The sequence below is a fragment of the Pseudomonas sp. NY15356 genome (assembly GCF_048068175.1).
Taxonomy (GTDB): Bacteria; Pseudomonadota; Gammaproteobacteria; order Pseudomonadales; family Pseudomonadaceae; genus Aquipseudomonas; species Aquipseudomonas putida_K.
The window spans coordinates 1-107,762 of sequence record NZ_JBLUPW010000017.1 but is presented as its reverse complement, the minus strand read 5'-3'; the positions used below and the strand labels follow the sequence as shown (position 1 = coordinate 107,762).

Genomic DNA, 107,762 nt, shown 5'->3' with positions numbered 1-107,762 from the left:
CAAATGCCCCATCGAGGTGATGGGAGAGGTCATGCAAAATGCCATGGCAATGCGGCATGATGCTCCGGCTTCAATTCAATAACCGTGTTGCACTCAGCTCCTGCAACCGCCCCTATTTTCGAAGATGGCCGCTTAACAGGCTACGAGTCCGTTAGAGTCAAGCCGACTCGGGAGCAAATTGATCGCGCACAAAAGCTGTATGACCGGTTGCGTGCAGGTAAAAATTCCATTCCCCAAAATCGTCATTATGCGGCATTCATGAGGAGGATGGTCTTACCTGCAACTGCGGCTGCGTTGGCAATAGGTGCGGCTAGCGTGCTGCCAAGCCTGGCAGCACAAGCGGTAACTGCCGTGCTCTTTCTCGTTACAGGATGGTGGTCCTATACGCGGCTGGAACATCAGTTGAGTCATATCATGAAATGCGCCCCTGACGCTTTTTCAGATCCGATTAGCGCCATCACTTACAGCGATACGTATGGCCCTTCAGCGCAGTTGGAAATGATATTGATTAGTGAGGATGCACGCCTTAAAACCGCACTGACTCGGCTAAGCGATCTGGCCAGCCAAGTGGCTGAAGCCGCTGCGCATTCCTCCTTACTCTCGAACCAAACTGAAAATGCCTTGCTGGAGCAGCGAGCGGAAACGGACATGACGGCAGCCGCCATGACGGAGATGGCGGCCTCAATCAACGAAGTGGCAGGGCATGTTCAAAAAACCGCCATGGAAGCGCAAGCAGCAAATGAACTGGCTGAACAAGGTGATAAAGTCGCCGGTACTTCCCGTGAGGCCATTCAGTTGCTGGCCAGTACCGTCACGAATATCAGCACTGCTGTGGATTACCTTGCCAATGAAACCCAGCAAATTATGGCTGCTGCGGGGGTGATTCAAGCCATTGCTGATCAAACCAACCTACTCGCTCTCAACGCTGCAATTGAAGCGGCTAGGGCTGGTGAGCAGGGTCGTGGTTTTGCGGTAGTAGCTGATGAAGTCCGGGCCTTGGCCGCTAAAACCCGCGTATCGACTCAACAAATTCAAAGCGTCATTGAAACCCTTAAAAAAGGCGCAGATGAGGCTGTGAGCATTGCCAAACTCGGTATTCGCGAGGCCGACCACGGTGTACAGCAAGTTATAGAGGCGCAGTGTGCTCTCCAAGGCATTCGCGATGCTGTTGAACGGATCAGTGGTATGAGCCAGCAAATGGCAGCCGCTTCAGAAGAGCAGGCTAGTGTCGCTGAAGATATTGCTCGGCAGATTAATAACGTAGCGGGAACGGTTGAGAGAACAGCGAAGAATGCTAACTCCGCCGTGATTCGTGGCCGCGAACTTGAAAGTACATCCCGTGGTTTAAACTCGTTGGTTGAACGGTTCAACAGGTAGTGACCTTATGACTATTTTGGTGAATTAGGTTTATATATGAGTGCAAGATACCGTGCAGCGGTGGATGCGGCAGCTATTTTCTCGGAAACCGATAAATCCGGAATAATCACCTATGTCAATGAACAGTTCTGTGATATTTCTGGCTATAGCGCACAGGAGTTGATTGGGCAAAACCACCGCATACTAAACTCAGGGCAGCATCCCCCTGAGTTCTTTATTGATATGTGGAAAAAAGTTTCACGTGGGCAGGTATGGAAAGGTGAAATTTGCAACCGTAAAAAGGATGGCAGCCTGTATTGGGTAGAGAGCACCATTGTACCCATGTACGATGATGCCAGCCAGCGGGTGCAGAAATACGTTTCCATTCGTTTCGATGTGACCGAAAAGCGGAAGTTTCTGGAAACCTTGCAATGGCAGGCTGAGCACGACGAGCTGACGGGTCTTCCAAATCGTTTTTTGCTGTCCAAAGCGCTTGATCAGGCTATTGTCAAAGCAAAGAGCCAGCCCAGCACGGTTGCCGTGGGCGTGCTTGATCTCGATGGGTTTAAGCAGATTAACGACCGCTATGGCCACGAGATAGGTGATCGTCTGTTAGTGGCGGTGGCTGATCGCCTGAAACATAGTATGCGTATCGAAGATACCGTAGCCCGTTTGGGAGGCGATGAGTTCGTGCTGATTTTGGGTGTGCGGGATCCCAAGGTGTTGGAAAGCGCCCTGCAGAGGCTTTTAGCTGCCCTTTCCGCCGTCTACATCATCGATGGCATAGGCATTAATATTTCCGCCAGTATCGGTGTGACGCTCTATCCAAACGATAATGAGAATGCCGATACACTGCTACGTCATGCCGATCAGGCTATGTATAAGGCCAAACAAAGTGGCCGTAACTGTTTCCATTTGTTTGATGTATCAAAAGATAAGATGGATAAATCAGCTTTTGATACCGTAATACGGGTTCGCCAAGCGTTACATGATGGTGAGTTATGCTTGCATTATCAACCAAAAATAAGTTTGAGCAGTGGGGCAGTGATTGGTTTTGAAGCACTATTGCGTTGGCAGCATCCGCAAGATGGACTTATATTACCGCAGTATTTTATACCGTTGATTGAGCAGAGCGATCTGATCGTGGAGATCGGCGAGTGGGTCATAGATCAGGCGCTCAGTCAAATAGAACAATGGGCGGACTTGGGTCATTCGTGGTCTGTGAGTGTAAACATTGCAGCAATACATTTCAAAAAAGAAAACTTTGTAAAGTCCCTAAAGTTTTTGCTGGACAGCCACCCTAATGTTTTGCCGCAGATGTTGGATATTGAGATTACCGAATCAGTGGTGATAGAACACTTATCACATGTCACTCAGTGCCTCATTGCTTGCCAGGATCTGGGTGTGACATTTTCGTTGGACGACTTTGGAACCGGGTATTCATCGCTGAGCTACCTTAAACAACTGCCCACGCAGTCAATCAAGATAGACAAATCATTTATACGCGACATACTCATCGATAAAGACAGCTTGGGGCTGACTAAGGCGATCATCGGCCTAGCGAAATCGTTTAACCGCGAGGTTATTGCTGAAGGGGTGGAAACGGTTGAGCACGAAGTGTTGCTGATGAACCTAGGTTGTGATGTAGCGCAAGGCTATGGTATTGCGAAACCCATGCCGGTAGAAAAAGTGCCATCTTGGGTGGCGAAGTTTGTCCCTGCTCATTTATCTAGAGGGGGTAATAGATAAACCGCACCGTCCACGAACTGATTGCGTCGTCGCAACCTAGTGGATTGAGCGGTTAATTCATTTATCCACCGGTAACGATATACTGTGCGTCCAATGCCATGGATTGGTTATGCGCATGGCTCGACCGACTTTCCCCATTTGCTCGAAATATATTTTTTATGATACGCTATCCCAGCTGTTTTTTTCTGGAACAATGAAATAATTAATATTATCATAAACAACAAATCGATAATAATAAAGGGGATCATATATGTCGGATCAAGAGTTAATACTAGAGCAACTCCGTAACGTGAATTATGATAAGTTAAGCAAACAAGATATTGTAACAATGCTAGATGCAGGGGAACAGACTCTAGAAAATATGGCAGCATCAAGAAAAACTGCCATTGATATAATAGCAGAGGCAATGAACCAAACAAAGAATACGCTTGAGGCACTTGATTATTCTGGAAAGGTAGAAGCTGAAATCAGGAAAAATCTCAGCATACTGAGAGAGCTACTGATGACTGGCGATCTATAGCCCCCTAGACTGGGCGAATTAGATTATGGGCTTTGTTGCATGAGGGGCCTGCAGTTGACAGCGCACCTCCTCCTGGATCAGAAGTGTCAGGCTCTGTGGCATCCCCGGCAGCAAACAGTTCCCAGAAAGCAATTCCGAGCCAGGCAGAGCCAGCTATTACGCCAGCAGTGATAGGTGTTGAGATGCCCGTCATTTCCGGCTGGTACACGTTCTGCCCTACCGCGGCTGACCAAGGTAGCCCAAAACTTCTGGATCTCCTTTATGACGTGCGAGCGAATGCCGGCAAAGTGGCCTTCTTCGACATACAGGTGGACATCGACTGCGTGTTGGGTAGGCAGCCGGACTATGATGCTGCGTTCAGTAGGCTCGAGGACGCGGACGAGGTAATTTACCTCTTGCGCGTGTCCCTAGTAATGGACGGCGATCCTGTCACGCCCCGGCAATGGATTAGCGGCAAGCGCGATCCCTCCGTTCTGCGTACCATGTATAGCGACAATGGTTCCGCGATAGCGATACACAATGGGAACGACAGTCGTAATCCCCTGTCACGTTTCCAGCCCCATGTTGAGGGAAGCAACGACATCCTCTTCGGGCCCTATGCGATAAAGGAAAGCTCCGACGACGATGCCATCACGTTCGATCTGAACGCTTCGTTTCTTGACAGTGCCGCTCTGCAGCAGGCGACCATTATCGCGGAAGAACTCCGTGCTACCCGTGCGCTGCCTACGACTTTGCATTCGCCAGTCGGGAAAGGCGGGTCATAACCGTTTTTGTTTTGCGCAACTGCCATTCTGCTTGTGGTTGGGAATGTTTGCGAACCAACACCGCAATGTTCGAAGCGCGAGCGGTAAAGATCCGGCTTGGGGCGGAAGCCGTCGATCAGAAGGATCAGCTCTTGGCCATTGCCTGCTTATCGTCACTTTGGCATTCGTTGATTCTGTTCAATCTCGAGCCAGGGCATCCGTCGTCGTCTGTTGTGCATCCTTTGCACGTAATGTTGCTGTACGTCTGCAATGTCGTCATCTGCCGCCCATCTAACGCGCGGCAGAGCGGCAGCGGTGCATTGCCAACTCCGCTTCCGTAAATTTCTGACGGTAAAATCGCCTGAAAGCGAATTTTTGATACCGGATGAGATGCCACCATTTGGGCTCTAGAAGCAGTTGGAGCCTTGGCCATGAGCAAAGAACCGCAAGCGATAGTCGCCTTGCTGGATCAGCAATATGAGCAGTTGTTGGTGGACGCGAGACGCCTGGTAACAAGCTATGTGGATGCGTCCATGAAGCTGTACAAAAAGACTGGGGCCAGATCTGTTGTAGCTGCCGTGTCAATCAAGCAAACGAGCCCGAATGCGTACTCGATCTACTGGTGCAAACTGGTGCCACTGCGTGGGCAAAAAAACAAATTCGCGCCCCTTACTATTGCCAAGGGCAATGGCAAACACAAATACCCGGCTTCCTCGTTCGAGTTTGTTAAATACCCTTACCGCCGCCTGGTTTTGCAGGTTGAGGAGCGTCTTGCTGAGATTCGTAGCATTGCCAGCGAGAATCGTCAGCTGCGTCGGACGTTGGTCGCTTATGAAAAGAAACTGTCTAGATACCAAGCGCTTGATCATGGCGGTCTCTATTCGGGAGAGTAGAGGCTGAGTGCCTATAAGCAGTGCCGAACGGATCTGAACCGATTTTAGCGTCCGAAAGCCCCGTGCAGCATGGTCTGACGGGGCTTTCTTGTATCAGCAGTGAATTCCTGTGCGACATGTTGCAGCGCTTGAGTAGGTTACGGGCTATAAGCAGTGTAGTGCGCTAAATCTACTCGCTGCCAGCCAGCAGGCCAGTGCATGCGGGGTTCACAGGCTATATTTGCTATTAGCAGTGATGCGTACGTCTAAGGCTGCTGGCCAACTGCGATCTGTATTAGCAGTGAGAGGCTTCACTTTCATAAAATAAACATTGGTAGGTGCTGGTCTAGCTGGTACCTGTGTCGCGCAGCGGATGGCGGCGGTGATGCGCTACCCTTCACTGCATCGCTGCTGTTCGAATGCAATGCGGTTCATTACGCAGATGGGGATGGGGTAGCCCTGGATGTGGGTCGTGAGAGCCTCGCTGCCGGCGATCACCATGATGCAGGAGAGGCCTCTGCGGAAGCGCATTCCTCGTCCCGAGTAATTGCGCGGGATGATCTCCCATGATTCGTCGTCGTAGTAAAAACCAACGATTTCTGACCAGTGCGATTGGACGCCCGCGCCCATGATGCCTACTGGTGTCAGGCAGAAAATTTCTACCTGGGTTTCCTGCCCAAGAGGTACGGCGTAAACCCGACCGTTTGGTGCAATGGGTGGGAAGTACTGCCCGTTACCGAGGTGGCGAAATTCCATGGTGGTGCTCCGGATAGATGAGGTCGCTAGACACTCTCCGGTAGTTTTAGGAAAACCCAAGATCAGATGGTGCCTGCGAGTCGGCGCACGGGTTATGGCGTACCGGGCAAGCTAATTCGCCACATCGAGAAGCGAGCATGCCGTTGATCTAAGCGCTTCGGCGCTCCGGTCATTTTCGCATTGACGCGGCAACTGACTACCCAGCCAAGGTCATCGCTGATCTCATGGACTTGGGTGGCAAATATTGCGTATCGCAGTAGTGATGCCTTGCAGGTGGATTCGGGTAGGCGCCCGCTGCCGATGAAAAGGCAGCGGACAGTTTGTTACAGGTATCTGGTCATACCGCTGAAGACTCAATCGTCGCCACGCTTCTTGTCCAGATACGCTGCGACCATGTAGCCAACAGCACCTGTGATGGTGAGCGCACTGATGACCGCAAGTACCGCATATACCAACAATTCAAAACGATCCACGCCCTGACTCCTTTGACTCGAGGTAAGCCAAGTTTAAGGGCGTCTGATCTAATCCCAAATCTGCTGCGTAGTGCCTTAGCGGCTGGTACCGGCTGCTTCCTTCAGTAGGGTGGCTCGGGCACCGACGTATGCATCAGTTTCCCAGATACGCAAATTTCCGAGCTCGTAGGCGACGTGATCCCGCGCCTCTAGATCCTCGTCGTGGGGAGCGTTTCCCCCAAGAATCGGAGCTTTATGATCGGCCCATTGTTCGTAGAGCTCGCAGGCATACGCTGAGCGGCAATCATCAAAATTTAACCCATGAGCAAGCAAAAGCTCCTTAGCTGCAGGTAGGCTGTTTTGCCGCCATATCCGCCATGCTTCTTGTCTTGGATGCTGACAGTGCCGCACACCTTGAACTGCCGAGGCCGTTTCCAAAACGGCGATCTGCTTGCCCCCTGAGATATTAATTTTGCGGTGATCGTATGGATCTTCGCTGCCGTTACTTACCGAATGATATCCGTCTGCTTTGGCGTCATTCAGCTATTCGGGCATCGAAGAAAAACGCTTCACGCAGCGAAATGCCCAGATACCGCACTAACATAATCACCACCGCCAGGTGCTCAGAGAGGCGAGCTTGAACGTCTTCTACAGCTGCCTCGAACCTCGCTTGATCAAGGCTGCGCGGGACGGTAATCCGTGCATGGTTAGGAAAGCCAATACGGTCGCCAACGTCAGCTGTCGCGACTTTCCAGCCACCATCGGTTGCAAGGGCCATTACTGAATACACGGTCTCAAGCAAGTTCGCCGCGCCTTGCTGCGAGAGATTCCCGTGGTACACCTGGATACAGAGTTCTTCGCCGTATTGCCGCACCAGTTTTTTATTGACGAGCTCCAGGATGTCCACCTCATGAGACTCCTTGGCGTAAATACTAAACTGGGCCCACTGCTGGTCGTGGATCATTGCCTCGTGTTGGCTGAGGAGGCCGCGCCGGACTGCCTCCCTGAGGATCGCCGAACCGGCCTTGCTCAAGTCCCGATCAAAATGTAGGTGGAAACTCTGCTTCATGGTCATTCCTCCAATCAGCTCAGGTGCTGAGCTGCTGTAGGGAATGTTGAGGAAGAAAAAATATCCTGTGGTTCGTTTTCGGTCGCTTTCAGCGCCTGAAATTGACGAGCGCATCCGTCCCGTAAACGGTCGTTTATGGCACACCTATTCCAAATGATCTTTTTGTCATTTTCAGAAGACGACTGCACCAGTTGATTGGGCGTAATGGCTGTTGTGCAGCCAGCTCCTGACAGTTCAATATCAGAAGTGATCTGCACCAATCTCGACTATGCTCAATACTCGTGTGCACCAAAGCGAGGTGAGCATGGCGACGGAGGCTCTGTTGCAAAGATTGGCGGCAGTCAGAGGTAGGCTGTCGCTCTGCGCCGATCAGGCGGCTGCTGCGAAATGGTGGTTGAGCATGCCCATGGCCTCCGTCAGCGCCGAGGGCCCAATGCCAAAAGCTCTCTCCACAAGGCGCACCTCGCCCCTGATGCCGGGCTGCAGGCACCAGGGGCGAGCCTGTCCTTTGCGCAGGGCTCGCATGACTTCGAATCCCTTGATCGTGGCATAGGCCGTGGGGATCGATTTGAAACCGCGCACCGGCTTGATCAGTATCTTGAGCTTTCCGTGATCGGCCTCGATCACGTTATTGAGATACTTCACCTGCCGGTGGGCCGTCTCCCGGTCCAGCTTTCCTTCGCGCTTCAATTCGGTGATCGCTGCACCATAGCTCGGCGCTTTGTCGGTATTGAGCGTGGCAGGCTTTTCCCAGTGCTTCAGGCCTCGCAGGGCCTTGCCCAGGAACCGCTTCGCTGCCTTGGCGCTGCGGGTCGGCGACAGGTAGAAATCGATCGTGTCGCCCCGCTTGTCGACTGCCCGGTACAGGTAGGTCCACTTGCCCCGCACCTTGACGTAGGTTTCATCCAGGCGCCAGCTCGGATCAAAGCCACGCCGCCAGAACCAGCGCAGCCGCTTCTCCATCTCCGGGGCGTAGCACTGGACCCAGCGATAGATCGTCGTATGGTCGACCGAAATGCCGCGTTCCGCCAGCATTTCCTCAAGGTCGCGATAGCTGATCGGATAGCGACAATACCAGCGCACCGCCCACAGGATCACATCACCCTGGAAATGGCGCCACTTGAAATCCGTCATCGTTCCGTCCGTCCAATCTCCGCCAAGCATGCTCAAGCTTCACGATTTTTGCAACAGAGCCCACACGAGTATTGAGCATAGTCGAGATTGGTGCAGATCACTTCTGATATTGAACTGTCAGGAGCTGGCTGCACAACAGCCATTACGCCCAATCAACTGGTGCAGTCGTCTTCTGAAAATGACATTTGGTATCTCTCATAAACGGATGTTTTTGAGAGAACTATCTTCGGCCTTCACACGCACGAAAGGCGGCGAAGCTCCGCCGTTAATCCGTCCGCCGGAGATCTCGCCCAGGCAGGCTGAAGGCCGAGCAAGCCTGACAGGCCCGAAAAGCCCGGCACGGGCGTCGGCGGCGATGACGGCGGCGGCATTATCCAGGGTTGATGATGGAAGTGGAGGATATCGACAACCTCTCGCGCAACCAAGACATCGCGGTCGGACTGCAAGTGATCTTGAAGCCACGGGCCCGTCCCACCCCGACATGGACCTCGATGCCCGAACGGACGTTAGATTTCGAGTTCTAGGCGTTCTGCGATGAAGGTTGGATCCCAGCCGGGATTGAAAGTGTCGACGTGGGTGAATCCGAGCCGCTCGTATAGGCCACGCAGGTTCGGGTGGCAGTCGAGCCGCAGCTTGGCGCACCCCTGCGTTCGCGCGGCATGGCGGCAAGCCTCGATCAGCGCGGAGCTGACACCCCGGCCCGCATGTGTCCGTCGCACCGCGAGCTTGTGCAGATATGCGGCCTCCCCCTTGAGGGCGTCGGGCCAGAACTCGGGATCCTCGGCCGACAAGGTGCAACAGCCGACGATGCCGTCGCTGCAACTCGCGACTAGGAGCTCGGATCTCAGGACGAAGGTCTCCGCGAATGTCCGGTCGATCCGCGCGACGTCCCAGGCGGGCGTTCCCTTGGCGGACATCCACGCCGCAGCGTCGTGCATCAGCCGCACAACCTCGTCGATATCACCCGAGCAGGCGACCCGAACGTTCGGAGGCTCCTCGCTGTCCATTCGCTCCCCTGGCGCGGTATGAACCGCCGCCTCATAGTGCAGTTTGATCCTGACGAGCCCAGCATGTCTGCGCCCACCTTCGCGGAACCTGACCAGGGTCCGCTAGCGGGCGGCCGGAAGGTGAATGCTAGGCATGATCTAACCCTCGGTCTCTGGCGTCGCGACTGCGAAATTTCGCGAGGGTTTCCGAGAAGGTGATTGCGCTTCGCAGATCTCCAGGCGCGTGGGTGCGGACGTAGTCAGCGCCATTGCCGATCGCGTGAAGTTCCGCCGCAAGGCTCGCTGGACCCAGATCCTTTACAGGAAGGCCAACGGTGGCGCCCAAGAAGGATTTCCGCGACACCGAGACCAATAGCGGAAGCCCCAACGCCGACTTCAGCTTTTGAAGGTTCGACAGCACGTGCAGCGATGTTTCCGGTGCGGGGCTCAAGAAAAATCCCATCCCCGGATCGAGGATGAGCCGGTCGGCAGCGACCCCGCTCCGTCGCAAGGCGGAAACCCGCGCCTCGAAGAACCGCACAATCTCGTCGAGCGCGTCTTCGGGTCGAAGGTGACCGGTGCGGGTGGCGATGCCATCCCGCTGCGCTGAGTGCATAACCACCAGCCTGCAGTCCGCCTCAGCAATATCGGGATAGAGCGCAGGGTCAGGAAATCCTTGGATATCGTTCAGGTAGCCCACGCCGCGCTTGAGCGCATAGCGCTGGGTTTCCGGTTGGAAGCTGTCGATTGAAACACGGTGCATCTGATCGGACAGGGCGTCTAAGAGCGGCGCAATACGTCTGATCTCATCGGCCGGCGATACAGGCCTCGCGTCCGGATGGCTGGCGGCCGGTCCGACATCCACGACGTCTGATCCGACTCGCAGCATTTCGATCGCCGCGGTGACAGCGCCGGCGGGGTCTAGCCGCCGGCTCTCATCGAAGAAGGAGTCCTCGGTGAGATTCAGAATGCCGAACACCGTCACCATGGCGTCGGCCTCCGCAGCGACTTCCACGATGGGGATCGGGCGAGCAAAAAGGCAGCAATTATGAGCCCCATACCTACAAAGCCCCACGCATCAAGCTTTTGCCCATGAAGCAACCAGGCAATGGCTGTAATTATGACGACGCCGAGTCCCGACCAGACTGCATAAGCAACACCGACAGGGATGGATTTCAGAACCAGAGAAAGAAAATAAAATGCGATGCCATAACCGATTATGACAACGGCGGAAGGGGCAAGCTTAGTAAAGCCCTCGCTAGATTTTAATGCGGATGTTGCGATTACTTCGCCAACTATTGCGATAACAAGAAAAAGCCAGCCTTTCATGATATATCTCCCAATTTGTGTAGGGCTTATTATGCACGCTTAAAAATAATAAAAGCAGACTTGACCTGATAGTTTGGCTGTGAGCAATTATGTGCTTAGTGCATCTAACGCCGGAGTTAAGCCGCCGCGCGTAGCGCGGTCGGCTTGAACGAATTGTTAGACATCATTTACCAACTGACTTGATGATCTCGCCTTTCACAAAGCGAATAAATTCTTCCAAGTGATCTGCGCGTGAGGCCAAGTGATCTTCTTTTTGTCCCAGATAAGCTTGCTTAGCTTCAAGTAAGACGGGCTGATACTGGGCAGGTAGGCGTTTTATTGCCCAGTCGGCAGCGACATCCTTCGGCGCGATTTTGCCGGTTATTGCGCTGTACCAAATGCGGGACAACGTAAGCACTACATTTCGCTCATCGCCGGCCCAGTCGGGCTGCGAGTTCCATAGCTTCAAGGTTTCCCTCAGCGCCTCGAATAGATCCTGTTCAGGAACCGGGTCAAAGAATTCCTCCGCTGCCGGACCTACCAAGGCAACGCTATGTTCTCTTGCTTTTGTAAGCAGGATAGCTAGATCAATGTCGATCATGGCTGGCTCGAAGATACCCGCAAGAATGTCATTGCGCTGCCATTCTCCAAATTGCAGCTCGCGCTTAGCCGGATAACGCCACGGGATGATGTCGTCATGCACGACAAGGGTGACTTCTATAGCGCGGAGCGTCTCGCTCTCGCCAGGGAAAGCCGAAGCCTCCATAAGGTCATTGAGCAATGCTCGCCGCGTCGTTTCATCAAGCTTTACGGCCACAGTAACCAACAAATCAATATCGCTGTATGGCTTCAGGCCGCCATCCACTGCGGAGCCGTACAAATGCACGGCCAGCAACGTTGATTCCAGATGGCGCTCAATGACGCTTAGCACCTCTGATAGTTGGTTCGAAATTTCGATGGTCACCGCTACCCTCATGATGTCTAACTTTGTTTTAGGGCGACTGCCCTGCTGCGTAACATCGTTGCTGCTCCATAACATCAAACATCGACCCACGGCGTAACGCGCTTGCTGCTTGGATGCCCGAGGCATAGACTGTACAAAAAAACAGTCATAACAAGCCATGAAAACCGCCACTGCGCCGTTACCACCGCTGCGTTCGGTCAAGGTTCTGGACCAGTTGCGTGAGCGCATACGCTACTTGCATTACAGTTTACGAACCGAACAGGCTTATGTCCACTGGGTTCGTGCCTTCATCCGTTTCCACGGTGTGCGTCACCCGGCAACCTTGGGCAGCAGCGAAGTCGAGGCATTTCTGTCCTGGCTGGCGAACGAGCGCAAGGTTTCGGTCTCCACGCATCGTCAGGCATTGGCGGCCTTGCTGTTCTTCTACGGCAAGGTGCTGTGCACGGATCTGCCCTGGCTTCAGGAGATCGGAAGACCTCGGCCGTCGCGGCGCTTGCCGGTGGTGCTGACCCCGGATGAAGTGGTTCGCATCCTCGGTTTTCTGGAAGGCGAGCATCGTTTGTTCGCCCAGCTTCTGTATGGAACGGGCATGCGGATCAGTGAGGGTTTGCAACTGCGGGTCAAGGATCTGGATTTCGATCACGGCACGATCATCGTGCGGGAGGGCAAGGGCTCCAAGGATCGGGCCTTGATGTTACCCGAGAGCTTGGCACCCAGCCTGCGCGAGCAGCTGTCGCGTGCACGGGCATGGTGGCTGAAGGACCAGGCCGAGGGCCGCAGCGGCGTTGCGCTTCCCGACGCCCTTGAGCGGAAGTATCCGCGCGCCGGGCATTCCTGGCCGTGGTTCTGGGTTTTTGCGCAGCACACGCATTCGACCGATCCACGGAGCGGTGTCGTGCGTCGCCATCACATGTATGACCAGACCTTTCAGCGCGCCTTCAAACGTGCCGTAGAAGGCACTGTTGCAAAGTTAGCGATGAGGCAGCCTTTTGTCTTATTCAAAGGCCTTACATTTCAAAAACTCTGCTTACCAGGCGCATTTCGCCCAGGGGATCACCATAATAAAATGCTGAGGCCTGGCCTTTGCGTAGTGCACGCATCACCTCAATACCTTTGATGGTGGCGTAAGCCGTCTTCATGGATTTAAATCCCAGCGTGGCGCCGATTATCCGTTTCAGTTTGCCATGATCGCATTCAATCACGTTGTTCCGGTACTTAATCTGTCGGTGTTCAACGTCAGACGGGCACCGGCCTTCGCGTTTGAGCAGAGCAAGCGCGCGACCATAGGCGGGCGCTTTATCCGTGTTGATGAATCGCGGGATCTGCCACTTCTTCACGTTGTTGAGGATTTTACCCAGAAACCGGTATGCAGCTTTGCTGTTACGACGGGAGGAGAGATAAAAATCGACAGTGCGGCCCCGGCTGTCGACGGCCCGGTACAGATACGCCCAGCGGCCATTGACCTTCACGTAGGTTTCATCCATGTGCCACGGGCAAAGATCGGAAGGGTTACGCCAGTACCAGCGCAGCCGTTTTTCCATTTCAGGCGCATAACGCTGAACCCAGCGGTAAATCGTGGAGTGATCGACATTCACTCCGCGTTCAGCCAGCATCTCCTGCAGCTCACGGTAACTGATGCCGTATTTGCAGTACCAGCGTACGGCCCACAGAATGATGTCACGCTGAAAATGCCGGCCTTTGAATGGGTTCATGTGCAGCTCCATCAGCAAAAGGGGATGATAAGTTTATCACCACCGACTATTTGCAACAGTGCCCATAGGCTTCATCAGCGCCTGACTGGCGAGCACGATTCCGGCCCTAGCCGCAGGATCGCGCAGGACGACCTAGTTACGAACCAGGCCGAGTGTTCCTGACATCCATCGGCACCATAGTTCTGCTTATCCGGCACGCGCGCGTCAGGGGTGTGGTGAACTACAAAGCAGACCCGTTGAGGTTATCAGTTCGATGCACAATCAGCAGCGCATAAAATATGCACAAGAACAGGAGCACCCTTCGCATTAAGCTGTGGTGGTAACAAGTAGTGCCGGGCTACCATCAGCGAGCATGATGCGCTCCCACAGCATTCGCCTTGGCAGTATGGAAGTTCCTCGCTCCAGTTCGGGCCGGTATCCACCTCGAGTGACCCCAGCCGCCCCTCATGCCAACCGAGCCCATTAAGCGCAGAGTCGGCCGCAACTATCTCGGGGACGCATAAACACGCAGCGATTTACCAAGGAGTTCGGCTAGGTCAATCCGCAATTCCCTTTGCCTGGCCGGAGATGCCGCGAGCAAACAATGTGTCCGGTCGCTACCAGATGGACTTTGTGGGCGGAGGATTGCACCAGACGCTTCAGCGCAGCGTCGTACGATGAATCGGAAGGCCCGGTAAGCAATTGAAGAACCGCTGACCACCTCCCATCCGACAATGCAAGGGTGCCCCGCTCCCAGCGCGACACGGTTGCCTGATCCACACCCATTAATTCAGCTAGGTGACTTTGCTTCATATGACGAAGCAACCGCGCCCTCCGCACCTGCCGCCCCCTGTCATTCGTCAACATTCTTCAGCACCTCAATGTCGTTCGTAGTGAGCCTCATTTTTTCAAGACCGCCGATGATGAGAGCCAGGCCTCGCTCGAATGCCGCGTCCGGACCGCCTTCGTAGACGATTTTCATCGCGCTCTGTAGGCGCGCCGGCATCGTAGACGCTGAGGTGGTCAACTGATCTTCGCCCCGCTCCTCGGCGTCTGCCTCGCTAGCTTGCTGCTCAAGAACAGCGCCGACGGTGAAGTAGCTGATTGCCATCAACGCATAGGTCGCGTCACCTGCCGAAAAGCCAGCATCGCAAAGGAAGCGAAGCTGCGCGTCGGCTTTTTCCATCTGCGGCGCGGCTGGCCGCGTCCCGGCATGAATACGCGCGCCATCGCGATAAGCGAGCAACGCCCGTCGAAAACTGCATGCATTGCCCTTCAGGAACGAACGCCAGTCGTCGTCATCCCTTGGCGTCGAATGCGTGTGATTTATCGTCAGCATGGCTTCGGCAAGTGCGTCGAGCAACGCACGCTTGTTCTTGAAATGCCAGTAGAGCGCTGGCTGTTGCACCCCGAGGCGCTCAGCCAGTCGGCGCGTCGTTAGACCTTCCATGCCCACGTCGTTAAGCAGTTCGAGCGCGGTTCGGATCACGGCCTCGCGTTGGAGCTTGTTCATTCGCGAATTCTCATGTTTGACAGCTTATCATCGATAAGCTTTAATGCGGTAGTTTATCACAGTTAAATTGCTAACGCAGTCAGGCACCGTGTATGAAATCTAACAATGCGCTCATCGTCATCCTCGGCACCGTCACCCTGGATGCTGTAGGCATAGGCTTGGTTATGCCGGTACTGCCGGGCCTCTTGCGGGATATCGTCCATTCCGACAGCATCGCCAGTCACTATGGCGTGCTGCTAGCGCTATATGCGTTGATGCAATTTCTATGCGCACCCGTTCTCGGAGCACTGTCCGACCGCTTTGGCCGCCGCCCAGTCCTGCTCGCTTCGCTACTTGGAGCCACTATCGACTACGCGATCATGGCGACCACACCCGTCCTGTGGATCCTCTACGCCGGACGCATCGTGGCCGGCATCACCGGCGCCACAGGTGCGGTTGCTGGCGCCTATATCGCCGACATCACCGATGGGGAAGATCGGGCTCGCCACTTCGGGCTCATGAGCGCTTGTTTCGGCGTGGGTATGGTGGCAGGCCCCGTGGCCGGGGGACTGTTGGGCGCCATCTCCTTGCATGCACCATTCCTTGCGGCGGCGGTGCTCAACGGCCTCAACCTACTACTGGGCTGCTTCCTAATGCAGGAGTCGCATAAGGGAGAGCGTCGACCGATGCCCTTGAGAGCCTTCAACCCAGTCAGCTCCTTCCGGTGGGCGCGGGGCATGACTATCGTCGCCGCACTTATGACTGTCTTCTTTATCATGCAACTCGTAGGACAGGTGCCGGCAGCGCTCTGGGTCATTTTCGGCGAGGACCGCTTTCGCTGGAGCGCGACGATGATCGGCCTGTCGCTTGCGGTATTCGGAATCTTGCACGCCCTCGCTCAAGCCTTCGTCACTGGTCCCGCCACCAAACGTTTCGGCGAGAAGCAGGCCATTATCGCCGGCATGGCGGCCGACGCGCTGGGCTACGTCTTGCTGGCGTTCGCGACGCGAGGCTGGATGGCCTTCCCCATTATGATTCTTCTCGCTTCCGGCGGCATCGGGATGCCCGCGTTGCAGGCCATGCTGTCCAGGCAGGTAGATGACGACCATCAGGGACAGCTTCAAGGATCGCTCGCGGCTCTTACCAGCCTAACTTCGATCATTGGACCGCTGATCGTCACGGCGATTTATGCCGCCTCGGCGAGCACATGGAACGGGTTGGCATGGATTGTAGGCGCCGCCCTATACCTTGTCTGCCTCCCCGCGTTGCGTCGCGGTGCATGGAGCCGGGCCACCTCGACCTGAATGGAAGCCGGCGGCACCTCGCTAACGGATTCACCACTCCAAGAATTGGAGCCAATCAATTCTTGCGGAGAACTGTGAATGCGCAAACCAACCCTTGGCAGAACATATCCATCGCGTCCGCCATCTCCAGCAGCCGCACGCGGCGCATCTCGGGCAGCGTTGGGTCCTGGCCACGGGTGCGCATGATCGTGCTCCTGTCGTTGAGGACCCGGCTAGGCTGGCGGGGTTGCCTTACTGGTTAGCAGAATGAATCACCGATACGCGAGCGAACGTGAAGCGACTGCTGCTGCAAAACGTCTGCGACCTGAGCAACAACATGAATGGTCTTCGGTTTCCGTGTTTCGTAAAGTCTGGAAACGCGGAAGTCCCCTACGTGCTGCTGAAGTTGCCCGCAACAGAGAGTGGAACCAACCGGTGATACCACGATACTATGACTGAGAGTCAACGCCATGAGCGGCCTCATTTCTTATTCTGAGTTACAACAGTCCGCACCGCTGCCGGTAGCTATTGACTATCCGGCTGCACTAGCCCTGCGTCAGATGGCTCTGATCCAAGGCAAACTGCCAAAATATCTGCTGGCACCGGAAGTCAGCGCCCTGCACCATTATGTTCCGGATCTGCATCGCAGGATGCTGCTGGCTACCCTGTGGAACACCTACATCTGTATTAACGAAGCGCTGGCATTGACCCTGAGTGATTTTTCTCTGGTGCCGCCTTATCACTGTTGAAGGCCACCGCTCATCACGCGTTTGCTGACATTGAGCCCTGCCGGCCGATCGGCCTGAGACTCTCAGCACAGGAGACGGCGGGTGACGAGCGTATACTTTTTCGACGCTTGGTTGCGGTCGCGCTAGGCGTGGCCGCCGACGAACCCGCTGGTGTCGCCCTTGCGGAGCAGCGCAAGGCGGACCTTGCCACGACATCCCCTCGCCCGCCGATCGTCTAAATTCGTCGAGGTTAAGAAATTCCCGCTCCGGCGAGGCCATCACCATCACCGGCGTCAGGTAGTGGACATGGCAGCAGCGCACGCAGGGGCACTGTTGCAAAGTTAGCGATGAGGCAGCCTTTTGTCTTATTCAAAGGCCTTACATTTCAAAAACTCTGCTTACCAGGCGCATTTCGCCCAGGGGATCACCATAATAAAATGCTGAGGCCTGGCCTTTGCGTAGTGCACGCATCACCTCAATACCTTTGATGGTGGCGTAAGCCGTCTTCATGGATTTAAATCCCAGCGTGGCGCCGATTATCCGTTTCAGTTTGCCATGATCGCATTCAATCACGTTGTTCCGGTACTTAATCTGTCGGTGTTCAACGTCAGACGGGCACCGGCCTTCGCGTTTGAGCAGAGCAAGCGCGCGACCATAGGCGGGCGCTTTATCCGTGTTGATGAATCGCGGGATCTGCCACTTCTTCACGTTGTTGAGGATTTTACCCAGAAACCGGTATGCAGCTTTGCTGTTACGACGGGAGGAGAGATAAAAATCGACAGTGCGGCCCCGGCTGTCGACGGCCCGGTACAGATACGCCCAGCGGCCATTGACCTTCACGTAGGTTTCATCCATGTGCCACGGGCAAAGATCGGAAGGGTTACGCCAGTACCAGCGCAGCCGTTTTTCCATTTCAGGCGCATAACGCTGAACCCAGCGGTAAATCGTGGAGTGATCGACATTCACTCCGCGTTCAGCCAGCATCTCCTGCAGCTCACGGTAACTGATGCCGTATTTGCAGTACCAGCGTACGGCCCACAGAATGATGTCACGCTGAAAATGCCGGCCTTTGAATGGGTTCATGTGCAGCTCCATCAGCAAAAGGGGATGATAAGTTTATCACCACCGACTATTTGCAACAGTGCCCCGTAGAACAAGCAGGCATCACGAAGCCCGCCACACCGCACACCCTCCGCCACTCGTTCGCGACGGCCTTGCTCCGCAGCGGTTACGACATTCGAACCGTGCAGGATCTGCTCGGCCATTCCGACGTCTCTACGACGATGATTTACACGCATGTGCTGAAAGTTGGCGGTGCCGGAGTGCGCTCACCGCTTGATGCGCTGCCGCCCCTCACTAGTGAGAGGTAGGGCAGCGCAAGTCAATCCTGGCGGATTCACTACCCCTGCGCGAAGGCCATCGGTGCCGCATCGAACGGCCGGTTGCGGAAAGTCCTCCCTGCGTCCGCTGATGGCCGGCAGCAGCCCGTCGTTGCCTGATGGATCCAACCCCTCCGCTGCTATAGTGCAGTCGGCTTCTGACGTTCAGTGCAGCCGTCTTCTGAAAACGACACTTTTGAACTTGGGATTTACCGCTTTCCTGTCACTTTTCCTGTACCGAAATCAGTGTGAGAAAAACGTATGGGAAAGCGGATTGGGTATGCCCGAGTGTCGACTGATGATCAGAACCTCGACCTGCAGCGAGATGCACTTGCTCTGGCTGGGTGCTCAACAGTCTACGAGGAGACCATGAGCGGCAAGTCGGCGGACAGGCCGGAGCTTGGGCATTGCCTAACAGCTCTGCGTAGTGGTGACACTCTGGTTGTCTGGCGACTGGACCGTCTCGGTCGTTCTCTGCCTGACTTGGTTGGGATTGTCAGTAGCTTGGAGCGGGAAGGGGTGGCCTTCGAATCCATGACCGAACGAATCGAAACCACCAGCGCTGCCGGTAAGCTGATCTTTCACGTGTTCGCTGCCCTGGCGGAGTTCGAGCGCAACCTCATTCGAGAGCGAACTCGCGCAGGGCTGGCTGCGGCTCGTGCCCGTGGGAGAAACGGTGGACGCAAGCCTGCGCTGGATGATCGTCAGGTACGTGAGATACGAGCTCTTCTCAGAGATCCTGAGATACAGGTGACCGATGTTGCCCGACGGTATGGCGTTTCTCGAACAACGCTTTACCGCTACGTCGGTTCGCAGAAATCATCTGCGGTCGTTTAAGTGGTGGTGGTATTTTCCGCTGAAGTTGCCCAGATAATTTTGGGCGCTATGACCTGGCAGGCAAGTGACGGATGTCTCCGGCGCACTACGTGTGCCGGACTACCACTGAATAAAAATAGGGAGTTTTCATGTCGGTGTATTTTTCTGTGAAGGGATGCGTTGGTACCTTGCTGTTGGTTGCGCTAGTTGGGTGCTCCAGTACCCCGAGGGTCACGTTGCCAGAACCTAAAAATGTTCCTCGCGAGAAATGGTCCGATGCCATGCTGGTTCTGGAAGCCATGCGCATCGATGGTCAGCGCGATATTCCAAGGGAAATGGTCGGGAACGAGGTAAATAACTTGAGCGCGCTGGGGACTTCGGGAGGCTCTGGAGGTCTGGCGACGGCAGGTTTGGGATACGTGTCACCTCCAACTGGTTTTAGCAGCGCAGGAGCAGCCTCTCTTGGCGTCGGGTTGTTCTTGCTGGGTGGTGGCAGCGCTGGCCCTGTCTATCATTACCAGGTTGCTGCGTGGGTGCCTGAGGAACTCGCGTCTAACCCAAAGGAGGCATCTGCGTTGGTCAGGTTGGCCTGGCTGGATGCGAGAGAAAAATACTTCGGTGGGAAAATCTCAAAGTTGCGTCATGAGCCGGCTAAGTACGCTGACGGATCAGGCAAGAAATACGACAGGCTTGCAGATTTGGCTGCTGGGAACCCTGCACCGTTCGACGCTCCGGCGAGCGCTGCGCCAGCATTCATTTCGGCCGAGAAAGCCTACGGCCCGATTTTCCTGACCGATCCCTCAGGCGAACTATTTGCTGACGCTAGCAGAGCTGATAAGGACGGCATGGATGCGCTGGCGGGTATTGCTCGTCACCTGCCCGAATGGATCTATGCATACTACCCTGGACGGAATTGGCCTAAGGACTTCCGACCTGCCGCTATTTACAACAAGAACGGCAATCTCTATTTCATTGGGAAGTAGTTCGTGGTCGACCTGTGCGCCTGGCATGCTGGGGTTTTATCTGCGGAATCAGTCATACAAACTCTCTCGCGAGTCGAAGGCGTTCAATAAAAACGAAGATGCTCAACACGAGTATTGAGCACCTTCGACGTGCGTTGAGCGCCTTCAGGGAGCGGTGGGAAGCTCCCATGCCCATCCGCCCTGCATACCTGTTTTGTGTGAACGTATACCTAGCTGTTTCTGGGCTCTGCGAAGTGACGCCGAAGAAATGCAACGTTCTTCAGCTAAAGCCATCAACGCATTGATTGCAACAGGCCCAGCTTGCAACGTCTCCTCAAGAAAGCTACGCGCTTCTTGAGTAGCTGATGCGGGTCTGGCGTCACCCGCTTGCTCGATCGCAGCGAGAATGGCTTCAGCGCTACCATCGATGGCCTCTCCCCATCGGATGCAGGTTGTCTCCAACTGCTCGTCTATAACGATGGGCTCAACGAAATACTCGATTCCTCCGTTATCAATCGAAACGTTGGACTTGGCTCGGACAAGCACCCTGGCTTCTGAATTTTGATCCTTCTCTGCCACCAGTACAGTGCGAGCGAGCGCGGAGAATGCCTGGCTGCCGATTACACGATTAGCGGCGGAGGACTGGGCCGTACCTTTGCTCAGGTGAGATATGCCGAGGACAGCGCAACAATGCCGCTCTGCAAAATCCACTACCATTTGTAGCCCTTGCCGAACCTCGTTTGCTCGGTGCATATCTCCACGAATAAGATTGATCAGTGGATCGAAAATCAGCAATGAAACGCCGTCAATACGTGCGGCTGCCTCATTCAAAAGGGCAAAGTTGGCTGCAGGATCAAACTGTCGCCTGTTCCCGCGCTGATCACTTAGCCCTTCGATTATGTGCACGCGGGTTAGGTCTGCATCTGCAGCCGTAAGGCGGGGAATGATCGTGTCAGCGATACCATCCTCGCCGCTCCAGATTACGATGTTGCCTGCTGCCTCACATTTGCTGCCGTCTGGCCAGTCACCACCTCTGCTGAGCGTGGCGGCCAGCGAGATTGCCAGCGTGGTTTTGCCGCATCCACCTGCACCGGCAAGAATGGATAACTTTGCCTTTGGCAGCCAGCCTGGCCAAATCCACTGGGTTTTTTCCGCTGGGATATCGACCGCTGCTGTGAGTTCTATCATCCAGCCCGGTTGTTGAGGTGTTCGGCGCTGCATTACAGCGCCTCCCTTTGCCGAATCCAAGCCTGGACTTCGCTATTACGCCAACCGACGCTGGAGCCGCACAAAAGGCGCTGTCGCGGGAAAAGGCCTTCCGAAATTTTCCGATAGATCGTTGAACGTTTTAGGCCGACGATTGCCTCGACATCGCGCAAACGAAGAATTTTGTCATCGTCGCTGACATCGTCAGGGTTGCTAACGTGCATTGACATAGGTTTGAGTCCTAGGTTCTGAAGCGTGGGGCAGCGTCCTCCGGCACTACTGCTAAAAAGGGTAAAAGACGGATATCGGCTGGCTACATAGCGAGCAGGGGCATTTGCCACACGCATAGGTATATGCGCGTTTCCGAGATTGATGTTCGGTAGCGTCGGAGGTCGTTGTGGGCTACAGAAGTTCTAGGGCCCTAAGGCTTCTAGTGGCAGAACGGACTGAGAATGTCCTCGCCAGATACGCAAATCAACCAATGGCAGTTGATGCGGCCCGTTCAGCGGATGCGAACGAGGCGAAAGTTTTTAACATCGTTACCAGGGCGACGTGGCGGACCGTTGCGGATCGATATGGATCGCTTGGGACGAACACTATTTAACATGAGAGTGCCGGGCTGGCAATCAGCAGGTGCTCTGCCTTGGTTGGGAAAGGGTGGCCCAACCAAGGCAATAGTTGACTGAGTGCTCAGCGTTTTATCGGACTCAACTAGTCATCTGTACCGATATCGAGTTTGGGCAATCCCTTGACGATTTTCTGGGTTTCCAAGCTCACGGTGACCACGCGCTGGAACAGCTCCAGAGGGTATTTGGGGTTGCCCATGGTTTCGGTTGCCCAGTCGTTGGCGTCGTTGACGATGCCGCTGGCTTTGTCGGTGCGCACGGCTTGGCGTTCCATTACCCAATCCAGCGCAGCTTTGCCGTTGACCACGTAATCCCAAGCCACCTCGGGGATGTCCTTGAGGGTGATACGGGGGTTATAGATGACTGTGGTTTTGTCGCCCTTCTTGGCGAACTTCATCTTCTCCACTCGGTAGTCGGCATCGGCCAGCGTGCCCTTGGCCTCGATGGTCAACGGGTACGGCTCGACAGTTTCGTAGTTCAGGTGGAGGTCAGCCAGGGCGCGGCCTGCTTTGCTGAAAGCCCAGAAGTCGGCGGGCTTCTTCACAGCCGGGATGCGCGGCAGCTCTTTGCTCAGGTTGTCGGCAAAGCGCTCGCGGTAGTCTGGGGAGTGCAGGATGCCGTAGACGTAGTAGAACAGGTCTTCTTTGCTGATCTGCTCGCCGGGGTAGGTGGTATTGAAGTGTGCAAGGCCGGCATCGGTGATGGCATCGCGCCGGCGCAGCCCGGCTTCAGTGGGCTCGGAAAAGAGATCTTTTTTCGAGGCCTGTGCGGTTTCGTCGTAGAGGTACAGGGGGAAGCACTGCGAACCCTCAATATCCACGAAGTGAAGGCTTGGTACATGGCGAGAAATCAAGGCGCTAAATGCAACCTTTTCACCTGTGGCAGAAACGCCGATCACCAAATTCTCAGCCACGGCATCGGGAAAAATGCGCGGCATCTGGTAAACCATCTCGTTGAGTCGACGGTTGAAGTACAACCATTGCTTGGTGAAAGGGCGATAAAGTGCAGTCACCAAGCAGTCGACCTCGAAGGCATAGCTGCGATCTTTGCCAAGATCCTGCTTCAGTGCGCGAGTCCAACTGATGCGTGTCGGATCGGTGTCAATAAATCCATCCACCTGAGCCTGACGGCCCTTGGTATCCAGCCCCGGATGCGCCGCATTGAAGCGCTTTACTTCAGCGTTGTAGAAACCAATCATGCCTTCCATATTGGTCGCTAATTTGGCTTTGCAGGAATTGAAGGCCCAAGCATCACGCTGAGTTTTCACGCCATTGGAGTAGTTGTCGAACAGTGTAAGTGCGCTTTTTTCGTCCTTTTCGCCCAATACAATGAACTGGTTAAAGCTGTCGTCACGCTGCTTAACCCAGTCCCCGTGCTCATCCGGGGTGATCGGCTGCCACTGCTCGATGCCGGCCACGCTGCTAAAGCCGGCGATCTTCTTCAGCTTTTCCTCACGGCTGAGGTAGTCGCCTATGTCGTTGAAATTAATCTGGCCATAAGCCTCTGCGTTAGGATTCTTGACCAATAGGGAGATGGCAATAGGCGCTCGACTACCCATGCCAAACACGTTGTCCTTTTCCTTCCGGCGTGTTTCACCTGATGTGCGGGCGTTCCCGCGCAGATGGAACACATACAGGCTGGAAAACTCATCAGTTAGGCACTTCCGCAGTCCGTCAGTAGTGCTGGCATCGACAAAGCCGGCGTTGGTAACAAAGCCGATGATCCCGGCATCACCGATACGATCGCTGGCCCATCGGATGGCGCGAATGTAGCTGTCATACAGCGAGTTCTTGTTGGTTGCTTCAGAACGCGCTCCGTATGTATCACGAATGCGTGCGTCCAATGATGGATAGGGCACATTGGCATTGTTGGCATTGGCATCTCCTTGACCAACCGAATACGGCGGATTACCCACAATCACCCGTATATCCAAATCCTTCTGGCGCTGACGCCGGGCGCTGTTGTCCTCCAGCAGCGCGCTTACCAAATCGTCCTTTTCGTACATCTGGAAGGTGTCGGTCAGGCAGATACCTTCAAACGGGGTGTATTCGTCAATCACTTCGCCGTGGTATGCCGCTTCGATATTGATGGCCGCGATGTAGTAGGCCAGCAGTACCAGCTCGTTGGCGTGAATCTCGTGTCTGTATTTGTGCGGCAGCTCGTCCGGCTTGATCAGGCCTGACTGGATCAGGCGGGTGATAAAGGTACCGGTGCCGGTGAACGGGTCAATGATGTGGACGCCCTTGCTGCCCAAGGTCTGGCTGAACTCCTGCTGCAGCAGGTGATTGACGCTGTGCAGAATAAAGTCCACGACCTCAACCGGGGTGTAAACGATCCCTAGGCGCTCAGTCATCTTGGGGAAGGCATTGCGGAAAAACTTGTCGTACAGCTCGACGATGATCTTCTGCTTGCCTTGGGCATTGTTGATGCCGGCAGCGCGTTGCCGCACGCTGGCGTAGAACTTATCTAGGGTATCGGCTTCCTTGGTCAGGTGATGTTCATGAAGCGCGTCCAGTACGCCTTGCATGGCCTTGGACATGGGGTTGTGGCTGGCGAAGCTGTACTCATCGAACAGCGCGTCGAACACTGGCTTGGTTACCAGGTGCTGGGCGAGCATTTCGACAATCTCGCCATCGCTGATGCTGTCGTTGAGGTCGTCGCGCAGCTCGGTGGCGAAGGCATTGAATGCGGTCTTTTCCTGGATGTTGGCAGGGTTCTCCAGGATGCCCTGAATGCGGTCGATATGGGTGCGGGCGATCTTGGCGATGTCGTTGGCCCAGTCTTCCCAGTGGTGGCGGTTGCCGCACTTGTCAACGATCTTGGCGTAGATGGCCTTCTCGATTTCCCCCACCTCATAGGCCAGCTCGGCCTGCTGGGTCATCTGACCCTCGACATCGTACTTAGCGCGTTTCTCACCAATGCCGTATTGGCCTTTGCCAGCCTGGCCGTTGCTCGTTCCGCTGTTTTTCTTGGTCTTTTTGTCGGCCTTGTCGGTGATGGCGATGACTTCCATCTTGCGCGGGTCAGAGCCGATCAGGTCGAGCTTGTTGACCATGGCGTCGAAGCTGTCGTCGTGCGAGCGCAGGGCCTGAAGCACCTGCCAGACAACTTTGTAGGTCTGGTTGTCATTGAGCGCTTCGTGGGGCTCCATGCCGGCCGGAATGACCACGGGCAGCACCACATAGCCACGCTTCTTACCCGGTGCGTTGCGCATTACCCGGCCAACGGATTGCACCACGTCCACCTGGGAATTACGCGGGGTGAGGAAGAGAACGGCGTCCAGCGCTGGTACGTCCACACCTTCAGACAGGCAACGTACGTTGCTGAGGATGCGGCAGGTATTGGCTGGCGGTTCTTCTTTGAGCCAGTTGAGCTTGGCTTCTTTGGCACTAGCATTCATGCCGCCATCGACGTGTGCGGCTTCGCAGATGATGCGTGAGTCCTCATCGATATTTTCGGAGTCTTGATAAGCTTCCACCACCGACTGGAACATGCTGGCGATGTTGATCGAGCTGACCTTGTGCTTGGTGCCCTTGTAATTGGGCGAGATGACCTGGCAGAAAGCTACAGCGCGCCTCATGGGCTGATCATCACCCACCAAGTTTTCGGCCAATCCCTGCTTGGCCAGCGCCTTCCAGCAACCGACTATCTTGGCGGCGTCGTCTACCTTGAGCTGGTTGTTCTCGTCCTTCAGCATCTCCTGAAGGCGGCGGCTGATTGTGCTTTCCTCGACGGTGAGTACTAGCACCTTGTAATCGGTGAGCAGGCCGCGCTGGACGGCCTCGGAGAAGTTGATGACGAACAGCTCTTTGCCGTAGAGCGCTTCGTCATCCATTGAGCACAGGGTGACTTCGCCGGACTCGGCCTTGAGCTTGGCGTTGTCACCGTAGATGCGCGGCGTGGCGGTCATGTACAGACGTTTGGTGGCGCGGATGTAGTCGGCATCATGAACGCGCACAAAGTTGCTTTCGTCATCGTCGCCAAAGGTGGCACCCGTGGTGCGGTGCGCTTCGTCGCAGATCACCAGATCGAAAGCGGCCAGGCCATGATCAGTCTGGGCACGGCTGATCACATCGATGGAGTGATAGGTGGAGAACACCACGCTCATGTGTTCGGCATCGTGACGCTTGAGCATTTCTGCCGCGAGGCGATCTGCCTTGGTAGTGGCCGGGTATCGCAGTTCATGGGTGAACACCTGAACCGCGTCATCCTCTGCTTTTCGCTTCTTGCCTACGTCACTGTCGGAGCAGACGGCAAAGCTGTGGAGCGGGGTGGCGCTTTCCTGCGTCCATTCGGTTAGGGTCTGCGATAGCAGCGACAGGCTAGGCACCAGGAACAGGACACGCTTACCCTTGCCGGCCTGCTGTTCGGCAATTTTCAAGCTGGTGAAGGTCTTGCCGGTGCCGCAGGCCATGATTAGCTTGCCGCGTTCGGCGTCCTTGAGGCCAGCGGCCACGGCATTCAACGCGGTTTGCTGGTGCTCGCGCAGCTGCTTTTTGGCCTTGAGAGCGACTGCCTGATTGGGCTGGTACTTGGCCCAGTCTATCTGGCTGTCTTCCAGGGCTTGCAGGTCGATTTTACTGACCGGAGGCTGCTGACCCTGCAACGCGTCCTCGGCGTGCTCGCTCCAGTTGTTGGTGGTGGCGACGATGACGCGGTGCGAGAACGGCGCCTTGCCCGAGGCGGTGAAGAAACTGTCTATGTCCTTCTTCTGGACTTTGTAGTCCTCGGCGTACAGCTTGCACTGGATAGCGTGGTACTCGCCGGTGCCCTGGGTGCGAGCCACTAAATCAACGCCCGCATCCTTGCCACTGAGGCTTTGTTCCTTCGCCCACTCCGCATACGTCCATACTTTGTCGTAAAGGTCGCGGTAGGTGGCTTCGTTGCGGAGGTAAGTGCAAATCAGCTCTTCGAAGTAAGTACCTTTTTCGCGTTCGGTGACAGAAGCGCTGCGGTAGGTATTCAGCAAAGCTGATAAGGCTGACATCGGTAGGAATTCCTTTTGGATTGCGTCTGGCGCATTACAGGCGCCAAATCGGCGCAGTTTAGCAATTCAGCCAGTACTGGAGCGATAAGATAGTGCTCGTATTAGCTTGAGGGCTCGCTGACTGATGGGGGCGCTTGCATTCAGCGTTTTATCGAGTCCAAAAAGTCGGCCCAGATCTGCATCATTTCACGCCGTTCTGGCAAGAAGCTGGTTCGATCGTACGCGCGTCCCAGCGGATTTTTTACTGTGTGAGCAAGCTGATGCTCCAAGAGATCTGGGCGAAATCCCAGCACCTCCGCACCTATGGTTCTCGCTGTCGCACGAAAGCCGTGCCCAGTCATTTCGTCGCCGCTGATGTCCATGCGGCGTAATGCGCTGAGTACGGCATTGTTGGACATCGGCCGGTCGCCTCCTCGTGCCGAGGGGAAGGCGTATCGATGTCTGCCGGTGAGTGGTTTCAGCTCGCGCAGAACAGCGATTGCTTGCTGGCTCAGGGGAACCAAATGATCCGGACGATCCTGTTTGGTGGCAGTGAGCCCTTTCATCTTGTGGCCGGGAATCAACCACTCGCCCGCATCCAGATTGACCTCCGACCACTCCATGTGGCGCAGGTCACCGGGCCGGCAGAACAGCAATGGGGCCAGCTTGAGTGCACAACAAACAGGCATTGTCCCCGTGTAGCTATCCAGTGCTTTGAGCAGTGCCCCGAGTTTTTCAGGATCGGTCACGGCAGCAAAGTGTTTCACCCGCTTGGCTGGGAGTGTACGTGAGAGATTGCCAATCTGGTTGGGCGGGGTGATACCGGCAGCTTCGGCGAACTCGAAAATCTGTTTGTAGATCTGGGCAACACGACGCGCCGTCTCGCGAGCGCCGCGCTTGATGATGCGCTGCAGGTTTTCGACCAGCATGGGCGTGCTGATGCTGCTGATCGGGAGTTTTCCCAGCCAGGGGTAGACATTGAGCTCAAGGCGCTGCCGCACCGTGCGGGTATATTCCGGATCCCAGGTTGACTCGCGAATAGTGAGCCATTGCTTTGCGACCGACTCAAAGGTGTGTTGGTGATCGAGCTGGCTGACCACCTTGGCCATGCGTCTTTGCAGCGAAGGGTCTTGGCCGCCGGCAAGCTGAACGCGAGCATCATCACGCTTGCGCCGGGCCTCCTGCAGGCCGACCTCAGGATAAACACCAAGCGCTAAGCGCTTTTCCTTTCCCAGAAAGCGGTACTTCAAGCGCCAGTAACGACCTCCGTTGGGCTGCACTTCCAGGTACAAGCCCTGTTCGTCATACAGGCGGTACGGCTTGTCCTGGGGCTTGGCGTTGCGGCAGTTGGTGTCTTTCAAGGGCATTGGGGGCACATCCTCTCCGAACGAGCAGATGAGCGTTTTATGCCCCCATATGTGCCCCCGTCAATCGTGGGATGCCCTGGGATAAGGTGGGAAAACGCGGGCAATAAAAAAGCCGTAAAGCTTTGATTTCTCTAGGCTTTACGGCTTTTCTGGGTCTTCCTGGGAAGAAAAATTGGTGGAGCCGGGGGGATTTGAACCCCCGTCCGCCAGTACTCCGCTGTCGGTACTACATGCTTAGCCGTGTCTACTGAGTTAATCCGCAGCCGCCCGACGGGCAGGGTGCTTTGGACGAGTTGTGTAAGTTTTAGTCGCTTTGCCCACAACGTGCTACACGACGATCCTGTTCTGTATGACAATCACTTCGGGTTTACAGGCATCCCCTGGTGATTGCTGGAGCCGAAGCTACCAGGAGAGCGGGCTCAGCTGCTTACGCAGCGAGAGCGTAGCCCTCGTAGTTTTCGTCATTGGCAACTATAGAAAGTTGCAACAGTGGATTTACGAGTTCTGTTACCAACTCGGCATGCACCTAGAGTTTCGCTACCGGCGTCGAATCCTGATCGGCCCCACACTCAGCTCTAGCTGACGTGCCCTTCGACACGTGAGCGCAGTATACGCCTTTGCATGGGCTGCGTCGACTGCTGCGGCCGGCGTGCCTCAAGAGCCGCTGCCGGCGCCTCCGGTCGAGCCGCTGCCTTTCTCGGTTTTCTCCATGCGTTCGAGCACTTTGGAGGTGACGGCGATGCATTCCTTGGTATCGCCGGCGGCCTGGGCTGCCTTGGCTTTGTCGACCTGCTCGGTGATGGCTTTGTCCAGGCCTTCGGAGGTGGCGCCGACGGTGGCCATGTTGTCATCGATCTTCTGCAGGTTGATGGCGCAGAGGTCCTCGGCGGCGAACACCGGCGAGGCCAGCAGGGTTGCGGCCGCGAACAGGGCGGAAAGCGCAGTACCTTTCATGGGTGTCTCCTCGTGATGGCCTCTGGTAGGTGGGCCTGTAAGGGTGGACTCCCAGGATTTGGCGAGGGTTCAATCGAGGTGCAGGCGAGGGCTGCGCCCTCGAATCGCCGGCGAGCCGGCTCCCACCTGTCCTGCGTTGTTTTCAGAGGTTGTGGGAGCCGGTTTGCCGGCGATTGGGCCGGGCCCGGTATGGAAAAAGTCCGGGCAGGGCCGCCGGGAGGGATTACAGCGGACGCGGTCGGGTAACGCGATCCACCAGGTACACCAGCCCGTGATAGTCGATGCCGCTGTGGCTGGACAGGCCGATTTCGCAGGTGCGGCTGGTGGAAATGCCTTCGCTGCAATGTTGCACCGCATCCTTGAGAGTGCGCAGGGAGTGGGCGTTGAGCTCGGGTGTGGTGAAGCCTTTGTCGCCGGCGAAGCCGCAGCAATGGATGCCTTCCGGGATCACCACCTGCTGGCTGCACAGTCTGGCCAGGTCGATCAGTGCCTGGCTTTCGCCCAAATGCTGGGTGCTGCAGGTGACGTGTACGGCCACTGGCTCGCGCTGCGGCGTGAACTCCAGCTTGTCGACCAGGTGGGTGCGGATGAAGCGCACCGGGTCGTAGAGGTCCAGGCGGGTGTCGCCCAGGTCCTGGACCAGGCGCAGGGTGCAGGGGCTGGTGTCGCAGTAGATGGGGTCGAGGCCGCCGCGGCTGGCGTGCAGCAGGGCGTTGATCAGTTCCTGGCGCTTGTGTTCGGCCTGCTCGGGGTAACCCTTGGAAGCGAACGGCTGGCCGCAGCACAGGTTGTCGGCGTTTTCCGGGAATATCACTTGATAGCCGGCTTTTTCCAGCAGGGCGCGGGTCTTGTCCAGCAGTGAGCTTTGTTCCTTGTCGCCAGCGGCCGGGCCCATGACCCGGGACACGCAGGCAGCCAGGTAGACCACACGTGGGCGGGCGTCATTGATCGGCAGGGCTGGGGCGAAGGTGCGCAGCGGCTGCGGCATGGCTGGCGTCCACTGCGGCAGGCGGCCGTTGCTGGCCTTGCTCAGTGAGGCGCTCAGGCGGCTCAGGCGCGGGGCGCCGAGCAGTTTGCGCGCGCCGTTGGCGGCGGCCAGCGTCAGGCGTGCGCCGCGCAAGGCGGTATGGAAGTTGTCGGCGAGCCAGTCGGCGGCCTTGTTGTGCTCGGCCGCTTGGCTGCGCAGCTTCTTCACCAGCTCGCCGGTATTGATGCCCACCGGGCAGCGTTGGGCGCACAGGCCGGTGGCGGCACAGGTGTCGATGCCCTGGTACTGGTAGGTCCGCATCAGTTCGCGGGTATCGATGCCGGCGCGATTCTTGGCCTGGATGTCGCGCCATATGACGATCCGTTGGCGTGGGCTGAGGGTCAGCCCCTTGGATGGGCACACGGGTTCGCAGAAGCCGCATTCGATGCATTTGTCGACGATGTCATCGGCGGCCGGCAGGGGCTTGAGGTGCTTGAGGTGGATGTCCCGGTCGTCGCTGAGCACCACGTCAGGGTTGAGGATGCCGTTGGGGTCGAGCAGGCGCTTGAGCGTCCACATCAATTGGTAGGCCTCATGGCCCCACTCGAGCTCGACGAAGGGGGCCATGTTGCGACCGGTGCCGTGCTCGGCCTTGAGCGAGCCGCCGAACTCCACGGCCACCAACTGCGCCACATCGTCCATGAAGGCCTGGTAGCGCGCCACTTCCTCGGCGCTGTTGAAACCTTGGGTGAACACGAAGTGCAGGTTGCCCTCCAGGGCATGGCCGAAGATGATCGCTTCGTCATAGTGGTGCTTGTCGAACAGCTGGATCAGGCGGTTGACGCCTTCGGCCAACTGTTCGATGGGGAAGGTCACGTCTTCGATGATCACCGTGGTGCCGGTCTGGCGCACGGCACCGACGGCGGGGAAGGTGTCCTTGCGGATCTTCCACAGCTGGTTGTACACCGCCGGGTCTTCGCTGAAGTCGACCCGCTGCTCCAGCGGGAATTCGGCAATGGCGGCCATCACCTGATCAAGCTGTTCGTGCAGCAGACCCTGGCTGGCGGCGCGGGACTCGATCAGCAGGGCGCAGGCATTGGCCGACAGGCCTTTGACCCAGCTCGGCATACCGGGCATGTCCTGCACCGAGCGCAGGCTGCGGCGGTCGAGCAGCTCGACGGCGGAAACCGGCTGCGGCTTGAGTACGGTCACGGCGCGGCAGCAGCTTTCCACGCTGGGGAAGACCAGCAGCGCGCTGGCTTTGTGCGGATGGTCGGGCACGGTGTCGTAGGTGACCGCACTGATGAAGCCGAGCGTGCCTTCGGAGCCGACCAGCAGGTGCTGGAGGATATCCAGCGGCTGGTCGTAGTCGATCAGCGAATTGAGGGACAGCCCGGTGGTGTTCTTCAGGCGGTACTTGTGCCGGATCTTGTCGGCCAGGGCCGTGTTGGCGCGGGTTTCCCGGCCCAGGCGGGCCAGTTCGTCCAGCAGCGTGGCATGGCTCTGCTCGAAGGCGGCGACGCTGGCCGGGTCTTCGGTGTCCAGGCGGGTGCCGTCGGCCAGCACCAGGCGCATGCCGGCCAGGGTGTGGTAGGTGTTCTGCGCCGTGCCGCAGCACATGCCGCTGGCATTGTTGGCGACGATGCCGCCGATCTTGCAGGCGTTGATCGAGGCCGGGTCCGGGCCGATCTTGCGTCCGAAGGGCGCCAGCCAGGCGTTGGCCTGGGCGCCGATGACGCCGGGCTGCAGGCGGATCTGCTCGCCCTGGCCGCGGATCTGGCGGCCGTTCCAGTTGTCACCCAGCACGATCAGCACCGAGTCGCTGATGGCCTGGCCCGAGAGGCTGGTGCCGGCGGCGCGGAAGGTCACCGGCACGCGGTCGCGCTGGGCCAGGTGCAGCAGGCCCACAACCTCGTCCTCGGATTCGACCCGCACCACCAACTTGGGAACCAGCCGGTAGAAGCTGGCATCGGTACCGAAGGCCAGGGTCGAGGTCGGGTCGTCGAATCGGCGCTCGGCGGGAATCAAATGCTCGGTATCTCGCAGGAACGCGGCGGGCAAGCTCATGCAGTCTCCTCGCGGGGCCGCGGCGTCTGGCGCGCGGCGTGCCCCGGGCAATCAGGCAGTGTTCGGACGGGCGCTCAGGCGCCCAGTTCCCGGACCAGCGAGTCGCGGCTGATCTCGCTGATGGACTTGGCGCCGGTCAGCACCATGGCCACGCGCATTTCCTTCTCGAACAGCTCGAGCAGGTTCTTCACCCCGGCTTCGCCGTGGGTGGCCAGGGCGTAGAGGAAGGCGCGGCCGATCAGCACGGTATCGGCGCCCAGGGCGACCATGCGCACCACGTCCAGGCCATTGCGGATGCCGGAGTCGGCGAGGATCTTCAGGTCGCCCTTGACCGCATCGGCGATCGCCGGCAGGGCGCGGGCGCTGGACAGCACACCGTCGAGCTGGCGCCCGCCGTGGTTGGACACCACGATGCCGTCGGCGCCGAATTTCACCGCGTCCCGGGCGTCGTCGGGGTCGAGGATGCCCTTGATGATCATCGGGCCGTCCCAGAATTCGCGGATCCACTCCAGGTCCTTCCAGGAAATGGACGGGTCGAAGTTGGCGCCCAGCCAGCCGATGTAGTCGGCCAGGCCGGTGGGGTTGCCACGGTACTTGGAGATGTTGCCCAGGTCATGGGGGCGGCCCAGCAAGCCGACATCCAGGGCCCATTGTGGGTGGGTCATGGCCTGCCAGATACGCCGCAGCGGTGCGTTCGGGCCGCTCATGCCGGAATGGGCGTCGCGGTAGCGGGCGCCGGGGACCGGCATGTCGACGGTGAACACCAGGGTCTTCACGCCAGCGGCCTTGGCACGTTCCAGGGCGTTGCGCATGAAGCCGCGGTCCTTGAGCACATAGAGCTGGAACCACATCGGCCGGTCGATGGCCGGGGCGACCTCTTCGATGGGGCAGACCGAGACGGTCGACATTGTGAAGGGAATGCCCTTGGCCGCCGCCGCGCGTGCCGCCTGCACTTCGCCTCGGCGTGCGTACATGCCGGTCAGGCCCACCGGGGCCAGGGCCACGGGCATGCTCAGGGTTTCGCCGAACAGCGTCGTCTGCAGGCTTAGCTCGGACATGTTCTTCAGCACCCGCTGACGCAAGGCGATGCTCGCCAGGTCCTCGACGTTGTGGCGCAGGGTGTACTCGGCGTAGGCGCCGCCGTCGGCGTAATGGAAGAGGAAAGGAGGCAGCTTGCGTTGGGCCGCGGCGCGATAGTCGGTGGAGGCGGAAATGATCATGGATTCTCGCAGCGTGGGTGGGTGTGGTTGCCGGGCGCGCCAGGGCGCCCGGCCCCTTTCACTTTAGTGATGAACCAGCATGCCGGTGAGCCAGTAGGCCTGGACCAGGGTGATCAGGCCGACGATGGTGGCGAAGAACAGGCTGTGCTTGACGGTGAAGCGGAACAGGTCGGATTCCTTGCCGACCAGGCCGGTAGCGGCGCAGGCCACGGCGATCGATTGCGGCGAGATCATCTTGCCGGTCACGCCGCCGCTGGTGTTGGCCGCTACCAGCAGGGTGTCGTTGACCCCGATCTGATGCGCGGTAGTGGCCTGCAGCGAGCTGAACAGGGCGTTGGACGATGTATCGGAGCCTGTCAGGAACACGCCCAGCCAGCCCAGGAACGGCGAGAAGAACGGGAAGGCGGCACCCGTACCGGCCAGCACCAGGGCCATGGTCGAGGACATGCCCGAATAGTTGGTGACGAAGGCGAAGGCCAGGACCATGCCGATCGACAGGATCGGCCAGCGCAGCTCCCAGAAGGTTTCCTTCAAAGTGGTCAGACCGGTTTTGACGTTGATCTTCAGCACCATCATCGACAGCAGCGCCGAGAGGAAGATCGCAGTGCCGGTGGCGGAGATCGGGTCGAGCTTGAAGATCGCCGGCATGGCGGTTGGCGTGGCGGCGATCGGTGCGCCCTTGATCACCAGTTGGTCCAGATGCGGGATGGCGAAGTTGAACACGAAGTCGTACATCGAGCCACCCGCGGCGAACGCGGCCTTGAACGGCTTCAGCGTCCAGATGGTCACCAGTACGGTGAGGATCAGGAACGGCGACCAGGCCTTGAAGATCTCGCCCAGGCTGTACGGGGAAGGCTGGCTGCCACCGCGGCTGACCACGGCCGCGCCGACGCTGCCCTTGGCTTCGGCGAAGGCGCGCTTGGGCTGCCAGACTTTCAGGAACAGGGTCAGGGCAATCAGGCTGGCCAGGGCCGAGGTGATGTCCGGCAGTTCTGGGCCGATGAAGTTCGAGGTGAAGTATTGGGTGACGGCGAAGCTCAGGCCAGCGACCAAGGCGGCAGGCCAGGTTTCCTTCACGCCGCGCAGGCCATCCATCATGAACACCAGCCAGAACGGCACGAACAGCGACAGCAAGGGCAGCTGGCGGCCGGTCATGGCACCGATGTGGAAAGCGTCGATGCCAGTCACCTGGCCGGCGACGATGATCGGGATGCCCAGGGCGCCGAAGGCCACGGGGGCGGTGTTGGCGATCAGGCAAAGGCCCGCGGCGTACAGCGGGTTGAAGCCAAGGCCCACCAGCAGCGCGGCAGTGATGGCCACCGGCGCGCCGAAGCCGGCCGCACCTTCCAGGAAGGCGCCAAAGCAGAAGCCGATCAGCAGCACTTGCAGGCGCTGATCGTCGGTGATCGACAGGACCGAGCTACGGATCACTTCGAACTGGCCGCTCTTGACCGTGAGTTTGTACAGGAACACCGCGGCGACGATGATCCAGGCGATGGGCCATAGGCCGTAGAGGAAACCATAGCCTGCGGCGGCCAGGGCCATGTCGACGGGCATCTGGAAGGCGAAGATCGCCACCAGGATCGACAGGGCAAGGGTGATGCTGCCGGCGACGTGGCCTTTGAGGCGGAACACGGCCAGGGCAAGGAAGAAGAACACGATGGGAATGACTGCCGCCAGCGCGGACAGGCCAAGACTACCAAGCGGACTATAGAGCTGTTGCCAGGTTTGCATATGGGGTGGCCCCTAATTGTTGTTGGTCAGGCACTGGCATTGGATAATTGGTAAGACCAATTTACAATGGCTGGTCGCTAGGTTAAAAGCCTCGTTGAGGCCGTGTCAATTTGTCTCGGGGAAAACTTTGGTCGGATGTCGATGAATGGGCATCTGCCGGGTAGGGAAAATCGTCATCTGATGGGTGTCGTCGTGGCCGGTATCGGCGAGAATAGGCGGCCCCGGTGTTCGTGGGGTTTGTGGAGAACATGTGATGGTTTTTGATCAGGTCCGCCAACGGCGCCTGTCCGACGATATTGTCGACCGGTTGGAAGGAATGATTCTCGAGGGCACGCTGACCTCGGGGCAGCGCCTGCCGGCCGAGCGTGTCCTGGCCGAGCAGTTCGGCGTATCCCGACCGTCCCTGCGCGAGGCGATCCAGAAGTTGGTGGCCAAGGGCCTGTTGGTCAGCCGCCAGGGCGGTGGCAACTACGTCGCCGAGACGCTGGGTTCGACCTTCAGCGACCCGCTGATGCAGTTGTTCGAGCGCAACCCCGACGCGCAGCGCGACCTGCTGGAGTTTCGTCACACCCTTGAGGCTTCATGCGCCTTCTACGCAGCCCAGCGCGCCACCGAGCCTGACCGCGAGCGGCTCAAGGCGGCATTCGATGCGTTGCAGGACTGCTATTCCCGGGCCAGTGAGGTCAGCCGGGCAGAGGAGGGCGCGGCCGATGCGCGTTTCCACCTGGCGATTGCCGAGGCCAGCCATAACGCAGTGCTGCTGCACACCATCCGCGGCCTGTTCGACCTGCTCAAGCGCAACGTGGTGACCAACATCGGCGGCATGTACCAGCAGCGCTCCGAGACCCGGGACATGCTGATCAGCCAGCACAGGGAGCTGTACCAGGCGATTGTCGAGGGCAGGGCGGAGGATGCGCGGGAGGTGTCGAGCCGGCATATCCTGTATGTGCAGGAAGTGCTCGAGGAAGCGCAGGAAGAAGCCCAGCGGGTGGCGCGGGCGGAGCGGCGCAGCGGGCGTTGATTGCCTGTGGCCGACGATCCGTACGGTCGTTGTAGGAGCGGCCTTGTGCCGCGAAAGGGCCGCTTGGCCGCCCCGGGGGCTTGTCGTTGGCGCTCGGAGTGCTGGGGCTGCTGGGCAGCCCTTTCGCGGCACAAGGCCGCTCCTACAATAACTGCGCCAGCTGGCTAGGGGGGATTACTCGTCCTTGCCCTTGTTACGCACAGCCCGCTGCAGCTCGCGGTTGGAATCGCGTTCGCGCATGGTGTCGCGCTTGTCGTATTCCTTCTTGCCCTTGCCGAGTGCGATCTCGCACTTGATCAGGTGCTTGCTCCAGTACAGCGACAGGGCCACGCAGGTGTAGCCCTTCTGTGCCACGGACGCTTCCAGGCGCTCGAGCTCGCGCTTGTTCAGCAGCAGCTTGCGGGTGCGCGTGGGGTCGGCGATGACGTGGGTGCTGGCGGTGGTCAGCGGGGTGATGTGGCTGCCGAACAGCCAGGCTTCGCCGTCCTTGAGCAGCACGTAGCTGTCGGTCAGGTGCGCCTTGCCGGCCCGCAGGCTCTTTACTTCCCAGCCGGACAGGACCAGCCCGGCCTCGAACTTATGCTCGATGAAGTAATCGTGTCGCGCTTTCTTGTTCTGCGCGATGGTCCCGGTCGGATGTTTCTTTTGCTTAGCCATAGGGGCCGCATTATAGGGAGTCGTCGCGTTGTCGGCTACGGGGTTTAGGTGTGCTTGAGCCTGTAGGATGAATCCCGGACAATGCAGGGCCTGTTTCTGTGAACAGCACTGTTTTCGAAGCGCTGAGAAGCGCTGCCGCCCTGTCTTGGAAGTGACGCCTGGATGACTACCCATATTCAACGCTCTGCCCTGCTGCCATACCCTGCCCAGGCGCTCTACGATCTGGTCAACGATGTGGCCAGTTATCCGAAGTTCCTGCCGTGGTGCTCGGCCGCGACTGTGATCGAGGCCAGCGAGACGCACATGCGGGCGAAGCTGGAAGTGGCCAAGGGCGGCATGAGCCAGCAGTTCGTCACGCGCAATGTGCTGGTGCCGGGGCAGTCGATCGAGATGAACCTCGAAGAGGGGCCGTTCACCCAGCTGCATGGGCTGTGGGTGTTCAAACCGTTGGGCGAGAAGGCCTGCAAGATCAGCCTGGACTTGTCCTTCGACTACGCCGGGCCACTGGTGCGCGCCACCCTGGGGCCGCTGTTCAACCAGGCAGCCAACACCTTGGTCGATGCCTTCTGCCAGCGGGCCAAGCAGCTCAATGGCTGACGCGGGCCTGAATATAGAGGTCGTGTATGCCACGGCCGAGCGCCAGTGGTTGTTGGCGTGCGTAGTGCCTGAAGGGACGTGCGTGCGTGAGGCGCTGCGCCTGTCCCGGCTCGCCGAGCAGGTGCCTGGCCTGGATCTGGAAGCGTGCCCGGTAGGGATCTTTGGCAAGGTGGTAGCGGACCCTGCGCAGCGCAGGGTGGAAGAGGGCGATCGCCTGGAGGTCTACCGGCCACTGCTGGCCGACCCCAAGGAAGTGCGCAAGCAGCGGGCAGCCAAGGCGCGGGCGGCGCGGCAAGGCTGAGGGGCATGCGGGCTTCTGTAGGCGTGGGCTCGGCAGCCTTGCAACAAAAAGCCCGGGCACTGCCCGGGCTTTTTCGTGTCCGCCGCGTTTACTGCGGGGAGGTTTCCAGTGGTGCTGGCGTCGGGACCGGCGTGGTCTCGATGGTGTCGATCTCTTTCTGGATCGACTCCTCCAGCGAACCTGGCTTGGCTGGTTTTTCTTCCGGCTGGCCCTGTTCGGCAGCTGGGCTGACGGTGGTGTCGCCGCTGCCACCGAGGATTTCCTGGTCGCGGCTCACGCCTGGCATGAAGTCGCCGGACAGGCTGACCAGTTGGTCGCTGTCGTTGAAGAAGATGCTCATGCGCTCTTGCTGGCGCTGGCCACCGCCGGGCTGGAGGCTGTAGAGGTAGTCCCAGCGGTTGGTGTTGAAGGTGTCCTGAATCAGTGGGTTGCCCATGATAAACCTTACTTGCCGGCGGGTCATTCCGGGGCGCAATTGGTCTATCATGTCCTGCGTAACGACATTGCCCTGCTGGATGTCGATTTTGTAAACCCCGGGAAACGAGCAACCGGCGAGTGCGAGCAGTCCCACGAGGGTGAGGCTGGTTAGCAAGAGCTTGGTGTTTTGCATCGGTGGGCGACTTCCACTATCTTGGCTGGACAACGTAAACCCCGATCATACCCGTATTAAGAGAAGCTGCGAAGCAGCATCGGCGAGAAAGCTGACCATGGTTGAAAATAGCGAATTGCGCAAAGCCGGTCTCAAGGTGACCCTGCCTCGAGTCAAGATCCTACAGATGCTCGACTCCACCGAGCAGCGTCACATGAGCGCCGAGGATGTCTACAAGGCGCTGATGGAGGCTGGCGAGGATGTTGGCCTGGCGACCGTGTATCGCGTACTGACCCAGTTCGAAGCGGCGGGTCTGGTGGTTCGCCACAACTTCGACGGCGGTCATGCAGTATTCGAGCTGGCTGACGGCGGCCACCACGACCATATGGTCAACGTGGATTCCGGCGAGGTCATCGAATTCATGGATGCCGAGATCGAGAGGCGCCAGAAAGAGATCGTTGCCCAGCACGGCTACGAGCTGGTGGATCACAATCTGGTTCTGTACGTACGCAAGAAAAAGTAACGATTTTCTCGTTACCAAAAGCAAAGGCGACCTTCGGGTCGCCTTTGTGCTTTCAGCAGGTGATGCCCGCCCCTGTAGGAGCGGCCTTGTGCCGCGAAAGGAGTGCGTAGCGCTCCCTAATTTCAGCTTCGCAGCAGAGATTGCAGGGCCGCTTTGCGGCCCTTTCGCGGCACAAGGCCGCTCCTAGAGCATTGATGTCAGGACTTCACTACCATCTTGCGTGCATGGGCCAACGATTCCTTGGTCAGGTCGATGCCCCCCAGCATTCGCGCCACTTCCTCCACCCGCTCGCGCTTGCCCAGGCTGGCGACTGCAGTATGGGTGGTGTCGCTGTTGCGCATCTTGTGCACGAACAGGTGATGGTGCCCTTGCGCGGCGACTTGGGGCAGGTGGGTGACTGTCAGTACCTGGCCACGCTCGCCCAGGCGGCGCAGCAGTTGGCCAACGATCTCGGCGGTAGGGCCGCCGATGCCGACGTCCACTTCGTCGAACACCAGGGTGGGAATGCGCGAGGTCTGTGCGGTGATGACCTGGATCGCCAGGCTGATGCGTGACAGTTCGCCGCCCGACGCTACCTTGGCCAGGCCCTTTAGCGGTTGCCCGGGGTTGGCACTGACCAGCAGTTCGACCCCTTCCAGGCCATGGGGCGACAGTTCATCGCCTGCATAGGGGGTCAGCTCGATGTAGAAACGCCCGCCAGGCATGCCCAGGCGCTGGATTTCCTGCTCGACGGCGGTCGCAAGCTGTTTGGCAGCCTGCTGACGCAAGCCGCTGAGCTCGGTGGCCTTCTCGCGGTAGTGCTGGGCATAGGCCGCGAGCTCCTCGCCCAGGCGCTCGATCGACTCATCGCTGGCGTTGAGCCCTTCGAGCTCCTCCATCAGGCGCTGCTGCAGGTGCGGAAGCTCGGTGGGGTGCACGCGGTGTTTGCGTGCCAGGGTATAGATGGTGTCGAGCCGCTCCTCCAGAGCCTGCAGGCGCATGGGATCGGCGTCGAAATGGTCGAGGAAGCGGTTGAGCTCGCCCACGGCCTCTTCGATCTGGATCTGCGCGCTGGCGATCAGGTTGGCCGCTTCACCGAGTGCCTTGGGTGCATTGGCCACGGCGCTCAGGCGGTTGAGGCTGGCTGTCAGGGCGCTGAGCACGTTACCCGAGTCGCTTTCGCTGCATTGGTCGATGACCTGGCGGCAGATGCCGAACAAAGCCTCGGCGTTGGTCAGGCTCTTGTGTTCCTGTTCCAGTTGCTCCAGTTCGTTCTCGCCCAGGCCGAGGTTGTCCAGCTCCTCCAGCTGGTAGCTGAGCAATTGATGGCGGGCGCGTTGCTCGTCGCCGGAATTGGACAGGCGCTCCAGCTCCAGGCGGGTCTGGCGCCAGCGCTGGGCCGCCAGGTGTACTTGGCGGGCCAGGTCGATGGCGCCGGCGTATTCGTCCACCAGGCGGCGATGGGTGTCGGTCTTGAGCAGGGACTGGTGCTCGTGCTGGCTGTGGATGTCGATCAGCAGTTCGCCGAGTGCCTTGAGGTCGCCCAGCGGGCAGGGCGTGCCATTTATATAGCCACGGCTGCGGCCTTCGCCGGTTATCACCCTGCGCAGGATGCACGGGCCGGCGTGGTCCAGGTCGCGTTCGGCGAGCCAGTTGCGGGCCTCCGGGATTTCGTCCAGGTCGAAGGTGGCGAGGATGTCCGCCTTGTCCGCACCCGGGCGCACCACGCCGCTGTCGGCGCGATCGCCCAGGGCCAGGCCGAGGGCGTCGAGCATGATCGACTTGCCCGCGCCGGTCTCGCCAGTGATCACGCTCATGCCGCGGGCAAGCTCGAGATCCAGGTGTTCGACGATGGCGTAGTTGTGAATGGACAGGTGCACCAGCATGGGGCGGCTCCCGAAGGCTTTTGTCTGGTTATTTATACAGTACTTTTTTCAGGCCTGCCAATCCCCGCAGGACGAACAGGGTGAGTCATGAAAAGCGGCTTGCCCCTTGAACCCGGTTTTTCCGACCCCATATAGCCGGCAAGACAAGACGAGCTCGGCTCGCCCACCAAGAAATTGCGGAGGAGAAACCTAATGGCTGACGAACAGCTGGATGAGAAGAACCTTAACGCCGAAGAGGCTGGTGCAGAGGATCTCGGTGCCCGCGTCCAAGTGCTCGAGGAGCAGCTGGCCGCCGCCAAGGACCAGTCCCTGCGTACTGCCGCCGAGCTGCAGAACATCCGCCGTCGCGCCGAACAGGATGTCGAGAAGGCCCACAAGTTCGCCCTTGAGAAGTTCGCCGGCGACCTGCTGCCGGTGGTCGACAGCCTGGAGCGTGGCCTGGAGCTGTCCAGCGCCGACGACGAGACCATCAAGCCGATGCGCGAAGGCATCGAGCTGACCCTGAAGATGTTCCACGACACCCTCAAGCGCTACAACCTCGAGGCGGTCGACCCGCACGGCGAACCCTTCAACGCCGAACACCACCAGGCCATGGCCATGCAGGAAAGCGCCGAGGTCGAGCCCAACAGCGTGCTCAAGGTGTTCCAGAAGGGCTACCTGCTCAATGGTCGCCTGCTGCGTCCCGCCATGGTGGTGGTCAGCAAGGCACCGGCGGCGCCCCAGCCATCGATCGACGAAAAGGCTTGAAATCCTTCCGGGCATCCCCATCTAGGTGTCAAGCATTCAAGTATTACCGCAGTTGGCCAAAGTAGTCGCTGCTACCTAATTCAAGTTTCGGGAGAGTAAACATGGGCAAAATCATCGGTATCGACCTGGGGACCACCAACTCGTGCGTCTCCATCCTGGAAAACGGTAACGTCAAGGTCATCGAAAACGCCGAAGGCGCGCGTACCACCCCTTCGATCGTGGCCTACGCCAACGATGGTGAGATCCTGGTCGGTCAGTCGGCCAAGCGCCAGGCCGTCACCAACCCGCACAACACCCTGTTCGCAGTGAAGCGCCTGATCGGCCGTCGCTTCGAAGAAGACGTCGTGCAGAAAGACATCAAGCTGGTGCCGTACAAGATCGTCAAGGCCAACAACGGTGACGCCTGGGTCGAAGCCGGCGGTAAGGAAATGGCGCCCCCGCAGATCAGCGCCGAAGTCCTGAAGAAAATGAAGAAAACCGCCGAAGACTACCTCGGCGAGCCAGTCACCGAAGCGGTCATCACCGTTCCGGCCTACTTCAACGACAGCCAGCGCCAGGCCACCAAGGACGCAGGTCGCATCGCCGGCCTGGACGTCAAGCGTATCATCAACGAGCCGACCGCTGCTGCGCTGGCCTACGGCATGGACAAGGCCAAGGGCGACCACACCGTCATCGTCTATGACCTCGGTGGTGGTACCTTCGACGTCTCGGTCATCGAAATCGCCGAAGTCGACGGTGAGCACCAGTTCGAAGTACTGGCCACCAACGGCGACACCTTCCTGGGTGGCGAAGACTTCGACATGCGCCTGATCGACTACCTCGTCGACGAGTTCAAGAAAGAGTCCGGCATGGACCTGAAGAACGACCCGCTGGCCCTGCAGCGCCTGAAGGAGGCTGCTGAAAAGGCCAAGATCGAGCTGTCGTCCTCGCAGTCGACCGACGTCAACCTGCCGTACATCACTGCAGACGCGACCGGTCCTAAGCACCTGAACGTGAAGATCTCCCGCGCCAAGCTGGAGTCGCTGGTCGAAGACCTGGTCAAGCGCACCATCGAGCCTTGCCGCATCGCCCTGAAGGACGCCGGTATCGACGTCAGCAAGATCGACGATGTGATCCTGGTCGGCGGCCAGACCCGTATGCCGCTGGTACAGAAAGCCGTTGCCGACTTCTTCGGCAAGGAAGCGCGCAAAGACGTCAACCCGGACGAAGCCGTGGCCATGGGTGCAGCCATCCAGGGTGCGGTACTGGCCGGTGACGTGAAGGACGTGCTGCTGCTGGACGTCAGCCCGCTGACCCTGGGTATCGAAACCATGGGTGGCGTGATGACCGCGCTGATCGAGAAGAACACCACCATCCCGACCAAGAAGTCGCAGGTGTTCTCGACCGCCGACGACAACCAGAGTGCTGTGACCATCCATGTACTGCAGGGTGAGCGCAAGCAGGCTGCACAGAACAAGTCGCTGGGTAAATTCGACCTGGCCGACATTCCGCCGGCTCCGCGTGGCGTGCCACAGATCGAAGTGACCTTCGACATCGACGCCAACGGCATCCTGCACGTCGGCGCGAAGGACAAGGCCACCGGCAAGACCCAGTCGATCGTGATCAAGGCCAACTCCGGCCTGTCGGACGAAGAAATCGAGCGCATGGTGCGTGACGCCGAGGCCAACGCCGAGGAAGACCGCAAGTTCGAAGAGCTGGCCGCTGCCCGTAACCAGGGTGACGCGCTGGTGCACTCGACCCGCAAGATGGTCGCCGACGCCGGTGACAAGGTAACCGCCGAAGAGAAGGCTGCCATCGAGGCTGCTGTCGTTGCCCTGGAAGCCGCTGTCAAAGGCGACGACAAGGCCGCGATCGATGCCAAGGTCGAGGAGCTGTCCAAGGTCTCCGCGCCGGTTGCCCAGAAGATGTACGCCGAGCAGCAGGCCGAGCAGCCTCAGGGCGGTGCCCAGCAGGCCGAGCCGGAAGCCAAGCACGACGACGTGGTCGATGCCGAGTTCGAAGAAGTGAAAGACAACAACAAGCAGTAATCCCTGCATGTTGTCGGCCGGCTCACCGTCGTTTGTCGGTGAGCTGGTAGGATGTCGCCGCGCGGGGGCTTGCTCCCGCGTTGGCGTATCTGGAATTCGAGAATTTTTACAGCATCTGTCAGCGCCGAGCGGCGGCAGGTGTTGATGGCGTGGCGCAGATGCCAGACGCCCAACAAGGTGCAAATGACCTATGTCCAAGCGTGATTATTATGAGGTACTGGGTGTCGAGCGCGGCGCCAGCGAAGCAGACCTCAAAAAAGCCTATCGCCGGTTGGCGATGAAGTACCACCCGGACCGCAACCCGGGCGATAAAGAGTCGGAAGACAAGTTCAAGGAGGCCAACGAGGCCTACGAAGTGCTGTCTGATGCGAGCAAGCGCGCAGCGTTCGACCAGTATGGCCATGCTGGCGTCGATCCGAGCATGGGTGGCGGTGGTGCAGGTTTCGGTGGTGCCAACTTCTCCGACATCTTCGGTGATGTGTTCAGTGACTTCTTCGGCGGTGGTCGGGGTGGTGGACGTGGCGGTGCCCAGCGCGGCAGCGACCTGCGTTACACCCTGGAGCTGAACCTCGAGGAGGCGGTGCGTGGCACCACGGTCAGCATTCGCGTGCCGACGCTGGTCAACTGCAAACCGTGCGATGGCTCCGGTGCGAAGAAGGGCTCCGCTCCGGCGACCTGCCCGACCTGCGGCGGTATCGGCCAGGTGCGCATGCAGCAGGGCTTCTTCTCCGTGCAGCAGACCTGTCCGCGCTGCCATGGCCAGGGCAAGATCATCACCGACCCATGCTCGTCCTGCCATGGCGAAGGCCGTGTCGAGGAATACAAGACCCTGTCGGTCAAGGTGCCGGCCGGTGTCGACACCGGCGATCGCATCCGCCTCTCTGGCGAGGGCGAGGCGGGTACCCATGGGGGTCCGACCGGTGACCTGTACGTGGTCATCAATGTGCGTGAGCACGCGATCTTCCAGCGCGACGGCAAGCACCTGTACTGCGAAGTGCCGATCAGCTACACCGATGCCGCCCTGGGCGGCGAGCTGGAGGTGCCGACCCTCGATGGCCGGGTCAAGCTCAAGATCCCGGAAGGTACCCAGACCGGCAAGCAGTTCCGCCTGCGCGGCAAGGGCGTGGCCCCGGTGCGTGGTGGTGCGGCGGGCGACCTGCTGTGCCGTGTGGCGGTGGAAACGCCGGTCAACCTGAGCCGCCGCCAGCGCGAGCTGCTCGAGGAACTGCGTGACTCACTCCAGGGCGACAGCTCCCATTCGCCCAAGGCCAGCGGCTGGTTCGAGGGTGTGAAGCGCTTCTTCGGCGATCTCTGACAAGGAACAGGTTATGCGACGTATTGCAGTGATGGGCGCGGCGGGGCGGATGGGCAAGACCCTCGTCGAGGCCGTGCAGCAACAGGCGCCCCAGGCGGGCCTGACGGCGGCGATCGATCGCCCCGACAGCACCCTGGTCGGGGCCGATGCGGGTGAGCTGGCAGCGCTGGGGCGCATCGGCGTGGAGATCTGTGGTGACCTGGCCAAGGTCGCCGACGAGTTCGACGTGCTGATCGACTTCACTCACCCCTCGGTGACCCTGAAGAACCTGGCGTTCTGCCGCAAGGCGGGCAAGGCCATGGTGATCGGTACCACCGGCTTCACGCCGGAAGAGAAGGAACTGCTGGCTGAGGCGGGCAAGGAGATCCCGATTGTCTTCGCTGCCAACTTCAGCGTAGGCGTCAACCTGTGCCTGAAGTTGCTGGATACTGCGGCGCGGGTGCTGGGTGATGAGGTGGACATCGAAATCATCGAAGCGCACCACCGGCACAAGGTCGATGCGCCGTCCGGTACCGCGCTGCGCATGGGCGAGGTGGTGGCCCAGGCGCTGGGGCGTGACCTGGGTGAAGTGGCGGTCTATGGGCGCGAAGGCCAGACCGGTGCCCGTGATCGCCGGACCATCGGTTTCGCCACGGTGCGGGCCGGCGACGTGGTGGGTGACCACACCGTGCTGTTCGCCGCGGAAGGCGAGCGCGTCGAGATCACCCACAAGGCCTCCAGCCGCATGACCTTCGCCAAGGGGGCGGTGCGTGCCGCGCTGTGGCTGGATGGGCGCGAGCCGGGTCTGTACGACATGCAGGATGTGCTCGAACTGCGTTGATCGCATCGCCGTCTTTGTAGGGCGGGCTCGGCCCGCTCCTGCAAGAGACTGGCATCGCCTGTCGCATTCCTGTGTTTCAGAGACACATACGCGGTAGACCTAAAACGTAATTTTCTGTAAGCTACAGCTTTAGTGTGTCCACTAAAAGCGCGCAGACAAATTCAGCATAAAAGCGGGGTGACGTGTCCATACGTCATTCCGCTTTTTTGCAACCTGCGATCGCCCTTTCAGGCTTGATTTACGGGAGGTCTTCTTGACTAAGCCAGCCATACTCGCCCTTGCCGATGGCAGCATTTTTCGCGGTGAAGCCATCGGAGCCGACGGTCAAACCGTTGGTGAGGTGGTGTTCAACACCGCTATGACCGGCTACCAGGAAATCCTTACAGACCCTTCCTATGCCCAGCAAATCGTCACCCTGACTTACCCGCACATCGGCAACACCGGCACTACCCCTGAAGACGCTGAGTCCAACCGCGTCTGGTCCGCCGGCCTGGTCATCCGCGACCTGCCGCTGCTGGCCAGCAACTGGCGCAACACCCAGTCGCTGCCTGAATACCTGAAAGCCAACAACGTCGTGGCCATCGCCGGCATCGACACCCGCCGCCTGACCCGTATCCTGCGCGAAAAAGGCGCTCAGAACGGCTGCATCCTGGCCGGTGACGACATCAGCGAAGAAGCCGCCATCGCCGCTGCCCGCGCCTTCCCGGGCCTCAAGGGCATGGACCTGGCCAAGGAAGTGTCCACCAAGGATCGCTACGAGTGGCGCTCCAGCGTGTGGAACCTGGAAACCGACAGCCATCCGACCCTGGAAGCGGCCGACCTGCCCTACCACGTGGTGGCCTATGACTACGGCGTCAAGCTGAACATCCTGCGCATGCTGGTCGCCCGTGGCTGCCGCCTGACCGTGGTGCCGGCCCAGACCCCAGCCAGCGAAGTCCTGGCCCTGAACCCTGATGGCGTGTTCCTCTCCAACGGCCCTGGCGACCCCGAGCCGTGCGACTACGCGATCCAGGCGATCAAGGACATCCTCGAGACCGACATTCCGGTCTTCGGTATCTGCCTGGGTCACCAGCTGCTGGCCCTGGCCTCCGGCGCCAAGACCATGAAAATGGGCCACGGCCACCACGGTGCCAACCACCCGGTCCAGGATCTGGACAGCGGCGTGGTCATGATCACCAGCCAGAACCACGGTTTCGCCGTCGACGAAGCCACCCTGCCGGGCAACGTTCGCGCCATCCACAAGTCGCTGTTCGACGGCACCCTGCAGGGTATCGAGCGTACCGACAAGAGCGCGTTCAGCTTCCAGGGCCACCCTGAAGCGAGCCCAGGCCCGACCGACGTCGCGCCACTGTTCGATCGTTTCATCGATGCCATGGCCAAGCGCCGCTGAGCATCCTGCATCAAGGCCCCGGGGCGGCTTGCGCCGCGCCCGGAAGCGCCTGACCCAGATTGTTCAAGACGGCTTGCCGACTGACCCGCGGATTTGAGTGACAACCCATGCCAAAACGTACAGACATCAAAAGCATCCTGATTCTCGGCGCCGGCCCGATCGTGATCGGCCAGGCCTGTGAATTCGATTATTCCGGCGCCCAGGCCTGCAAGGCCCTGCGCGAGGAAGGCTTCCGCGTCATCCTGGTGAACTCCAACCCGGCCACCATCATGACCGACCCGGCCATGGCCGACGCCACCTACATCGAGCCGATCAAATGGCAATCGGTGGCCAAGATCATCGAAAAGGAGCGCCCGGACGCGCTGCTGCCGACCATGGGTGGCCAGACCGCCCTGAACTGCGCCCTGGACCTCGAGCGCCACGGCGTGCTGGAGAAGTTCGGCGTGGAAATGATCGGCGCCAATGCCGACACCATCGACAAGGCCGAAGACCGTTCGCGTTTCGACCAGGCGATGAAGGCCATCGGCCTGGAGTGCCCGCGTTCCGGTATCGCCCACAGCATGGAAGAAGCCAATGCGGTGCTCGAGCGCCTGGGCTTCCCCTGCATCATCCGCCCGTCGTTCACCATGGGCGGCACCGGTGGTGGTATCGCCTACAACCGTGAAGAATTCGAAGAAATCTGTGCCCGCGGCCTGGACCTGTCGCCGACCAAGGAGCTGCTGATCGACGAATCGCTGATCGGCTGGAAGGAATACGAGATGGAGGTTGTCCGCGACAAGAAGGATAACTGCATCATCGTCTGCTCCATCGAGAACTTCGACCCGATGGGCGTGCACACCGGCGACTCGATCACTGTCGCTCCGGCGCAGACCCTGACCGACAAGGAATACCAGATCATGCGCAACGCCTCGCTGGCGGTGCTGCGTGAAATCGGCGTCGAAACCGGTGGTTCCAACGTGCAGTTCGGTATCTGCCCGAACACCGGCCGCATGGTCGTGATCGAGATGAACCCGCGGGTATCGCGTTCCTCGGCCCTGGCCTCGAAGGCCACCGGCTTCCCGATCGCCAAGATCGCCGCCAAGCTGGCCGTCGGCTACACCCTCGACGAGCTGCAGAACGACATCACCGGCGGTCGTACCCCGGCATCCTTCGAGCCTTCCATCGACTACGTGGTCACCAAACTGCCGCGCTTCGCCTTCGAGAAGTTCCCGAAAGCCGATGCCCGCCTGACCACCCAGATGAAGTCCGTGGGTGAGGTCATGGCCATCGGCCGTACCTTCCAGGAGTCCATGCAGAAAGCCCTGCGCGGCCTGGAAGTCGGCGCCTGCGGCCTGGACCCGAAGGTCGACCTGGCCAACCCGGAAGCCATGAGCATCCTCAAGCGTGAGCTGACCGTGCCGGGCGCCGAGCGTATCTGGTATGTCGCCGATGCCTTCCGTGCCGGCATGAGCCGTGACGAAATCTTCGCCCTGACCAAGATCGACCACTGGTTCCTGGTGCAGATCGAAGACCTGATCCAGGAAGAAGAGAAGGTCAAGACCCTGGGTCTGGCCGCCATCGACAAGGCACTGATGCTGCGCCTCAAGCGCAAGGGCTTCTCCGACCAGCGTCTGGCCAAGCTGCTGGGCGTGACCGACAAGAACCTGCGCCGTCACCGCCACAAGCTGGAGGTGCTGCCGGTCTACAAGCGCGTCGACACCTGCGCCGCCGAGTTCGCCACCGACACCGCCTACCTGTACTCCACCTATGAGGAAGAGTGCGAGGCCAACCCGTCGACCCGCGACAAGATCATGATCCTCGGCGGTGGCCCGAACCGTATCGGCCAAGGCATCGAGTTCGACTACTGCTGCGTGCACGCAGCCCTGGCGCTGCGCGAAGACGGTTACGAGACCATCATGGTCAACTGCAACCCGGAAACCGTCTCCACCGACTACGACACCTCCGACCGCCTGTACTTCGAGCCGCTGACCCTGGAAGACGTGCTGGAAATCTGCCGTGTCGAGAAGCCAAAAGGCGTTATCGTCCACTACGGCGGCCAGACCCCGCTGAAACTGGCGCGCGCGTTGGAAGAAGCCGGCGTGCCGATCATCGGTACCAGCCCGGACGCCATCGACCGTGCCGAAGACCGTGAGCGTTTCCAGCAGATGGTCCAGCGCTTGAACCTGCGCCAGCCGCCAAACGCCACCGTGCGCAGCGAAGACGAAGCCATTCGCGCCGCTGGCGACATCGGCTATCCGCTGGTGGTGCGTCCGTCCTACGTGTTGGGTGGCCGTGCCATGGAAATCGTTTACGAGCTGGACGAGCTCAAGCGCTACCTGCGTGAAGCGGTCCAAGTGTCCAACGACAGCCCGGTACTGCTCGACCACTTCCTTAACTGCGCCATCGAGATGGACGTGGATGCGGTCTGCGACGGTACCGACGTGGTGATCGGCGCGATCATGCAGCACATCGAGCAGGCCGGCGTGCACTCCGGTGACTCCGCGTGCTCGCTGCCGCCGTACTCGCTTCCGGCCAATGTCCAGGACGAAGTCCGCGAGCAGGTCCGCAAGATGGCCCTGGAGCTGGGCGTGGTCGGCCTGATGAACGTGCAGCTGGCCCTGCAGGGCGACAAGATCTACGTGATCGAGGTCAACCCACGCGCTTCGCGTACCGTGCCGTTCGTCTCCAAGTGCATCGGTACTTCGCTGGCGATGATCGCGGCCCGTGTCATGGCCGGCAAGTCGTTGAAGGAGCTGGGCTTCACCAAGGAAATCATCCCGAACTTCTACAGCGTCAAGGAAGCCGTCTTCCCGTTCGCCAAGTTCCCAGGTGTTGACCCGATCCTCGGCCCTGAGATGAAATCCACCGGTGAAGTCATGGGTGTCGGCGACAGCTTCGGTGAAGCCTTCGCCAAGGCCCAGATGGGCGCCAGCGAAATCCTGCCTTGCAGCGGTACCGCGTTCATCAGCGTGCGCGATGACGACAAGCCACAAGTGGCCGGTGTCGCCCGCGACCTGATCGCCCTGGGCTTCGAAGTGGTCGCTACCGCGGGCACCGCCAAGGTTATCGAGGCGGCAGGCCTGAAGGTGCGCCGCGTGAACAAGGTGACCGAAGGTCGCCCGCATGTGGTCGATATGATCAAGAACGACGAAGTGTCACTGATCATCAACACCACCGAAGGCCGTCAGTCGATCGCCGATTCCTACTCGATTCGTCGCAATGCGCTGCAGCACAAAATCTACTGCACCACGACCATTGCGGCAGGTGAAGCCATCTGTGAAGCGCTGAAATTCGGTCCCGAGAAGACCGTTCGTCGCTTGCAGGATCTGCACGCAGGATTGAACGCATGAGCATTACCAAGTACCCAATGACCGTCCAGGGCGCTCGCGCCCTGGAAGAGGAACTGCTCTTCTTGAGCAAGACCGAGCGCCCGCGCCTGAGCCAGGCGATTGGCGAGGCGCGTGAGCTGGGTGACCTGAAGGAAAACGCCGAATACCATGCCGCCCGCGAGGAGCAGGGTATGGTCGAGGCGCGTATCCGTGACATCGAGGGTCGCCTGCAGAACTCGGTGGTGATCGATGTCACCACCATTGCGCACACCGGCAAGGTGATCTTCGGGACCACCGTGGACCTTGAGAATACCGAGACCGGCGATCAGGTGACCTACCAGATCGTGGGCGAGGACGAGGCGGACGTAAAGAAAGGCAAACTCTCGAACAGTGCGCCGATCGCCCGTGCCATCATCGGCAAGGAAGAAGGTGACACCGTTGTCGTCAAGACACCAAACGGCACGGTCGAGTACGAGATTGTCGAAGTCAAGCACATCTGACCGGCATCCGCGGGCGCCATCCCTCGAAGGGATCCTCTGGCAGCTGGCCCAGGTCTTCTGGGTCGGCGGCCTATGGGTATTTCATGTAGGGCTGGTGCCGGCGCTCAAGGTGACCGGCCTTGCGCCATTGCTCGTGCAGGACGTGGCTGCGCAGATCGACCGCTGGTTGATCGGCGTCGCGTTGCTCGGCCTGATGACCCAGCTGGCGGTATTGGCGAGGGTGGATGGCCTTTCGGCCTGGTGGCGGCAGTTCCGTGGCCAGATGCTATTGCTCGGCTTCGGTGCCTGCGTCGGCTACTACACACTGCGCTACGGGATCTCCGTGGGCGAGCGGTGGCAGATGTTCTGTTTCCTGGTGCTGGGCTTTTCCGGCATCGTGCTGGTGGCCCAGCCCGTTCCGGTCAGGGCGCGAAAATCGCGCCATTGACCTGGCTATCCATGCCTTTGTGGGAGCCGGCTTGCCGGCGATGAAGGCATCGCAGTACTTGGCCCCGGCTGCGCCGGTGATCGCCGGCAAGCCGGCTCCCACAGGTTTGTACGGTTGCGTCCGTACCGTTACTTGTAACGGTGGATGTTGGACAGTTGCTTGTTCGGCTGCGGGTTCTTGCGGTAGATCAGCGCCTTCTTGCCGATAGTCTGTACCAGCTCGGCACGGCCGGCCTTGCACAGTTCCGTGATGGCGGCGGCACGCTCTTCACGGTCTTCCGAGCGGATCTCGACCTTGATCAGTTCGTGATCGGTCAGGGCGCGCTCCAGTTCGGCGACCACGCCTTCGTTCAAACCATTGCCCGCGACGATCAGGACCGGCTTCAGGTCGTGACCAATCGATTTGTATTGTTTCTTCTGCTCGTTATTGAGCGGCATAATCTGACCCTTTTCGTCTGATTCTGTAAAATTGGTGGCCATTTTACCCGAGGGCCACTGGCTCCGCCCAGTCAATCACGACGCATATCATCGAGGTGCCCTGTGGCGCAACGTTCCAAGAGCAGCCATAACTGGCTGAGAGAGCATTTCAACGATCCTTTCGTCAAGCAGGCGCAAAAGGACGGCTACCGCTCGCGCGCGAGCTACAAACTGCTGGAGATCCAGGAAAAGGACAAATTGATCCGCCCTGGCATGAGCGTGATCGACCTGGGCGCAGCCCCGGGAGGCTGGTCACAGGTGACCAGTCGTCTGATCGGCGGGCAAGGGCGCCTGATCGCTTCGGACATCCTGGAAATGGACTCGATCCCCGACGTTACCTTTATCCAGGGCGATTTTACCCAGGATGAAGTGCTCCAGCGCATCCTCGAGGCGGTGGGCGATTCGCACGTGGACCTTGTGATTTCCGACATGGCCCCCAATATGAGTGGTACGCCCGCCGTGGACATGCCGCGCGCCATGTTCCTCTGTGAGCTGGCCCTGGATCTCGCGACCCGCGTATTGCGCCCTGGTGGGGACTTCTTGATCAAGATCTTCCAGGGTGAGGGCTTCGACCAGTACCTCAAGGATGTACGCAGCAAGTTCGACAAGGTACAGATGCGCAAGCCTTCGTCCTCCCGGGATCGTTCCCGCGAACAGTACCTGTTGGGGCGCGGCTTCAAAGGGGCGTGAGTGACGTTTTGCGGGGCCTCCGATAGTTATTTCCAATCGGCGGTTCCGTCAGGATCGTCCGAACTTCGTGTAGTCTAGCTTTCACAAAGGGTTACAGACGGCGCCTGCGGATGCGTAGGTAATGTAGTAAGTTAGGGCGGTGAATATCATGCGAGGCACGGCAGCGTCGTGCGCCGGCCTCAGAGGGTAGCTAATTGAACGACATGGCAAAGAATTTGATCCTGTGGTTGATCATCGCGGCAGTCCTCGTGACGGTGATGAACAACTTCTCCAGCCCGAACGAGCCGCAGACCCTCAACTACTCCGACTTCATTCAGCAGGTCAAGGACGGTAAGGTCGAGCGTGTCACCGTCGACGGCTATGTCATTACCGGCAAGCGCACCGACGGTGACAACTTCAAGACCATCCGCCCGGCCATCACCGACAACGGCCTGATCGGCGACTTGGTCGACAACCATGTCACCGTCGAAGGCAAGCAACCTGAGCAGCAGAGCATCTGGACCCAGTTGCTGGTGGCCAGCTTCCCGATCCTGGTGATCATTGCCGTATTCATGTTCTTCATGCGCCAGATGCAGGGTGGCGCGGGCGGCAAGGGCGGCCCGATGAGCTTCGGCAAGAGCAAGGCGCGCCTGTTGTCCGAAGACCAGGTCAAGACCACCCTGGCTGACGTCGCCGGTTGCGACGAGGCCAAGGAGGAGGTCGGCGAACTGGTCGAGTTCCTGCGCGACCCGGGCAAGTTCCAGCGCCTGGGTGGCCGCATTCCGCGTGGCGTACTGATGGTCGGCCCGCCCGGTACCGGTAAGACCCTGCTGGCCAAGGCCATCGCAGGCGAGGCCAAGGTGCCGTTCTTCACCATTTCCGGTTCCGACTTCGTCGAGATGTTCGTCGGCGTGGGTGCCAGCCGCGTCCGTGACATGTTCGAGCAGGCGAAGAAGCACGCGCCTTGCATCATCTTCATCGACGAGATCGATGCCGTGGGTCGCCATCGTGGTGCCGGCATGGGCGGTGGTCACGACGAGCGCGAGCAGACCCTCAACCAGTTGCTGGTGGAGATGGACGGCTTCGAGATGAACGACGGCATCATCGTGATCGCCGCCACCAACCGTCCGGATGTCCTGGACCCTGCGCTGCTGCGTCCTGGCCGCTTTGACCGCCAGGTGGTGGTCGGCCTGCCGGATATCCGTGGCCGTGAGCAGATCCTCAAGGTGCATATGCGCAAGGTGCCGGTCGGCGAGAACGTCAACGCGGCCGTCATCGCCCGCGGTACCCCCGGTTTCTCCGGTGCCGACCTCGCCAACCTGGTCAACGAGGCCTCGCTGTTCGCCGCTCGCGCCAGCAAGCGCCTGGTCGAGATGAAGGAGTTCGAGCTGGCCAAGGACAAGATCATGATGGGTGCCGAGCGCAAGACCATGGTCATGTCCGAGAAGGAAAAGCAGAACACGGCCTACCACGAGGCGGGCCATGCCATCGTCGGTCGCCTCGTTCCCGAGCACGACCCGGTGTACAAGGTTTCGATCATCCCGCGCGGTCGTGCGCTGGGCGTGACCATGTTCCTTCCCGAGGAAGATCGCTACAGCCTGTCCAAACGCGCGCTCATCAGCCAGATCTGCTCGTTGTATGGCGGCCGTATCGCTGAGGAAATGACCCTGGGCTTCGACGGCGTCACCACCGGTGCTTCCAACGACATCATGCGCGCGAGTCAGATCGCCCGGAACATGGTTACCAAGTGGGGCCTGTCCGAGAAGCTCGGCCCGCTGATGTATGCCGAGGAGGAGGGCGAGGTGTTCCTCGGCCGCAGCGCGGCGAGCCAGCATGCCAGCGTGTCGGGTGAGACGGCCAAGCTGATCGACTCCGAGGTGCGCAGCATCATCGATCACTGCTACGCCACGGCCAAGCAGATCCTGACCGACAACCGCGACAAGCTCGACGCCATGGCCGAGGCCCTGATGAAGTACGAGACCATCGATGCCGACCAGATCGACGACATCATGGCCGGCCGTACGCCGCGTGAACCGCGTGACTGGGACAACGACGCCGGTACCTCCGGCAACCAGGCCTCCCAGGGTGATCGCCCGGAGTCGCCGATCGGCGGTCCTGCGGCTCAACACTAAGGGCATCTATGACTTCAAAGCAGTACCCGACCCGGTTGCCTTGCGGCAACCGGGTTCTTGATTTGTCCCGTACCCATGTCATGGGTATCCTCAATGTCACCCCCGATTCCTTCTCCGATGGCGGGCGCTTCAGTCAACGTGACGAAGCCTTGCGCCACGCCGAAGCGATGGTGGCGGCCGGCGCGACCCTGATCGACATCGGTGGAGAGTCCACCCGCCCTGGGGCGCGGGCGGTTTCGCCCACCGAGGAGCTGGAGCGCGTGGCGCCCATGGTCGAGGCGATCAACAGCCGCCTTGACGTGGTCATCTCGGTCGACACGTCTACGCCAGCCGTCATGCGCGAGTCGGCCCGCCTGGGCGCAGGCCTGATCAACGATGTGCGCGCCCTGGAGCGCGACGGCGCGCTGGATGCCGCCGCGGCTACCGGGTTGCCGGTGTGCCTGATGCACATGCGTGGCGAGCCGGGCAACATGCAGGACAATCCACACTACGACGATGTGTCCGTGGATGTGACGCGCTATCTTGAAGAGCGGATGGCGGCATGCGCGGCCGCCGGAATCGACGCCGAGCGGATCATCCTCGATCCGGGCTTCGGTTTCGCCAAGACGCTCGAGCATAACCTGAGCCTGTTCAAACACATGGAAGTGCTCTACCGCCTGGGGCGCCCGTTGCTGGTCGGGGTCTCGCGCAAGAGCATGATCGGCCTGACGCTGGATCGTCCTGTCGGTGAGCGGCTTTACGGCAGCCTGGCGCTGGCCGCGCTGGCCATGGCCAAGGGTGCGAGCATCCTGCGCGTGCACGACGTGGCTGAAACCGTCGACGTGGTACGCATGATTGCCGCGGTGCAGAACGCCGAATAAGAACATTGGAGTCCCTATGAGCAGAAAATACTTTGGTACCGACGGCATCCGTGGCCGCGTCGGCGAATACCCGATCACTCCCGACTTCATGCTGAAGCTGGGCTGGGCGGCGGGCATGGCCTTCCGCAAGCAGGGCAATTGCCGCGTACTGGTGGGCAAGGACACGCGCATCTCCGGCTACATGTTCGAGTCCGCCCTCGAGGCCGGCTTGTCCGCGGCGGGTGCTGATGTGTTGCTGCTGGGGCCGATGCCGACGCCGGCGATCGCCTACCTGACGCGTACCTTCCACGCCGAAGCCGGTATCGTCATCAGCGCTTCGCATAACCCGCACGATGACAACGGCATCAAGTTCTTCTCCGGCCAGGGCACCAAGCTGCCCGACGAAGTCGAGCTGATGATCGAGGAGTTGCTCGACCAGCCCATGACCGTGGTCGAGTCGAGCAAGCTGGGCAAGGTGTCGCGTATCAACGACGCGGCCGGTCGCTACATCGAGTTCTGCAAGAGCAGCGTGCCGAGCAGCACCAGCTTCGACGGGCTCAAGCTGGTGGTCGATTGCGCCCATGGTGCGACCTACAAGGTGGCGCCAAGCGTCTTCCGTGAGCTTGGCGCCGAAGTCACCGTGCTGCACGCCCAGCCTGACGGCCTGAATATCAACGAAGGCTGCGGTTCGACCCATATCGAGTCGCTGCAGGCTGCCGTACTGGTAGGCCATGCGGACCTGGGCATCGCCTTTGACGGTGACGGTGACCGTGTGCTGATGGTCGATCACACCGGTGCCATCGTCGACGGTGACGAGCTGCTGTATATCATTGCCCGTGACGCCAAGGAGCGTGGTCGCCTGCAGGGCGGGGTGGTGGGTACCTTGATGAGCAACCTGGGCCTGGAGCTTGCGCTCAAGGACCTCGATATCCCGTTCGCCCGTGCCAAGGTCGGCGACCGCTACGTGATGGCCGAGCTGCTCGAGCGCGACTGGCAGCTGGGAGGCGAGAACTCCGGGCATGTGGTGTGTGGCAATCACACCACCACGGGTGATGCGATCATCGCGGCGCTGCAGGTGCTGATGGCGCTCAAGCGTCGCGGCGAGACCCTGGCCCAGGCGCGCCAGGGGCTGCGCAAGTGCCCTCAGGTGTTGATCAATGTGCGTTTCGGCGCGGGCAAGGACGACCCGCTGGAAAATCCCGCCGTGCAGGAGGCCAGTGCCAAGGTCACCGAGGCCATGGCCGGTCGCGGCCGGGTGCTGCTGCGCAAGTCTGGCACCGAGCCATTGGTGCGCGTGATGGTCGAAGGTGACGACGAAAACCAGGTCCGTGGCCATGCCGAGGCATTGGCCAAGCTGGTTGGCGAAGTTTGTGCCTGAAAGACGCTTGCCAGCACAGTTCGGGTTGGGTAAGATCTGCGCCCACTTTGACCGACGAGGTAAAGCATGCGTCGCCCCATGGTAGCTGGTAACTGGAAGATGCACGGTACCCGCGCCAGCGTCGCTGAGCTGACCGAGGGCTTGAGCAATCTGGCCCTGCCGAGCGGTGTGGAAGTCGCGGTGTTTCCACCGGCCCTGTTCATCAATCAAGTGATTGATGGGCTGCAAGGGAAGGGGATCATCGTCGGAGCCCAGAATTCTGCTGTACAGCCCGAACAGGGCGCGCTGACCGGGGAGATCTCACCGGCTCAGCTAGCTGAGGTGGGTTGCAAGCTTGTGTTGATCGGGCATTCGGAGCGTCGCCAAGTCATTGGCGAGAATGACGAAGTGCTCAACCGCAAGTTCGCAGCCGCCCAGGCAAGTGGTTTGAAGCCCGTGCTCTGCGTAGGGGAAACCCTCGAGGAGCGCGAGGCAGGCAAGACGCTCGAAGTCGTTGGGCGTCAATTGAGCAGTATCATCGACGCGTTCGGTGTTGCCGCTTTTGCCAACGCAGTAATCGCCTATGAGCCTGTTTGGGCCATCGGCACAGGTCTGACGGCCTCGCCCCAGCAAGCCCAGGATGTGCATGCAGCCATTCGGGCGCAGTTGGCGGCGCTGGACGCTGAAGTTGCCCAGAACGTGCAGCTTCTCTACGGCGGCAGTGTGAAGGCGGCCAATGCGGCCGAACTGTTCGGCATGCCGGATATCGATGGGGGGCTCATTGGTGGAGCGTCCCTGAACGCAGACGAATTCGGTGCAATTTGTCGCGCCGCAGGAAACTGAACAAATGCTGGAAACAGTCGTAGTTGTTTTTCATCTGTTGGCGGCCGTGGCACTCGTAGTGTTCGTGTTGCTGCAACAGGGTAAAGGTGCGGAAGCAGGTGCATCTTTCGGCGCAGGTGCTTCAAATACTGTGTTCGGAAGCCAAGGTTCCGCTACCTTTTTGAGTAAAGTTACTGCTATACTTGCTGCCACTTTCTTTTTGACTGCTCTTGGGTTAGGATACTTCGCTAAAGAGAAAGCTCATCAGCTGACTCAAGCAGGTCTGCCAGATCCAGCAGTGCTGGAAGTCAAAGAGCAGAAGCCGGCAGTAAATGATGATGTACCGGTGCTCCAGGAGAAGAAGAGCGAAACCACCAACGCTGGTGATGTACCTCCTCCAACCGACGAGCAGAAGTAACGGGTTTCAAGAAGTAGTATTGCCGAGGTGGTGGAATTGGTAGACACGCAACCTTGAGGTGGTTGTGCCCATAGGGTGTAGGGGTTCGAGTCCCCTTCTCGGTACCAATTGAAGCATGAGAGCCCGCTTTAGCGGGCTTTCTTGCAGGTGGAGGTCGGATTGACCCTGTAACGGGTTCGGTCTTATACTTTCGCCCCAGCTTTGTCGCGGGGTGGAGCAGCTTGGTAGCTCGTCGGGCTCATAACCCGAAGGTCGTTGGTTCAAATCCAGCCCCCGCAACCAGCTTCAGCGGAGCCCCTTTTCAGGGGCTTTTTGCTAGCTGAACAGTTCTTCGCGTCGTTGTCCAACGGCGCTTTCAGGGATGGGCGCTTTGCCCATTTTTTATTTGCACAGCATGCACGAGGGGGTTCAGGTGTCGAGCAAGCTAGAACAGTTGCAGGCCTTGTTGGCCCCGGTGGTCGAGGGTCTGGGCTATCAATGCTGGGGGATCGAGTACGTTTCCCAGGGTAAGCATTCGGTACTGCGTATCTACATCGACAAGGAAGGCGGGATCCTGGTGGACGACTGCGAAGCGGTCAGTCGCCAGGCCAGCGCCATCCTCGATGTGGAAGACCCGATCACCAACGAATATACCCTTGAGGTGTCCTCTCCTGGCATGGACCGCCCGCTGTTCACTCTGGAACAGTTTGCCTCGCATGCCGGCGAACAAGTGAAGATCAAGCTGCGTACGCCCTTCGAAGGTCGTCGTAACTTCCAGGGCCTTCTCCGCGGCGTGGAGGACCAGGATGTGGTGGTCCAGGTGGACAACCATGAATTCCTGCTGCCGATCGACTCGATCGACAAGGCCAATATTATTCCCAGTTTTGACTGAGACGTGCCGGGCCCGGCGGACTATCCGGGCCCAATGGCTTGCGCAAGGCGAGGCGTACGATGAGCAAAGAAGTACTGCTGGTTGTTGAATCGGTATCCAACGAAAAAGGTGTACCGCCCGGCGTCATTTTCGAAGCGCTGGAAGTGGCTCTGGCCACTGCAACCAAAAAACGTTTTGAGGACGAAGTCGACCTGCGTGTGGAAATCAACCGCCACACCGGTAGCTACGAGACCTTCCGTCGCTGGACCGTGGTTGACGAAGCCGATCTGGACGATCCGGCAATCGAGACCTGGTTGAGCAAGATCCACGAGACCCACCCGGATGCCAAGGTCGGTGACGTGATCGAGGAGAAGATCGAGTCGATCGAATTCGGCCGCATCGCCGCCCAGACCGCCAAACAGGTGATCGTGCAGAAGGTTCGCGAAGCCGAGCGCGCCCAGGTGGTCGACGCCTACCGCGAACGTGTTGGCGAGATCATCTCCGGCACGGTCAAGAAGGTGACCCGCGACAACGTCATCGTCGACCTGGGCAACAACGCCGAAGCGTTGCTGGCCCGTGAAGACATCATTCCACGTGAGACCTTCCGTGTCGGCGTGCGCCTGCGCGCACTGCTCAAGGAGATCCGCACCGAGAACCGCGGCCCGCAGCTGATCCTGTCGCGCACCGCGCCTCAGATGCTGATCGAGCTGTTCCGCATCGAAGTGCCGGAAATCGCCGAAGGCCTCATCGAAGTCATGGCCGCCTCCCGTGATCCGGGGTCGCGTGCCAAGATCGCCGTCCGCTCCAAGGACAAGCGCATCGACCCGCAAGGTGCCTGCATCGGCATGCGCGGTTCGCGCGTCCAGGCCGTATCCGGCGAGCTGGGCGGTGAGCGTGTGGATATCGTCCTGTGGGACGAGAACCCGGCGCAATTCGTCATCAACGCCATGTCGCCTGCCGAGGTTGCAGCGATCATCGTTGACGAGGACGCCCATGCGATGGACATTGCCGTCGCCGAAGACAACCTGGCCCAGGCCATTGGCCGTGGCGGTCAGAACGTTCGCCTGGCCAGTCAGCTGACCGGCTGGACCCTGAACGTGATGACCGAAAAGGATATCCAGGCCAAGCAACAAGCAGAAACCGGCGACATCCTGCGCAACTTTATCGAGGAACTGGAAGTCGACGAGGAGCTGGCCCAAGTGCTGGTCGACGAAGGCTTTACCAGCCTCGAAGAAATTGCCTACGTACCGTTGGAAGAAATGCTCAACATCGATGGCTTTGACGAGGACATCGTCAATGAGCTTCGCGCTCGTGCCAAGGACCGTTTGTTGACCAAGGCCATCGCTACCGAAGAAAAACTGGCAGACGCCCACCCGGCCGACGACCTGCTCTCCCTCGAGGGCATGGACAAGGACCTGGCGGCGGAACTGGCGGTGCGCGGCGTGGTTAACCGCGAAGACCTGGCCGAGCAGTCGATTGACGATCTGCTCGACATCGACGGCATCGACGAAGAGCGTGCCGGCAAGTTGATCATGGCCGCCCGAGCCCACTGGTTCGAGTAATTAGGCGTGGCCTGAGGAGAGAAGTGCATGACGCAAGTCACGGTGAAAGAGCTGGCCCAAGAGGTCGAGGCACCGGTAGAGCGCCTGCTGCAGCAGATGCGTGAGGCAGGTCTGCCGCACACCGACGCCGGTCAGGTAGTGACCGACAATGAAAAGCAGGTTCTGTTGACTCATTTGAAGAGCAGCCACAAGAGCAAGGCGGAAGAGCCGCGCAAGATCACCTTGCAGCGCAAGACCACCAGCACCCTGCGTGTCGCCGGTAGCAAGAGCATCAGCGTAGAAGTACGCAAGAAGAAAGTATTCGTGCAGCGCAGCCCGGAAGAAATCCAGGCTGAGCAGAAGCGTGAGCTGGAAGAGCGTCGTGCAGCCGAAAACGCTGCTCGCGAGAAAGCCGACGCTGAAGCGCGCCAGCGCGCCGAAGAGCAGGCTCGTCGCCAGGCTGCCGAAACCGCGTCCGCGGCCCCTGCGGCCAAGGCTGAGCCGGCTCCGGCGCCTGTTGCCGCACCGGTAGTGGCCGAGGCCCCGGTCTCCGAAGACGCAGCGGCCCGTGCCGCCGAGCGCAAGAAGGACGAGACCCGCCGCAACGAAAGCCGTACCCGTGACGACGACCGTCGCGGGGGTGGCGAGCGCCGTGGCGAAGCCCCGCGCGTTTCGATCAAGGTCAAGGTCAAGGAAAAGGAAAAAGCGCCTACGCCTCGCGCAGCGCCTCGTACCACCGACGAAGAGAGCGATGGTTTCCGTCGCGGTCGCGGTGGCAAGGGCAAGCCGAAGAAGCGCAACCAGCACGGCTTCCAGAACCCGACCGGTCCAGTCATCCGTGACGTGACCATCGGTGAGACCATCACGGTTTCGGAACTGGCGCAGCAGATGTCGATCAAGGCTGCTGAAGTCGTCAAGTTCATGTTCAAGCTGGGTACCCCGGTCACCATCAACCAGGTGCTCGACCAGGAAACCGCCCAGCTGGTAGCCGAGGAACTGGGCCACAAGGTAACCCTGATCAGCGACACCGCCCTGGAAGACTCCCTGGCCGAATCGCTGAAGTTCGAAGGTGAAGTCGAGCCGCGTGCACCGGTCGTGACCGTCATGGGCCACGTCGACCACGGTAAGACCTCGCTGCTCGACTATATCCGTCGTGCCAAGGTTGCCGCTGGCGAGGCCGGTGGTATCACCCAGCACATCGGTGCCTACCACGTGGAAACCGACCGCGGCATGGTCACCTTCCTCGACACCCCGGGCCACGCCGCGTTTACCGCGATGCGTGCCCGTGGTGCCAAGGCCACCGACATCGTCATCCTGGTGGTGGCGGCGGACGACGGCGTGATGCCGCAGACCCGCGAAGCGGTACAGCACGCCAAGGCTGCCGGCGTTCCGCTGGTGGTCGCGGTGAACAAGATCGACAAGCCGGGTGCCGATATCGACCGCATCCGTAACGAGCTGGCCGTCGAAGGCGTGACCTCCGAGGACTGGGGTGGCGATACCCCGTTCGTCAAGGTCTCCGCGAAGATGGGTACCGGCGTCGACGAACTGCTCGAAGCCGTGCTGCTGCAGGCCGAGATTCTCGAGCTCACCGCTACCCCGACCGCTCCAGGTCGTGGTGTCGTGGTCGAGTCGCGCCTGGACAAGGGCCGTGGCCCGGTGGCGACCATCCTGGTTCAGGACGGTACCCTGCGTCAGGGCGACATGGTCCTGGTCGGCTCGAACTATGGCCGCGTGCGTGCCATGCTCGACGAAAACGGCAAACCTGTGAAGGAAGCTGGCCCGGCGATCCCGGTCGAGATCCTCGGCCTGGATGGCACGCCTGAAGCCGGTGACGAGATGTCCGTGGTCGCCGACGAGAAGAAGGCCCGCGAGGTTGCCCTGTTCCGTCAAGGCAAGTACCGCGAGGTCAAGCTGGCCCGTGCCCACGCCGGCAAGCTGGAAAACATCTTCGAGACCATGGGTCAGGAAGAGAAGAAGACCCTCAACATCGTCCTCAAGACCGATGTTCGCGGTTCCCTCGAAGCGCTGCAGGGCTCGCTCAGCGGCCTGGGCAACGACGAAGTGCAGGTCCGTGTGGTCGGCGGCGGTGTCGGTGGTATCACCGAGAGCGATGCCAACCTGGCCCTGGCGTCCAACGCGGTGCTGTTCGGCTTCAACGTGCGTGCCGATGCCGGTGCGCGCAAGATCGTCGAGCAGGAAGGTCTGGATATGCGTTACTACAACGTGATCTACGACATCATCGAAGACGTCAAGAAGGCACTGACCGGCATGCTCGGCAGCGATGTTCGCGAGAACATCCTGGGCGTCGCCGAAGTGCGTGACGTGTTCCGCTCGCCGAAGTTCGGCGCCATTGCCGGCTGCATGGTCATTGAAGGTACCGTGTACCGCAACCGTCCGATCCGCGTACTGCGCGAAGACGTGGTGATCTTCGAAGGCGAACTGGAATCGCTGCGTCGCTTCAAGGACGACGCCTCCGAAGTGCGTAACGGCATGGAGTGCGGTATCGGCGTCAAGAGCTACAACGACGTCAAGGTCGGCGACAAGATCGAAGTCTTCGAGAAAGTCCAGGTGGCTCGTACCCTGTAAGGGGCGAGCGTGGCGCAGCCCCCGCCCCAGGGCGGCTGGCAGCGCCTCTGAAGGTAGCGCCCGGTCAGGCTTGAGCCTGTCCGGGCGTTTGCCGCTTTAGTTACAGGTAGCAAGAATGGCAAAAGAATATAGCCGTACCCAACGCATCGGCGATCAGATGCAGCGTGAGCTGGCCGAGCTGATCCGTCGTGAAGTCAAGGATCCGCGAGTTGGCCTGGTGACCATCACCGCCGTGGATGTCAGTCGCGACCTGGGCCATGCCAAGGTCTTCATTACCGTCATGGGCCAGGACGGTGCCGATGCCGTGCAGCAGACGCTCAAGGCGCTCAACAGCGCCGCAAGCTTCCTGCGCCTGCACTTGGGCCGTGTCATGCAATTGCGTAGCGTGCCGCAGCTGCACTTCCACTTCGATGAAAGTGTCAGCCGGGGTGCCCACCTGTCGGCGCTGATCGAGCGGGCCGTGGCTGAGGATCGCCTGCACAAGGATGCCGACAAAGCGGACGCCGAGGAGTAACCGGTGGCCCAGGTCAAACGAATCCGCCGCAATGTCAGCGGCATCATCCTGCTGGACAAGCCGCTGGGGTTCACCTCCAACGCCGCCTTGCAGAAAGTCCGTTGGCTGCTCAATGCCGAAAAGGCCGGCCACACTGGCAGTCTCGACCCCTTGGCCACCGGCGTGCTGCCGCTGTGCTTCGGCGAAGCCACCAAGTTCTCCCAGTACCTGCTCGATTCCGACAAGGGCTACGAGACGGTCATGCAGTTGGGGCAGACGACCAGCACCGGCGATGCCGAGGGCGAAGTTCTGCAGACCCGCGAGGTGACCGTTGGTCGTGCCGACATCGAGGCCGTGCTGCCGCGTTTTCGCGGTCAAATCAGCCAGATTCCGCCGATGTACTCGGCCCTCAAGCGTGACGGCCAGCCGTTGTACAAACTGGCGCGTGCAGGAGAGGTAGTGGAGCGCGAGGCGCGTTCTGTTACTATTAGCCGCTTGGAGTTGCTCGAGTGCGAAGGCACCCGGGTTCGCCTGTCGGTTGGTTGCAGCAAAGGCACCTATATCCGCACCCTGGTGGAGGATATCGGTGAGGCGCTGGGCTGTGGTGCCTATGTCGCCGAATTGCGCCGTACCCAGGCCGGCCCGTTCGAACTGGCCCAGACCGTGACCCTCGAGGCCCTTGAGCAGGCCCATGCAGACGGCGGCAACGAAGCGCTCGATCGCTTCCTGATGCCGTCCGACAGTGGGTTGCAGGACTGGCCGCTGGTGCGTCTCTCCGAGCACAGTGCGTTCTACTGGCTGCATGGCCAGGCTGTTCGCGCCCCGGATGCCCCGCAGTTCGGCATGGTCCGGGTACAGGATCACAATGCACGCTTCATCGGTATCGGTGAAGTGAGCGAAGACGGGCGTATTGCGCCGCGTCGACTGATTCGGTCGGAATGATCGAAATCGCAGGCCGAGGCCCCGGCCGAAACCTGCGGAACCGAGGGTGGCTGTCAATAGGCACGGTCACTCCTCTTCTCATTAATACAGGGACTTGTCCCTGGCCTATTGGAGACCGTTCGCGGGATCCGTTTATCAGGAGAAGCCAAATGGCCCTCAGCGTCGAAGAAAAAGCTCAGATCGTTGCCGAATACCAGCAAGCCGCCGGCGATACCGGTAGCCCGGAAGTGCAGGTTGCTCTGCTGACCGCCAACATCAACAAGCTGCAAGGCCACTTCAAGGCCAACGAGAAAGACCACCACTCCCGTCGTGGCCTGATCCGTATGGTCAACCAGCGTCGTAAGCTGCTGGACTACCTGAAGGGCAAAGACACCACTCGTTACAGCGCCCTGATCGGTCGCCTGGGCCTGCGTCGCTAATAGCGTCCTGGCCAGTGGTGTGCATGGCGTGTCGCATGTTTCGGGAATGCTGCCTGGCAGCATTCGCGTCAGGCACGCCACGCGTATCTCCGAGGTTGGCAGCCTGGCTGTGCTGAGCGGATTTTCCGCCCGGCGGTCAGGCTCCCAGCCTCGTGTTGTATCTGGACGGTCAATGGGGCCGATTCCCCGTTCTGCCCAAGAATTCGCAAGAACAAGTTCCCCCCAGAGCCACTGAAAAAGGTAGGAAACCGTGAACCCGGTAATCAAGACGTTCCAGTTCGGTCAGTCGACCGTTACTCTCGAGACAGGCCGTATCGCCCGTCAGGCCACCGGTGCTGTACTGGTCACCGTCGATAACGATGTCACCGTGCTGGTGACCGTGGTCGGTGCCAAGCAGGCCGATCCAGGCAAGGGTTTCTTCCCGCTGTCTGTCCACTACCAGGAAAAGACCTACGCCGCCGGCAAGATCCCGGGTGGCTTCTTCAAGCGTGAAGGCCGTCCTTCCGAAAAGGAAACCCTGACCTCGCGCCTGATCGACCGTCCGATCCGCCCCCTGTTCCCTGAAGGGTTCATGAACGAAGTGCAGGTCGTCTGCACCGTGGTTTCCACCAGCAAGAAGACCGACCCGGACATCGCTGCGATGATCGGTACCTCGGCTGCCCTGGCCATCTCTGGTATTCCGTTCGAAGGCCCGATCGGCGCAGCACGCGTCGCCTTCCATGAAAGCACCGGCTACCTGCTGAACCCCACCTACGAGCAACTGCAAGCGTCCAGCCTGGACATGGTCGTCGCCGGTACCGAGTCCGCCGTACTGATGGTCGAGTCCGAAGCCAAGGAACTGACCGAAGACCAGATGCTGGGCGCCGTGCTGTTCGCCCACGACGAGTTCCAGGCCGTGATCCAGGCCGTCAAGGAACTGGCTGCCGAGGCCGGCAAGCCGACCTGGGACTGGCAAGCACCTGCTGCCAACACCGAGCTGCTGAATCTGGTGCGTGCCGAGTTCGGCGAGGCCATCTCTCAGGCCTATACCATCACCCTGAAGGCCGACCGCTACAACCGTCTGGGCGAGCTGCGCGACCAGGCTGTTGCCCGCCTGTCCAACGAAGAGACCGGCCCGACCGCCGGCCAGATCAAGGACATCTTCGGCGAGCTGGAATACCGCACCGTCCGCGAAAACATCGTCAACGGCAAGCCGCGTATCGATGGCCGTGACACCCGCACTGTCCGCCCGCTGAACATCGAAGTCGGTGTTCTGCCCAAGACCCATGGTTCGGCCCTGTTCACCCGTGGCGAAACCCAGGCCCTGGTCGTCGCGACCCTGGGTACTGCCCGTGATGCCCAGCTGCTGGACACCCTCGAAGGCGAGAAGAAAGACGCCTTCATGCTGCACTACAACTTCCCACCGTTCTCGGTCGGCGAGTGCGGCCGCATGGGCGGTGCCGGCCGTCGCGAAATCGGCCACGGCCGTCTGGCTCGTCGTGGCGTCCAGGCCATGCTGCCGAGCGACGACGAGTTCCCGTACACCATCCGCGTGGTGTCGGAAATCACCGAATCCAATGGCTCCAGCTCCATGGCCTCGGTGTGCGGTGCTTCCCTGGCCCTGATGGACGCAGGTGTACCGATGAAGGCGCCGGTTGCCGGTATCGCCATGGGCCTGGTCAAGGAAGGCGACAAGTTCGCGGTCCTGACCGACATCCTGGGTGACGAAGACCACCTGGGCGACATGGACTTCAAGGTTGCCGGTACCGCCAAGGGCGTCACCGCGCTGCAGATGGACATCAAGATCAACGGCATCACCGAAGAGATCATGGAAATCGCCCTGGGCCAGGCCCTGGAAGCGCGCCTGAACATCCTCGGCCAGATGAACCAGATCATCGCCCAATCGCGCAGCGAGCTGTCGGCCAACGCCCCGACCATGCTGGCCATGAAGATCGACACCGACAAGATCCGTGACGTCATCGGCAAGGGCGGCGCCACCATCCGCGCCATCTGCGAGGAAACCAAAGCTTCGATCGACATCGAAGACGACGGCTCGATCAAGATCTTCGGCGAAACCAAGGAAGCCGCTGAAGCTGCCAAGCAGCGCATCCTGGGTATCACTGCCGAGGCCGAGATCGGCAAGATCTACGTGGGCAAGGTCGAGCGTATCGTCGACTTCGGCGCCTTCGTCAACATCCTGCCGGGCAAGGACGGCCTGGTGCACATCTCCATGCTCAGCAACGAGCGCGTGGAGAAGGTCACCGACGTTCTGAAGGAAGGCCAGGAAGTCGAAGTACTGGTACTGGACGTGGACAACCGCGGCCGTATCAAGCTGTCGATCAAGGACGTGGCAGCTGCCAAGGCCTCCGGCGTCTAAACCTCGGCGACAAAAGAAAGAGCCCTTCGGCAGATTGTGTGAAAACCTAGCAATCTGCCCGGCCCTTTAAGAGAATGCTCCGTATCGAAAGATACGGAGCATTTTTCGTTATGGCCTACATACAAGGAGAGTCTCGCAGCCAGACCAGTCTGTTCCCGGTCTCGCTGGAGGAACTGATCCCGGAAGATCACCTCGTACGGGTCATCGACCTGTATGTCGCGAGGCTCGATCTGGGCCAGCTCGGCTTCGAAAAGGCCCAGCCGAAGGCCACTGGGCGCCCAGCCTACGACCCCGCCGATCAGCTCAAACTCTACCTTTATGGCTATTTTCAGCGCATCCGTTCCTCGCGGCGTCTGGAAGCCGAGTGCCAGCGCAACATCGAGGTGATGTGGCTGATCAACCGACTCAAACCTGACTTCAAAGACCATCGCTGACTTCCGAAAGAACAACAAAGTCGCTTTCGTTACGACGTGCCGGGCCTTTGTGCAGTTTTGCCGAGCTGCCGGTTTGATTGCCGGTGACCTGGTTGCCATCGACGGGAGCAAGTTTCAGGCAGTTGCTTCTTCGCGACGCCATTTGGACTTGAATCAACTCAAGCGTCAGGACGAGAAGCTGGATAAGCGGATCGCTCAATACCTGGCTGACCTGGATGCCGCTGACAAGTCTGAGGGCGAGCAAGTGGTAGATCGCGCAGCGATCAAAGCGGCCTTGGCGAAGCTTGAGGCCAAGCAGCAAGACAACCACACTTGCCAGGCCTTGATGAAATCGATGGGGCTGGAGCAGTTCAACACGCACGAAAGCGATGCCCGAATGATGCGCACGCCCAAAGGAGCGCGTGTTGCCTATACGTGCAGACCGCCGTCGACGCAGAGCACTGCCTGATTTTGCATCATGAGGTGACGCAAGAGGGTGACGACCGCAAGCAGCTTGAACCCATGGCTAAAGCGGCCAAGGCTGAGCTGGGGCAGGAAGCGCTAACCGTGACAGCTGATATGGGCTACTCGAATGGCCAGCAGTTCCAAGCGTGTGAGGAAGCCTCCATTACCGCGTACGTGCCGCCAAACCGAACCTCCAACCCAGGCGGCGAGACATTATTCGAGCGCAAGGACTTTACCTACGACGCCGAACAGGATCGGTACCAGTGCCCAGCAGGTCAGTGGCTAACGCTGAAGCAGCGTCACAAGGGTGACCGGATCTACCAGGCGGCAATCGGCGACTGTGCCGGGTGTGCGCTGAAAGCCCAATGCACGACGGCCAAGCGCCGCTATGTCTCGCGTCACGCTCAAGAGGAAGCCTTTGAGCGTATGGCGCAGCGGATGGAGCTGCATCCAGAGATGATGGAACGGCGTAGATCTATCGTGGAACACCCGTTTGGCAATCTCAAACAATGGCTATTTGGGAACGGGCGTTTCTTGCTGCGACAACTCGAAGGCACAAGAGCTGAAATGGCTCTGGCCGTGACCGCTTACAATCTCAAGCGAGCGATCGGCGTCCTGGGTGCCAAGCAAATGATGCAACTGATGGGCTGAAGAGCCTTTTTCACCACAAAAACAAACGCCCCGAACAAGTCGGGGCGTTTGGTCTAGGACCTGTCAGTGTGTTTTCACACAATCTGTCGGGGCTCTTTTTTTTGCCTCGATTTTTACTTTGCCCGCTTGCATCTTGCATGCAGGATTTTGCCCAGGGTTGCAAATTGCACGATGGCATTTGTTTGTCACCCATTGTAACTGGCTGATTTTAAAGGGGTTGCTAATCTGGGAAAGCTGGCACAGCGCGTGCAATGGTATTCACACCTGCTGCCAGGAACGACGGCGCAGGCCTTTCGAACAACAGGAGTGACTCACATGAAGAAATTCGCCATTGCTGCCGCTACTGCCACCGCCTTGACCCTGACCATGGCTAATGCGGCATTCGCCCAGCAACCCGCCCAGCCAATGACGCTGGCGGCCGGTGAAATGACCAAGGCCAAGGAAGAAACCAAAGACACTTGGATCACCACCAAAGTGAAGGCCGACCTGATGACAGAGAAAGGCATCCCTGGCAGCGACATCAAGGTCGAGACCAACAAAGGCGTGGTCTCCCTGTCTTCTGACGTAGCCATTACCCAATCGCAGAAAGAGCAGGCGATCGCCATCACCAAGAAGATCAAGGGTGTGCAGGCCGTATCCGCTGATGGCCTGAAAGCCGAATAAGGCATGTCCCGTCGGCCAAACGGAATTGGCCACCCCTTCGCACAAGGCCGCTTCTGTCTGCAGGAGCGGCCTTGTGTTGCGTCAAGAGCTGGGGGCAGCGGCTGCGCTCACTCCCCGCCCAGGCGCACCGGGTTGAAGGCGATCACATCGCTCTCGAAGCATTCCTGCTCAAGGATCAACGGCTCGACCAGCGGCCTGCTGTCGCGGAAATGGGCCGTCTGGGTATGGGCTTCGTACGCTGCGTCATCACGGTAGATCTCGTAGAGATAGATCACCTCGGGATCGACACGGTCCTGGGACACATCGAACACCAGGCAGCCCGGCTCGTTGGCCACCGAAGCGGCGGCATTGACCTTGATGGCCGAAAGAAAGGCTTCGGCGCTACCGGGTTTTACACGGGTCTTGATGAACAAACTGTACACAGGGCGATCCTTTTGTTTTAAATTCGGCTTCAAATTGTATACATAATAGGAGCCGAGTCCATGTCCGATTTACCCGTCCGTCCTGGCCGCCTGAATGGCTTGCGCCATCTGGCCCTGCTGGTCCCGAATCTGGAGGAGTGCGAGCGTTTCTACGTCGACCTGCTCGGCATGGAAGTGCTGCACCGCGCCCATGAAGACCTGGTGTACCTGACTTGCGGTAACGATAACCTGTCCCTGGGCCGTGCCGCAGGGGCGGCCAATGGGTTACAGACCATGGACCACTACGGGTTCATCGTCGATAGCGTGGAAGAACTCGATGCCTGGTACGCCTATTTCAAGGCCCATGGCGTGACCCTGCTGGACCGCCCGTTCGACCACGGCGATGGAGCGCGCAGCTTCCATGTGCTCGACCCGGCAGGTAACAAGGTGCAGCCGCTGTATCACCCGGCGGTATCCGGGCAGCGGTTGGTCTGAAGGAAAAGGACTGCCAAGAGATTCGCGGGTAAACCCGCTCCCACAGGGTTGCGCAAAATCCTGTGGGAGCGGGTTTACCCGCGAAAATGACACGCTTCTGGGCGAGAAATGCCGCTGGTCCCTACTCGGCATCCAGGTGCATTGGCGTAATGACCTGCCCATCGCTCTCGGCCTGCCCCAGGGTGGTATCGAGGAAATACACCCGATCATCCTCCAGCTGGCCCTTGTCCACCAAGTAGTCCTTGATGCTGCTGGCGCGCTCCTGGCCGAGGGTACGCAGCAGTGCTGCGCTTTCGGCCCAGGACTTGATCACCGCATCGCGCAGCTTGATGGTACGTTCCTCGCGGCCGAGCTCTTTCCATTCGGCCGGGGGCTGCTGTTTGAGGCGGTTGCGGTAGATGCCTTCGAGCATGGCTGGCTTGTCGCTGTCGTCGACCACCAGCATCGAAGCATTGGCCGGTACCTTGTCACCGCGGCGTTGGAGCATCTTGTACCAAGTGGCCTGATATTCACGCTCCAAGCGCTGTTGGGCAATCAATGGGCCGTCGCTGCTCTGGGCGCTGGTACCCTCGATTTCCAGGCGCAGTTCCGGGCGTTCCTTGAGGGCCGCTGCCAGCTTGTCCAGGGCCGACTGGGCATCGCCGCTGAGCTCGCTGGAGCCAGGCGCGAATTTTACGGTGCCAAGGTCTTCCGAGCCGCCGCCGGCGATCAGCCCACCGATGAACTTGAACGGCGCCTGTGCCGCGCGCAGCACCAGGTTGCGCAGGGTCTGCCAGACAATCGGCATGACACTGAACTGAGGGTTGTTCAGGTCGCCTGAAACCGGCAGCTCGATGGAGATCTTGCCCTCGGTATCCTTCAGAAGCGCGACCGCCAGGCGGATCGGCAGGTCTACGGCATCGGGGCTGTCCACCTTCTCGCCCAGCTGCAACTGTTCGACCACCACCTTGTTCTCGGCCTTGAGCTGGCCGTTGGTGATCAGGTAGTGCAGGTCGAGGTTGAGCCGGCCCTTGCGGATGCGGAAGCCCGCGAACTTGCCGGAGTAGGGCGTCAGGGTGGTCAGCTCGACCCGCTTGAAGCTGGTGGCGATGTCCAGGCTCGCCAGAGGATTGAACGGGTTGAGCGCCCCTTTGATGGTGACCGGGGCGTAGCGGTCGACCTTGCCCTTGACGTCCACTTTGGCCGGTGCCGGCTTGCGGTTGTCGATGGTGCCGATCTGGCCGTTGAGCTGCTGCACCGCCGTGGCGAAGTTGGGCGTGAGGGTCAGGTCGGCGAAGTTGGCCGAACCATCGTTGATGTCGATCTGCCCGATACGAATGCCCAGCGGCTTTTCATTGCTCGCACTGGCCGGTTTGGCCTGGTCGCTGCCCGGTGCGCCTGCCGGTTGGGGGATCAGCAGGTCGTCGACGTTGGTGGTGCGGTCTTCGTTGATGATGAAGCGTGCATAGGGCTGCAGCAGGCTCACCTTGTCGATCGACAGGGCGTCGCCATGAACGTAGGACAGGCCGCTCAGGTCCAGTTGCTGCCATTTGACGAAGTCCCGGTCCTTGATGGTGTCCAGGGTATGCAGCTGGCTGACCTGGGCCTTGCCGCCAACGGTGAAGGCCAACGGTTCGATGCTCTTGAGGTCGACCTTGAGGTCGCTGGCAAGCATGCCGCTGCGCAGTTCCAGGCGGATATACGGGCTGATGTAGGCCTGGGCCACGCGCAGGTCGATGTCGCGGGTGCTGACGTCGAGCTTGGCCGTGACCGGGGCCAGGTTGACCTGGCCTGCCGCCTGCAGCTTGCCTTGTTTGCCCACGCCGGTGTCCAGCTTGAGCGTAAATGGCGACTGGTTGAGGCTGTCGAAATTCTGCAGGTCCAGGTTGAGCGGGCCGACATCCAGCGCAACCGGCGCCTTCTGGCTGCGGTCGGCCAGGTGGACCTGGTAGTTGCGCAGTTGTACATCCTTGAGCAGCACCTGCCAGGGTTTGCTCGGCGCCTTGGCGGCCTTTTCCGTGTCGCTCGGTTCGGCGGCGGCGGGCTCGGCCTTTTCCTTCGGGGTGGCCTTGGCCGGCTGGCTGGCGAACAGCTTCTGCCAGTCGAGCTGGCCATCCTGTTCCAAGGCGGCCCAGGTCTCCAGCTTTTCGCTGCGGACCTTGCCTACGATTACCTGCTGCCTGGCCAGGTCGATGGACGTCTCGCTGACATCCAGGCTGGCCAGGCGCGCCAGTTGGCGGCCATCAGGGGCCTTGATGGCGAACGGTGCGATGCGCAGCGAGGTCTTGTCCAGCAGCAGCTCGGTTTCCTTGGCGAGGTTGAGCTTGTAGTGGGTATCGAGGCTCACCACGCCATCCTCCAGCACCAGCGGGACGGCATCGCGTACGTAGGGCCAGAAGGACTTCATTCGGCCTTCGGTGACCTTGAGGGTGCCTTCGGAGGCGATGGGGGCCAGGCTCAGGGTACCGTTCCAGTCGATGCGCCCGCCGTTGGGGCCGTTGGCCACCAAGGTCATGTCGGCGTTGTCGTCGGGCAAGGTGCTGAGGTTCTTCAGCTCCAGGTTCATGGAGTCGTAGAGGAACTCGATGGGCTCGCTGGGGCGCAGGTCTTGGAAATGCAGGTAGCCTTCGCTGAGCTTGATGCTGCCGATACGCAGCGGGAAGGGATCGCTGGGCGGCTCGTCAGGCTTGGGCTCGCTGGCCGGGAGCTTGAACAGCTGGGTCAGGTTGAGGCTGCCGTCCTTGGCGAACAGCACTTCGTTGCGTGGCTTGTCCAGCTCCACGGCATCCAGGTGCAGGGCCTTGGTCCACAGGCTGTCCAGCGAGAGGTTGGCGTACAGGCGTTCGAAGCCGACCTGTTCCTTGCCGGGCTCGCCGATCTGCAGGCCCCAGAGCGTCAGCTCCAGGCTGAAGGGGTTGAATTCGATGCGCTGCAAGTGCGCCGGCACCGTGGCGTATTGCGCCAGTTGCTGGTTGGCGATACGCAGGCCGACACCGGGGAGAATGAGAAAGCCAAGCAGGCTGTAAGAGGCAACGATGGCCAGCAAGGCGCCGAGGGCGCGAGTCAATCCTTTGGGCATGTAAGGCGTCATCTGTCTGAAGCGAGGTGCCTTGGAGTATGGCACGTTAAAGCGGTTCCGACGAAGCGACCAAAATACCTTACTCGATACCCATGCGGCGCCGCGCGCGATGCGCGGACCCGTCGCGCATGGCCCAGCGCAGCACGGGCGCGGTGCCTTTGATGCCCAGGCGGATCAGGCGCTGCTGCAACGGGCCTTGGTGCAGGCCAAGCAGGCTGCGGCCCCAGTCGGGCAGCAGGTCGATGCCGGCGTGGAGCATCAGCTTGCCCACCGGCTCGGCCATGCGGCTGGGGGCGGGGGCGTCGAGCAGGATCTTCACCACTTCATGGCTGCGTGCATCGCACTGGAGCTGCGGGCGCATGCGCTGCAGGTAGTGCTCGACCTGCTGGCAGGAGCGTGGCACCTCCCGGGCACCGAGGCGTTCGGCGATGAGAGCGATCTCGTCGTAGTAGGCATCCTGGTCGGCGCGTGGCAGGTTGGGGTTGCGGTAGCGCAGGTGGGCGGCGAGGAAGCTGCTGACTTCGGCGACATGCACCCAGGTCAGCAGGTCCGGGTCGCTGGCCGCATAAGGGCGGCCATCGGGCGCGGTGCCGACCACCTGCAGGTGAATGGTGCGGACCTTGTCGATCAGCCATTGGGCGTCGCGGGTCGAGCCGAAGGTGGTGCCGGAAATGAACTGGCTGGTGCGGCGCAGGCGGCCGAGCAGGTCGTGACGGAAGTTGGAGTGATCCCACACCCCGGCCAGCGCCAGGGGGTGCAGCAATTGCAGCATCAGGGCACTGATGCCGCCAACCAGCATGCTGGGGAAGTCGCCGTGCACCTGCCAACTGACGCTCTGCGGGCCGAACAGCCCTGGGTCACCCTTGGGCGACTCCAGGTCGAGCTGGCCGAGGGCCAGCCCGGTGAGGCTCATGACCTGGGTTTCGATACGGCGACGTAGGGCTTCCATGGCGGTCCTGCAGGCCGCCATGGCGGCCATTTACTGGTTGAGGCGTTTGTCGATCAGCCCCTGGACCACGCCTGGGTCGGCCAGGGTCGATGTGTCGCCCAGGTTGTCCAGCTCGTTGCAGGCGATCTTGCGCAGTATACGCCGCATGATCTTGCCCGAGCGGGTCTTGGGCAGGGCCGGGGCCCACTGGATCAGTTCCGGCTTGGCGAAACTGCCGATCTCCTTGCTGACCAGGGCGAGCAGCTCGGCCTTGAGCGCGTCGTCCGGGGTAACACCGTTCATGGGCGTGATGAAGGCGTAAATGCCTTGGCCCTTGAGGTCGTGAGGGTACCCCACCACGGCGGCCTCGGCGATGCTGTCGTGCAGCACCAATGCGCTTTCCACCTCGGCTGTGCCGATGCGGTGGCCGGAGACATTGATCACATCGTCCACGCGTCCGGTGATCCAGTAGTCACCGTCTGCATCGCGACGGGCGCCGTCACCTGTGAAGTAGTAGCCGGGCATGGGTTTGAAATAGGTATCGACCATGCGCTGGTGATCGCCATAGACGCTGCGGATCTGCCCAGGCCAGCTGGCCTTTATTGCCAGCAGGCCGGCACCTGGCCCATCGATCAGCTTGCCTTTCTCGTCCAGCAGCACCGGCTGCACGCCGAACATCGGCTGGGTGGCACAGCCTGGCTTGAGGTGCGTATTGCCGGGCAACGGGGTGAGCATGATGCCGCCGGTCTCGGTCTGCCACCAGGTATCGACAATGGGGCAGCGCTTCTGCCCGACTGCTTCGAAGTACCACTCCCAGGCTTCCGGGTTGATCGGCTCGCCCACGCTGCCCAGCAGGCGCAGGCTTTGTCGCGACGTGCCCTGCAGCGGCGCCTCGCCTTCGCGCATCAGGGCGCGCAAGGCCGTGGGGGCGGTATAGAAAATATTCACCTGATGCTTGTCCACCACCTGCCAGAAGCGCGAGCTGTCCGGGTGGTTGGGCACGCCTTCGAACATCAGCGAGATCGCGCCGTTGGCCAGAGGGCCGTAGACGATATAGCTGTGTCCGGTGACCCAGCCGACATCGGCAGTGCACCAGAACACCTCGCCGTCACGATAATCGAACACCACCTCGAAGGTGAGGGCGGCCTGCAGCAGGTAGCCGGCGGTGGTGTGCAGCACGCCCTTGGGCTTGCCGGTGCTGCCGGAGGTATAGAGGATGAACAGCGGGTCTTCCGCGTCCATGGGCTCGGGTGCGCAGTCGTCACCGGCCTGTTCCGTCGCGTCGTGGTACCACAGATCGCGACCTTCGCTCCAGGCGACGTCGGCCCGGGTGCGGCGTACCACCAGCACGCTGGTCACATTGGGGCAGCTTGCCAGGGCCTTGTCGACGTTCTGCTTCAGCGGGATGCGTTTGCCGCCGCGCACGCCCTCGTCGGCGGTGATCACCGTGCGGCAGTCGGCATCGAGGATGCGGTCACGCAGGGCATCGGGCGAAAAGCCGCCGAACACCACCGAATGAATGGCGCCGATGCGTGCGCAGGCGAGCATGGCATAGGCCGCCTCAGGGATCATGGGCATGTAGATGCACACCCGGTCGCCTTTCTTCACGCCCCGGGCCTTGAGGGTATTGGCCAGCCGGCAGACCTGGCGGTGCAGTTCGCGGTAACTGATCGCCTTGGCGTCCTTGGGATCGTCACCTTCCCAGAGCAGCGCGGTCTGGTCGCCTCGGGTGGCCAGGTGGCGGTCGATGCAGTTGTAGCTGACGTTGAGCTGGCCACCGTCGAACCAGCGCGCCGCGCCGGTACTCAGGTCGCATTGCTGCACCTGGCGCCAGGGCTTGATCCAGTCCAGGCGTTTGGCCTGCTCGGCCCAGAAACTGTCGGGGTCTTCGACCGACTGACGGTAGAGGCGGCGGTACTCGTCGGGGGAAAGGCGTGCGGACTGGCTGACGGCCAGGGCCTGGGGGTAGTCGCGGATATCGAACATGGCGGGTGGTCCTGCTCTTGTCGGGCGATGGACTGCACGACATCCCGATACGCAAGGCAATGACATGATCGCCGGCAGGATGAGGTGCAACGGCTATTCGATTGGACAGTGTAGCCCGCGAAGGTGTTCCGGGGAGCAGTAGCCCAATCGCCGGCAAGCCGGCTCCCACGGGTGCGAGTCTGCACGGGGCGGGTGGGAGCCGGCTTGCCGGCGATTGGGCCTGTTGGTTCAGCCGCGGTGGCGGCCGCGGAAGTAGTTGATCAGGCCCTGGGTGGAGCCATCCTCGGCGCTGTCTTCCAGGCTGCCGACCAGGCGCTGGTATACACCCTTGCCCAGCTCCTTGCCCAATTCCACGCCCCACTGGTCGAAGGCATTGATACCCCAGACGACGCTCTGCACGAACACCTTGTGTTCGTACATGGCCACCAGCGCCCCGAGACGACGTGGGCTGATGCGCTCGACCACCAGGGTGTTGCTCGGGCGGTTGCCCGGGATCACCTTGTGCGGTGCGAGCTTCTCGATGTCCGCTTCGTTCAGGCCCTTGGCCCGCAACTCGGCTTCGGCTTCCGCGCGGGTCTTGCCGAGCATCAGCGCCTGGCTCTGGGACAGGCAGTTGGCATACAGCCATTGATGATGGTCGGCCACCGGGTTGAAGCTCACCACCGGCACGATGAAGTCGGCGGGAATCAGCTGGGTGCCCTGGTGCAGCAACTGGTGGTAGGCGTGCTGGCCGTTGCAGCCGACACCGCCCCAGATCACCGGGCCGGTTTCGGTCTTCACCGGGGTGCCGTCCTGCAACACGCTCTTGCCGTTGGACTCCATGTCCAATTGCTGCAAATGCTTGGTGATGTTGCGCAGGTAGTGGTCGTACGGCAGGATCGCGTGGCTCTGGGCGCCCCAGAAGTTGCCGTACCATACGCCCAGCAAGGCCAGCAGCACCGGCATGTTCTTCTCGAACGGGGTGTTCTGGAAGTGCTGGTCCATGGTGTAGGCACCGGACAGCAGTTCCTTGAAGTTGGCGGTGCCGATGGCCAGGGCGATCGGCAGGCCGATGGCCGACCACAGCGAGTAGCGCCCACCCACCCAGTCCCACATAGGGAAGATGTTCTCTTCGCGGATACCGAAGGCCACGGCAGCGGTCTTGTTGCTCGATACGGCGATGAAGTGGCGGTAGAGCTCGGCCTCGGAGCCGCCCTGGGCCAGGTACCAGGTGCGTGCGGCAGTGGCGTTCTTCAGGGTTTCGAGGGTGTTGAACGACTTCGACGAGACGATGAACAAGGTGGTCTCGGCGCGCAGCTTGGCCGACAGCTCGTGGAATTCGCTGCCGTCGATGTTCGCCAGGTAATGGCAGCGCACGCCGCGCTGGGCGTAGGGCAGCAGCGCCTCGGAGACCAGCTCCGGGCCCAGGAACGAGCCGCCGATGCCGATGTTCACCACGTCGGTGATCGGCTTTTCGCTGTAGCCGCGCCACAGGCCGTCGTGGATGCGGCCCACCAGCTCGGTGATCTGGTTGAGCACCTTGTGCACTTCGGGCATCACGTTGACGCCATTGACGCTGAGCTTGTCGCCTACCGGGCGGCGCAGGGCGGTGTGCAATACCGGGCGACCTTCGGAGGCGTTGATGATTTCGCCGCTGAACATCGCTTTGATCGCGTCCGCCAGGCCCACTTCATTGGCCAGGTTCACCAGCAGGTCACGGGTCTGCTCGGTGATCAAGTTCTTCGAGTAGTCGAGGAACAGGCCGCAACTGCTGAGGGAAAACTGGTCGAAGCGCTTGGGGTCGGCTGCGAAGGCTTCGCGCATGCTGAAACCTTGCATGGCGTCGCGGTGTTGCTGGAGCGCCTGCCAGGCGGGCAGCGCCGTCACATCGTGGGGAGTACGGTAATACGCCATTGCGGATGCTTTCCTTGGTGCGTGGTCTGGCCTTGGACATCAGGCCGTGGCTGCCAGTTGCAGGCCGGCCATCATTATAGGCATTGGTGGCGCGGGGGGAATGGGGGGGGCGCCGTGCGCCCCTTTACGGGGCACGATCTCTTAATGTGGGCGCGGGCCCAATCGCGGGGCAAGCCCGCTCCCACATGTCGGGCGTTATGCGGTTTTTTCGTCCAGATGCACGTACAGGTTGTCGATCAATCGCGTCGTGCCCATGTACGCGGCGGCCAGCACCACCACATCACGGTCGTCGACCATTGCCGGGCGCAAAGTCAGGGCATGGCGCACTTCCAGGTAGTCCGGGCGGAACCCGGCAGCCACCAGTTGAGCCTGGCCATCGGCGATCAACGCGGGAAAATCACGCTGGCCCCTGCGGATGGCCTCGGCCATGGCGCTCAAGGTGCGGTACAGCGCAGGCGCGGCGGCACGTTGCTCTGGGCTCAGGTAACCGTTGCGCGACGACAGTGCCAGGCCGTCTTCGGCACGCACGGTAGGCTCGCCGATGATCTGGATCGGCATGTTCAGGTCACGCACCATTGCGCGGATCACCGCCAGTTGCTGATAGTCCTTCTCGCCGAACACGGCGAGGTCCGGCTGGACCATGTTGAACAACTTGCTGACCACCGTGGCCACGCCTTCGAAGTGGCCGGGCCGGCTGGCGCCGCACAGGCCTTCGGACAGTTGCGGCACGCTGACACGGGTCTGTACTGCCATGCCGTCGGGGTACATCTCCTCCACGCCCGGGGCGAATAGCAGGTGGCAGCCGGCCTGGAGCAGGCGCTCCTGGTCGGCTGCCAGGGTACGCGGGTACTTGTCCAGGTCTTCGCCGGCGCCAAACTGCAGCGGGTTGACGAAGATGCTGGCGACCACGAAGTCGGCGCGTTGGGCCGCCTTGGTTACCAAGGCTGCATGTCCGCTGTGCAGGTTGCCCATGGTCGGCACGAAGCCGATCCGCTTGCCTTCGCCGCGGGCGCGCGCCACGGCGGCGCGCAGTTCTCGGACGGTCTTGACTGTATTCATGCGCTGAACCCGTGTTCGCTGCCTGGGAAGCTGACGTCCTTGACCGCCGCGACATAGGCGGCAAGGGCGCTGTGGATGTCCGGCTGGCCGGTCATGAAGTTCTTCACGAACTTCGGCACGCGGCCGCTCAGGGAAAGGCCGAGCATGTCGTGCAGTACCAGCACCTGCCCGTCGGTGGCGCTGCCGGCGCCGATGCCGATGACCGGAATGCTCACGGCCTGGGTGATTTCCGCCGCCAGCTCGCTGGGTACGCATTCGAGCAGGAGCATGGCCGCGCCGGCTTGTTCCAGGGCGATGGCGTCGGCGCGCATCTGCCGCGCCTGGGCTTCCTGGCGGCCCTGAACCTTGTAACCGCCCAGGACATTGACCGACTGTGGCGTCAGGCCCATGTGCGCGCACACAGGCACGCCGCGTTCGGCCAGCAGGCGGATGGTTTCGGCCAGCCAGGCGGCACCCTCGAGCTTGATCATGTGGGCGCCGGCTTGCATCAGGGTGGCGCAGTTGGCGAAGGCCTGTTCGGGTGTAGCGTGGGCCATGAAGGGCAGGTCGGCGAGGATCAGCGCCCCGCTGTTGCCGCGCTTCACACAGGCGGTGTGGTAGGCCATCTCGGCGGTCGTCACCGGCAGGGTGCTGTCATGGCCCTGCAGGACCATGCCCAGGGAGTCACCCACCAACAGTATTTCCACGCCGGCCTCGCTGGCGGCCTTGGCGAAGGTCGCGTCGTAGCAGGTCAGCATGGCGATTTTCTCACCCTTGGCCTTGAGGCCGTGCAGAGTGGTCAGGGTTACTTCAGGCATGTAGGAAATCCTCGTTCAGGCGCTGTGAAAAACGACTGCGTACAACGCGTGTAATCATCTTTCGGAGCGGCACATCATCGCGCGTGATGTTTGGGCACAGGTCCGTCCGAGCCTAAATCGGTCAATGAGGCGGCACTTTGGTGCCACGGGACGCCTATAGTCGTGAGCGAGGGGGGGGAAGTCAATCACCCTGTTACCGCATTGTTACGATCAGGGTGTTACTGGCGTTACCGATGGCCGGAACGCCCGATTTACAGGCGTTCCAGGCCCACGAAGGGGCAGGCTTCGAGCAGTTGCGCCAAGCTGCGGCCGTCGGCAAGGCGAAAGTCGGCGGGCACCAGTTCGGCCAACGGGTAGAGCACGAACGGACGGGCTTGCATGTGATAGTGCGGCACTTTCAGGCGCGGCACGTCGATCACTTCTTCGCCGAACAACAGGATATCCAGGTCGAGGGTGCGCGGGCCCCAGCGCTCCTTGCGTACCCGGCCCTGGTCGTTCTCGATGCCTTGCAGGGCATCGAGCAGGTCCAGCGGCGCGAGGCCGGTGTCGAGGGCCGCTACCGCGTTGGTGTAGCGCGGCTGGCCGGGCAGCAGCGAGTCGCTGGTGTACAGCGCCGAGGCCGCGGCCAGGCGGGTGTCAGCGATCTGGTCCAGAGCCTGCAGGGCGCTGCGCAGTTGGTCGGCGGGGGCATCGAGGTTGCTGCCCAGGCCGATATAGGCGCGCACCGTCATGCTCAGTCCCAGGCCTCGTCATTACTGCGCTTGCGTTTGCTGCCACTGCGCTTGCGCTTGCGTGGGGCGGCACCGGAGGCGTCGTCGCGGCTGCCCAGCTCACGGATCATTTCGCGCCGCTCGCTGTCGTTGGCGTCCTGGTAGTCGGTCCACCATTGGCCCAGCTCATCGGTTTCCTCGCCGGCGCTTTCGCGCAACAGCAGGAAGTCGTAGCCGGCGCGGAAGCGCGGGTTGTCGAGCATCACGTCGGCACGCTTGCCGCTGCGGCGTGGCAGGCGTTCCTGCATGTCCCAGATTTCGCGGATCGGCAGGGTGAAGCGCTTGGGAATGGCGATGCGCTGGCATTGCTCGGCGATCAGGTCGTGGGCTGCGCCGTTCATGGCCGGAATCGGCGGTACTCCCTGGCTTTGCAGGTACAGGACGCGACCGGGCAGTGCCGGCCAGAGCAGGGCGGCGAACAGAAACGCCGGCGTGACCGGCTTGCCCTGCTTGACGCGCAGGTCCGTGTTGGCCAGGGCCTGGCTGATCAGGGTATGGGTGTAGGTCGGGCGTTCTTCCAGCGCGTGGGCGCTGGCTGGGAACAGTGGGTCGAACAGTTGCAGGTCGACCAGCATTTCGAAGGTGATAGCGCCCTGGCCAGAGAGGAACAGCTTGAGGCTTTCCTCGAACAGGCGCGCGGGCGGGATTTCGCGCAGCAGCGGTGCCAGTTCGCGAATCGGCTGCACGGTGTGCTTCTCGATGCCGAAGTCGAGCTTGGCGGCGAAACGCACGGCCCGCAGCATGCGCACAGGGTCTTCCTGATAGCGCTGGGTCGGGTCGCCGATCAGGCGCAGCAGACGGTTGCGAATGTCATGCACGCCATTGGCGTAGTCGAGGACGCGCTCGCTGACCGGGTCGTAGTACAGGGCATTGATGGTGAAGTCACGACGCTGTGCGTCGTCCTCCAGCGTGCCGTATACGTTGTCGCGCAGGATGCGCCCGCTGGCGTTGTGCGACGAACGGTGGCTGTCGCCTTGGTCTTCTTCGGAATGGTGGGCACGGAAGGTCGCGACTTCGATGATCTCGCGGCCGAAGTGCACATGGACCAGCTTGAAGCGCCGGCCGATGATCCGGGCATTGCGGAACTCGGCGCGCACTTGTTCGGGGGTGGCGCTGGTGGCGACATCGAAGTCCTTGGGGGTGATACCCAAAAGCAGGTCGCGCACGCAGCCACCGACCAGATAGGCCTGGTAGCCGGCGCCCTGCAGGCGCTCGACGATGCTCACCGCGTGGCGGCTGAACTGGCTGCGCTGCAGCGAGTGCTGGCTTTTGTTGATCACTTCAGGCGTGGTGCGCCTGTGGTGTTGGCCACGAAGGGGAGGGCGGAACGACTGGAACAGCTTCTTCAGCATGGGATGCACTGTTTGAAGGAATGTTCGGCCAAGAATAGGAGAATGGCCGCATGATGGGCGGGGATTCTAGCATTTACTCTGGGAATGGTGTAGGCGGTACGCCCGGGTGTCGCTGCGGGGGGTAGAAACGACATGGGGAGCCGAAGCTCCCCAGGAAAGTCGTTGCGTGCTCTTATTGTTTTTCTGCCGGGCTTCTTGTTTTTGTTGAATGCCCTGCCCACAAATCTCGAAGCTTGTGGACGACCCCCAACCCGGGGGTGAAGAGCAAACGGATTGCTTTGGTCGCTGATGTTATGCTGATCGATCGATCCAACCAGTTCAGGCGCTGCTTTTTAGTGCAGTTTTTATTGTTCTCTGCCTGGTTGTGGGGCAAGCCCCAAACACAACTCCTCTCCAAAAGAATCAGTTAGCTGCGCCTCCGCCGTCTTGTTTTTATTGTGCGTGAGCCGTTTCGTCTTGTTCTTATTCTGGATTGCAGTGCTTGTTATTGTTCTTGTACCAAAGATATAGCAGGTGCCGTGCCAACTTTTCAAAAGCCAGCAAAATCAGGGGTTTGAGAGGTGTGTGCAGCGTCTGGAAGGCTGGAAATGTGGAAATTTCGTTACCGTACGCCTCGGTGGATGTTACGGCTGGGCAGGTTGGGTAACAGATTTCGGCGCAGTGAGGGTGCCCTTGCCTATGCCATTGCGATAGCAGGGCCGTCCCGCGATTGCGGTATCGAGAACGAGCAGAGAAAGAGGCGGGAAGCTGTGTTCCCGCCCAGGAAGGATCAGTTATCGCTGGTGGCGTTGCTCTTGCGCCGTGGAATGCCCAGGCGCTGGCGGCGCTCCCACAGGCATTTGCGGCTTACGCCGAGCTTGCGGGCCAGTTCGGTCTCGGTCATATGGTCCTGGTGCTCGAGGACGAAGTGCTGGAAGTAGTCCTCCAGGGAGAGGTCCTCGGTCGGCTCATGGCTCGCGTTGTTGGCGCTGGCGCCCGAAGCGGCTGGCGCGATATCGAAGGCTTCTTCATCTTCCAGGCCGCTCAGCTCGATGTCGATGCCCAGCAGATCTGCGGAAATTTCCGAGCTCTCGCTGAGAATCACCGCGCGCTCCACGGCGTTTTCCAGCTCGCGCACGTTACCCGGCCAACTGTAATGGCGGATGGCTTGCTCTGCTTCGGTGGAGAAGTGCAGGTCGTCACGACCGATACGGGCGCTCTGCCGGGCCAGAAAGGCGTCGGCGATTTCATTGACGTCGCTGCCGCGTTCGCGCAGGGCCGGAAGCTTCAGCGCAATGACATGCAGGCGGTAATAAAGGTCTTCGCGGAACTGGCCGGCCTTGGCCAGGTTCTTCAGGTCCCGGTGGGTCGCGGCGATCAAGCGCACGTCGACCTTCTGCGATTGCACCGAGCCGACCCGGCGGATCTCGCCCTCCTGCAGCACGCGCAGCAGGCGGGCCTGGGCTTCTAGCGGCAATTCGCCGATTTCATCGAGGAACAGGGTGCCGCCGTCGGCCGCTTCGACAAGGCCCGCACGGCCAGCGCTGGCGCCGGTGAAGGCGCCCTTTTCGTGGCCGAACAGTTCCGACTCGATCAGGGTTTCCGGAATGGCCGCGCAGTTCACCGAGATCATCGGTGCCTTGGCCCGACGCGACAGGTTGTGCAGGGCTCGGGCGACCAGCTCCTTGCCGGTACCGGACTCACCCTGGATCAGCACATTGGAGTCGGTGGGCGCGACTTTGCGGATTTTGCTGAACATATCCTGCATGGGCGGGCACGAGCCGATGATGCCGATCTCGCCGGTTGCGGGTGCAGGACTGCCCTTGTCGGAGACGACGGGCTTGCCGTTGGCCCGCGGCTCGGTGCCGCCGACGGCCGCGGCAGGTGCCGGGGCGTTTTGCCGGTCGCGCAGGATGCGCGCCACGGCCTGGAGCATCTCGTCATGGTCGAAAGGCTTGGCGATGTAGTCCACCGCGCCCATCTTCATGGAGTCGACCGCCGAACGCAGGCTGGCGTAGCTGGTCATGATCAGCACCGGCGTGCCCTGGCCGAGCTTGATCAGCTCGGTGCCCGGGGCGCCGGGCAGGCGCAAGTCGCTGACGATCAGGTCGAAGGTGGCAATGCTGAAGCGTTCCTGGGCTTCCTGCACCGAGCCGGCTTCGCTGACCTGGTACTGGTTCCGCTCGAGCAGTCGACGCAAGGCCGAGCGGATGATGGTTTCGTCTTCGACGATCAGAATGTGCGGCATTGATTCAATTCTCTCGACGGTCTCGAATTTCAGGGGACGTCGCTACGACATGCCGGGGCAGGGTCACGCGGATCCGGGTGCCACGCTGCCGTTCGATATCGGCGGGGCTGTCGATGGTGATTTGCCCATAATGCTCTTCCACGATGGAATAGACCAGAGCAAGCCCAAGTCCGGTGCCTTCGCCCGGGTCCTTGGTGGTGAAGAAGGGTTCGAACAGACGGTCCATGATGCTTTTCGGGATCCCGCTGCCTTCATCCTCGACGACCAGGTCGACGGTGTGCTCGTTGACCTCGCTGCGCACACGCACGGCACTGCCGGGCGGGGATGCGTCGCGGGCGTTGGAAAGCAGGTTGATCAGCACCTGGGCCAGGCGTTGCGGGTCACCTTCTACCCAGTGGTCCGGGTCGCAAAGGTTGAAGAACTGTACTTCGAAATTGCGCCGGTTCAACGCCAGCAGACCAATGGCATCCTGCGCCACCTCGGCCAGGCATACCGGCTCCTCGCTGTTCTGGTGGCTGCCGCCGGCATGGGCGAAGCTCATCAGCGACTGCACGATGCGCGAGACGCGCTTGGTCTGCTCGATGATCTGGCTGGACAGCTCGATGATCTCGCCGTCGCCTTCGCGTTCTTCGCGCAGGTTCTGCGCCAGGCAGGCGATGCCGGTGATGGGGTTGCCGATCTCGTGGGCCACACCCGCGGCCAGGCGGCCGATGCTCGCCAGGCGCTCGGAATGCACCAGCTTGTCTTCCAGGGCCTGGGTCTCGGTGAGGTCCTCGACCAGCAGCACCAAGCCGCTGTTGCCCGGTGCTAGTGGCTCGGCGATGGCGGCCTTGTGCAGGTTCAGCCAGCGGGTCTGGCCGTCCAGGGCCAGGCGCTGCTTGTGCAAATGTTCGTCCGGGACATTGATGAAGTTCTGCAGCAGCCCGCGCCAGGGCTCGGAGACGGTGACCAGGCGCGAGCCGACCACATGCTTGGCGGCAACACCGGTCAATTCCTCCATGGCCTTGTTCCACATCAGGATCTCCTGATCCTTGGCCAGGGAGCAGACGCCCATCGGCAGCTCCTGCAGGGTCTGGCGGTGGTAGCGACGCAGGGCGTCGAGCTCGGCGGCAAGGCCGGTCAGGCGCGAGTGGTAGTCTTCCAGGCGGCTCTCGATGAAGTGGATGTCTTCGGTGACGTAGTTCTCGTTGCCCGACTTGTACGGCAGGAAGGTCTCGACCATGTCCTGGGCCACGCTTGGCCCCATCAGGCCGGACAGGTTGGCCTCGATGCGGTCGCGCAGGCGGCGCAAGGCGTAGGGGCGGCGTTCATCGAAGGGCAGGTAGAGGTCGCGCAGGGCCTGCTCCACCTCCTTCTGCGCCGCCTTGGCGCCCAGCGGCTTGGCCAGCTGGGTGGCGAACTCCTGGGGCGAGGCGGCGTGCAGCTCCCGACGCTGCGGGCGGCGGACGTTGTCGACGGCACAGGCCTCGGCGGCGCTGACCTCTTCGCTGCTGGCGTTGGTGAACAGCGAGATCAGGGTGAACAGCAGCACGTTCGCTGCCAGCGAACCGATGGCGGCCATGTGCCAGCTGGTGTCGTCCAGCACATAGATCATATCCAGCAAAGGAATATAGAAGCCCTGCAGGTTGCCCAGCAGCGGCAGCAGCATGGTCACCATCCACACCGCGATACCGGCCATCAAGCCGGCGATGAAGCCGCGCCGGTTGGCGGTCGGCCAGTACAGCACCGACAGCACGCCAGGCAAGAACTGCAAGGTGGCGACGAAGGCGACGATGCCTAGGTTGGCCAGGCTCTGATGGTTGTTCTGGGTCAGGTAGAACACGAAGCCTGCGGTGATGATGGCCACGATCAGGGCCCGACGGGTCCACTTCAGCCAGCGGTAGATGTTGCCTTCGGCCGGCGGCTGGTAGAGCGGCAGCACCAGGTGGTTCAGCGCCATGCCGGACAGCGCCAGGGTGGTGACGATGATCAGGCCACTGGCGGCCGACAACCCGCCCACGTAGGCGAGCAGCGCCAGCGCTGGGTTGTCGGCGGCGATGCCCAGGCCCAGGGTGAAGTACTCGGGGTTGGTGCTCGCGCCCAGGCGCAGCCCTGCCCAGAGTACCAGCGGCACGGCCAGGCTCATCAGCAGCAGGAATAGCGGCAGGCCCCAGCTGGCGCTGACCAGCGAGCGCGGGTTGAGGTTCTCGGTGAAGGCCATGTGATACATGTGCGGCATGACGATCGCCGAGGCGAAGAACACCAGCAGCAGGGTCCGCCAGGGGCCTTCCTGCAGCGGGGTGTGCAGCGCGGCCAGGGCGGTCTGGTTCTGCAACAGCCAGACCTCCAGCTGGTGCGGGCCGCCGAATACTCCATACAGCGCGTACAGGCCGATGCCGCCCAGGGCCAGGAGCTTGATCACCGATTCGAAGGCAATGGCGAATACCAGGCCTTCATGCTTCTCGCGGGTGGCGATGTGGCGCGAGCCGAAGAAGATAGTGAACAGAATGATCAGCGCGCAGAAGGCGAAGGCCACCCGTGCCTTGACCGGCTCACCGGTGAGAATGCTGATCGAGTCGGCGACCGCCTGGATCTGCAAGGCCAGCAGCGGCAGCACGCCGATCAACATGAAGATGGTGGTCAGCGCGCCGGCCCAGGTGCTGCGAAAGCGAAACGCCAGCAGGTCGGCCAGTGACGAGAGCTGGTAGGTGCGCGTGATCTTCAGGATCGGGTAGAGCAGCACCGGGGCCAGCAGGAAGGCGCCGGACACCCCCAGGTAGCAGGCCAGGAAGCCATAGCCGTACTGATAGGCGAGGCCTACCGAACCGTAGAAGGCCCAGGCACTGGCGTAGACGCCCAAAGACAGGGTGTAGGTCAGCGGGTGGCGAATGATCGAGCGCGGGATCAGCCCGCGCTCGCTGATCCAGGCCACGCCGAACAGCACCAGCAGGTAGGCGGCGCTGATCAGGATCATCTGGGTCAGGCTAAAGCTCATCGGCATCTCGTTGGCTCTGCAGAATGAAGGTGACGACGATGAGGATCAGCCAGAGCAGGTAAGGGCGGTACCAGGCACCGGTCGGCTCGATCCACCAGTCCATGATGGCCGGGGAGAAGAGGTAGATCCCCACGACCAGAAGCAGGACCAAACGATAGATGTACATGCTGGCCTCGTTGATTGGGCGCTGCGGGCTTGGACTTATTATTGGCGCAAATGGCTGGAGCGATGCTAGCGGGAATCGGTAGGGTTCGCCAAGAGTTTGAATTTATTGGCCTTTTGTTTTTCAGCCTGCACGCCGCTCCTACATCGATCGTGTCCGCTGTATCAGTGCAGGTCAGCCTCAGGCACGCTCAGTTGCCGTGCAATCGCCTCCGGCCGCCAGCGTTGCCGGGCAACAGCCAGCACCTCGGCGGGGCCAGCACTTGCCATGGCAGGCTCGGTGTCCTGCCCCAGCGCACGCAAGGCCCGCAACAGCAAAGGTGTTGCCTGGTCGGCCTCGAGCGGCGGCGAGCGGTATGACTTGCCCAGCTTGTGCCCATCCGGCTGCACGATCAGCGGAATGTGCAGGTAACGCGGCTGCGAGAAGCCCAGCAGCTCCTGCAGGTACAGTTGGCGTGGGGTGTTGTCGAGCAGGTCGGCGCCGCGCACGATGTCAGTGACACCCTGCCAGGCATCGTCCAGCACCACCGCCAACTGGTACGCATACAACCCGTCGCGGCGCTGGATGACGAAATCGCCCACCTCGCGGCCCAGGTGTTGCTGGAACTCGCCTTGCACCCGGTCGGTGAAGCGGTAGATCAGCTCCGGTACCCGCAAGCGGATCGCGGCCCCCTCTCGGGCATGCCCGGCGTTGCGGCACAAGCCCGGGTAGATGCCGTTGTACTCCTCCAGTTGCTTGCGTGAGCAAGTGCAGGCATAGGCCAGGCCCATATTGAACAGGCGGTCGACCACGGCGGCATAGGCGTCGTGCCGCTGGCTCTGGAATACCACCTCGCCATCCCACTCCAAGCCGTAGCGCTCCAGGGTCTGCAGGATGGCATCGCGGGCGCCGGGCATTTCCCGTGGTGGGTCGGTGTCTTCCATGCGCAGCAGCCAACGGCCGCCCACCGCGCGTGCATCGAGCCACGAGGCGAGGGCGGCGACCAGGGAACCGAAATGCAGAAAACCACTGGGCGTAGGGGCGAAGCGTCCGATGTAGCGGGAGTCGTTCATGGGGTACAGGCTATATAAATGAAACGGGGCGCCTCGAGCGCCCCGTTCAGATGGGAATCAGGTCAGGCCTTGCCGACCTGCTTTTCCTTCTTCTCCGCCAGCTCCTTGCAGTCGAAGCACAGGTCGGCGGTCGGGCGGGCTTCCAGGCGACGCAGGCCAATCTCGACGCCGCAGGCATCGCACCAGCCGTATTCGTCTTCCTTGATCTTGTCGAGGGTCTTGTCGATCTTCTTGATCAGCTTGCGCTCGCGATCACGGTTACGCAGTTCCAGGGCGAATTCTTCTTCCTGGCTGGCGCGGTCGGCCGGGTCGGGGAAGTTGGCCGCTTCGTCCTTCATGTGATCCACGGTGCGATCCACGCTGGTCATCAGTTCCTGCTTCCAGGCACTGAGGAGCTTGGTGAAGTGCTGTTTCATGGGCTCGCCCATGTACTCTTCACCCTTGGTTTCGACGTAGGGTTCGACACCGTACATGGTCTGACCGGCTTTTTGCTTTTCTACGGTGGACATGAATAGACCGCCTCTTACTCATCTGATCCAATGCGCAGGCTGCTCCATCTCCGGCACCCGCCGGCCCTGCGACTGCGAGCCGCCGAACTTACCAGATAGATCGGGGGTGCGCTACCCCGCCCGATCCTAGGTGTTGACAGCGACGCAAGCCGCACGTTCGATGCCGCGCAGAGGTAGAATCACCAGTTTAGACCCAATTGAGAGAAGGCCCATGGCTCAGCCACACAGTGCGCGCAGTCGCGCCATCGAACCCTTCCACGTCATGGCCTTGCTGGCGCGCGCCAATGAGCTGCAGGCGGCCGGCCATGATGTCATCCACCTGGAGATCGGCGAGCCGGACTTCACCACAGCGGAACCCATCGTGGCTGCAGGCCAGGCGGCATTGGCCGCAGGCCACACCCGCTACACCGCGGCGCGTGGCCTGCCGGCGCTGCGCGAGGCGATCGCCGGCTTCTATGCCCAGCGCTATGGCGTGAGTGTGGACCCGGAGCGCATCCTCGTCACCCCGGGCGGTTCGGGTGCACTGCTGCTGGCCAGCAGCCTGCTGGTCGACCCGGGCAAGCACTGGCTGTTGGCCGACCCTGGCTATCCCTGCAACCGGCACTTCCTGCGGCTGGTCGAAGGTGGGGCGCAGCTGGTGCCGGTAGGGCCGGAGGTCAACTACCAACTCACTGCCGACCTGGTCGAGCGCTACTGGGACAAAGACACCGTCGGTGCGCTGGTGGCCTCGCCGGCCAACCCCACTGGCACGGTCCTTGACCGCGCCGAGCTGGCCAGCCTGTCCAAGGCCACCCGTGAACGCCACGGGCACCTGGTGGTGGACGAGATCTACCACGGCCTGACCTATGGCATGGACGCGCCCAGCGTGCTGGAAGTGGACGACCAGGCGTTTGTCCTGAACAGTTTTTCCAAGTACTTCGGCATGACGGGCTGGCGGCTCGGTTGGCTGGTAGCGCCTCCCAGTGCCGTGGGCGACCTGGAAAAACTCGCTCAGAATCTCTACATCAGTGCGCCCAGCATGGCCCAGCACGCAGCGCTGGCGTGTTTCGAGCCTGCGACCCTGGCCATCCTCGAGGAACGCCGGGCCGAGTTCGCCCGGCGACGCGACTACCTGCTGCCGGCCCTGCGCGAGCTGGGCTTCGGCATTGCCGTGGAGCCCCAGGGCGCCTTCTACCTGTACGCCGATATCAGCGTCTTCGGCGGTGATGCCTTCGCGTTCTGCCGGCATTTCCTGGAAACCGAGCACCTGGCCTTTACCCCCGGCCTGGACTTCGGCCGCCACCAGGCCGGCCACCACGTACGGTTCGCCTACACCCAAAGCCTGCCGCGCCTGGAGGAGGCGGTGCAGCGCATCGCCCGTGGCCTGAAGAGCTGGCAAGGCTGATGCTGTTCTTTCCCGCACTTGAACAGGCGCGCCTGCTGCGCCGCTACAAACGCTTCCTGGCCGATATCGAACTGGCCAGTGGCGAACAACTGACCATCCATTGCCCGAATACCGGGTCCATGCTCAATTGCATGCGCGAGGGCGGGCAGGTCTGGTTCAGCCGCTCCAATGACCCCAAGCGCAAGCTGCCGGGCACCTGGGAAATCAGCGAGACGCCCCAGGGACGCCTGGCCTGCGTCAACACCGGTCGGGCCAATGCCTTGGTGGAGGAGGCCCTGCGCGGTGGGCAGATCGCCGAGCTGTCCGGCTTCACCGCGCTCAAGCGCGAGGTGGCCTATGGCGAGGAAGGCAGCCGGGTGGACTTTCGCCTGGAGTTTCCGGACGGGCCGGCCTACGTGGAGGTCAAGAGCGTTACCCTGGGCTACCCGGATACGCCGATTGCCGCCTTTCCCGATGCGGTGACCCAGCGCGGCGCCAAGCATCTGCGCGAGCTGGCGGCGCTGGCGCGCCAAGGTATTCGCGCGGTGCAGCTGTACTGCGTCAACCTCACCGGCGTGGAGGCGGTGCGCCCGGCCGAGGAGATCGACGCGGCCTACGCGCAGGCTTTGCGGGCTGCAGTGGCAGATGGCGTCGAAGTGCTGGCCTACGGTACCCGGCTGGATGCCGAGCAGATCGTCATCGACCGGCCATTGCCGGTGTTGCTCACGCCTTGACCCAGATGCCCTGGCTGTCTTCCAGGCAATCCAGGGCGTCCAGCTGCTCGCCTTCGCAAGGGCCGGCCACGCATTCACCACTTTCGATCAGGAACAATGCGCCATGGTGGGCGCAATGGATCAGGCTGGCACTGTCGTCGAGAAAGGCATCGACATCCCAGTTCAAGGGGATGCCGCGGTGCGGGCAGCGATTGCGGTAGAGATAGACCCGGCCCTGGCGGCGCACACCGAACAGGTGCTCGCCGGCTACGCTGAAAGCGCGGCTGGCACCTTCGGCCAGGTCGGTTGAAGCGCAGAGAAAATGCATCGATGCAGACGACTCGTGTAACAAAGGGATGGCTTGACGCTTCAATGCGAATAATTATCAAATTGCCCGCACGCGCTGCGTCCGGCTGTCTATGGTGCGCAGTTCCGCCGCCTGCGACAAGCGTGTGGCCCCCCTCTGCAAAGGAATACGATGATGCGTCGTCCTGCTGCCCTGATCGCCCTGTTTGTGGGGGCCTTTCTGTCCACCCAGGCCTGGAGCGCAGAGCTGCCGCAGCGCTGGGTCAGTGCCGGTGGTGCGTTGAGTGAATGGATCAGCGCCTTGGGGGGCGAGCCGCGGTTGGTCGGGGTCGATACCACCAGCCAGCACCCGGCATCGCTCAAGGCGCTGCCCAGCATCGGCTACCAACGCCAGCTGTCTGCCGAAGGCATCCTCAGCCTGCGACCAGACGTGCTGGTCGGTACCGAGGAAATGGGGCCACCCCCTGTGCTGGCACAGATCCGTAAGGCGGGTGTGCGGGTCGAGCTGTTTTCCAGCAAAGCCGAACTGGGCGCCGTGGACGGCAACCTCAAGCAATTGGGCAGCCTGCTTGGTGCCGAGCAGAAGGCCGCCGAGCTGAGCGCCGGTTATCACCAGCAACTGAAGGCCGTGCAGGCGAAGGTCAAGCGGGCCCAGGCCAGCGGGAAAGTTCCGGGAGTCCTGTTGTTGGTCGGCCATGCCGGCGCCAAGCCCCTGGTCGCAGGCCAGGGGACGTCCGGCGATTGGCTGCTGCGCCAGGCCGGTGCCCACAACCTGGCCGATCACCAAGGCTACAAGAACTTCTCCGTCGAGACCCTCGCCGCCCTGGACCCGGACGTGGTGGTGTTTTCCGACCGCGCCCTGGAGGGGGAGCAGGCCATACAGGCGCTGCTCAAGGAAAACCCAGCTCTGGCAGCCTCCCGTGCAGCGCGTGACAAACGCCTGGTTTCCCTGGACCCGACCTTGCTGGTCGGTGGCCTAGGCCCGCGCCTCCCAACGGCCTTGAACGGCCTGGTCGAGGCCTTCTATCCGGCCGCCCAATGAGACAACGTGTCCAGCCTCGTTCCCTGTTCATCGGCCTGACCCTGCTGTGCTTGTTGGCGACCTGGTTGTCGCTGGCATTGGGCCCGGTCAGCCTGCCGTTGTTCGATACGTTGCGTGCAGGGTTGCGCCTGTTGGGGTTGCCCATGGCCGCCGATGGCCTTGAACAGGCTGAGATGATTCTCGGCCAGATCCGTCTGCCGCGTACCCTGCTGGGGTTGGCGGTGGGTGCGGTGCTGGCGCTGTCGGGTGTGGCGATGCAGGGATTGTTTCGCAACCCGTTGGCCGACCCCGGGCTCGTCGGCGTTGCCAGTGGCGCGGCCTTGGGCGCGGCAGTGGCGATCGTCGGCGGCAGCTGGTTAGGCGGGATCCCGGAGTGGTTCGCCCCTTACCTGCTGTCGGCGTGCGCTTTTCTTGGCGGTCTTGGCGTCACTGCGCTGGTCTATCGTCTGGGGCGGCGCGACGGCCAGACCAACGTCGCCACCATGCTGTTGGCGGGCATCGCCCTGACCGCGCTGGCGGGTTCGGCCGTGGGGCTGTTCACCTACCTGGCCGACGATGCCACCTTGCGTACATTGACATTCTGGAACCTGGGCAGCCTCAACGGCGCCAGCTACGAGCGCCTGTGGCCTTTGTTGCTGGTGGCGACGGCCGTCTCGTTGTGGTTGCCACGCCGAGCCCAGGCGCTCAATGCCCTGCTGCTGGGCGAGTCGGAGGCGCGGCACCTGGGTATCGACGTGGAAGCGCTCAAGCGCGAGCTGGTGTTCTGTACTGCCTTGGGAGTGGGAGCCGCCGTTGCTGCAGCCGGGCTGATCGGCTTCATCGGCCTGGTGGTGCCACACCTGGTACGTCTGCTCTGCGGGCCGGACCATCGGGTGCTGTTGCCGGCATCCTTGTTGGCCGGCGGGGCGCTGTTGCTGTTCGCCGACCTGGTGGCGCGCCTGGCGTTGGCACCCGCAGAGCTGCCGATCGGTATCGTGACCGCATTCATCGGTGCGCCATTTTTCCTGTTCCTGCTGATTCGAGGGCGCGCCTGATGTTGCAAGTCGACGGCCTGCACCTGCGGCGTGGCAGCAATGATGTGCTGCACGGGATAGACCTGCAGGTGCGGCCCGGGCAGGTCCTGGGTGTGCTAGGGCCCAATGGCGCCGGCAAGAGCAGCCTGTTGGGCGCCTTGTGTGGCGAGTTGGTGCCCAGCCAGGGGCAGGTGCAGTTGCAGGGGCGCCCGTTGGCAGACTGGCCGGGCCAGGAGCGCGCTCGTCGCCTGGCGGTGTTGCCACAGGTCTCCAGCCTGGGTTTTGCTTTTGGCGTCGAAGAGGTGGTCGGGCTCGGCCGGCTGCCTCATGCCAGTGGCCGCCAGCGTGATCGGGAAATCGTCGAGGCGGCCTTGCGTGCGGCAGATGCCTGGCACCTGCTGGAGCGCAACTACCTGGCGCTGTCCGGCGGCGAGCGCCAGCGGGTGCACCTGGCCCGGGTATTGGCGCAGTTATGGCCAGGCGAGGCGGGCAGCACGTTATTGCTGGACGAACCCACCTCGATGCTTGACCCCTTGCACCAGCACACCACCTTGCAGGCGGTACGTCGATTCGCCGACCAGGGGGCTGCGATCCTGGTCATCCTGCATGATCTCAACCTGGCGGCGCGCTACTGTGACCGTATCCTGTTGCTGGAGCAGGGGCGCAGCCATGCCCTGGGTACGCCGCAACAAGTTCTTGCACCCGCAGCGCTCAAGGCGGTGTTCGGCATCGATGTGTTGGTGCAGGCGCATCCGGAGCGTGGGCATCCGCTGATCATCATCCGCTAGGAGGTTCTGCCATGCGCCATGGGTTGTTGTCCGGCTTGTTGGTTCTGGCATTGACCGGCTGCCAGGCCAGCCTGCCGCCCTTGCCCGCCTGGCAGGGCTCCGAGGGGCGGAATGATGCGCAGCTAGGGGCGATCCGCAACTTGGCCGATGGTCAACAGCTCACCCCTGACCAGCTCGTGGCGCAGTTGGCCCGAGCCCCTCGGGTGCTGGTGGGCGAAAAGCACGACAATCCCGACCACCACGCCCTGCAGTTATGGTTGCTGCGTGCGCTGGAAACCCGGCGTGCGCAGGGCAGCCTGTTGCTGGAAATGCTACAGCCAGCGCAGCAACCTTTGGTCGATGCACTGCAAGGGCAGGCGACACAGCCCGAGAAGCTGCCGCAGGCCCTGGCCTGGCAAGAGGGATGGGACTGGCGGTTGTACGGGCCTATCGTGCGTGAGGCCTTGCAGCGGCAGATCCCTTTGCTGGCGGCCAACCTGACGCCGGATGAAATGCGCCAGGCCTATCGCAACCCGCAGGTGCTGGAAGGGCAGCACTCGAATGCTCCGGCGGTGAAGGCTGCGTTGCTCGAACAAGTCCGTGCTGGCCATTGTGGGTTGCTGCCGGAGCCGCAACTGCCAGCCATGCTTGCCGTCCAACAACAGCGCGACCGGCGTATCGCCGAGCGGATGATGGCTGCGCCGGCCCCGGCCTTGCTGTTCGCTGGCAGCTACCATGCACGCAAGGACCTTGGCGTGCCGCTGCACTTGGCAGACCTGGGGGCGCCGGGCGAGACGAAGGTCTTGCTGCTGGTGGAGGTCGGAGAGAAGGTCGAGCCAGGCATGGCGGACTATGTGTGGTACACGGCGGCATTGCCTGCCCAGGACTATTGCGCTCAGTTGCGGCGATGAGATACCGCCGTTGCCGAATGCCGGCCAAAAAAAGACCCGGCAAAACTGCCGGGTCAATAACCGTGATTAGCCTGATGAGGAGATAATCTGAGCGTCCGAACCAGGGACCTTTCAGCTTATCCAACCAGTCTCGCGACCAGTTGTGCTAATCATAACGATTCTCATTTCGACGTCAATCCCTCCACCCGATTATTTTGGTTTTTTTTGCGCAGGGGTCTTGGCATCCAGTTGATCGTCGAGCGCCTGCTTGCGCTCGGCGGGCAAATCGTTCCAGTGCATGTCCAGCAATGCTGCCTCGATGGAGTACAACAACACCTTCGAGGCCCGGAACCCTCGCGACTTCACGGCCTGATAGGCGCCCACCGCGCCCAGGCGGCGCAGGTCCGATGCACTGTGGATACCGACGGCGTGAAGCCATTGTGCGGAGGTCTTGCCAAGATTTCTCAGATGCTGCAATTCATCGTTCATCTGGCCTCCTGGCGATGGCTGAACGAGGTCTGTGGAATAAATCGCGAGCAGGTCAGAAAGGAGTGTAGCGGGGGTTGGGAAATACGCGGCCTTTTGCCATCGACCCCCGACGAGGTCGATCCTGAAAGCTGGGCATTGGCGTCCGTGAGAGCGGCTTTTCCCGGCCGCGATGGCATGCAGAAAAAAGGGCTGCAAAGCAGCCCTTCATGAACCGTTCAGATGCCCGGGAGGCGCTGGCGGATCTGCTCGATCAACTGGTCCATGCTGGCGCTTTCCTGAGTGTCCACCCGCTTGCAGTGGGGCAGTTCTTCGGCGCTCAGCGGTTCGCGGCTGGCCTGCTGGGCCTTGACCACTTCCAGGGTCGCATCGGAGGGGTCGTTAGCCTCGGTCTGGCGCTGGGCCAGCCAGCTGGCAATGACGGCGTCGGGCGCCTGGCAATCGAGGATCAGGAACGGAACGCCCGTTTCGTTGGCAACCTGGGCCGCGGCCTGGCGCTGGGCCAGCTTGAGGTACGTGGCATCGAGCACCACCGGGAAGCCTGCACGCAGGATGATCGCCGCCAGCTCATGCAGGCGCTGATACGTGGCGCGGCTGGCGTCCTGGTCATAGATGCCGGCCTGCAGTTGGCCAGCGCTTTGTTGCTGTTGCTCGCCGAACAGGCGCTTGCGCTCGACATCCGAACGGACACGAATCGCGCCCAGGGCTTCGACCAGGCGCATGGCCACGTGGCTCTTGCCCACGGCCGAGACGCCATGGGTGATGGCCAGCAGGCGCGATGGAATAGCGCTGTAGCTTTCGGCCAGGTTGGCATAGTTGCGGTAGGTGCGCAGGGTGGTGGCGCGCTGCACGCCGTCGGCTTCGGCCGGCATGCTGAACAGGGCGACCTTGGCGCGTACCAGGGCACGGTAAGCTTTGTAGAAGTTCAGCAGCTCCAGGCCTTCGTAGTCGCCGGTCAGCTCCAGGTACTGGTTGATGAAGCGGCGCGCCAGGCACTTCAGGCCGCGGTCCTCGAGGTCCATGGCCAGGAAGGCGATGTCGGCGTAGACATCGGTCAGGCGGAAGGGCTCGTTGAATTCGATGCAATCGAAGATCACCACCTTGCCATCGATCAGTGTGGCATTGCCCAGGTGGATGTCGCCGTGGCATTCACGGATGAAGCCGTTGGCCTTGCGCGACTCGAGCAGGCCGTGCAGCCGCTCGAAGCTGCTGCGAGCCCAGGCCTGCAGGTTGTCCAGTTGTTGCAGGTCGGCCTTGTCGGTGAGGAACGGGCGAATCTGCTCGAAGTTCTGCTCCACCGGGGCCATGACGCTCTCCGGTGTCCCCAATGGGTGATCGACCGAGACTTTGGGCGCCTGCAGGTGAAACTCGGCGATCTGCCGGGCCATCTGGTCGATGTGGCCGGCGTTCAGCTCCCCATTGGCCTGCAGGGTATTGAGCATCTGCCCCTGGGGGAACTGACGCATCTTCAGTGCATATTCGATCGGCTCGCCATCGCCGCCCAGTTGCGGGGCTTCGGCGCTGCCGGTGATCGGCAGGACTTCCAGATACAGGCCGTCGGTCAGGCGCTGGTTCAGGCGCAGCTCTTCGTTACAAAAATGCTGGCGCTGGTCCAGGCCGGTGAAGTCGAGGAAGCCGAAGTTCATCGGCTTCTTGATCTTGTAGGCATATTCGCCGGTCAGCAGCACCCAGGAGATATGCGTCTCGATGAGTTGGAACCCGTCCACCGGATGGGAATAGAGGGCGGGGTTCTGCAGCGCGCTGATCAGGGCTTGGCTCACGGGCAATCCTTCTGGAGGCAGGGAATTCGAAAGCGCCATTATGGTCAATGGTGCCGTCCCTGCAAACCGCTGGTATTCCAGGCGGACGAAGCGACTATTCTGAATCGCCCCGCAGCCCACCAGCCTTGACCAAAGTGCGTATAATCCGCCGCCATGACTCGTACCCGAAACTCCCGCACCCCCAAGAAACGCCCGACCGGCCGCTCCCGCGCCTGGCTGGGCTGGGCCCTCAAGCTCAGCCTGGTCGGCCTGGTGCTGATCGCCGGCTTCGCGGTCTACCTCGATGCTGTCGTCCAGGAGAAGTTCTCCGGCAAGCGCTGGACCATCCCGGCCAAGGTGTACGCCCGGCCATTGGAGCTGTTCGTCGGCCAGAAGCTGAGCAAGAACGACTTCCTCACCGAACTTGATGCCCTGGGCTACCGCCGTGAAACCGCCGCCCAAGGCCCGGGCGAAGCATCGGTCAACGGTAACACCGTCGACCTCAATACCCGTGGCTTCCAGTTCTACGAGGGGATGGAGCCCGCGCAGTTCGTACGCGTGCGTTTTTCCGGCGACTATGTGGCAGGGCTCTCCGGGGCCAATGGCGGCAAGCTCGACGTGGTGCGTCTGGAGCCGCTGATGATCGGCGGCATCTACCCCAAGAACCTGGAAGACCGCATCCTGATCAAGATCGACCAGGTGCCACCGTATCTGCTGGAAACCCTGGTGGCCGTGGAAGACCGCGACTTCTACAGCCATTTCGGCGTATCACCCAAGTCCATCGCCCGTGCCATGTGGGTCAACACGTCGGCGGGCGCGATGCGCCAGGGCGGCAGTACGCTGACTCAGCAATTGGTGAAGAACTTCTACCTCACCAACGAGCGTAGCCTCAGCCGCAAGCTGACCGAGGCGATGATGGCGGTGTTGCTGGAGCTGCACTACGACAAGCGCGAGATCCTCGAGGCCTACCTCAATGAGGTGTTCGTCGGCCAGGACGGCCAGCGCGCCGTGCACGGCTTCGGCCTGGCCAGCCAGTTCTTCTTCAGCCAGCCGCTGGCCGAACTCAAGCTGCACCAGATCGCCCTGTTGGTCGGTATGGTCAAGGGGCCGTCCTACTACAACCCGCGGCGCCATCCGGACCGCGCCCTGGCCCGTCGCAACCTGGTGCTCGACCTGCTGGCCGAGCAGGGCGTGGCGACCCCGGAAGCGGTCGCGGCGGCGAAGAAGATGCCGTTGGGCGTGACCAAGCGCGGCAGCCTCGCCGACAGCTCCTTCCCGGCATTCCTCGACCTGGTCAAGCGCCAGTTGCGCCAGGACTACCGCGACGAAGACTTGACCGAAGAAGGCCTGCGCATCTTCACCAGTTTCGACCCGATCCTGCAGATGAAGGCCGAGACGGCCATGAGCGAGACCTTCAAGCGCCTGGCCGGACGCAAGGGCGCTGATGAGGTGGAGTCGGCCATGGTGGTGACCAACCCCGAAACCGGCGAGGTGCAGGCACTGATCGGCAGTCGCCAGGCCGGTTTCGCCGGCTTCAACCGGGCCATCGACGCGGTACGGCCGATCGGCTCGCTGGTGAAACCGGCGGTGTACCTGACCGCGCTGGAAAAACCGACCAAGTACACCCTGACCAGCTGGGTGCAGGACGAGCCGTTCTCGGTCAAAGGTGCCGACGGCCAGGTCTGGCGCCCGCAGAACTACGACCGCCGCCCCCACGGCACCATCTACCTGTACCAGGGCCTGGCGAACTCGTACAACCTGTCCACCGCCAAGATCGGCCTGGAAGTGGGTGTGCCCAACGTGATCAAGACCATCGGCAGGCTCGGCGTGAACGTCGACTGGCCGGCATTCCCGTCGATGCTGCTGGGGGCCGGCGGCATGTCGCCGATGCAGGTCGCGACCATGTACCAGACCATCGCCAACGGTGGCTTCAACACGCCGATGCGCGGTATCCGTAGCGTGCTCACCGCCGAAGGCGAGCCGCTCAAGCGCTATCCGTTCCAGATCCAGCAGTCCTTCGACCCGGGCGCCATCTACCTGGTGCAGAACGCCATGCAGCGGGTGATGCGCGAAGGTACGGGCCGCTCGGTCTACAACGTGCTGCCACGCTCGCTGACCCTGGCCGGCAAGACCGGTACCAGCAACGACTCGCGCGACAGCTGGTTCTCCGGTTTCAGCCAGGACCTGCTGGCGGTGGTCTGGCTGGGGCGTGACGACAACGGCAAGACCCCCTTCACCGGTGCCACCGGCGCCCTGCAGGTCTGGACCAGCTTCATGCGCAAGGCCGACCCACTGCCGCTGGACATGCCGCAACCGGACAACGTGGTGCAAGCCTGGATCGACCCGTACAGCGGCCAGGGGTCGGACAGCAGCTGTCCGGGTGCGGTGCAGATGCCGTATATTCGAGGGAGTGAACCGGCTCCCGGTGCCATCTGTGGCCCACAGGACCCGGTCGAGTCCGTCATGGACTGGGTCAAGGGATGGATGAATTGAGCGCTAGCTTCGAAGAGGGTGTGACGTGAACAAGTGGTTGTTTCCTGCCTTGACGGCGATGGCCGTGCTCCATGGCTGTGCCAGCGTGCCGCGCGGCAATATCCCGGTGGTGGACTCCAGCACCCGGGTCTCCAACAGCGAGCGGGTCGCGGCCAACCGCAGCGGTGGCCTGCCGACCAGTGGCGGCACCCGCCAGGCCCAGGCCCTGCCCGAAGACTCCGGCGTGACCGTGATGATCCCGCAAGGGGCCGGCGGTGCACCGATTCAGTCATTCCCGGCTGGCAGCAGCGCGGCGCCAATCAGCACTGGGCCGATCACGCCTGGGCCGATCAGCACCGGCCCGATTACCACCAACCCCAATCCGGTGGCGGATGAACCGTTCGACATCGCGTCGATGAACAGCGCGCCGAGCGCTACCTCCAGCGCCCCGACCGGCATTCCGCGCAGCAACGTGGGCAGCGGTGGCTTATCGGCCGACGAGCAACTGGACGGCCCTGTGCTGGCGTTGCTGACCACTGCCCAACAGCAACAGGGCGGCGGTGACTTCAACGGTGCCGCATCGAGCCTGGAGCGTGCCCAGCGCATCGCCCCGCGCGAGCCGCAGGTACTGTTCCGCCTGGCCCAGGTGCGCCTGGCCCAGGGCGACGCCGCCCAGGCCGAACAACTGGCCCGTCGCGCCCTGACCTACGCCAACGGTCGTCCCGACCTGCAGGCCGAGCTGTGGAACACCATCGCCCAGGCCCGCGAGAAGCAGGGTGACAGCGCTGGCGCGGCATTGGCGCGGCAGAAGGCGCGGACGACATCGTGATGGAGCAGCGTATCCTGGACATCGCCGACCACCTGCTGCTGATCGAGCGTGAGCTGCAGGTTCAAGGCTGGTGGAGCGCCGAGACGCCGACGGCCGAAGCGCTCGCCAGCGTGGTGCCGTTCGCGGTGGACACCATGGCCTTCGAGCAGTGGTTGCAATGGATCTTCCTGCCCCGTATGAAGCTCATCATCGAGCAGGGGCATCCGCTGCCCAACGCCTCCGGCATCCTGGTCATGGCCGAAACCGTGTTCGTCGATCGTCCGGAACAGAGCCGCGAGCTACGGCGCCTGCTGGCAGCGTTCGACCAATTGATCAGTCCTTCCGCCTGATTTCTTCTCTTTTTCCTTCAAGGGCCGCAGATTGTGGCCCTTTTTTATTGAATTCTTTATTTTTCTGCTGCAGAGCTCGTTTTTAGTGGTGGCAGCACTCCATCCTTTTGAAAAATTGGCAATAATTTTTCTTGACTTACGCGTGCCGAATCAGAAGAATCCAGTTTCCGCTGTAGAGGGACTGCCAGAAGCAGACCCGCTAAGCAGATCATGAGGCGCACACCCGCGCCGACTTGTTACACCCCGCAACGCGTTACCTCGCGCTGGGTGGGAAACCCCCGCAACACTCTGGGGCGCTCCCAATACTTGCTCAGTCAGTGCTGACGTTCGCTCATGCTCTGCTTGGCAGTAAACCTATTAAGACCCGCCCAGTGAGGGCGGTATTCTGGCGTTTTAGAGGTGAACAACGTGGAGCTTTTATCTGGCGCTGAGATGGTCGTCCGCTTCTTGCGTGACGAAGGCGTTAAGCACATCTATGGGTACCCTGGTGGTGCTCTCCTTCATGTTTACGACGCCCTGTTCAAGGAACCGGAGATCAACCACATCCTGGTTCGTCATGAGCAGGCTGCCACCCATATGGCGGACGGCTATGCCCGTGCCACCGGCAAGGCTGGTGTGGTACTGGTCACTTCCGGCCCGGGCGCGACCAATGCCATCACCGGCATTGCCACCGCCTACATGGATTCGATCCCGATGGTCATCCTCTCCGGCCAGGTGCCCAGCACCATGGTAGGGACCGATGCCTTCCAGGAAACCGACATGATTGGTATTTCCCGGCCGATCGTGAAGCACAGCTTCATGGTCAAACATGCCACGGAAATTCCCGAAGTCCTGAAAAAAGCCTTCTACCTGGCGCAATCCGGTCGCCCAGGCCCGGTCGTGGTCGACATTCCAAAAGATATGACCAACCCGGCCGAGAAGTTCGAATACGTCTACCCGAAGAAGGTCAAGCTGCGCTCCTACAGCCCGGCGGTACGCGGTCACTCCGGCCAGATCCGCAAGGCGGCCGAGATGCTCCTGGCCGCCAAGCGCCCGGTGGTGTACTCCGGTGGCGGCGTCATCCTTGGCGGCGGCTCCGAGGCGCTCACCGAGATCGCCAAGTCGCTGAACCTGCCGGTCACCAATACCCTGATGGGCCTGGGAGGCTTCCCGGGTACCGACCGTCAGTTCCTCGGCATGCTCGGTATGCATGGCAGCTACACCGCCAACATGGCCATGCACAATGCCGACGTGATCTTCGCGGTCGGCGCGCGCTTCGATGACCGTGTGGTCAACGGCCCGGCCAAGTTCTGTCCGAATGCCAAGATCATCCACATCGACATCGACCCGGCGTCGATCTCCAAGATGATCAAGGCCGACGTGCCGATCGTAGGCCCTGTGGAAAGCGTCCTCAACGAGATGCTGGCCATCCTCAAGGAAATCGGCGAGCAGCCCGACAAGGCCGCGCTCGACGCTTGGTGGAAGCAGATCGAGGAGTGGCGCGGCGATCGCGACCTGTTCCCCTACGACAAGGGCGACGGCAGCGTGATCAAGCCGCAGACCGTGATCGAGACCCTCTGCGAAGTGACCAAGGGCGATGCCTTCATCACCTCCGACGTAGGCCAGCACCAGATGTTCGCGGCGCAGTACTACCGCTTCAACAAGCCGAACCGTTGGATCAACTCCGGCGGCCTGGGCACCATGGGCTTTGGTTTCCCGGCGGCGATGGGCATCAAGCTCAACTTCCCCGACCAGGACGTCGCTTGCGTGACCGGCGAAGGCAGTATCCAGATGAACATCCAGGAGCTGTCCACCTGCATGCAGTACGACCTGCCGGTGAAGATCGTCAACCTGAACAACGGTGTGTTGGGCATGGTTCGCCAGTGGCAGGACATGGCCTACAGCGGCCGTCACTCGCACTCCTACGTGGAGTCGCTGCCTGACTTCGTCAAGCTGGTTGAGGCCTATGGTCACGTGGGTATCCGCATCACCAGCCTGAAGGACCTCAAGCCGAAGCTGGAAGAGGCTTTTGCGATGAAGGACCGCCTGGTGTTCATCGACATCGCGGTCGACAGGACCGAGCACGTCTACCCGATGCAGATCAAGGACGGCTCGATGCGTGACATGTGGCTGAGCAAGACGGAGCGTACCTGATATGCGGCACATCATTTCCCTGCTGTTGGAAAACGAACCCGGTGCCTTGTCTCGCGTGGTCGGCCTGTTCTCCCAGCGTAACTACAACATCGAAAGCCTGACCGTGGCGCCGACCGAGGATCCGACCCTGTCGCGCCTGACCCTGACGACCGTTGGTCATGACGAAGTGATCGAACAGATCACCAAGAACCTGAACAAGCTGGTTGAAGTGGTCAAACTCGTCGATCTGTCGGAAAGTGCTCACATCGAGCGCGAGCTGATGCTGGTCAAGGTCAAGGCCACCGGCGCCCAGCGCGCCGAGATCAAGCGCACCACGGATATCTTCCGTGGCCAGATCGTCGACGTCACCGCCAGCGTGTACACCGTGCAACTGAGCGGCACCAGTGACAAGCTGGACAGCTTCATCCAGGCCATCGGCACTGCGTCGATCCTGGAAACCGTGCGCAGCGGCGTTACCGGCATTGCCCGTGGCGACAAAGTGCTCAGTATCTGAATACGCATACAAGAATCAGTGATGGCTCCGTGGAGCCGAGATATAACAGGGGTATTTCATGAAAGTTTATTACGACAAAGACTGCGACCTTTCCATCATCCAGGGCAAGAAAGTCGCCATCATCGGTTACGGCTCCCAAGGCCACGCCCAGGCGTGCAACCTGAAGGACTCCGGTGTGGACGTTACCGTCGGTCTGCGTAAGGGTTCGGCCACCGTGGCCAAGGCAGAAGCCCACGGCCTGAAAGTGGCTGACGTGGCCACTGCCGTCGCTGCTGCCGACCTGGTCATGATCCTGACCCCGGACGAGTTCCAGGGCGCTCTGTACAAGAACGAAATCGAGCCGAACATCAAGAAAGGCGCTACCCTGGCCTTCTCCCATGGCTTCTCGATCCACTACAACCAAGTCGTTCCGCGTGCCGACCTCGACGTGATCATGATCGCGCCGAAGGCTCCGGGCCACACCGTGCGCTCCGAGTTCGTCAAGGGCGGCGGCATCCCTGACCTGATCGCTGTCTACCAGGACGCCTCCGGCAACGCCAAGAATGTTGCCCTGTCGTACGCCTCGGGCGTCGGCGGTGGCCGTACCGGCATCATCGAAACCACCTTCAAGGACGAGACCGAAACCGACCTGTTCGGCGAGCAGGCCGTTCTGTGCGGTGGTACCGTCGAGCTGGTCAAAGCCGGTTTCGAAACCCTGGTCGAAGCGGGCTACGCGCCAGAAATGGCCTACTTCGAGTGCCTGCACGAGCTGAAGCTGATCGTCGACCTCATGTACGAAGGCGGTATCGCCAACATGAACTACTCGATCTCCAACAACGCCGAGTACGGTGAGTACGTCACTGGCCCGGAAGTCATCAACGAAGAATCCCGCAAGGCCATGCGCAACGCTCTGAAGCGCATCCAGGACGGCGAATACGCGAAGATGTTCATCTCCGAAGGCGCCACCAACTACCCGTCCATGACTGCCAAGCGTCGCAACAACGCTGCCCATGGCATCGAAGTCATCGGCGAGCAGCTGCGTTCCATGATGCCGTGGATCGCTGCCAACAAGATCGTCGACAAGACCAAGAACTAAGGTCTGCTTCGATACATGAAAAAACGCGGCTTCGGCCGCGTTTTTTCATTTAGGCGGCCGGCTTCTGGTATAAAGCGACCAGTGGCTTGCCGTTAGAACCTGTTTAGCAGGCCCATGTCGAATTTTTTTCCACTTCCGTTGCAAGGTATTTTTCATGAGCGAACGTCCCGAAGAGCCGAACAAGCCCTCCGACGCCGAAAGCCTGCTACCTGTCGATGAGCATATTGAAGAAGGGCATGACGCCGAAGGCCGCAAGGTCCGCCATCGTGGCATCTATCTGCTGCCCAACCTGTTCACGACCGCCAACCTGTTTGCCGGGTTCTACTCGATCGTCAGCTCCATCAGTGCCCACGGCTATCTCAGCGCGGGCGACCCGCGCGAAGCGAGCAAGTATTTCGCCTTCGCCGCGATCGCCATCTTCGTGGCCATGGTCCTCGACAGCCTGGACGGTCGCGTGGCACGCATGACCAACACCCAAAGCGCATTCGGCGCCGAATACGACTCGCTGTCGGACATGGCCGCCTTTGGCGTCGCGCCGGCACTGCTGGCCTTTGTCTGGGCGCTGGGCGACATGGGCAAGGTCGGCTGGATGGTGGCGTTCATCTATGTCGCTGGTGCGGCATTGCGCCTGGCGCGTTTCAACACTCAGGTCGGCACTGCCGACAAGCGCTACTTCATCGGCCTGGCCAGTCCGGCCGCTGCTGGTGTTGTCGCCGGTACCGTATGGGCCTTCAGCGACTATGGCATCCAAGGCTCCAAGCTGTCGTTCCTGGTTGCCTTGCTGGTGGCGGCTGCAGGCATGCTGATGGTCAGCAACATCAAGTACAACAGCTTCAAGGAGCTGGACCTCAAGGGGCGCGTGCCGTTCGTTGCGATCCTGGCCGTGGTGCTGGTGTTTGCCGTGGTGTTCAGCGACCCGCCCCGTATCCTGCTGCTGATCTTCCTCGGTTATGCCGTGTCCGGCCCGGTGCAATACCTGCTGCGTGGCCGCCGTCGCAAGACACCTCAATGAGTTAATGCTGGAATAACCCTCCGGCTCCATAGTCTTACAGGTACATCCGTTGCCTGTGCTATGGAGCCGTCATGCTTATCAAGTCTCCCAGGTCGTCCGATTGCAAAGCATCGGAGATCACCCCTGAAACTATCTATCTTTCCCGGCGTACCTTGATCGGCGGCTCCCTTGCCGGCCTGGCGCTCGGTGCGCTGCCGGCAGCCGGTATGGCGGCTGAGCCGTCGCGCTATGCCGATGTCGCGCCGGGCGCGCCGCCACGTTGGTTCGGCGAAAAGCTCGCGGGTACGCGTTGGCAGGCGGTCACGGTCAAAGATGAGGCGATCACGCCCTTCAAGGACGCCACGCACTACAACAACTTCTATGAGTTCGGGCCGGACAAAGGCGACCCAGCCGCCAATGCCAGCAGCCTGAAGACCGAACCCTGGAGTCTTGTGGTCGATGGCGAGGTGGCCAAGCCAGGTCGCTATGCCTTGGAGGACTTCGTCAAACCCTACCAGCTCGAGGAGCGCATCTACCGCTTGCGCTGCGTCGAGGCATGGTCGATGGTCATTCCATGGCTGGGCTTCCCCTTGGCCGAAGTACTCAAGCAGGTGCAGCCGACCTCGAAGGCGCGTTATGTACGCTTCGAAACCCTGCAGGACCCCAAGTCCATGCCCGGCCAGCGTTCAGGCTTTGCCCTGATCGACTGGCCCTATGTAGAAGGGCTGCGCCTGGATGAGGCGATGAACCCGCTGGCAATCCTGGCAGTGGGGATGTATGGCCGTGAGCTGGCCAATCAGAATGGCGCACCGCTGCGCCTGGTGGTGCCCTGGAAGTACGGCTTCAAGAGTATCAAGTCGATCGTGCGCATGAGCCTGGTGGAGCAGCAGCCGCGTACTACCTGGGAAAGCCTGGCCCCTGAGGAGTACGGTTTCTATGCCAACGTCAACCCGACGGTCGATCATCCCCGCTGGAGTCAGGCCAGGGAGCGGCGCCTGCCCAGCGGGCTGTTCAGTCCTAATGTGCGCGATACCTTGATGTTCAACGGCTACGCCGATGAAGTGGCGTCGCTGTATACCGGGCTCGACCTGCGGAAGAACTATTGATGCGCTACCCCTGGTTTCGCCTGGCTATCTTCCTGGTGGGGTGCGTGCTCCCGGCCTGGTGGCTCTATGAGGCAGCTATGGGCTTGCTCGGGCCCGACCCTGGCAAGATCCTGGTGGATCGCCTGGGGTTGGGCGCGTTGACCTTTCTCCTGGTAACCCTGGGCATGACGCCTCTGCAACGGCTGACGGGGTGGTCGGGCTGGATTGTGGTGCGCCGACAGCTGGGATTGTGGTGCTTTGCTTATATCGTGCTGCACATGACGGCCTATATGGTGTTTATCCTGGGGCTGGATTGGGGGCAGTTGGGTGTCGAGCTGCGTAAGCGGCCGTACATCATCGTCGGGTTCCTGGGCTTCCTGGGCCTGCTCGCGCTGGCGGCCACTTCCAATCGATACAGTCAACGGCGGCTGGGTGCCCGGTGGAAGAAGTTGCACAGATTGGTATACGTCATCCTGGGGCTGGGGCTGCTGCACTTTCTCTGGATCGTGCGTTCGGATCTCAAGGAATGGGTAATGTATGCCTCTATTGGTGCGCTGTTGTTGGCCGTGCGATTGCCGCCGGTATGGCGCCGTGTCCCTCGCTTGATGGGGCGGAGGAGGGCAGGTTGAAACTTTATTGAAATAACTGTTGACGCCCTTCTGAATCCCCTTATAATGCGCCCCACTTCCGACGTAGTCGAAACGCAAAACTCCTTGAGATTCAATGAGTTGAACGCTTCAGGTAGTATCGGAAGGCTTCGGTCTCACAGATCGGCAGCGGTGAAAAAGGCAGTTGACAGCAGGTT

93 protein-coding genes, 2 tRNA genes, 1 other RNA gene and 4 pseudogenes are annotated in these 107,762 nt (G+C 60.9%); 57 read left to right on the top strand and 43 right to left on the bottom strand.

The annotated features are described in order from the left end of the window. The first annotated feature begins 258 nt into the window (after window positions 1–258). The 5 genes from ACNFCI_RS15250 (at window position 259) to mobI (ending at window position 5,261) form a co-directional block, all read left to right on the top strand. Entirely contained in the window at window positions 259–1,377 is a 1,119-nt protein-coding gene (locus ACNFCI_RS15250) for a methyl-accepting chemotaxis protein (RefSeq protein ID WP_371918259.1), read from the top strand. A gap of 36 nt (window positions 1,378–1,413) precedes the next feature. Continuing rightward, a complete protein-coding gene (locus ACNFCI_RS15245; protein WP_416768031.1) occupies window positions 1,414–3,105 on the top strand; it encodes a putative bifunctional diguanylate cyclase/phosphodiesterase in 1,692 nt (563 codons plus the stop codon). A gap of 250 nt (window positions 3,106–3,355) precedes the next feature. Beyond that, window positions 3,356–3,625 (top strand): hypothetical protein, encoded by a 270-nt coding sequence (locus ACNFCI_RS15240; protein WP_003253606.1) that lies wholly within the window; start codon window positions 3,356–3,358, stop codon window positions 3,623–3,625. 182 nt (window positions 3,626–3,807) lie between these two features. Further along, on the top strand, window positions 3,808–4,389 hold the full coding sequence (locus tag ACNFCI_RS15235) for a hypothetical protein (protein WP_058161071.1): 582 nt from the start codon (window positions 3,808–3,810) through the stop codon (window positions 4,387–4,389). A gap of 410 nt (window positions 4,390–4,799) precedes the next feature. Then, window positions 4,800–5,261: a conjugative transfer protein MobI(A/C) gene (gene mobI, locus ACNFCI_RS15230; protein ID WP_416768030.1), complete on the top strand. Its 462-nt coding sequence runs from the start codon at window positions 4,800–4,802 to the stop codon at window positions 5,259–5,261. 369 nt (window positions 5,262–5,630) lie between these two features. On the opposite strand, the gene ACNFCI_RS15225 is transcribed toward mobI, so the two are convergent. The 7 genes and pseudogenes from ACNFCI_RS15225 to ACNFCI_RS15195 form a co-directional block, all read right to left on the bottom strand. Continuing rightward, complete coding sequence (locus tag ACNFCI_RS15225; RefSeq protein WP_017735521.1) at window positions 5,631–5,996, bottom strand: hypothetical protein; 366 nt, start codon at window positions 5,994–5,996, stop codon at window positions 5,631–5,633. A 987-nt stretch (window positions 5,997–6,983) separates the two neighbouring features. After that, entirely contained in the window at window positions 6,984–7,517 is a 534-nt protein-coding gene (locus ACNFCI_RS15220; protein ID WP_416768029.1) for a hypothetical protein, read from the bottom strand. Window positions 7,518–7,886: 369 nt separating this feature from the next. Beyond that, entirely contained in the window at window positions 7,887–8,651 is a 765-nt protein-coding gene (locus ACNFCI_RS15215) for an IS6-like element IS6100 family transposase (protein WP_001389365.1), read from the bottom strand. A 506-nt stretch (window positions 8,652–9,157) separates the two neighbouring features. Next, a complete protein-coding gene (locus ACNFCI_RS15210) occupies window positions 9,158–9,658 on the bottom strand; it encodes a GNAT family N-acetyltransferase (protein ID WP_000376623.1) in 501 nt (166 codons plus the stop codon). Window positions 9,659–9,785: 127 nt separating this feature from the next. Then, the gene (sul1, locus tag ACNFCI_RS15205; RefSeq protein ID WP_000259031.1) at window positions 9,786–10,625 is read right to left on the bottom strand and encodes a sulfonamide-resistant dihydropteroate synthase Sul1; all 840 of its coding nucleotides are present in this window, start codon (window positions 10,623–10,625) and stop codon (window positions 9,786–9,788) included. Further along, a complete protein-coding gene (locus ACNFCI_RS15200; RefSeq protein WP_000679427.1) occupies window positions 10,619–10,966 on the bottom strand; it encodes a quaternary ammonium compound efflux SMR transporter QacE delta 1 in 348 nt (115 codons plus the stop codon). Before ACNFCI_RS15200 ends, sul1 begins: the two co-directional genes overlap by 7 nt. 116 nt (window positions 10,967–11,082) lie before the next feature. Beyond that, window positions 11,083–11,921: pseudogene (locus ACNFCI_RS15195) on the bottom strand (AadA family aminoglycoside 3''-O-nucleotidyltransferase). A 145-nt stretch (window positions 11,922–12,066) separates the two neighbouring features. Here ACNFCI_RS15195 and intI1 point away from each other — a divergent pair. Further along, window positions 12,067–12,864, top strand: a pseudogene (gene intI1, locus ACNFCI_RS15190) (class 1 integron integrase IntI1); the annotation flags it as partial. Window positions 12,865–12,916: 52 nt separating this feature from the next. On the opposite strand, the gene ACNFCI_RS15185 reads toward intI1, so the two are convergent. The 3 genes from ACNFCI_RS15185 to tetR(C) form a co-directional block, all read right to left on the bottom strand. After that, window positions 12,917–13,621, bottom strand: a complete 705-nt coding sequence (locus tag ACNFCI_RS15185) for an IS6-like element IS26 family transposase (protein ID WP_001067855.1) — start codon at window positions 13,619–13,621, stop codon at window positions 12,917–12,919. A gap of 531 nt (window positions 13,622–14,152) precedes the next feature. Next, window positions 14,153–14,467, bottom strand: a complete 315-nt coding sequence (locus tag ACNFCI_RS15180) for a helix-turn-helix domain-containing protein (RefSeq protein WP_061342203.1) — start codon at window positions 14,465–14,467, stop codon at window positions 14,153–14,155. Next, window positions 14,454–15,113, bottom strand: a complete 660-nt coding sequence (gene tetR(C), locus ACNFCI_RS15175) for a tetracycline resistance transcriptional repressor TetR(C) (protein WP_001038045.1) — start codon at window positions 15,111–15,113, stop codon at window positions 14,454–14,456. The genes ACNFCI_RS15180 and tetR(C) overlap by 14 nt, the downstream gene beginning before the upstream one ends. 92 nt (window positions 15,114–15,205) lie before the next feature. On the opposite strand from tetR(C), the gene tet(C) reads away from it, so the two are divergent. Further along, window positions 15,206–16,396 carry a tetracycline efflux MFS transporter Tet(C) gene (gene tet(C), locus ACNFCI_RS15170; protein ID WP_001297013.1) on the top strand — a complete coding sequence of 397 codons (1,191 nt, stop codon included), beginning with the start codon at window positions 15,206–15,208 and terminating at the stop codon, window positions 16,394–16,396. Window positions 16,397–16,487: 91 nt separating this feature from the next. Here tet(C) and ACNFCI_RS15165 read toward each other — a convergent pair. After that, window positions 16,488–16,577, bottom strand: a pseudogene (locus tag ACNFCI_RS15165) (type VI secretion protein); the annotation flags it as partial. Between the two features lie 268 nt (window positions 16,578–16,845). Here ACNFCI_RS15165 and ACNFCI_RS15160 point away from each other — a divergent pair. Next, window positions 16,846–17,124: a tyrosine-type recombinase/integrase gene (locus ACNFCI_RS15160; protein ID WP_000015696.1), complete on the top strand. Its 279-nt coding sequence runs from the start codon at window positions 16,846–16,848 to the stop codon at window positions 17,122–17,124. Between the two features lie 357 nt (window positions 17,125–17,481). On the opposite strand, the gene ACNFCI_RS15155 is transcribed toward ACNFCI_RS15160, so the two are convergent. Continuing rightward, window positions 17,482–18,186 (bottom strand): IS6-like element IS26 family transposase, encoded by a 705-nt coding sequence (locus ACNFCI_RS15155; RefSeq protein WP_001067855.1) that lies wholly within the window; start codon window positions 18,184–18,186, stop codon window positions 17,482–17,484. A gap of 65 nt (window positions 18,187–18,251) precedes the next feature. Between ACNFCI_RS15155 and ACNFCI_RS15150 the strand changes: the two are divergent. The 3 genes and pseudogenes from ACNFCI_RS15150 to ACNFCI_RS15140 all read left to right on the top strand — a co-directional run. Beyond that, a pseudogene (locus ACNFCI_RS15150) lies at window positions 18,252–18,473 on the top strand (tyrosine-type recombinase/integrase); the annotation flags it as partial. Between the two features lie 270 nt (window positions 18,474–18,743). After that, window positions 18,744–19,319 carry a recombinase family protein gene (locus ACNFCI_RS15145; RefSeq protein ID WP_274119153.1) on the top strand — a complete coding sequence of 192 codons (576 nt, stop codon included), beginning with the start codon at window positions 18,744–18,746 and terminating at the stop codon, window positions 19,317–19,319. 260 nt (window positions 19,320–19,579) lie between these two features. Continuing rightward, complete coding sequence (locus tag ACNFCI_RS15140; RefSeq protein WP_061551370.1) at window positions 19,580–20,281, top strand: hypothetical protein; 702 nt, start codon at window positions 19,580–19,582, stop codon at window positions 20,279–20,281. Window positions 20,282–20,425: 144 nt separating this feature from the next. Here the strand turns inward: ACNFCI_RS15140 and ACNFCI_RS15135 are convergent, their stop codons facing one another. From ACNFCI_RS15135 to ACNFCI_RS15095, 9 genes are all read right to left on the bottom strand, one after another. After that, window positions 20,426–21,481 (bottom strand): AAA family ATPase, encoded by a 1,056-nt coding sequence (locus ACNFCI_RS15135; protein ID WP_274119154.1) that lies wholly within the window; start codon window positions 21,479–21,481, stop codon window positions 20,426–20,428. After that, entirely contained in the window at window positions 21,481–21,690 is a 210-nt protein-coding gene (locus tag ACNFCI_RS15130) for a helix-turn-helix transcriptional regulator (protein WP_256207019.1), read from the bottom strand. Before ACNFCI_RS15130 ends, ACNFCI_RS15135 begins: the two co-directional genes overlap by 1 nt. A gap of 487 nt (window positions 21,691–22,177) precedes the next feature. Further along, a complete protein-coding gene (locus tag ACNFCI_RS15125) occupies window positions 22,178–27,079 on the bottom strand; it encodes a DEAD/DEAH box helicase (RefSeq protein WP_274119155.1) in 4,902 nt (1,633 codons plus the stop codon). 140 nt (window positions 27,080–27,219) lie between these two features. Next, window positions 27,220–28,425, bottom strand: coding sequence for a tyrosine-type recombinase/integrase (locus tag ACNFCI_RS15120; protein ID WP_274119156.1), 1,206 nt, complete (start codon window positions 28,423–28,425; stop codon window positions 27,220–27,222). 173 nt (window positions 28,426–28,598) lie between these two features. Further along, window positions 28,599–28,990: a transfer-messenger RNA gene (ssrA, locus tag ACNFCI_RS15115) on the bottom strand. Window positions 28,991–29,079: 89 nt separating this feature from the next. Continuing rightward, window positions 29,080–29,379, bottom strand: a complete 300-nt coding sequence (locus ACNFCI_RS15110) for a hypothetical protein (RefSeq protein WP_324814572.1) — start codon at window positions 29,377–29,379, stop codon at window positions 29,080–29,082. 223 nt (window positions 29,380–29,602) lie between these two features. Continuing rightward, on the bottom strand, window positions 29,603–32,413 hold the full coding sequence (locus ACNFCI_RS15105) for an FAD-binding and (Fe-S)-binding domain-containing protein (protein ID WP_368829975.1): 2,811 nt from the start codon (window positions 32,411–32,413) through the stop codon (window positions 29,603–29,605). A 74-nt stretch (window positions 32,414–32,487) separates the two neighbouring features. Further along, entirely contained in the window at window positions 32,488–33,633 is a 1,146-nt protein-coding gene (lldD, locus tag ACNFCI_RS15100; protein ID WP_084855499.1) for an FMN-dependent L-lactate dehydrogenase LldD, read from the bottom strand. A gap of 63 nt (window positions 33,634–33,696) precedes the next feature. Next, entirely contained in the window at window positions 33,697–35,367 is a 1,671-nt protein-coding gene (locus ACNFCI_RS15095; RefSeq protein WP_368829976.1) for a lactate permease LctP family transporter, read from the bottom strand. 253 nt (window positions 35,368–35,620) lie between these two features. Here ACNFCI_RS15095 and ACNFCI_RS15090 point away from each other — a divergent pair, with 253 nt between their 5' ends. Next, the gene (locus tag ACNFCI_RS15090) at window positions 35,621–36,388 is read left to right on the top strand and encodes an FCD domain-containing protein (RefSeq protein WP_084855497.1); all 768 of its coding nucleotides are present in this window, start codon (window positions 35,621–35,623) and stop codon (window positions 36,386–36,388) included. Window positions 36,389–36,562: 174 nt separating this feature from the next. On the opposite strand, the gene smpB is transcribed toward ACNFCI_RS15090, so the two are convergent. Next, on the bottom strand, window positions 36,563–37,045 hold the full coding sequence (gene smpB / locus ACNFCI_RS15085; protein WP_084855496.1) for an SsrA-binding protein SmpB: 483 nt from the start codon (window positions 37,043–37,045) through the stop codon (window positions 36,563–36,565). Between the two features lie 162 nt (window positions 37,046–37,207). On the opposite strand from smpB, the gene ACNFCI_RS15080 reads away from it, so the two are divergent. Together ACNFCI_RS15080 and ACNFCI_RS15075 are read left to right on the top strand one after the other, a co-directional pair. After that, a complete protein-coding gene (locus ACNFCI_RS15080) occupies window positions 37,208–37,642 on the top strand; it encodes a type II toxin-antitoxin system RatA family toxin (RefSeq protein ID WP_084855495.1) in 435 nt (144 codons plus the stop codon). Further along, the gene (locus tag ACNFCI_RS15075) at window positions 37,635–37,943 is read left to right on the top strand and encodes an RnfH family protein (protein WP_368829977.1); all 309 of its coding nucleotides are present in this window, start codon (window positions 37,635–37,637) and stop codon (window positions 37,941–37,943) included. The genes ACNFCI_RS15080 and ACNFCI_RS15075 overlap by 8 nt, the downstream gene beginning before the upstream one ends. Before the next feature lie 88 nt (window positions 37,944–38,031). Here ACNFCI_RS15075 and ACNFCI_RS15070 read toward each other — a convergent pair whose 3' ends face one another. Then, on the bottom strand, window positions 38,032–38,553 hold the full coding sequence (locus ACNFCI_RS15070) for an outer membrane protein assembly factor BamE (protein ID WP_084855493.1): 522 nt from the start codon (window positions 38,551–38,553) through the stop codon (window positions 38,032–38,034). A 97-nt stretch (window positions 38,554–38,650) separates the two neighbouring features. Between ACNFCI_RS15070 and fur the strand changes: the two genes are divergently transcribed. Next, window positions 38,651–39,055: a ferric iron uptake transcriptional regulator gene (gene fur, locus ACNFCI_RS15065; RefSeq protein WP_084855492.1), complete on the top strand. Its 405-nt coding sequence runs from the start codon at window positions 38,651–38,653 to the stop codon at window positions 39,053–39,055. 197 nt (window positions 39,056–39,252) lie between these two features. Here the strand turns inward: fur and recN are convergent, their stop codons facing one another. Further along, window positions 39,253–40,920 carry a DNA repair protein RecN gene (recN, locus tag ACNFCI_RS15060; RefSeq protein WP_368829978.1) on the bottom strand — a complete coding sequence of 556 codons (1,668 nt, stop codon included), beginning with the start codon at window positions 40,918–40,920 and terminating at the stop codon, window positions 39,253–39,255. Between the two features lie 192 nt (window positions 40,921–41,112). On the opposite strand from recN, the gene grpE reads away from it, so the two are divergent. The 8 genes from grpE (at window position 41,113) to ACNFCI_RS15020 (ending at window position 51,454) form a co-directional block, all read left to right on the top strand. Further along, window positions 41,113–41,667 (top strand): nucleotide exchange factor GrpE, encoded by a 555-nt coding sequence (grpE, locus tag ACNFCI_RS15055; protein WP_084855490.1) that lies wholly within the window; start codon window positions 41,113–41,115, stop codon window positions 41,665–41,667. Window positions 41,668–41,768: 101 nt separating this feature from the next. Continuing rightward, window positions 41,769–43,694, top strand: coding sequence for a molecular chaperone DnaK (dnaK, locus tag ACNFCI_RS15050; RefSeq protein WP_084855489.1), 1,926 nt, complete (start codon window positions 41,769–41,771; stop codon window positions 43,692–43,694). Window positions 43,695–43,884: 190 nt separating this feature from the next. After that, a complete protein-coding gene (gene dnaJ, locus ACNFCI_RS15045) occupies window positions 43,885–45,009 on the top strand; it encodes a molecular chaperone DnaJ (RefSeq protein ID WP_084855488.1) in 1,125 nt (374 codons plus the stop codon). Between the two features lie 13 nt (window positions 45,010–45,022). Further along, window positions 45,023–45,829, top strand: coding sequence for a 4-hydroxy-tetrahydrodipicolinate reductase (gene dapB / locus ACNFCI_RS15040; RefSeq protein WP_368829980.1), 807 nt, complete (start codon window positions 45,023–45,025; stop codon window positions 45,827–45,829). A 253-nt stretch (window positions 45,830–46,082) separates the two neighbouring features. After that, on the top strand, window positions 46,083–47,219 hold the full coding sequence (carA, locus tag ACNFCI_RS15035) for a glutamine-hydrolyzing carbamoyl-phosphate synthase small subunit (protein WP_084855486.1): 1,137 nt from the start codon (window positions 46,083–46,085) through the stop codon (window positions 47,217–47,219). A 107-nt stretch (window positions 47,220–47,326) separates the two neighbouring features. After that, the gene (carB, locus tag ACNFCI_RS15030; RefSeq protein ID WP_084855485.1) at window positions 47,327–50,548 is read left to right on the top strand and encodes a carbamoyl-phosphate synthase large subunit; all 3,222 of its coding nucleotides are present in this window, start codon (window positions 47,327–47,329) and stop codon (window positions 50,546–50,548) included. Next, window positions 50,545–51,027 carry a transcription elongation factor GreA gene (gene greA / locus ACNFCI_RS15025; protein WP_003258067.1) on the top strand — a complete coding sequence of 161 codons (483 nt, stop codon included), beginning with the start codon at window positions 50,545–50,547 and terminating at the stop codon, window positions 51,025–51,027. Before carB ends, greA begins: the two co-directional genes overlap by 4 nt. Beyond that, entirely contained in the window at window positions 51,005–51,454 is a 450-nt protein-coding gene (locus tag ACNFCI_RS15020; RefSeq protein ID WP_084855484.1) for an MFS transporter, read from the top strand. The genes greA and ACNFCI_RS15020 overlap by 23 nt, the downstream gene beginning before the upstream one ends. Before the next feature lie 128 nt (window positions 51,455–51,582). On the opposite strand, the gene yhbY is transcribed toward ACNFCI_RS15020, so the two are convergent. Further along, window positions 51,583–51,891 (bottom strand): ribosome assembly RNA-binding protein YhbY, encoded by a 309-nt coding sequence (yhbY, locus tag ACNFCI_RS15015; RefSeq protein WP_368829981.1) that lies wholly within the window; start codon window positions 51,889–51,891, stop codon window positions 51,583–51,585. A gap of 102 nt (window positions 51,892–51,993) precedes the next feature. Here yhbY and rlmE point away from each other — a divergent pair, with 102 nt between their 5' ends. From rlmE to ACNFCI_RS14935, 16 genes are all read left to right on the top strand, one after another. Next, window positions 51,994–52,620 (top strand): 23S rRNA (uridine(2552)-2'-O)-methyltransferase RlmE, encoded by a 627-nt coding sequence (gene rlmE, locus ACNFCI_RS15010; RefSeq protein ID WP_084855482.1) that lies wholly within the window; start codon window positions 51,994–51,996, stop codon window positions 52,618–52,620. 203 nt (window positions 52,621–52,823) lie between these two features. Then, window positions 52,824–54,731, top strand: a complete 1,908-nt coding sequence (ftsH, locus tag ACNFCI_RS15005) for an ATP-dependent zinc metalloprotease FtsH (RefSeq protein ID WP_084855481.1) — start codon at window positions 52,824–52,826, stop codon at window positions 54,729–54,731. An 8-nt stretch (window positions 54,732–54,739) separates the two neighbouring features. Beyond that, window positions 54,740–55,591 (top strand): dihydropteroate synthase, encoded by an 852-nt coding sequence (folP, locus tag ACNFCI_RS15000; protein ID WP_084855480.1) that lies wholly within the window; start codon window positions 54,740–54,742, stop codon window positions 55,589–55,591. 16 nt (window positions 55,592–55,607) lie between these two features. Continuing rightward, the gene (glmM, locus tag ACNFCI_RS14995; protein WP_324818005.1) at window positions 55,608–56,948 is read left to right on the top strand and encodes a phosphoglucosamine mutase; all 1,341 of its coding nucleotides are present in this window, start codon (window positions 55,608–55,610) and stop codon (window positions 56,946–56,948) included. A 66-nt stretch (window positions 56,949–57,014) separates the two neighbouring features. After that, a complete protein-coding gene (gene tpiA, locus ACNFCI_RS14990; protein ID WP_368829982.1) occupies window positions 57,015–57,770 on the top strand; it encodes a triose-phosphate isomerase in 756 nt (251 codons plus the stop codon). Between the two features lie 4 nt (window positions 57,771–57,774). Continuing rightward, complete coding sequence (gene secG, locus ACNFCI_RS14985; RefSeq protein ID WP_084855477.1) at window positions 57,775–58,167, top strand: preprotein translocase subunit SecG; 393 nt, start codon at window positions 57,775–57,777, stop codon at window positions 58,165–58,167. 21 nt (window positions 58,168–58,188) lie between these two features. Then, a tRNA-Leu gene (locus ACNFCI_RS14980) sits at window positions 58,189–58,274 on the top strand. A gap of 98 nt (window positions 58,275–58,372) precedes the next feature. Then, window positions 58,373–58,449, top strand: a tRNA-Met gene (locus ACNFCI_RS14975). Window positions 58,450–58,579: 130 nt separating this feature from the next. Next, window positions 58,580–59,038: a ribosome maturation factor RimP gene (gene rimP / locus ACNFCI_RS14970; protein WP_043210161.1), complete on the top strand. Its 459-nt coding sequence runs from the start codon at window positions 58,580–58,582 to the stop codon at window positions 59,036–59,038. Between the two features lie 59 nt (window positions 59,039–59,097). Further along, a complete protein-coding gene (gene nusA, locus ACNFCI_RS14965; protein WP_070092245.1) occupies window positions 59,098–60,579 on the top strand; it encodes a transcription termination factor NusA in 1,482 nt (493 codons plus the stop codon). A 27-nt stretch (window positions 60,580–60,606) separates the two neighbouring features. Then, entirely contained in the window at window positions 60,607–63,144 is a 2,538-nt protein-coding gene (gene infB, locus ACNFCI_RS14960) for a translation initiation factor IF-2 (RefSeq protein ID WP_084855476.1), read from the top strand. Between the two features lie 115 nt (window positions 63,145–63,259). Further along, window positions 63,260–63,658, top strand: coding sequence for a 30S ribosome-binding factor RbfA (gene rbfA / locus ACNFCI_RS14955; protein WP_084855475.1), 399 nt, complete (start codon window positions 63,260–63,262; stop codon window positions 63,656–63,658). Between the two features lie 3 nt (window positions 63,659–63,661). Beyond that, window positions 63,662–64,579, top strand: a complete 918-nt coding sequence (truB, locus tag ACNFCI_RS14950; RefSeq protein WP_368829983.1) for a tRNA pseudouridine(55) synthase TruB — start codon at window positions 63,662–63,664, stop codon at window positions 64,577–64,579. 149 nt (window positions 64,580–64,728) lie between these two features. Further along, complete coding sequence (gene rpsO, locus ACNFCI_RS14945; protein ID WP_011532144.1) at window positions 64,729–64,998, top strand: 30S ribosomal protein S15; 270 nt, start codon at window positions 64,729–64,731, stop codon at window positions 64,996–64,998. A gap of 250 nt (window positions 64,999–65,248) precedes the next feature. Further along, complete coding sequence (pnp, locus tag ACNFCI_RS14940) at window positions 65,249–67,354, top strand: polyribonucleotide nucleotidyltransferase (protein ID WP_084855473.1); 2,106 nt, start codon at window positions 65,249–65,251, stop codon at window positions 67,352–67,354. 110 nt (window positions 67,355–67,464) lie between these two features. Further along, the gene (locus tag ACNFCI_RS14935) at window positions 67,465–67,788 is read left to right on the top strand and encodes a transposase (RefSeq protein WP_368829984.1); all 324 of its coding nucleotides are present in this window, start codon (window positions 67,465–67,467) and stop codon (window positions 67,786–67,788) included. Here ACNFCI_RS14935 and ACNFCI_RS14930 read toward each other — a convergent pair. After that, the gene (locus ACNFCI_RS14930) at window positions 67,772–68,149 is read right to left on the bottom strand and encodes a hypothetical protein (protein WP_368829988.1); all 378 of its coding nucleotides are present in this window, start codon (window positions 68,147–68,149) and stop codon (window positions 67,772–67,774) included. The genes ACNFCI_RS14935 and ACNFCI_RS14930 overlap by 17 nt on opposite strands. Here ACNFCI_RS14930 and ACNFCI_RS14925 point away from each other — a divergent pair. Next, a complete protein-coding gene (locus tag ACNFCI_RS14925; protein WP_368829985.1) occupies window positions 68,101–68,883 on the top strand; it encodes a transposase in 783 nt (260 codons plus the stop codon). The genes ACNFCI_RS14930 and ACNFCI_RS14925 overlap by 49 nt on opposite strands. 315 nt (window positions 68,884–69,198) lie before the next feature. Then, the gene (locus tag ACNFCI_RS14920; protein ID WP_084855472.1) at window positions 69,199–69,546 is read left to right on the top strand and encodes a BON domain-containing protein; all 348 of its coding nucleotides are present in this window, start codon (window positions 69,199–69,201) and stop codon (window positions 69,544–69,546) included. 107 nt (window positions 69,547–69,653) lie between these two features. On the opposite strand, the gene ACNFCI_RS14915 is transcribed toward ACNFCI_RS14920, so the two are convergent. Further along, entirely contained in the window at window positions 69,654–69,968 is a 315-nt protein-coding gene (locus ACNFCI_RS14915; RefSeq protein ID WP_084855471.1) for a putative quinol monooxygenase, read from the bottom strand. A gap of 60 nt (window positions 69,969–70,028) precedes the next feature. Here ACNFCI_RS14915 and ACNFCI_RS14910 point away from each other — a divergent pair, with 60 nt between their 5' ends. After that, a complete protein-coding gene (locus ACNFCI_RS14910) occupies window positions 70,029–70,442 on the top strand; it encodes a VOC family protein (protein ID WP_084855470.1) in 414 nt (137 codons plus the stop codon). Window positions 70,443–70,563: 121 nt separating this feature from the next. On the opposite strand, the gene ACNFCI_RS14905 is transcribed toward ACNFCI_RS14910, so the two are convergent. From ACNFCI_RS14905 to dksA, 13 genes are all read right to left on the bottom strand, one after another. Next, window positions 70,564–73,500, bottom strand: a complete 2,937-nt coding sequence (locus ACNFCI_RS14905) for a DUF748 domain-containing protein (protein ID WP_368829986.1) — start codon at window positions 73,498–73,500, stop codon at window positions 70,564–70,566. 79 nt (window positions 73,501–73,579) lie between these two features. Then, window positions 73,580–74,449, bottom strand: coding sequence for an oxygenase MpaB family protein (locus tag ACNFCI_RS14900; protein WP_084855571.1), 870 nt, complete (start codon window positions 74,447–74,449; stop codon window positions 73,580–73,582). A 30-nt stretch (window positions 74,450–74,479) separates the two neighbouring features. Then, window positions 74,480–76,414: an acetate--CoA ligase gene (gene acs, locus ACNFCI_RS14895; protein ID WP_368829987.1), complete on the bottom strand. Its 1,935-nt coding sequence runs from the start codon at window positions 76,412–76,414 to the stop codon at window positions 74,480–74,482. 228 nt (window positions 76,415–76,642) lie between these two features. Then, the gene (gene pgi / locus ACNFCI_RS14890) at window positions 76,643–78,307 is read right to left on the bottom strand and encodes a glucose-6-phosphate isomerase (RefSeq protein ID WP_224457892.1); all 1,665 of its coding nucleotides are present in this window, start codon (window positions 78,305–78,307) and stop codon (window positions 76,643–76,645) included. A gap of 195 nt (window positions 78,308–78,502) precedes the next feature. After that, complete coding sequence (gene panC / locus ACNFCI_RS14885) at window positions 78,503–79,366, bottom strand: pantoate--beta-alanine ligase (protein ID WP_084855466.1); 864 nt, start codon at window positions 79,364–79,366, stop codon at window positions 78,503–78,505. Beyond that, the gene (gene panB, locus ACNFCI_RS14880) at window positions 79,363–80,163 is read right to left on the bottom strand and encodes a 3-methyl-2-oxobutanoate hydroxymethyltransferase (protein ID WP_084855465.1); all 801 of its coding nucleotides are present in this window, start codon (window positions 80,161–80,163) and stop codon (window positions 79,363–79,365) included. Before panB ends, panC begins: the two co-directional genes overlap by 4 nt. A 251-nt stretch (window positions 80,164–80,414) precedes the next feature. Then, entirely contained in the window at window positions 80,415–80,894 is a 480-nt protein-coding gene (gene folK / locus ACNFCI_RS14875) for a 2-amino-4-hydroxy-6-hydroxymethyldihydropteridine diphosphokinase (protein WP_084855464.1), read from the bottom strand. 2 nt (window positions 80,895–80,896) lie between these two features. After that, window positions 80,897–82,285 (bottom strand): polynucleotide adenylyltransferase PcnB, encoded by a 1,389-nt coding sequence (locus ACNFCI_RS14870; RefSeq protein WP_084855463.1) that lies wholly within the window; start codon window positions 82,283–82,285, stop codon window positions 80,897–80,899. A 769-nt stretch (window positions 82,286–83,054) separates the two neighbouring features. Continuing rightward, the gene (locus ACNFCI_RS14865) at window positions 83,055–84,512 is read right to left on the bottom strand and encodes a sigma-54-dependent transcriptional regulator (RefSeq protein WP_324814819.1); all 1,458 of its coding nucleotides are present in this window, start codon (window positions 84,510–84,512) and stop codon (window positions 83,055–83,057) included. 4 nt (window positions 84,513–84,516) lie between these two features. Beyond that, window positions 84,517–87,492: a sensor histidine kinase gene (locus ACNFCI_RS14860; protein ID WP_172402961.1), complete on the bottom strand. Its 2,976-nt coding sequence runs from the start codon at window positions 87,490–87,492 to the stop codon at window positions 84,517–84,519. Beyond that, window positions 87,476–87,652 carry a hypothetical protein gene (locus ACNFCI_RS14855; RefSeq protein ID WP_003250005.1) on the bottom strand — a complete coding sequence of 59 codons (177 nt, stop codon included), beginning with the start codon at window positions 87,650–87,652 and terminating at the stop codon, window positions 87,476–87,478. The genes ACNFCI_RS14860 and ACNFCI_RS14855 overlap by 17 nt, the downstream gene beginning before the upstream one ends. Window positions 87,653–87,813: 161 nt before the next feature. Beyond that, the gene (gluQRS, locus tag ACNFCI_RS14850; protein ID WP_084855460.1) at window positions 87,814–88,701 is read right to left on the bottom strand and encodes a tRNA glutamyl-Q(34) synthetase GluQRS; all 888 of its coding nucleotides are present in this window, start codon (window positions 88,699–88,701) and stop codon (window positions 87,814–87,816) included. A 62-nt stretch (window positions 88,702–88,763) separates the two neighbouring features. Next, window positions 88,764–89,210: an RNA polymerase-binding protein DksA gene (gene dksA / locus ACNFCI_RS14845; protein WP_084855459.1), complete on the bottom strand. Its 447-nt coding sequence runs from the start codon at window positions 89,208–89,210 to the stop codon at window positions 88,764–88,766. A gap of 211 nt (window positions 89,211–89,421) precedes the next feature. On the opposite strand from dksA, the gene ACNFCI_RS14840 reads away from it, so the two are divergent. Next, window positions 89,422–90,594: a pyridoxal phosphate-dependent aminotransferase gene (locus ACNFCI_RS14840; protein WP_368830259.1), complete on the top strand. Its 1,173-nt coding sequence runs from the start codon at window positions 89,422–89,424 to the stop codon at window positions 90,592–90,594. After that, a complete protein-coding gene (sfsA, locus tag ACNFCI_RS14835) occupies window positions 90,594–91,307 on the top strand; it encodes a DNA/RNA nuclease SfsA (protein WP_084855457.1) in 714 nt (237 codons plus the stop codon). Before ACNFCI_RS14840 ends, sfsA begins: the two co-directional genes overlap by 1 nt. On the opposite strand, the gene ACNFCI_RS14830 is transcribed toward sfsA, so the two are convergent. Then, a complete protein-coding gene (locus tag ACNFCI_RS14830) occupies window positions 91,297–91,614 on the bottom strand; it encodes a Rieske (2Fe-2S) protein (protein ID WP_084855456.1) in 318 nt (105 codons plus the stop codon). The two genes, sfsA and ACNFCI_RS14830, sit on opposite strands and share 11 nt — an antisense overlap. A gap of 150 nt (window positions 91,615–91,764) precedes the next feature. Between ACNFCI_RS14830 and ACNFCI_RS14825 the strand changes: the two genes are divergently transcribed. From ACNFCI_RS14825 to ACNFCI_RS14810, 4 genes are read left to right on the top strand one after another with little or no spacing between them, the layout of a single operon-like run. Further along, window positions 91,765–92,634 (top strand): hemin ABC transporter substrate-binding protein, encoded by an 870-nt coding sequence (locus ACNFCI_RS14825; protein WP_368830260.1) that lies wholly within the window; start codon window positions 91,765–91,767, stop codon window positions 92,632–92,634. Window positions 92,635–92,684: 50 nt separating this feature from the next. Continuing rightward, a complete protein-coding gene (locus tag ACNFCI_RS14820; protein ID WP_224459260.1) occupies window positions 92,685–93,668 on the top strand; it encodes a FecCD family ABC transporter permease in 984 nt (327 codons plus the stop codon). Next, window positions 93,668–94,435, top strand: coding sequence for a heme ABC transporter ATP-binding protein (locus ACNFCI_RS14815; protein WP_084855453.1), 768 nt, complete (start codon window positions 93,668–93,670; stop codon window positions 94,433–94,435). Before ACNFCI_RS14820 ends, ACNFCI_RS14815 begins: the two co-directional genes overlap by 1 nt. An 11-nt stretch (window positions 94,436–94,446) precedes the next feature. Next, the gene (locus ACNFCI_RS14810) at window positions 94,447–95,325 is read left to right on the top strand and encodes a ChaN family lipoprotein (RefSeq protein ID WP_368830261.1); all 879 of its coding nucleotides are present in this window, start codon (window positions 94,447–94,449) and stop codon (window positions 95,323–95,325) included. A 189-nt stretch (window positions 95,326–95,514) separates the two neighbouring features. On the opposite strand, the gene ACNFCI_RS14805 is transcribed toward ACNFCI_RS14810, so the two are convergent. Beyond that, on the bottom strand, window positions 95,515–95,793 hold the full coding sequence (locus ACNFCI_RS14805) for a TfoX/Sxy family protein (protein WP_224457905.1): 279 nt from the start codon (window positions 95,791–95,793) through the stop codon (window positions 95,515–95,517). A 215-nt stretch (window positions 95,794–96,008) separates the two neighbouring features. Continuing rightward, a complete protein-coding gene (locus tag ACNFCI_RS14800; protein WP_324814838.1) occupies window positions 96,009–97,571 on the bottom strand; it encodes an AAA family ATPase in 1,563 nt (520 codons plus the stop codon). Between the two features lie 153 nt (window positions 97,572–97,724). On the opposite strand from ACNFCI_RS14800, the gene mrcB reads away from it, so the two are divergent. The 9 genes from mrcB (at window position 97,725) to msrQ (ending at window position 107,586) form a co-directional block, all read left to right on the top strand. Continuing rightward, a complete protein-coding gene (gene mrcB, locus ACNFCI_RS14795; protein WP_084855449.1) occupies window positions 97,725–100,043 on the top strand; it encodes a penicillin-binding protein 1B in 2,319 nt (772 codons plus the stop codon). A gap of 25 nt (window positions 100,044–100,068) precedes the next feature. Continuing rightward, entirely contained in the window at window positions 100,069–100,851 is a 783-nt protein-coding gene (locus ACNFCI_RS14790; RefSeq protein WP_368830262.1) for a tetratricopeptide repeat protein, read from the top strand. After that, window positions 100,848–101,180 (top strand): YqcC family protein, encoded by a 333-nt coding sequence (locus ACNFCI_RS14785; RefSeq protein ID WP_368830263.1) that lies wholly within the window; start codon window positions 100,848–100,850, stop codon window positions 101,178–101,180. Before ACNFCI_RS14790 ends, ACNFCI_RS14785 begins: the two co-directional genes overlap by 4 nt. 408 nt (window positions 101,181–101,588) lie before the next feature. Next, window positions 101,589–103,313: an acetolactate synthase 3 large subunit gene (locus ACNFCI_RS14780; RefSeq protein ID WP_084855570.1), complete on the top strand. Its 1,725-nt coding sequence runs from the start codon at window positions 101,589–101,591 to the stop codon at window positions 103,311–103,313. A 1-nt stretch (window position 103,314) separates the two neighbouring features. After that, window positions 103,315–103,806, top strand: coding sequence for an acetolactate synthase small subunit (gene ilvN / locus ACNFCI_RS14775; protein ID WP_003250040.1), 492 nt, complete (start codon window positions 103,315–103,317; stop codon window positions 103,804–103,806). Window positions 103,807–103,864: 58 nt separating this feature from the next. Continuing rightward, window positions 103,865–104,881 (top strand): ketol-acid reductoisomerase, encoded by a 1,017-nt coding sequence (gene ilvC, locus ACNFCI_RS14770; RefSeq protein WP_043215774.1) that lies wholly within the window; start codon window positions 103,865–103,867, stop codon window positions 104,879–104,881. A gap of 154 nt (window positions 104,882–105,035) precedes the next feature. Further along, window positions 105,036–105,893 carry a CDP-diacylglycerol--serine O-phosphatidyltransferase gene (pssA, locus tag ACNFCI_RS14765; RefSeq protein ID WP_084855446.1) on the top strand — a complete coding sequence of 286 codons (858 nt, stop codon included), beginning with the start codon at window positions 105,036–105,038 and terminating at the stop codon, window positions 105,891–105,893. 71 nt (window positions 105,894–105,964) lie between these two features. Then, complete coding sequence (msrP, locus tag ACNFCI_RS14760) at window positions 105,965–106,978, top strand: protein-methionine-sulfoxide reductase catalytic subunit MsrP (RefSeq protein WP_368830264.1); 1,014 nt, start codon at window positions 105,965–105,967, stop codon at window positions 106,976–106,978. Next, window positions 106,978–107,586 (top strand): protein-methionine-sulfoxide reductase heme-binding subunit MsrQ, encoded by a 609-nt coding sequence (gene msrQ, locus ACNFCI_RS14755; RefSeq protein ID WP_084855444.1) that lies wholly within the window; start codon window positions 106,978–106,980, stop codon window positions 107,584–107,586. Before msrP ends, msrQ begins: the two co-directional genes overlap by 1 nt. Window positions 107,587–107,762 lie beyond the last annotated feature (176 nt).

Bases quoted from the DNA above. Each gene is read 5' to 3' on its own strand.
- ACNFCI_RS15250 (WP_371918259.1), top strand. From the start codon at position 259: ATGAGGAGGATGGTCTTACCTGCAACTGCGGCTGCGTTGGCAATAGGT.
- ACNFCI_RS15245 (WP_416768031.1), top strand. From the start codon at position 1,414: ATGAGTGCAAGATACCGTGCAGCGGTGGATGCGGCAGCTATTTTCTCG.
- ACNFCI_RS15240 (WP_003253606.1), top strand. From the start codon at position 3,356: ATGTCGGATCAAGAGTTAATACTAGAGCAACTCCGTAACGTGAATTAT.
- ACNFCI_RS15235 (WP_058161071.1), top strand. From the start codon at position 3,808: ATGCCCGTCATTTCCGGCTGGTACACGTTCTGCCCTACCGCGGCTGAC.
- mobI (WP_416768030.1), top strand. From the start codon at position 4,800: ATGAGCAAAGAACCGCAAGCGATAGTCGCCTTGCTGGATCAGCAATAT.
- ACNFCI_RS15225 (WP_017735521.1), bottom strand. From the start codon at position 5,996: ATGGAATTTCGCCACCTCGGTAACGGGCAGTACTTCCCACCCATTGCA.
- ACNFCI_RS15220 (WP_416768029.1), bottom strand. From the start codon at position 7,517: ATGAAGCAGAGTTTCCACCTACATTTTGATCGGGACTTGAGCAAGGCC.
- ACNFCI_RS15215 (WP_001389365.1), bottom strand. From the start codon at position 8,651: ATGACGGATTTCAAGTGGCGCCATTTCCAGGGTGATGTGATCCTGTGG.
- ACNFCI_RS15210 (WP_000376623.1), bottom strand. From the start codon at position 9,658: ATGGACAGCGAGGAGCCTCCGAACGTTCGGGTCGCCTGCTCGGGTGAT.
- sul1 (WP_000259031.1), bottom strand. From the start codon at position 10,625: ATGGTGACGGTGTTCGGCATTCTGAATCTCACCGAGGACTCCTTCTTC.
- ACNFCI_RS15200 (WP_000679427.1), bottom strand. From the start codon at position 10,966: ATGAAAGGCTGGCTTTTTCTTGTTATCGCAATAGTTGGCGAAGTAATC.
- ACNFCI_RS15185 (WP_001067855.1), bottom strand. From the start codon at position 13,621: ATGAACCCATTCAAAGGCCGGCATTTTCAGCGTGACATCATTCTGTGG.
- ACNFCI_RS15180 (WP_061342203.1), bottom strand. From the start codon at position 14,467: ATGTTGACGAATGACAGGGGGCGGCAGGTGCGGAGGGCGCGGTTGCTT.
- ACNFCI_RS15160 (WP_000015696.1), top strand. From the start codon at position 16,846: ATGAGCGGCCTCATTTCTTATTCTGAGTTACAACAGTCCGCACCGCTG.
- ACNFCI_RS15155 (WP_001067855.1), bottom strand. From the start codon at position 18,186: ATGAACCCATTCAAAGGCCGGCATTTTCAGCGTGACATCATTCTGTGG.
- ACNFCI_RS15145 (WP_274119153.1), top strand. From the start codon at position 18,744: ATGGGAAAGCGGATTGGGTATGCCCGAGTGTCGACTGATGATCAGAAC.
- ACNFCI_RS15140 (WP_061551370.1), top strand. From the start codon at position 19,580: ATGCTGGTTCTGGAAGCCATGCGCATCGATGGTCAGCGCGATATTCCA.
- ACNFCI_RS15135 (WP_274119154.1), bottom strand. From the start codon at position 21,481: ATGCAGCGCCGAACACCTCAACAACCGGGCTGGATGATAGAACTCACA.
- ACNFCI_RS15130 (WP_256207019.1), bottom strand. From the start codon at position 21,690: ATGCACGTTAGCAACCCTGACGATGTCAGCGACGATGACAAAATTCTT.
- ACNFCI_RS15125 (WP_274119155.1), bottom strand. From the start codon at position 27,079: ATGTCAGCCTTATCAGCTTTGCTGAATACCTACCGCAGCGCTTCTGTC.
- ACNFCI_RS15120 (WP_274119156.1), bottom strand. From the start codon at position 28,425: ATGCCCTTGAAAGACACCAACTGCCGCAACGCCAAGCCCCAGGACAAG.
- ACNFCI_RS15110 (WP_324814572.1), bottom strand. From the start codon at position 29,379: ATGAAAGGTACTGCGCTTTCCGCCCTGTTCGCGGCCGCAACCCTGCTG.
- ACNFCI_RS15105 (WP_368829975.1), bottom strand. From the start codon at position 32,413: ATGAGCTTGCCCGCCGCGTTCCTGCGAGATACCGAGCATTTGATTCCC.
- lldD (WP_084855499.1), bottom strand. From the start codon at position 33,633: ATGATCATTTCCGCCTCCACCGACTATCGCGCCGCGGCCCAACGCAAG.
- ACNFCI_RS15095 (WP_368829976.1), bottom strand. From the start codon at position 35,367: ATGCAAACCTGGCAACAGCTCTATAGTCCGCTTGGTAGTCTTGGCCTG.
- ACNFCI_RS15090 (WP_084855497.1), top strand. From the start codon at position 35,621: ATGGTTTTTGATCAGGTCCGCCAACGGCGCCTGTCCGACGATATTGTC.
- smpB (WP_084855496.1), bottom strand. From the start codon at position 37,045: ATGGCTAAGCAAAAGAAACATCCGACCGGGACCATCGCGCAGAACAAG.
- ACNFCI_RS15080 (WP_084855495.1), top strand. From the start codon at position 37,208: ATGACTACCCATATTCAACGCTCTGCCCTGCTGCCATACCCTGCCCAG.
- ACNFCI_RS15075 (WP_368829977.1), top strand. From the start codon at position 37,635: ATGGCTGACGCGGGCCTGAATATAGAGGTCGTGTATGCCACGGCCGAG.
- ACNFCI_RS15070 (WP_084855493.1), bottom strand. From the start codon at position 38,553: ATGCAAAACACCAAGCTCTTGCTAACCAGCCTCACCCTCGTGGGACTG.
- fur (WP_084855492.1), top strand. From the start codon at position 38,651: ATGGTTGAAAATAGCGAATTGCGCAAAGCCGGTCTCAAGGTGACCCTG.
- recN (WP_368829978.1), bottom strand. From the start codon at position 40,920: ATGCTGGTGCACCTGTCCATTCACAACTACGCCATCGTCGAACACCTG.
- grpE (WP_084855490.1), top strand. From the start codon at position 41,113: ATGGCTGACGAACAGCTGGATGAGAAGAACCTTAACGCCGAAGAGGCT.
- dnaK (WP_084855489.1), top strand. From the start codon at position 41,769: ATGGGCAAAATCATCGGTATCGACCTGGGGACCACCAACTCGTGCGTC.
- dnaJ (WP_084855488.1), top strand. From the start codon at position 43,885: ATGTCCAAGCGTGATTATTATGAGGTACTGGGTGTCGAGCGCGGCGCC.
- dapB (WP_368829980.1), top strand. From the start codon at position 45,023: ATGCGACGTATTGCAGTGATGGGCGCGGCGGGGCGGATGGGCAAGACC.
- carB (WP_084855485.1), top strand. From the start codon at position 47,327: ATGCCAAAACGTACAGACATCAAAAGCATCCTGATTCTCGGCGCCGGC.
- greA (WP_003258067.1), top strand. From the start codon at position 50,545: ATGAGCATTACCAAGTACCCAATGACCGTCCAGGGCGCTCGCGCCCTG.
- yhbY (WP_368829981.1), bottom strand. From the start codon at position 51,891: ATGCCGCTCAATAACGAGCAGAAGAAACAATACAAATCGATTGGTCAC.
- ftsH (WP_084855481.1), top strand. From the start codon at position 52,824: ATGGCAAAGAATTTGATCCTGTGGTTGATCATCGCGGCAGTCCTCGTG.
- folP (WP_084855480.1), top strand. From the start codon at position 54,740: ATGACTTCAAAGCAGTACCCGACCCGGTTGCCTTGCGGCAACCGGGTT.
- glmM (WP_324818005.1), top strand. From the start codon at position 55,608: ATGAGCAGAAAATACTTTGGTACCGACGGCATCCGTGGCCGCGTCGGC.
- tpiA (WP_368829982.1), top strand. From the start codon at position 57,015: ATGCGTCGCCCCATGGTAGCTGGTAACTGGAAGATGCACGGTACCCGC.
- secG (WP_084855477.1), top strand. From the start codon at position 57,775: ATGCTGGAAACAGTCGTAGTTGTTTTTCATCTGTTGGCGGCCGTGGCA.
- nusA (WP_070092245.1), top strand. From the start codon at position 59,098: ATGAGCAAAGAAGTACTGCTGGTTGTTGAATCGGTATCCAACGAAAAA.
- infB (WP_084855476.1), top strand. From the start codon at position 60,607: ATGACGCAAGTCACGGTGAAAGAGCTGGCCCAAGAGGTCGAGGCACCG.
- rbfA (WP_084855475.1), top strand. From the start codon at position 63,260: ATGGCAAAAGAATATAGCCGTACCCAACGCATCGGCGATCAGATGCAG.
- rpsO (WP_011532144.1), top strand. From the start codon at position 64,729: ATGGCCCTCAGCGTCGAAGAAAAAGCTCAGATCGTTGCCGAATACCAG.
- ACNFCI_RS14935 (WP_368829984.1), top strand. From the start codon at position 67,465: ATGGCCTACATACAAGGAGAGTCTCGCAGCCAGACCAGTCTGTTCCCG.
- ACNFCI_RS14920 (WP_084855472.1), top strand. From the start codon at position 69,199: ATGAAGAAATTCGCCATTGCTGCCGCTACTGCCACCGCCTTGACCCTG.
- ACNFCI_RS14910 (WP_084855470.1), top strand. From the start codon at position 70,029: ATGTCCGATTTACCCGTCCGTCCTGGCCGCCTGAATGGCTTGCGCCAT.
- ACNFCI_RS14905 (WP_368829986.1), bottom strand. From the start codon at position 73,500: ATGCCCAAAGGATTGACTCGCGCCCTCGGCGCCTTGCTGGCCATCGTT.
- ACNFCI_RS14900 (WP_084855571.1), bottom strand. From the start codon at position 74,449: ATGGAAGCCCTACGTCGCCGTATCGAAACCCAGGTCATGAGCCTCACC.
- acs (WP_368829987.1), bottom strand. From the start codon at position 76,414: ATGTTCGATATCCGCGACTACCCCCAGGCCCTGGCCGTCAGCCAGTCC.
- pgi (WP_224457892.1), bottom strand. From the start codon at position 78,307: ATGGCGTATTACCGTACTCCCCACGATGTGACGGCGCTGCCCGCCTGG.
- panC (WP_084855466.1), bottom strand. From the start codon at position 79,366: ATGAATACAGTCAAGACCGTCCGAGAACTGCGCGCCGCCGTGGCGCGC.
- panB (WP_084855465.1), bottom strand. From the start codon at position 80,163: ATGCCTGAAGTAACCCTGACCACTCTGCACGGCCTCAAGGCCAAGGGT.
- folK (WP_084855464.1), bottom strand. From the start codon at position 80,894: ATGACGGTGCGCGCCTATATCGGCCTGGGCAGCAACCTCGATGCCCCC.
- ACNFCI_RS14870 (WP_084855463.1), bottom strand. From the start codon at position 82,285: ATGCTGAAGAAGCTGTTCCAGTCGTTCCGCCCTCCCCTTCGTGGCCAA.
- ACNFCI_RS14865 (WP_324814819.1), bottom strand. From the start codon at position 84,512: ATGCCGCACATTCTGATCGTCGAAGACGAAACCATCATCCGCTCGGCC.
- ACNFCI_RS14860 (WP_172402961.1), bottom strand. From the start codon at position 87,492: ATGCCGATGAGCTTTAGCCTGACCCAGATGATCCTGATCAGCGCCGCC.
- ACNFCI_RS14855 (WP_003250005.1), bottom strand. From the start codon at position 87,652: ATGTACATCTATCGTTTGGTCCTGCTTCTGGTCGTGGGGATCTACCTC.
- gluQRS (WP_084855460.1), bottom strand. From the start codon at position 88,701: ATGAACGACTCCCGCTACATCGGACGCTTCGCCCCTACGCCCAGTGGT.
- dksA (WP_084855459.1), bottom strand. From the start codon at position 89,210: ATGTCCACCGTAGAAAAGCAAAAAGCCGGTCAGACCATGTACGGTGTC.
- ACNFCI_RS14840 (WP_368830259.1), top strand. From the start codon at position 89,422: ATGGCTCAGCCACACAGTGCGCGCAGTCGCGCCATCGAACCCTTCCAC.
- sfsA (WP_084855457.1), top strand. From the start codon at position 90,594: ATGCTGTTCTTTCCCGCACTTGAACAGGCGCGCCTGCTGCGCCGCTAC.
- ACNFCI_RS14830 (WP_084855456.1), bottom strand. From the start codon at position 91,614: ATGCATTTTCTCTGCGCTTCAACCGACCTGGCCGAAGGTGCCAGCCGC.
- ACNFCI_RS14825 (WP_368830260.1), top strand. From the start codon at position 91,765: ATGATGCGTCGTCCTGCTGCCCTGATCGCCCTGTTTGTGGGGGCCTTT.
- ACNFCI_RS14815 (WP_084855453.1), top strand. From the start codon at position 93,668: ATGTTGCAAGTCGACGGCCTGCACCTGCGGCGTGGCAGCAATGATGTG.
- ACNFCI_RS14810 (WP_368830261.1), top strand. From the start codon at position 94,447: ATGCGCCATGGGTTGTTGTCCGGCTTGTTGGTTCTGGCATTGACCGGC.
- ACNFCI_RS14805 (WP_224457905.1), bottom strand. From the start codon at position 95,793: ATGAACGATGAATTGCAGCATCTGAGAAATCTTGGCAAGACCTCCGCA.
- mrcB (WP_084855449.1), top strand. From the start codon at position 97,725: ATGACTCGTACCCGAAACTCCCGCACCCCCAAGAAACGCCCGACCGGC.
- ilvN (WP_003250040.1), top strand. From the start codon at position 103,315: ATGCGGCACATCATTTCCCTGCTGTTGGAAAACGAACCCGGTGCCTTG.
- ilvC (WP_043215774.1), top strand. From the start codon at position 103,865: ATGAAAGTTTATTACGACAAAGACTGCGACCTTTCCATCATCCAGGGC.
- pssA (WP_084855446.1), top strand. From the start codon at position 105,036: ATGAGCGAACGTCCCGAAGAGCCGAACAAGCCCTCCGACGCCGAAAGC.
- msrP (WP_368830264.1), top strand. From the start codon at position 105,965: ATGCTTATCAAGTCTCCCAGGTCGTCCGATTGCAAAGCATCGGAGATC.
- msrQ (WP_084855444.1), top strand. From the start codon at position 106,978: ATGCGCTACCCCTGGTTTCGCCTGGCTATCTTCCTGGTGGGGTGCGTG.